The organism is Streptomyces chisholmiae (assembly GCF_031845445.1).
Lineage (GTDB): Bacteria > Actinomycetota > Actinomycetes > Streptomycetales > Streptomycetaceae > Streptomyces > Streptomyces chisholmiae.
Map to the genome: position 1 here is coordinate 57,549 of NZ_JAVREO010000013.1, position 113,176 is coordinate 170,724.

At 74.1% G+C, this 113,176-nt stretch carries 100 protein-coding genes, 1 pseudogene and 1 riboswitch (2 of these 102 only partly in view); of the genes and pseudogenes, 31 read left to right on the top strand and 70 right to left on the bottom strand.

Annotated elements, in window-relative coordinates; translation table 11 throughout:
• The 5 genes in view from RM844_RS21255 to RM844_RS21275 are tightly spaced (at most 32 nt apart) and all read right to left on the bottom strand, a layout consistent with a single transcriptional unit that may run on beyond the window.
• Positions 1–868: the beginning of a DUF2264 domain-containing protein gene (locus tag RM844_RS21255; protein ID WP_311668908.1), read on the bottom strand. 1,088 nt of this gene lie to the left of the window's left edge; only the first 868 of its 1,956 coding nucleotides appear in the window; it begins with the start codon at positions 866–868; its stop codon lies off the left edge, out of view.
• Entirely contained in the window at positions 865–1,848 is a 984-nt protein-coding gene (locus tag RM844_RS21260; RefSeq protein ID WP_394814571.1) for a hydroxyacid dehydrogenase, read from the bottom strand. The genes RM844_RS21255 and RM844_RS21260 overlap by 4 nt, the downstream gene beginning before the upstream one ends.
• A gap of 32 nt (positions 1,849–1,880) precedes the next feature.
• Complete coding sequence (locus RM844_RS21265; protein ID WP_311668910.1) at positions 1,881–2,735, bottom strand: carbohydrate ABC transporter permease; 855 nt, start codon at positions 2,733–2,735, stop codon at positions 1,881–1,883.
• Positions 2,732–3,643 carry a carbohydrate ABC transporter permease gene (locus RM844_RS21270; RefSeq protein ID WP_311668911.1) on the bottom strand — a complete coding sequence of 304 codons (912 nt, stop codon included), beginning with the start codon at positions 3,641–3,643 and terminating at the stop codon, positions 2,732–2,734. The genes RM844_RS21265 and RM844_RS21270 overlap by 4 nt, the downstream gene beginning before the upstream one ends.
• Entirely contained in the window at positions 3,640–4,965 is a 1,326-nt protein-coding gene (locus tag RM844_RS21275) for an ABC transporter substrate-binding protein (RefSeq protein ID WP_311668912.1), read from the bottom strand. The genes RM844_RS21270 and RM844_RS21275 overlap by 4 nt, the downstream gene beginning before the upstream one ends.
• Positions 4,966–5,086: 121 nt before the next feature.
• On the opposite strand from RM844_RS21275, the gene RM844_RS21280 reads away from it, so the two are divergent.
• Positions 5,087–6,181: a substrate-binding domain-containing protein gene (locus RM844_RS21280; RefSeq protein WP_311668913.1), complete on the top strand. Its 1,095-nt coding sequence runs from the start codon at positions 5,087–5,089 to the stop codon at positions 6,179–6,181.
• A 197-nt stretch (positions 6,182–6,378) separates the two neighbouring features.
• Here the strand turns inward: RM844_RS21280 and RM844_RS21285 are convergent, their stop codons facing one another.
• From RM844_RS21285 to RM844_RS21295, 3 genes are read right to left on the bottom strand one after another with little or no spacing between them, the layout of a single operon-like run.
• Complete coding sequence (locus RM844_RS21285; protein ID WP_311668914.1) at positions 6,379–7,311, bottom strand: carbohydrate ABC transporter permease; 933 nt, start codon at positions 7,309–7,311, stop codon at positions 6,379–6,381.
• The gene (locus tag RM844_RS21290) at positions 7,308–8,222 is read right to left on the bottom strand and encodes a carbohydrate ABC transporter permease (protein ID WP_311668915.1); all 915 of its coding nucleotides are present in this window, start codon (positions 8,220–8,222) and stop codon (positions 7,308–7,310) included. Before RM844_RS21290 ends, RM844_RS21285 begins: the two co-directional genes overlap by 4 nt.
• Positions 8,223–8,265: 43 nt before the next feature.
• Entirely contained in the window at positions 8,266–9,531 is a 1,266-nt protein-coding gene (locus RM844_RS21295) for an ABC transporter substrate-binding protein (RefSeq protein WP_311668916.1), read from the bottom strand.
• Between the two features lie 174 nt (positions 9,532–9,705).
• Here RM844_RS21295 and RM844_RS21300 point away from each other — a divergent pair, with 174 nt between their 5' ends.
• The 4 genes from RM844_RS21300 (at position 9,706) to RM844_RS21315 (ending at position 16,450) form a co-directional block, all read left to right on the top strand.
• Positions 9,706–10,827 carry a substrate-binding domain-containing protein gene (locus RM844_RS21300; RefSeq protein ID WP_311668917.1) on the top strand — a complete coding sequence of 374 codons (1,122 nt, stop codon included), beginning with the start codon at positions 9,706–9,708 and terminating at the stop codon, positions 10,825–10,827.
• 404 nt (positions 10,828–11,231) lie between these two features.
• Positions 11,232–13,931 carry an exo-rhamnogalacturonan lyase family protein gene (locus tag RM844_RS21305; RefSeq protein ID WP_394814572.1) on the top strand — a complete coding sequence of 900 codons (2,700 nt, stop codon included), beginning with the start codon at positions 11,232–11,234 and terminating at the stop codon, positions 13,929–13,931.
• Positions 13,932–14,058: 127 nt separating this feature from the next.
• A complete protein-coding gene (locus RM844_RS21310; RefSeq protein WP_311668919.1) occupies positions 14,059–15,165 on the top strand; it encodes a substrate-binding domain-containing protein in 1,107 nt (368 codons plus the stop codon).
• Between the two features lie 277 nt (positions 15,166–15,442).
• Positions 15,443–16,450: a hydroxyacid dehydrogenase gene (locus RM844_RS21315; protein WP_311668920.1), complete on the top strand. Its 1,008-nt coding sequence runs from the start codon at positions 15,443–15,445 to the stop codon at positions 16,448–16,450.
• Between the two features lie 46 nt (positions 16,451–16,496).
• Here RM844_RS21315 and RM844_RS21320 read toward each other — a convergent pair whose 3' ends face one another.
• Positions 16,497–17,093 carry a TetR/AcrR family transcriptional regulator gene (locus tag RM844_RS21320; protein ID WP_311668921.1) on the bottom strand — a complete coding sequence of 199 codons (597 nt, stop codon included), beginning with the start codon at positions 17,091–17,093 and terminating at the stop codon, positions 16,497–16,499.
• A 105-nt stretch (positions 17,094–17,198) separates the two neighbouring features.
• Between RM844_RS21320 and RM844_RS21325 the strand changes: the two genes are divergently transcribed.
• The 3 genes from RM844_RS21325 (at position 17,199) to RM844_RS21335 (ending at position 19,311) form a co-directional block, all read left to right on the top strand.
• Entirely contained in the window at positions 17,199–17,891 is a 693-nt protein-coding gene (locus RM844_RS21325) for a nitroreductase (protein WP_311668922.1), read from the top strand.
• A 126-nt stretch (positions 17,892–18,017) separates the two neighbouring features.
• Positions 18,018–18,611, top strand: coding sequence for an ADP-ribosyltransferase (locus RM844_RS21330; protein WP_311668923.1), 594 nt, complete (start codon positions 18,018–18,020; stop codon positions 18,609–18,611).
• Between the two features lie 73 nt (positions 18,612–18,684).
• Positions 18,685–19,311 carry a GNAT family N-acetyltransferase gene (locus tag RM844_RS21335; protein WP_311668924.1) on the top strand — a complete coding sequence of 209 codons (627 nt, stop codon included), beginning with the start codon at positions 18,685–18,687 and terminating at the stop codon, positions 19,309–19,311.
• Positions 19,312–19,698: 387 nt separating this feature from the next.
• On the opposite strand, the gene RM844_RS21340 is transcribed toward RM844_RS21335, so the two are convergent.
• On the bottom strand, positions 19,699–20,802 hold the full coding sequence (locus RM844_RS21340; RefSeq protein ID WP_311668925.1) for a tartrate dehydrogenase: 1,104 nt from the start codon (positions 20,800–20,802) through the stop codon (positions 19,699–19,701).
• A gap of 145 nt (positions 20,803–20,947) precedes the next feature.
• Here RM844_RS21340 and RM844_RS21345 point away from each other — a divergent pair, with 145 nt between their 5' ends.
• The 3 genes from RM844_RS21345 to RM844_RS21355 are packed head-to-tail and all read left to right on the top strand — an operon-like array spanning position 20,948 to position 23,015.
• Positions 20,948–21,766 carry an SDR family NAD(P)-dependent oxidoreductase gene (locus tag RM844_RS21345; RefSeq protein WP_311668926.1) on the top strand — a complete coding sequence of 273 codons (819 nt, stop codon included), beginning with the start codon at positions 20,948–20,950 and terminating at the stop codon, positions 21,764–21,766.
• Between the two features lie 20 nt (positions 21,767–21,786).
• Positions 21,787–22,209, top strand: coding sequence for a VOC family protein (locus tag RM844_RS21350; protein WP_311668927.1), 423 nt, complete (start codon positions 21,787–21,789; stop codon positions 22,207–22,209).
• Positions 22,206–23,015 carry a polysaccharide deacetylase family protein gene (locus RM844_RS21355; protein ID WP_311668928.1) on the top strand — a complete coding sequence of 270 codons (810 nt, stop codon included), beginning with the start codon at positions 22,206–22,208 and terminating at the stop codon, positions 23,013–23,015. Before RM844_RS21350 ends, RM844_RS21355 begins: the two co-directional genes overlap by 4 nt.
• A gap of 19 nt (positions 23,016–23,034) precedes the next feature.
• Here RM844_RS21355 and RM844_RS21360 read toward each other — a convergent pair whose 3' ends face one another.
• Complete coding sequence (locus RM844_RS21360; RefSeq protein WP_311668929.1) at positions 23,035–23,535, bottom strand: Lrp/AsnC family transcriptional regulator; 501 nt, start codon at positions 23,533–23,535, stop codon at positions 23,035–23,037.
• A 274-nt stretch (positions 23,536–23,809) separates the two neighbouring features.
• Between RM844_RS21360 and RM844_RS21365 the strand changes: the two genes are divergently transcribed.
• The 8 genes from RM844_RS21365 to RM844_RS21400 are packed head-to-tail and all read left to right on the top strand — an operon-like array spanning position 23,810 to position 33,644.
• A complete protein-coding gene (locus tag RM844_RS21365) occupies positions 23,810–24,907 on the top strand; it encodes an extracellular solute-binding protein (protein ID WP_311668930.1) in 1,098 nt (365 codons plus the stop codon).
• 4 nt (positions 24,908–24,911) lie between these two features.
• Positions 24,912–25,817 carry an ABC transporter permease gene (locus RM844_RS21370; protein WP_311668931.1) on the top strand — a complete coding sequence of 302 codons (906 nt, stop codon included), beginning with the start codon at positions 24,912–24,914 and terminating at the stop codon, positions 25,815–25,817.
• A complete protein-coding gene (locus RM844_RS21375; RefSeq protein ID WP_311668932.1) occupies positions 25,814–26,614 on the top strand; it encodes an ABC transporter permease in 801 nt (266 codons plus the stop codon). The genes RM844_RS21370 and RM844_RS21375 overlap by 4 nt, the downstream gene beginning before the upstream one ends.
• Positions 26,611–27,738: an ABC transporter ATP-binding protein gene (locus RM844_RS21380; RefSeq protein ID WP_311668933.1), complete on the top strand. Its 1,128-nt coding sequence runs from the start codon at positions 26,611–26,613 to the stop codon at positions 27,736–27,738. Before RM844_RS21375 ends, RM844_RS21380 begins: the two co-directional genes overlap by 4 nt.
• Positions 27,735–29,387, top strand: coding sequence for an amidohydrolase (locus RM844_RS21385; protein WP_311668934.1), 1,653 nt, complete (start codon positions 27,735–27,737; stop codon positions 29,385–29,387). The genes RM844_RS21380 and RM844_RS21385 overlap by 4 nt, the downstream gene beginning before the upstream one ends.
• Entirely contained in the window at positions 29,384–30,805 is a 1,422-nt protein-coding gene (locus RM844_RS21390) for an NAD(P)/FAD-dependent oxidoreductase (RefSeq protein ID WP_311668935.1), read from the top strand. The genes RM844_RS21385 and RM844_RS21390 overlap by 4 nt, the downstream gene beginning before the upstream one ends.
• Positions 30,806–30,846: 41 nt before the next feature.
• Positions 30,847–32,322, top strand: coding sequence for a gamma-aminobutyraldehyde dehydrogenase (locus RM844_RS21395; RefSeq protein ID WP_311668936.1), 1,476 nt, complete (start codon positions 30,847–30,849; stop codon positions 32,320–32,322).
• Positions 32,295–33,644 (top strand): aminotransferase-like domain-containing protein, encoded by a 1,350-nt coding sequence (locus RM844_RS21400; protein WP_311668937.1) that lies wholly within the window; start codon positions 32,295–32,297, stop codon positions 33,642–33,644. Before RM844_RS21395 ends, RM844_RS21400 begins: the two co-directional genes overlap by 28 nt.
• A gap of 110 nt (positions 33,645–33,754) precedes the next feature.
• Here RM844_RS21400 and RM844_RS21405 read toward each other — a convergent pair whose 3' ends face one another.
• The 5 genes from RM844_RS21405 to RM844_RS21425 all read right to left on the bottom strand — a co-directional run bounded on the left by RM844_RS21405 (position 33,755) and on the right by RM844_RS21425 (position 39,352).
• Positions 33,755–35,122, bottom strand: coding sequence for an aspartate aminotransferase family protein (locus tag RM844_RS21405; RefSeq protein WP_311668938.1), 1,368 nt, complete (start codon positions 35,120–35,122; stop codon positions 33,755–33,757).
• Between the two features lie 10 nt (positions 35,123–35,132).
• A complete protein-coding gene (locus RM844_RS21410) occupies positions 35,133–36,605 on the bottom strand; it encodes a CoA-acylating methylmalonate-semialdehyde dehydrogenase (protein ID WP_311668939.1) in 1,473 nt (490 codons plus the stop codon).
• Positions 36,606–36,656: 51 nt separating this feature from the next.
• Positions 36,657–36,923 (bottom strand): hypothetical protein, encoded by a 267-nt coding sequence (locus RM844_RS21415; protein WP_311668940.1) that lies wholly within the window; start codon positions 36,921–36,923, stop codon positions 36,657–36,659.
• 33 nt (positions 36,924–36,956) lie between these two features.
• A complete protein-coding gene (locus RM844_RS21420) occupies positions 36,957–37,703 on the bottom strand; it encodes an SDR family NAD(P)-dependent oxidoreductase (protein WP_311668941.1) in 747 nt (248 codons plus the stop codon).
• Positions 37,704–37,873: 170 nt separating this feature from the next.
• Positions 37,874–39,352 (bottom strand): fused MFS/spermidine synthase, encoded by a 1,479-nt coding sequence (locus RM844_RS21425; RefSeq protein ID WP_311668942.1) that lies wholly within the window; start codon positions 39,350–39,352, stop codon positions 37,874–37,876.
• Positions 39,353–39,698: 346 nt separating this feature from the next.
• On the opposite strand from RM844_RS21425, the gene RM844_RS21430 reads away from it, so the two are divergent.
• Positions 39,699–40,331: a dihydrofolate reductase family protein gene (locus tag RM844_RS21430; RefSeq protein WP_311668943.1), complete on the top strand. Its 633-nt coding sequence runs from the start codon at positions 39,699–39,701 to the stop codon at positions 40,329–40,331.
• A gap of 67 nt (positions 40,332–40,398) precedes the next feature.
• On the opposite strand, the gene RM844_RS21435 is transcribed toward RM844_RS21430, so the two are convergent.
• Positions 40,399–41,739, bottom strand: coding sequence for a peptidase C39 family protein (locus RM844_RS21435; protein ID WP_311669055.1), 1,341 nt, complete (start codon positions 41,737–41,739; stop codon positions 40,399–40,401).
• Positions 41,740–41,959: 220 nt separating this feature from the next.
• Here RM844_RS21435 and RM844_RS21440 point away from each other — a divergent pair, with 220 nt between their 5' ends.
• Complete coding sequence (locus RM844_RS21440) at positions 41,960–42,577, top strand: uridine kinase family protein (protein WP_311668944.1); 618 nt, start codon at positions 41,960–41,962, stop codon at positions 42,575–42,577.
• Between the two features lie 51 nt (positions 42,578–42,628).
• Positions 42,629–44,506: an AAA family ATPase gene (locus tag RM844_RS21445; RefSeq protein WP_311668945.1), complete on the top strand. Its 1,878-nt coding sequence runs from the start codon at positions 42,629–42,631 to the stop codon at positions 44,504–44,506.
• A gap of 46 nt (positions 44,507–44,552) precedes the next feature.
• Here RM844_RS21445 and RM844_RS21450 read toward each other — a convergent pair whose 3' ends face one another.
• The 8 genes from RM844_RS21450 to RM844_RS21485 form a co-directional block, all read right to left on the bottom strand.
• Positions 44,553–45,020 carry a PH domain-containing protein gene (locus RM844_RS21450; protein ID WP_311668946.1) on the bottom strand — a complete coding sequence of 156 codons (468 nt, stop codon included), beginning with the start codon at positions 45,018–45,020 and terminating at the stop codon, positions 44,553–44,555.
• Complete coding sequence (hisG, locus tag RM844_RS21455) at positions 45,017–45,865, bottom strand: ATP phosphoribosyltransferase (RefSeq protein ID WP_311668947.1); 849 nt, start codon at positions 45,863–45,865, stop codon at positions 45,017–45,019. Before hisG ends, RM844_RS21450 begins: the two co-directional genes overlap by 4 nt.
• Before the next feature lie 126 nt (positions 45,866–45,991).
• The gene (locus tag RM844_RS21460) at positions 45,992–46,264 is read right to left on the bottom strand and encodes a phosphoribosyl-ATP diphosphatase (protein WP_311668948.1); all 273 of its coding nucleotides are present in this window, start codon (positions 46,262–46,264) and stop codon (positions 45,992–45,994) included.
• Between the two features lie 13 nt (positions 46,265–46,277).
• Complete coding sequence (gene ribH, locus RM844_RS21465; RefSeq protein WP_311668949.1) at positions 46,278–46,784, bottom strand: 6,7-dimethyl-8-ribityllumazine synthase; 507 nt, start codon at positions 46,782–46,784, stop codon at positions 46,278–46,280.
• Positions 46,785–46,920: 136 nt separating this feature from the next.
• Positions 46,921–48,270 carry a bifunctional 3,4-dihydroxy-2-butanone-4-phosphate synthase/GTP cyclohydrolase II gene (locus RM844_RS21470; protein WP_311668950.1) on the bottom strand — a complete coding sequence of 450 codons (1,350 nt, stop codon included), beginning with the start codon at positions 48,268–48,270 and terminating at the stop codon, positions 46,921–46,923.
• Positions 48,267–48,878: a nicotinamide riboside transporter PnuC gene (gene pnuC / locus RM844_RS21475; protein WP_311669056.1), complete on the bottom strand. Its 612-nt coding sequence runs from the start codon at positions 48,876–48,878 to the stop codon at positions 48,267–48,269. The genes RM844_RS21470 and pnuC overlap by 4 nt, the downstream gene beginning before the upstream one ends.
• A 65-nt stretch (positions 48,879–48,943) precedes the next feature.
• A complete protein-coding gene (locus RM844_RS21480) occupies positions 48,944–49,603 on the bottom strand; it encodes a riboflavin synthase (protein ID WP_311668951.1) in 660 nt (219 codons plus the stop codon).
• 402 nt (positions 49,604–50,005) lie between these two features.
• A riboswitch (FMN riboswitch) is annotated at positions 50,006–50,136 on the bottom strand.
• Positions 50,137–51,078: 942 nt separating this feature from the next.
• Positions 51,079–52,287 (bottom strand): ROK family transcriptional regulator, encoded by a 1,209-nt coding sequence (locus tag RM844_RS21485; protein ID WP_311668952.1) that lies wholly within the window; start codon positions 52,285–52,287, stop codon positions 51,079–51,081.
• A gap of 89 nt (positions 52,288–52,376) precedes the next feature.
• On the opposite strand from RM844_RS21485, the gene RM844_RS21490 reads away from it, so the two are divergent.
• Positions 52,377–53,630, top strand: coding sequence for an MFS transporter (locus tag RM844_RS21490; protein WP_311668953.1), 1,254 nt, complete (start codon positions 52,377–52,379; stop codon positions 53,628–53,630).
• 46 nt (positions 53,631–53,676) lie between these two features.
• On the opposite strand, the gene RM844_RS21495 is transcribed toward RM844_RS21490, so the two are convergent.
• From RM844_RS21495 to RM844_RS21505, 3 genes are all read right to left on the bottom strand, one after another.
• Positions 53,677–54,129, bottom strand: coding sequence for a phospholipase (locus tag RM844_RS21495; protein ID WP_311669057.1), 453 nt, complete (start codon positions 54,127–54,129; stop codon positions 53,677–53,679).
• A gap of 172 nt (positions 54,130–54,301) precedes the next feature.
• Positions 54,302–54,994, bottom strand: a complete 693-nt coding sequence (locus RM844_RS21500) for a class I SAM-dependent methyltransferase (RefSeq protein ID WP_311668954.1) — start codon at positions 54,992–54,994, stop codon at positions 54,302–54,304.
• 80 nt (positions 54,995–55,074) lie between these two features.
• A complete protein-coding gene (locus RM844_RS21505) occupies positions 55,075–56,514 on the bottom strand; it encodes a GuaB1 family IMP dehydrogenase-related protein (protein ID WP_311668955.1) in 1,440 nt (479 codons plus the stop codon).
• Between the two features lie 288 nt (positions 56,515–56,802).
• Between RM844_RS21505 and RM844_RS21510 the strand changes: the two genes are divergently transcribed.
• Both RM844_RS21510 and RM844_RS21515 read left to right on the top strand, forming a co-directional pair.
• Complete coding sequence (locus RM844_RS21510) at positions 56,803–57,717, top strand: LLM class flavin-dependent oxidoreductase (RefSeq protein WP_311668956.1); 915 nt, start codon at positions 56,803–56,805, stop codon at positions 57,715–57,717.
• 439 nt (positions 57,718–58,156) lie between these two features.
• On the top strand, positions 58,157–59,068 hold the full coding sequence (locus RM844_RS21515; protein ID WP_311668957.1) for a nitroreductase/quinone reductase family protein: 912 nt from the start codon (positions 58,157–58,159) through the stop codon (positions 59,066–59,068).
• A 64-nt stretch (positions 59,069–59,132) separates the two neighbouring features.
• On the opposite strand, the pseudogene RM844_RS21520 reads toward RM844_RS21515, so the two are convergent.
• From RM844_RS21520 to fmt, 5 genes and pseudogenes are all read right to left on the bottom strand, one after another.
• Positions 59,133–59,315, bottom strand: a pseudogene (locus RM844_RS21520) (SulP family inorganic anion transporter); the annotation flags it as partial.
• A 216-nt stretch (positions 59,316–59,531) separates the two neighbouring features.
• On the bottom strand, positions 59,532–60,512 hold the full coding sequence (locus tag RM844_RS21525) for a sugar-binding transcriptional regulator (RefSeq protein ID WP_311669058.1): 981 nt from the start codon (positions 60,510–60,512) through the stop codon (positions 59,532–59,534).
• Between the two features lie 120 nt (positions 60,513–60,632).
• Positions 60,633–61,331 (bottom strand): ribulose-phosphate 3-epimerase, encoded by a 699-nt coding sequence (gene rpe, locus RM844_RS21530; RefSeq protein WP_311668958.1) that lies wholly within the window; start codon positions 61,329–61,331, stop codon positions 60,633–60,635.
• Positions 61,332–61,394: 63 nt separating this feature from the next.
• Positions 61,395–62,810 (bottom strand): RsmB/NOP family class I SAM-dependent RNA methyltransferase, encoded by a 1,416-nt coding sequence (locus RM844_RS21535; RefSeq protein ID WP_311668959.1) that lies wholly within the window; start codon positions 62,808–62,810, stop codon positions 61,395–61,397.
• Positions 62,811–62,902: 92 nt separating this feature from the next.
• Positions 62,903–63,835 (bottom strand): methionyl-tRNA formyltransferase, encoded by a 933-nt coding sequence (gene fmt / locus RM844_RS21540; protein WP_311668960.1) that lies wholly within the window; start codon positions 63,833–63,835, stop codon positions 62,903–62,905.
• A 302-nt stretch (positions 63,836–64,137) separates the two neighbouring features.
• On the opposite strand from fmt, the gene RM844_RS21545 reads away from it, so the two are divergent.
• Positions 64,138–64,650 (top strand): hypothetical protein, encoded by a 513-nt coding sequence (locus RM844_RS21545; RefSeq protein WP_311668961.1) that lies wholly within the window; start codon positions 64,138–64,140, stop codon positions 64,648–64,650.
• Positions 64,651–65,278: 628 nt separating this feature from the next.
• Here RM844_RS21545 and RM844_RS21550 read toward each other — a convergent pair.
• The 14 genes from RM844_RS21550 to pyrR form a co-directional block, all read right to left on the bottom strand.
• Positions 65,279–67,408: a primosomal protein N' gene (locus RM844_RS21550; protein WP_311668962.1), complete on the bottom strand. Its 2,130-nt coding sequence runs from the start codon at positions 67,406–67,408 to the stop codon at positions 65,279–65,281.
• 249 nt (positions 67,409–67,657) lie between these two features.
• Positions 67,658–68,866, bottom strand: a complete 1,209-nt coding sequence (gene metK, locus RM844_RS21555; RefSeq protein ID WP_311668963.1) for a methionine adenosyltransferase — start codon at positions 68,864–68,866, stop codon at positions 67,658–67,660.
• Between the two features lie 236 nt (positions 68,867–69,102).
• Positions 69,103–70,350 (bottom strand): bifunctional phosphopantothenoylcysteine decarboxylase/phosphopantothenate--cysteine ligase CoaBC, encoded by a 1,248-nt coding sequence (gene coaBC / locus RM844_RS21560; protein WP_394814566.1) that lies wholly within the window; start codon positions 70,348–70,350, stop codon positions 69,103–69,105.
• A 77-nt stretch (positions 70,351–70,427) separates the two neighbouring features.
• Positions 70,428–70,700 carry a DNA-directed RNA polymerase subunit omega gene (rpoZ, locus tag RM844_RS21565; protein WP_062215606.1) on the bottom strand — a complete coding sequence of 91 codons (273 nt, stop codon included), beginning with the start codon at positions 70,698–70,700 and terminating at the stop codon, positions 70,428–70,430.
• Between the two features lie 61 nt (positions 70,701–70,761).
• The gene (gene gmk, locus RM844_RS21570) at positions 70,762–71,313 is read right to left on the bottom strand and encodes a guanylate kinase (RefSeq protein WP_311668965.1); all 552 of its coding nucleotides are present in this window, start codon (positions 71,311–71,313) and stop codon (positions 70,762–70,764) included.
• A 64-nt stretch (positions 71,314–71,377) separates the two neighbouring features.
• Positions 71,378–71,698 (bottom strand): integration host factor, encoded by a 321-nt coding sequence (locus RM844_RS21575; RefSeq protein WP_311668966.1) that lies wholly within the window; start codon positions 71,696–71,698, stop codon positions 71,378–71,380.
• 376 nt (positions 71,699–72,074) lie between these two features.
• Entirely contained in the window at positions 72,075–72,908 is an 834-nt protein-coding gene (gene pyrF / locus RM844_RS21580) for an orotidine-5'-phosphate decarboxylase (protein WP_311668967.1), read from the bottom strand.
• On the bottom strand, positions 72,905–74,026 hold the full coding sequence (locus RM844_RS21585; protein ID WP_311668968.1) for a quinone-dependent dihydroorotate dehydrogenase: 1,122 nt from the start codon (positions 74,024–74,026) through the stop codon (positions 72,905–72,907). The genes pyrF and RM844_RS21585 overlap by 4 nt, the downstream gene beginning before the upstream one ends.
• Positions 74,023–77,343: a carbamoyl-phosphate synthase large subunit gene (gene carB / locus RM844_RS21590; protein WP_311668969.1), complete on the bottom strand. Its 3,321-nt coding sequence runs from the start codon at positions 77,341–77,343 to the stop codon at positions 74,023–74,025. The genes RM844_RS21585 and carB overlap by 4 nt, the downstream gene beginning before the upstream one ends.
• Entirely contained in the window at positions 77,336–78,481 is a 1,146-nt protein-coding gene (gene carA, locus RM844_RS21595) for a glutamine-hydrolyzing carbamoyl-phosphate synthase small subunit (protein WP_311668970.1), read from the bottom strand. The genes carB and carA overlap by 8 nt, the downstream gene beginning before the upstream one ends.
• Positions 78,478–79,092 carry a PH-like domain-containing protein gene (locus RM844_RS21600; RefSeq protein WP_311668971.1) on the bottom strand — a complete coding sequence of 205 codons (615 nt, stop codon included), beginning with the start codon at positions 79,090–79,092 and terminating at the stop codon, positions 78,478–78,480. The genes carA and RM844_RS21600 overlap by 4 nt, the downstream gene beginning before the upstream one ends.
• Entirely contained in the window at positions 79,089–80,384 is a 1,296-nt protein-coding gene (locus RM844_RS21605) for a dihydroorotase (RefSeq protein ID WP_311668972.1), read from the bottom strand. Before RM844_RS21605 ends, RM844_RS21600 begins: the two co-directional genes overlap by 4 nt.
• Positions 80,381–81,391: an aspartate carbamoyltransferase catalytic subunit gene (locus tag RM844_RS21610; protein ID WP_311668973.1), complete on the bottom strand. Its 1,011-nt coding sequence runs from the start codon at positions 81,389–81,391 to the stop codon at positions 80,381–80,383. Before RM844_RS21610 ends, RM844_RS21605 begins: the two co-directional genes overlap by 4 nt.
• An 81-nt stretch (positions 81,392–81,472) precedes the next feature.
• Complete coding sequence (gene pyrR / locus RM844_RS21615; RefSeq protein WP_311668974.1) at positions 81,473–82,039, bottom strand: bifunctional pyr operon transcriptional regulator/uracil phosphoribosyltransferase PyrR; 567 nt, start codon at positions 82,037–82,039, stop codon at positions 81,473–81,475.
• Between the two features lie 195 nt (positions 82,040–82,234).
• On the opposite strand from pyrR, the gene bldD reads away from it, so the two are divergent.
• Positions 82,235–82,735, top strand: coding sequence for a transcriptional regulator BldD (bldD, locus tag RM844_RS21620; RefSeq protein ID WP_311668975.1), 501 nt, complete (start codon positions 82,235–82,237; stop codon positions 82,733–82,735).
• Positions 82,736–82,803: 68 nt separating this feature from the next.
• Here bldD and nusB read toward each other — a convergent pair whose 3' ends face one another.
• From nusB to RM844_RS21690, 14 genes are all read right to left on the bottom strand, one after another.
• Positions 82,804–83,229: a transcription antitermination factor NusB gene (gene nusB, locus RM844_RS21625; protein WP_311668976.1), complete on the bottom strand. Its 426-nt coding sequence runs from the start codon at positions 83,227–83,229 to the stop codon at positions 82,804–82,806.
• A 2-nt stretch (positions 83,230–83,231) separates the two neighbouring features.
• On the bottom strand, positions 83,232–83,798 hold the full coding sequence (efp, locus tag RM844_RS21630; protein ID WP_311668977.1) for an elongation factor P: 567 nt from the start codon (positions 83,796–83,798) through the stop codon (positions 83,232–83,234).
• Between the two features lie 71 nt (positions 83,799–83,869).
• A complete protein-coding gene (locus tag RM844_RS21635) occupies positions 83,870–84,976 on the bottom strand; it encodes a M24 family metallopeptidase (RefSeq protein WP_311668978.1) in 1,107 nt (368 codons plus the stop codon).
• Between the two features lie 61 nt (positions 84,977–85,037).
• Positions 85,038–85,757 (bottom strand): AAA family ATPase, encoded by a 720-nt coding sequence (locus tag RM844_RS21640; RefSeq protein ID WP_394814567.1) that lies wholly within the window; start codon positions 85,755–85,757, stop codon positions 85,038–85,040.
• An 85-nt stretch (positions 85,758–85,842) separates the two neighbouring features.
• Positions 85,843–86,316, bottom strand: a complete 474-nt coding sequence (aroQ, locus tag RM844_RS21645; protein ID WP_311668980.1) for a type II 3-dehydroquinate dehydratase — start codon at positions 86,314–86,316, stop codon at positions 85,843–85,845.
• Positions 86,313–87,425 carry a 3-dehydroquinate synthase gene (gene aroB / locus RM844_RS21650; protein WP_311668981.1) on the bottom strand — a complete coding sequence of 371 codons (1,113 nt, stop codon included), beginning with the start codon at positions 87,423–87,425 and terminating at the stop codon, positions 86,313–86,315. Before aroB ends, aroQ begins: the two co-directional genes overlap by 4 nt.
• The gene (locus RM844_RS21655; protein ID WP_311668982.1) at positions 87,422–87,937 is read right to left on the bottom strand and encodes a shikimate kinase; all 516 of its coding nucleotides are present in this window, start codon (positions 87,935–87,937) and stop codon (positions 87,422–87,424) included. The genes aroB and RM844_RS21655 overlap by 4 nt, the downstream gene beginning before the upstream one ends.
• Positions 87,934–89,118, bottom strand: a complete 1,185-nt coding sequence (aroC, locus tag RM844_RS21660; RefSeq protein WP_311668983.1) for a chorismate synthase — start codon at positions 89,116–89,118, stop codon at positions 87,934–87,936. Before aroC ends, RM844_RS21655 begins: the two co-directional genes overlap by 4 nt.
• Positions 89,119–89,267: 149 nt before the next feature.
• Positions 89,268–90,119, bottom strand: coding sequence for a shikimate dehydrogenase (locus tag RM844_RS21665; protein ID WP_311668984.1), 852 nt, complete (start codon positions 90,117–90,119; stop codon positions 89,268–89,270).
• The gene (mltG, locus tag RM844_RS21670; RefSeq protein ID WP_311668985.1) at positions 90,116–92,062 is read right to left on the bottom strand and encodes an endolytic transglycosylase MltG; all 1,947 of its coding nucleotides are present in this window, start codon (positions 92,060–92,062) and stop codon (positions 90,116–90,118) included. Before mltG ends, RM844_RS21665 begins: the two co-directional genes overlap by 4 nt.
• A gap of 82 nt (positions 92,063–92,144) precedes the next feature.
• Complete coding sequence (gene ruvX, locus RM844_RS21675; protein WP_311668986.1) at positions 92,145–92,609, bottom strand: Holliday junction resolvase RuvX; 465 nt, start codon at positions 92,607–92,609, stop codon at positions 92,145–92,147.
• Positions 92,609–95,275, bottom strand: coding sequence for an alanine--tRNA ligase (gene alaS, locus RM844_RS21680; RefSeq protein ID WP_311668987.1), 2,667 nt, complete (start codon positions 95,273–95,275; stop codon positions 92,609–92,611). Before alaS ends, ruvX begins: the two co-directional genes overlap by 1 nt.
• Positions 95,275–95,667: a DUF6167 family protein gene (locus tag RM844_RS21685; protein WP_311668988.1), complete on the bottom strand. Its 393-nt coding sequence runs from the start codon at positions 95,665–95,667 to the stop codon at positions 95,275–95,277. The genes alaS and RM844_RS21685 overlap by 1 nt, the downstream gene beginning before the upstream one ends.
• Positions 95,664–96,089, bottom strand: coding sequence for a DUF948 domain-containing protein (locus RM844_RS21690; protein ID WP_311668989.1), 426 nt, complete (start codon positions 96,087–96,089; stop codon positions 95,664–95,666). Before RM844_RS21690 ends, RM844_RS21685 begins: the two co-directional genes overlap by 4 nt.
• Positions 96,090–96,306: 217 nt before the next feature.
• On the opposite strand from RM844_RS21690, the gene RM844_RS21695 reads away from it, so the two are divergent.
• Positions 96,307–98,529: an ATP-binding protein gene (locus RM844_RS21695; protein WP_311668990.1), complete on the top strand. Its 2,223-nt coding sequence runs from the start codon at positions 96,307–96,309 to the stop codon at positions 98,527–98,529.
• Positions 98,530–98,544: 15 nt separating this feature from the next.
• Here RM844_RS21695 and rpsD read toward each other — a convergent pair whose 3' ends face one another.
• Positions 98,545–99,156 (bottom strand): 30S ribosomal protein S4, encoded by a 612-nt coding sequence (gene rpsD / locus RM844_RS21700; protein ID WP_311668991.1) that lies wholly within the window; start codon positions 99,154–99,156, stop codon positions 98,545–98,547.
• Positions 99,157–99,212: 56 nt separating this feature from the next.
• Between rpsD and RM844_RS21705 the strand changes: the two genes are divergently transcribed.
• Positions 99,213–100,058, top strand: coding sequence for a DUF2470 domain-containing protein (locus RM844_RS21705; RefSeq protein ID WP_311668992.1), 846 nt, complete (start codon positions 99,213–99,215; stop codon positions 100,056–100,058).
• A 626-nt stretch (positions 100,059–100,684) separates the two neighbouring features.
• On the opposite strand, the gene RM844_RS21710 is transcribed toward RM844_RS21705, so the two are convergent.
• The 3 genes from RM844_RS21710 to RM844_RS21720 all read right to left on the bottom strand — a co-directional run bounded on the left by RM844_RS21710 (position 100,685) and on the right by RM844_RS21720 (position 103,705).
• Positions 100,685–102,046 carry a replication-associated recombination protein A gene (locus RM844_RS21710; RefSeq protein ID WP_311668993.1) on the bottom strand — a complete coding sequence of 454 codons (1,362 nt, stop codon included), beginning with the start codon at positions 102,044–102,046 and terminating at the stop codon, positions 100,685–100,687.
• Between the two features lie 72 nt (positions 102,047–102,118).
• A complete protein-coding gene (locus RM844_RS21715) occupies positions 102,119–102,778 on the bottom strand; it encodes a vitamin K epoxide reductase family protein (protein ID WP_311668994.1) in 660 nt (219 codons plus the stop codon).
• Positions 102,779–102,988: 210 nt separating this feature from the next.
• On the bottom strand, positions 102,989–103,705 hold the full coding sequence (locus RM844_RS21720; protein WP_311668995.1) for an MBL fold metallo-hydrolase: 717 nt from the start codon (positions 103,703–103,705) through the stop codon (positions 102,989–102,991).
• 201 nt (positions 103,706–103,906) lie between these two features.
• Here RM844_RS21720 and RM844_RS21725 point away from each other — a divergent pair, with 201 nt between their 5' ends.
• Both RM844_RS21725 and RM844_RS21730 read left to right on the top strand, forming a co-directional pair.
• Complete coding sequence (locus tag RM844_RS21725; protein ID WP_311668996.1) at positions 103,907–104,740, top strand: peptidylprolyl isomerase; 834 nt, start codon at positions 103,907–103,909, stop codon at positions 104,738–104,740.
• Between the two features lie 192 nt (positions 104,741–104,932).
• Entirely contained in the window at positions 104,933–106,162 is a 1,230-nt protein-coding gene (locus tag RM844_RS21730) for a DUF349 domain-containing protein (RefSeq protein WP_311668997.1), read from the top strand.
• A gap of 136 nt (positions 106,163–106,298) precedes the next feature.
• Here RM844_RS21730 and RM844_RS21735 read toward each other — a convergent pair whose 3' ends face one another.
• From RM844_RS21735 to yajC, 5 genes are all read right to left on the bottom strand, one after another.
• Positions 106,299–108,746 (bottom strand): RelA/SpoT family protein, encoded by a 2,448-nt coding sequence (locus RM844_RS21735; RefSeq protein WP_311668998.1) that lies wholly within the window; start codon positions 108,744–108,746, stop codon positions 106,299–106,301.
• A gap of 218 nt (positions 108,747–108,964) precedes the next feature.
• A complete protein-coding gene (locus RM844_RS21740) occupies positions 108,965–109,534 on the bottom strand; it encodes an adenine phosphoribosyltransferase (protein WP_311668999.1) in 570 nt (189 codons plus the stop codon).
• Complete coding sequence (secF, locus tag RM844_RS21745) at positions 109,531–110,703, bottom strand: protein translocase subunit SecF (protein ID WP_311669000.1); 1,173 nt, start codon at positions 110,701–110,703, stop codon at positions 109,531–109,533. The genes RM844_RS21740 and secF overlap by 4 nt, the downstream gene beginning before the upstream one ends.
• Position 110,704: 1 nt before the next feature.
• Positions 110,705–112,684, bottom strand: a complete 1,980-nt coding sequence (gene secD / locus RM844_RS21750) for a protein translocase subunit SecD (protein ID WP_311669001.1) — start codon at positions 112,682–112,684, stop codon at positions 110,705–110,707.
• 92 nt (positions 112,685–112,776) lie between these two features.
• Positions 112,777–113,176 carry the 3' portion of a preprotein translocase subunit YajC gene (yajC, locus tag RM844_RS21755; protein ID WP_311669002.1) on the bottom strand. It continues 104 nt past the right edge of the window, so the window shows 400 of its 504 coding nt (coding positions 105–504); its start codon lies off the right edge, out of view — the gene reads right to left on this strand; it ends in the stop codon at positions 112,777–112,779.

Consider the following 113,176-nt stretch of genomic DNA (forward strand, 5'->3'; position numbering starts at 1 on the left):
CGCCGACTCCGGCGTAGGCGGCGGTCCACAGCGGGGCGGCGGCGGCGAACCGGTAGACCAGGCTGCGCCCCTGGAGCAGCGGGGAGCCGTCGGCGCCCAGCAGGTGGACGGCGTCCCGCAGGTAGGCGGTGAGGTCGGCCTCCCAGACGCGGCGCAGCTCCGGCGGGCAGAGCGTGCCGGTGACGTCGAACGCCCGGGTCCACAGCAGCGGGTAGAGGTGCAGCGCCCAGCCGGTGTAGTGGTCGTAGGCGCGCTGTTCGGCGCCGTCGCTGAGCCAGCCGCCGGCCCGGCGGAGGCTGGCGTGGACGGCGAGGTCCTCCTCGATGTCGGTCGCCGACCAGGGGCCGCCGACCTCGCGGAGGAAGGACTCCACCACGACGCGGAACCAGACCCAGTTGATCGGCGGGTAGGGCTGGCCGACGACGGTGGCCAGCCAGGCCACGGTGCGTTCCCGCACCCCGTCGTCCAGCCGGTCCCACAGCCAGGGCCGGGTGAGTTGCAGGATCAGCGCGATGGACGCGGCCTCGACCTTGGCCTGCCCCAACTCGTCGGGCCGCGGCCAGGCTTCGGGCGAGTGCGGGTCGGTGCCGGCGGCCAGCCCGGCGGCGTACCGCTCGGCCAGCCCGGTGGGGTCGGCGCCGCGCTCGCCGGCCAGCCGGAAGCCGGCCAGCAGCAGGGTGCGGGCGTAGCCCTCCAGGCCGTCGGAGGCCGGCCCGTAGGCGCTGTGGGGCCCCGGCAGGTCGATCCTGGCGCCGAGTGGGGAGCGGTACCGGTCGGTGGCGGCCAGCATCCGGTCGGCGACGGCGGTCCAGTGCGCCCTGGTCCAGCCGGTGTGCGGGGAACGGGCGCGGTCCTCGGGTGGGTTCACGCGCGCACCGCCAGGTCGCCGCGGCTGACCGGGTCGATCGGCGGCCGGCCGGCCCGGTAGCGTTCCAGCTCGTCGAGCGCGGCCTGCGCCATCCGGCGGGTCTCGGTGTCGAGCGAGCCGGCGATGTGCGGGGTGACCAGCACGTTGGGCAGGTCGTAGAGCGGTGAGTCGGCGGGCAGCGGCTCGGGGTCGGTGACGTCGAGGATGGCCTGGAGCCGGCCGTCGGCGCAGGCGTGGGCGAGCGCGTCGGTGTCCAGCAGGCTGCCCCTGGCGGTGTTGATCACGGTGGCGTGCGCGGGCAGCGCGGCCAGCTCGGCCGCCCCGATCAGGTGCCGGGTGGCGGGGAGTTCGGGGGCGTGCAGGCTGAGCACGTGCGCCTGGGGCAGTGCCTCGGCGAGGGTGGCCGGCTGGGCGCCGGCGGCGGCGATCTCGGCGGGGTCGGCGATCGGGTCGACGACCAGGACGCGGGCCAGCCCCAGCTCGGTGAGCAGGGCGCAGACCCGGGCGCCGATCCGGGAGTAGCCGACCAGCACCACGGTGCGGTCCACGCCGGACAGTTCGCCGCGCCGCTCGCGGTAGGACCAGTCGGCGCGGTGCGCGCGGGCGTCGTTGGCCAGGAAGGGCACCTTCTTGAAGGCCCACAGGACGGCGGCCAGCGTGTAGTGCGAGACGGGTTCGGCGTTGGCCTCCGCGGCGGTGGTGACCAGCACGTCGCGGTCGAAGACGGCCGGCCCGACGTGTGGGCGGACCGAGCCGGCGGCGTGCAGCACGGCGCGCAGCCGGGGGGCGGCGGCCAGCACCTCGCCGGTCAGCGGGGGACAGCCCCAGGAGGTGATCAGCACCTCGGCCCGGGCCAGCCGGGCCAGGCTGGCCGGCGAGGTCAGCTCCTCGGTGACCAACGGCTCGCCGAGGGTGGCGAGTTGACGGAGGCGGCCGAGTTCGGCCGGACCGAACTGGGTGGCGAAGGTGGGCTGCCCCATGACCAGCAGGGTCTCGGGGGCGGGTGGCTGGGTCACTTGACGCTCCCGCTGGCCAGGCCGGAGCGCCACTGCCGCTGGAGCACGACGAAGGCGACGACCAGGGGCACCACGGCGAGCAACGAGCCGGTGATGACCAGGGGGTTGTACTGGGGGAACTGCGTCACGCGGGAACTCCACTGGAAGAGGCCGAGGGTCATCGGGAAGAGCTTGGGGTCGGTGAGCATGACCAGGGGCAGGAAGAAGTTGTTCCAGATGCCGACGAACTGGAAGAGCAGCACGGTGACCACGCCGGGCCGCATCATCGGCAGCGCGATGGTGAAGAAGGTCCGCAGCTCGCCCGCGCCGTCCATGCGGGCCGCCTCCAGCACCTCGTCGGGCACCGCGGCCTCGGCGTAGGCGCGAACCAGGTAGACGCCGAAGGGGTTGGTGAGCAGCGGGATGAAGACGGCCCAGAAGGTGTCCACCACGCGCAGTTCGGTGGCCAGGAGGTACAGCGGGAGGGCCAGTGCGGTGGTGGGCACCAGCACGCCGGCCAGCGTGACGGCGAACAGCGCGCGGCGCCCGGGGAAGTCCAGCTTGGCGATGGCGTAGCCGCAGGCCGCGCAGATCAGCGCGCCGAGCAGGGCGCCGAGGCCGGCGTAGAGCAGCGAGTTGCGCACCCAGTACAGGAAGACGCCGTCCTCCTCGGCGAACAGGTCCCGCAGGTTGCCCAGCAGGTTCCAGTCGCCCAGCTCGAAGGCGCCGGTGGTGGAGAAGTCCCCGACGTTCTTGGTGGCGGAGGTGAGCAGCCAGACCAGTGGCAGGACGCTGTAGAGCGCGGCGATCAGCAGCAGCGCGTGCACCGCCCCTTTGGAGGTCCAACGCGAGGCCCTGGGGCGGGAGTTCATCGGGACCTCCGGGTGGAAAGGCGCATCACCAGCGCGGAGAGCAGGGCCGAGGCGAGGGCCAGCAGCAGCGAGGCGGCGGCGGCCCGGCCGTAGTCGTTGCTGATGAACGCGGCCTCGTAGACATAGAGACTGGGCGTCCAGGTGCTGGTCACCGACGAGGTGAACGAGCGCAGCACCAGGGGCTCGGTGAAGAGCTGGAGCGAACCGATGACGGTGAAGACCAGCGCGACGAACATGGTGGGCCGGATGATGGGCACCTTGATGGCCAGCGCGGTGCGGATCGGCCCGGCACCATCCACGGTGGCGGCCTCCAGGACGTCGCGGGGCACGGTGCGCAACGCGGTATAGAAAATGATCATGTTGTAGCCGAGCCACTGCCAGGTGGCCATGTTGACGATCGAGGGCAGCACCCCGTCGCCGCCCAGCGGGTCCCAGGGCAGCACGGCGTCCAGCGGGCCGATGCTCGGGCTGTAGAGGTAGGCCCAGATCAGGCCGGCGATCACGCCGGGCACCGCGTAGGGCAGGAAGACCGCCAGCGACCAGACCTGGCGCAGCCGGACGGTGGCCCCGTCAAGCACCAGGGCCAGCGCGAGCGCGGCACCCAGCATCAGCGGGACGTGGACCAGCGCGTAGACGGCGACGTTGCCGACGCTCTCCCGGAACGCCGGATCGCCCAGCACGTCGCCGTAGTTGGCCAGCCAGACGAAGACGTCGCGCGGTCCGTCGAAGCCGAGCCCGGTCAACCGCTCGGTGAACAGGCTCAGATACAGGGCATAGCCGACCGGTATCAGCACGGTGGTGAGCAGCAGCAGCGCGAACGGGCCGGCCAGCAGCCAGGGCGCCAGCCGGCGCCTGCGGCGGCCTGGGCGGGCGGCCGAGCCGGTCCGCTCGGGGGTGGCGAGGGTCATGCCGGGCTCCCCTCCCGCACGGACAGGCCGCGGTCGCGCATGGTGGCCACGGCGGTGCGCTGCACGCCCCGCATCGCGGCCGGGATGGTGGTACCACCGGAGGAGACCTGCCCCAGCGCGTCGGCGACCGAGGAGAACAGGCCGAGCGCGTTGGGCCCCCAGGTCCACTCGGGGACCCGGGTGTCCGCCTCGTCCAGCACGTCGTAGACCGGGTCGCCGACGAAGTAGTCGTCGGCCACGACCTCCCTGGCGACATCCCGGTTGGGCAGGTAGGCGGGGAACGGTGAGGTGAACGTGGCCCCGATGCGCGGGACTTCGGGGTCGGTGGAGAGCCAGCGCAGGAAGGTCACGGCGGCCTCGGGGACCGGGCTGTCGGTGGAGACGCCGAACGCGGTGCCGCCCTGCATGCCGTTGGCCGGCCGGCCCGCGTCCCAGCTCGGCATGGTGGCCACCGCCCAGCGGCCGGTGTCGTCGGGGATGGACTTCTTCAGCGTGCCGACGCCCCAGGAGGCGCCCAGGTAGCTCCACAGCCGGCCGCCGTGGATGCCGGATATCCACTCCTGGGTGCCGGTGCCGCCGCTGGCCACCAGGTCGTCGGCGATCAGCTCCTGCCAGTACTCGGCGGTACGCAGGGTGCCGGCGCCGGCCACGTCCACCACCCAGGTGTCGCCGTCGATCCGCCACCACGGGTCGCCGGCGCCCCAGGACATGCCGGCGAAGAACGAGCCGTCGTTGAGCGGGAAGGTGGTCAGCCGGGCACCCGGGTCGGCCTCCCGCACCGCCGCCGCCGTGTCGGCGAACCCGGCCCAGTCGCGCGGGACGGCCAGGCCGTGCTCGTCGAAGAGGTCCTTCCGGTAGTAGAGGGCCATCGGCGCCATGTCCATCGGCACCGCCCAGGTCCGGCCGTTGGGGCGGACCCCGCGCCAGGCGGCGGTCGAGTAGCCGTCGGCCAGGTCGGCGAGGTCGTCGGTGAGGTCCCGCAGCCCGCCGGTGGCCAGCAGCTGGATCAGCCCCTGGTACTCGACGTGCAGGATGTCGGGGGCGTTGTGCGCCTTGATGGCGTTGGTCTGCTGCGCGTAGCCGCCGGAGAGCCCGGCGGCGATCACGCTCAGCTCGACGTGGACCTCGTCCTGGGCCGCGTTGAACGCCGCGACATAGGCGTCCATGCCGGTCATCCACGACCACAGGGTCACCCGGGTCGCGCCCGATGCGGTCGTGCCGGACGCACAACCGGCGAGCCCGGCGCCTCCGGCGGCGAACGCGGCGGCCCCGGCGGACGCGCGCAACAGCGCGCGCCGCGAGCAGCCGGTCTTCAGCGCCATGGGATCTCCCTTTCCACGTCGAACGGTTGTCCTGGGCCAGCTCAACGTGTGGGATAGTGCGCGGTCAATCAGCATCCGCCAAGCGATCACAATCGATCACAAGCGAAAAGCGAGGGACCCGATGACCCTGCCCTCCGAGCGCCAGGAACGCATCCTCGCCGCCGTGCACCACCAGGGCACGGTGCGGCTGAGCGAACTCGTCCGACGGCTGGACGTGTCCGCCGTGACCGTGCGCCGGGACGTGACCGCGCTCGCCGACCGCGGCCTGCTGCGCCGGGTGCACGGCGGCGTCACCCTGCCGTACCGCAACACCCGGGAGCCGGAACAACTCAGCACCGCCTTCGGCCGGTCGGCCTCCGGGGTGCTGCTCGGCATGGTGGTGCCCTCGGTCGAGTACTACTGGCCGCAGGTGATCCAGGGCGCGCAGACCGCGGTGAACGCCGCCGAGGGCCGGCTGGTGATGCGGGTCTCCAGCTACGAGCCGGGCGAGGACCGGCGGCAGATCACCGCGCTGCTGGAACGCGGCGCGCGCACCCTGCTGGTGGCCCCCGTGGTGACCGGCGCGTACGGCCGGGACCTGCTGCGCTGGCTGGTCGGGCTGCCCGTCCCGGTGGTCCTGGTGGAGCGGCAACCGCCGCCCGAGCTGCCCACGTTGGCGCTGGACGCGGCGACCACCGCGCACGCCCTGGGCGCCGGGCTCGGCACCCGTCACCTGGTCTCGCTCGGCCACCACGGGATCGCGCTGGTGCTCTCCCGGCAGTCCCCCACCAGCCGGGAGCTGCGCCGCGGCTGGCGGGAGACGATGGCCGAACTCGACCTGCCGCACCCCGACGAGCGACTCTTCGAGGTGCCGGTCTACGGCACCGCCGGCTGGGCCGCCGCCTACGACGAGGTGCTGTGCCACTGCCGGGAGTCGGGGCTGACGGCGCTGCTGGTGCACTCCGACCGGGAGGCGATCGGCATGGTGGAACGGGCCCGCGACCTGGGCATCGCGGTGCCCGGCGAGTTGGCGGTGGTCTCCTACGACGACGAGGTCGCCGCCACCTCGGACCCGCCGCTGACCGCCGTCCGACCGCAGAAGCACCGCCTGGGCCAGATCGCCGCCGAACTCGCCCTGGCCCGGGCCGCCGAGCCGGAGCTGCGCCCGGTCCACCGGGTCCAGCTGTGGCCGACCCTGGAGGTACGCGAGTCCTGCGGCGGCCAACCGGCTCGCTGACGACGGCGGGCCGGGGGCGGGGACGGCGACGGGGACGCTGCCTGGCGCACCGAGGGCGGGGACCGGGTGGACGCCGCGCCACAGGCCGAGTACGCGGCGGTGCACGGCCGTTGGTCCCGCCCGGCCGGGCCGGCACCGGCCGTCGCGTTCGGGGGGCGACGGCCGGCTCGGTTCTGGTAACTCGACGTGTGGGCCTGCTACTTGACGCCGCCCTCCGCGAGCCCGGCGCGCCACCAGCGCTGGAGCGGGATGAAGAGCAGCAGCAGCGGCACGGTGGTGACCGCCGAGCCGACCACGATCAGCCGGGTGTAGTCCGGGTTCTGGCTGACCGCCGAGTTCCAGGTGAACAGGCCCTGGGCGACGGTGAAGAGGTCGTTGTCGGTGAGCATCACCATGGGCAGGAAGAAGTTGTTCCAGATGCCGACGAACTGGATCAGGAAGATGGTCACCGCGCCGGGCAGCATGATCCGCAGGCCGACCGAGAAGAAGGTGCGGACCTCGCCGGCCCCGTCCACCCGGGCCGCCTCCAGCAGCTCGTTGGGGATGGCGCCGGAGGAGTAGGCGCGGGCCAGGTAGACCCCGAAGGGGTTGACGATCAGCGGGATGAACACCGACCACATGGTGTCCGTCAGCTGGAGGTTGGACATCATCAGGTACAGCGGGATGACGATCGCCGTGTTGGGGATGAGCACCCCGACGATGACCAGGCCGTACCACTTCTCCTTGCCGCGGAAGGGGAACTTGTCGAAGGCGTAGCCGGCGGCCACCGACAGCATGGTGGCGCAGAACGCGCCGCCCACCGCGTACACCGCTGTGTTGAGCAGCCAGCGGCCGAACCGCCCGCCGTCGGCGGCGAACAGGTCCCGCACGTTCTCCACCACGTGGAAGCCGGCCGAGGGCGCGAAGCCGTTGCCGCTGTACAGCTCGGGCAGCGTCTTGGTGACCGCGAACACCAGCCAGACCAGCGGCAGCAGGGTGTAGAGCCCGGCGATGGCGACCAGCGAGGTGGCCACCGAGCGGCGCAGCCACCACGGCTTCCCGCCGCCCGTCGCGCCGCCCCGCCGCGCGCCGGCGGCCCCTTTCGGTCCGGAACGGACGCCCGGGCGCTCGGTTTCCAGGACGTCGGTCATCGCAGTGCCCTCCGGTTGGCGAATCTGGTGACGGCGAAGGAGAGGATGCCGGCCAGCAGGGCGATCAGCACGGAGACGGTCGCCGCGTAGTGGTAGTCGTTGCTGTTGAACGCCGAGGTGTAGGCGAGCATGTTCGGGGTCCAGGCGTTGCTGATGGGGCTGTCGCCCGAGGTGCGCAGGATCATCGGCTCGGTGTAGAGCTGGAGCGAGCCGATGATGGTGAACAGCGTCGCCACCAGCACGGTCGGCAGCACCTGCGGGAGCTTGACATGGAAGGCGATGCGCAGCTCACCGGCCCCGTCGATGCGGGCGGCGTCCACGGTGCTGCGCGGCACCGCCTGCAGGCCGACGAAGATCAGCACCACGTTGAAGCCGAGCGCCCCCCAGACGGCGATGTTGACCAGCGAGAACATCACGCCGTCGCCCAGGAAGTCGATCTCCCAGCCGAGCGAGGAGAAGCCGTCGATCAGCGGGCTCAGGCCCGGGGTGTAGAGGTAGAGCCAGATGATCGAGGCCACCAGCCCCGGCACGATGTGCGGCAGGAACAGCAGCGTGTGGAAGAACCGCCGGCCCCAGGTCAGGGCCGAGTCCAGCAGCAGCGCCAGGGAGATGGCGAGCAGGATGAGCAGCGGTACGTAGATCAGCCCGTAGAGCAGCACCCGGCCGACGCCGGCGAGGAACTCGGCGTCGGTCAACGCCCGGGAGTAGTTGTCGAACCAGGCGAAGACGAGCTTCGGGCCGTCCCAGCCGATGCCCTCGAAGCGCTCCCGGAAGAAGCTGAGGCCGACCGCGTAGCACAGCGGGACGATGTAGGTGAGGAGGAAGAGCAGGCCGAACGGGCCGAGCAGGAGCAGCACCCCGTTGCGGCGCTGTCTGGTCCGGCGGTTCGGTGGTGAGGTGATGGAGGCCATGGCGTTCCCTGAGGCAGGCGACGAGGGAGTTGAGGGGGGCGGGTCAGGTGCGGACGTCGAAGCCGCGCAGCCGCAGTTGGTCCACGGTCGCCTGCTGCCAGCGGCGCAACGCGGACTGGATACCGTCGGGTTGTCCGATGGAGGCGGTCAACTCGTCCATGAGGCGGGCGAATCCCTCGGTCATGTCGGGCCCCCACTCCCAGTCGGGCGGGATGCTCTCCGAGGCGGCCCGGGCGACCTCCGGCAGGCCCATGCCCTGGACGTAGGGGTTGGCCGCCTCCAACTCCGTCTCCCAGGAGTCGAACAGCTCGTGGCTGACCGGCATCGCGCTGCTCACCGGGGCGGCGGCGGCCACCGCCTCCGGGTCGGTGGCGACCCAGCGGGCGAACTCCATCGCCTCCTCCGGGTGGCTGGCCCCCTCGGGGAGGGCGAGCGTGGAGCCGCCGTAGTTGCCGGCGGCGGTCCCGTCCCAGGCGGGCAGCTGGACCGCGCCCCACTGGCCGGCGAGTTCCGGCACGAAGCGGGAGAGGTTGCCCAGCATCCAGGGCGCGGCGACCATCCCGAGCGAGCGGTCCTGTTGCAGGTCCGCGATGTGCTTCTCGGCGAACACCGGCTCGATGTTGACCAGTTCGTCGGCGATCACCTCGTCCCAGTAGCGGGACACGGCGGTGCTGGAGTCGTCGGTGGCGTCCACCCGCCAGTGGCCGTCGGAGGTGTCGAACCACTGGGCGCCGGCCTGCCAGGCGAGGCCGGCGAAGAGCGCGGCGTCGTTGTTGCCCAGGGTGGCCAGCACGGTGTCGGGGCGTTCGGCGCGCACCTGCTCGGCGGTCTCCCGGAACTCCTCCCAGGTGGTGGGCGGTTCCAGGCCCAGCTCCTCGAAGACGTCGGCCCGGTAGAGGAAGACCTGGGGGGCCATGTCCTTGGGGACGGCGTAGACGTCGTCGCCGAGCGCGACCTGGTTCCAGGCCCACTCGGGGAACTGGTCGCGCAACTCCTCGACGTTGTGGTCGGTGAGCGGCTGGATGACGTTGTGCGTCACGAAGGCGGGTACCTGGGGGTACTCGACGGTGACGACGTCCGGTGCCTTCCCGGCGCGGACCGCGTTGTACATCTTCGAGTAGCCGCCGCCCAGACCGGACGGCACCTGTTCGAACTCCACCTGGATGTGGTCATGGGTCTCGTTGAAACGGTCAACTATCTCCCGTGATCCGGAGATCCACGACCAGAAGGTGATGGTGACGACCTCGTCGTCGCCGGAGCCCGCGAGGCCGCACGAGGCCAGCAGCGCTGACCCGACCCCCGCGGCCACCAACCCTCGTATCGTTCGGCTTCTTCGTTGAGACCCCACGGCGGCTCCTTCTCTGGCGTGCGCAACTGCACCTTGGCTCAGGCGCACACATGAGTCAATAGAAGTGCACGAAACGATTCACATAAATGCACGAAGGCTTAAGATGCTTCACCACCAGCCGGAGGGAGCGTCACCATGGCGGATCTACTCGCCCTACAGCGCCGCGAGCTGCTGCTCCGCGAACTGCGGGCCGCCGGCGCCGTGCGGGTCGCCGAACTGGCCGCCCGGTACGCCGTCTCGTTGGGCACCATCAGGCGTGACCTGGGGGAACTCGCCACCAGCGGCGCCCTCGTCCGGGTCCGCGGCGGCGCGGTGCTGCCGCCGGGCGGGGCACCCGGCGGCCCACCGGCCGACCGCCAGGCGGTCGTGGCGCCGCGCCGGCCGCCGCCGGGCGGCCACCGGGCGGCGGTCCGCACCATCGGCCTGCTGGTCCCCTCGGCCACCCGGTTCTACCCACCGGTGATCAGCGGGGTGCGGGCGGTCGCCGCCCGGCACCGGGCCCGGGTGGTGATCGCGCTCTCCGACCACGGGCAGCCGCGGGACCTGGCGCAGATCGACGAACTGCGGGCGCTGGGCGCCTCGGGGCTGCTGGTCGCGCCGGCCGACGGGGCCGAGACCGGCCCGGCGGTGCTGGACCGGCTGCGGGCCACCGGGCTGCCCTTCGTGCTGGTCGAACGGCGCCCCCAGGACCCGTACGACCCGGCCGAGTTCGTGGTCTCCGACCACCGCAAGGGCGCCTACGCCGCGGTGGCCCACCTGGCCGGACTCGGCCACCGGCGGGTGGCGCTGCTGGCCAGGACCGGCCTGACCGCCGGCCAGGTCAGGGAGGGGCACGCCGCCGCGGTGCGGGCGCTCGGGCTGGCCGAGGACGCGCCGGCGCTGGTGCCGGACGGGCCGGTGGCCGGGGCCCCGGCGGCCGCCGCGGTCGGCGACGCCTTCCTCGACTCCTGCCTGGCCAGCGGGGTTTCGGCGGCGGTGGTGGCCGCCGAGGGGGACGCGATCATGCTGCTCCAGCGGCTGCGGGCGCGGGCCCTGCGGGTGCCGGCCGACCTGGCCCTGGTCACCTGCGACGACGAGTTGGCCGCGGTCGCCGAGGTGCCGCTGACCACGGTCGCCCCGCCCAAGGGGCGGGTCGGCGAGTGCGCCACCCGGCTGCTACTGGACCGGCTCGACCGGCCGGAGCAGGAACCGCCGCGGGGCGTGGTGATGCAGCCCCGGCTGGTGGTCCGCCGCTCCTGCGGGGCGGCGCGGGACTGACCGGCGCGCGCGGGGGCGTCGGCACCGGCCGGGATGAGAAACCTGTGTCGCGCCCCTGGTCGATCACGCGCGGCTGGTGTCATCATGAGCCGCGATTGAGCAAGCCGCAGCAAGTTGCAGCAACATCGCCGGTCGTGGCATCGCCGCGGCGCGTTCCGGCGGCCGTGCGCCGCCCGTCCTCCCCCGCGGTGGCGCGCGGCCCCGACCCGGGCCGCCGTCCGCTGGCCGCCGGCGCTCGCCGGCGGCATTCCGGTGAATCGATTCAAGCCCGCCGTCACTCCCCCGCCATCCGAGAGGTGTCCCGCATGTCCCCCTCGCACCGGACCGACTCCGTCAACCCCGCTGACCGCGGCGGGACTTCGGCCAGCCCCAGCCGGCGTTCCCTGCTGCGCACCGCCGCGGCCATGACCGCCGCCGCCCCGCTGTACTCCTGGCTCTCCGCCCCGACGGCCGCCGCGGCCACCGCCGCGAGCCCCGCCGCCAGGCCCGCCAGCGGCCCGGGCGAGGTGGCGCTGCGCTGGCTGGAGGACCGGCCCGGCTGGTTCGCCGGCGCCCAGTGGGGCACGCCCTGGCCGCAGGGCGCCGTCCCCGGCGACCAGTCGTTCACCCTCACCGCCGAGGGCGGCGCCGAGGTCCCGCTCCAGTCCTGGCCGCTGGCCTACTGGCCGGACGGCACCCTGAAGTGGAGCGGGCACGCGCTGGCCGGTGGGACGCCGGCAGCCGACGGCTACACCCTGGCCGCCGGCGAGCCGGCCGCCCCGGAGCGGGCGGTGGTGGTGCGCGAGCGGCCCGGGCACGTGGACATCGACACCGGGGTGATCAGCCTGCGCCTGCCGACCAGCGGCACCGACCTGGTCAGCCGGGTACACCGCGGGGACACCCCGATCGCCACCCACGGCCGGCTGGTCAACATCGTGCAGCGGGAGCTGCCCGACGACGGGCTGGGCAACGTCCGCCGGGACGAGCTGCTCAGCGACGTGCGGTCGGTCACCGTCGAACAGTCGGGCCCGGTGCGGGCGGTGGTGCGGATCGAGGGCAAGCACCGGGGCCGGGGCCGGTCCTGGCTGCCGTTCACCGTGCGGGTGTACGCCTACGCCGGCTCGGACAGCTTCCGGATGGTGCACAGCTTCGTCTTCGACTCCGACGGCCAGGACGACTTCGTCGCCGGCCTCGGGGTGCGCTTCTCGGTGCCGCTGCGCGACGAGCCGTACAACCGCCACGTGCGGCTGGTCGGCGAGGGGCACGGCGCGCTGACCGAGGCCGTCCAGCCGCTGACCGGACTGCGCCGCGACCCGGGCGAGGCGGTGCGGCTGGCCCAGGTGGCCGGCGAACGGACCCCTGACATCGACACCTGGGACACCCGGGTCTCCGGGCGCGTGCACCTGATCCCGCGGTTCGGCGAGTACTCGCTGGCCCAGCTCAGCTCCGAGGGCTTCACGGTCCGCAAGCGGACCAGGTCCGGCTACGGCTGGGTGCCGGTGGACGAGGGCCGGCGGGCGGCCGGCGTCGGCTACCTCGGCGGGCCGAGCGGTGGACTCGCCTTCGGACTCAAGGACTTCTGGCAGCTGCACCCCACCCAGCTGGACATCCGGGGGGCGCACACCGACACCGGTGAGGTGACGGTCTGGCTGTGGTCGCCGGACGCGCCGGCCATGGACACCCGCTTCTACCACGACGGCCTCGGCCAGGACAGCTACGAGGAGCAGTTGGAGGGGCTGGAGATCACCTACGAGGACTACGAGCCGGAGTTCGGCACCCCGTACGGGATCGCCCGCACCAGCGAGCTGACCTTCGCGGCGCTGGCGGCCACCCCGACCCCGGAGGCGCTGGGCGGCTTCGCGGACGCGGTGCGCGCCACCCCGCAGCTGGTCAACCCGGTCCAACAGCTGCTGGACACCGGCGCGTTCGGCGGCCTGTTCACCCCCGTGGACCGCTCGACACCGGCCCGGGCGGCGATCGAGGACAACCTCGACTTCCTCTTCGACTACTACGTCACCGCCCGGGACCAGCGGCACTGGTACGGCTTCTGGAACTACGGCGACGTGATGCACTCCCAGGACGGCAGCCGCCGGGTGTGGAGTTACGACATCGGCGGCTACGCCTGGGCCAACTCCGAGCTGTCGCCCGACCTGTGGCTCTGGTACGCGTTCCTGCGCTCGGGGCGGGCGGACATCTTCCGGTTCGCCGAGGCGATGACCCGGCACACCGGCGAGGTGGACGTCTACCACGCCGGCGAGTGGGCCGGGCTCGGCACCCGGCACGGGGTGCAGCACTGGGCCGACAGCGCCAAGCAGCAGCGGATCAGCACCGCCGCCTACCGCCGCTTCTACCACTACCTCACCACCGACGAGCGGACCGGCGACCTGATCAGCGAACTCGCCCGCAGCGAGGAGACGTTCCTGGTCCTGGACCCGGGCCGGAAGGTGCGCGACGAGCCCTACGAGCCGGACCCGCACGCGCTGCGGATCTCCTTCGGCACCGACTGGAGCGGGCTGGCCGCCGCCTGGCTCAGCGAGTGGGAGCGGCGCGGCCCGCACTGGGAGGAGTGCCGGGACAAACTGCTCGGCACCATGGAGACGATCGCCGCGCAGCCGGTCGGCTTCATCCAGAACAGCGGCCTGTACGACCTGGACACCGGCCGGTTCGCGCTGGAGCCGGAGCCGCAGTACCGGGTCTCCCACCTGAACGCGGTGTTCGGTCTTGTGGAGATCAACGCGGAGCTGCTCCAGCAGATCGACCTGCCGGAGTTCGAGGCGGCCTGGCTCCAGTACTGCCGGCTCTACAACGCCACGCCGCGGGAGGCGGAGGCCGAGCTGGGCCACGCGCTGTCCAACAACGGCAACCTGAAGCAGGCGCACACCAGGCTCCAGGCGTTCGCCGCGGCCAGGACCGACGATCCGGAGCTGGCCGCCCGGGCCTGGGACGGCTTCCTGCACCCGGGCACCAGTTGGGAGTACTCGGTGGACACCGAGCTGGTGACCGAGCGGGTGGCGAGCACCCTCAACCCGACCGACTGGTTCGGCAACGCGTCCACCAACAACAGCGCGCAGTACGGGCTGGCCGCGATCCAGAACCTGGCGCTGATCGGCGAGCACCTCCCGTAGGCGGCGCCCGGGGTCCGCCGTGAGGTCCGGTGCCGCGCCGGGCCCCACGGCGGCCCGGGAGGTGACCAGGTGCACACGTCTGCGCAGCTTCCTTTACGATGTGCAACATCTGTTCACTGGAGGGCCGATGACCGACATGCTCGTCGCCCAGCGCCATGAGCTGCTGGTGGGAGAGCTGGAGAAATCCGGCGTTCTCAAGATCACCGAGCTGGCCGAGCGGCTGGAGGTCTCCCGGGCCACCATCCGCCGTGACCTGATGGAGCTGGAGGCGGCCGGGCGGGTGACCCGGGTGCGGGGCGGCGCCCTGCTGGCGACCGCGCCCGGCGCCGACCGGCCACCGGCAGTCGGCGGGGCGCCGGCGGCCCCGCGGCGGGAGCGGGCACTGGGCCTGATGGTGCCGTCGGCCACCTACTACTACCCGCGCGCGGTGGCCGGGGTGCGCGCGGTGGCCGCCGAGCGGGCCGCCCGGGTGGTGATCGGGCTGACCGACTACGCGCAGTCCCGGGAGCTGGAGCAGATCGCCGAGCTGGCCGCCGCCGGTGCCACCGGGCTGCTGGTCACGCTCTCAAGGGAGCACTACCTGCCGGCCGCGACGCTGGCCCAACTGCGGGCCGGCGGACTGCCGTTCGTGCTGCTGGAGCGGCAGCCGCAGAACCCGTTCGAGCCGTGTGAGTTCGTGGTCTCCGACCACCGGCAGGGGGCGTTCGCGGCGGTGCGGCACCTGGCGGAGCTGGGGCACGAGAGGGTCGCGCTGTTCACCAACGGCAGCCCCACCGCGCCGCTGGTCGCCGAGGGGCACGCGGCGGCCGTCCGCGAGTTGTCGCTGCTGCCCTCGGCGCCGGTGGTGGACAGCGGGCGGCCGACGCTGGGCACCGCGGAGGCCACCCGGCACTACGACGCCTTCCTCGGCGCCTGCCGGGCCAGCGGCACCAGGGCGGCGCTGGTGCACTCCGACCACGACGCCATCGAGCTGATCCGGCGGATGCGCGGCGCCGGGCTGCGGACCCCGGAGGACCTGGCTCTGATCGCCTACGACGACGAGATCGCCGCGCTGGCCGAGGTGCCGCTGACGGCGGTGGCGCCGGCCAAGCAGGAGTTGGGCGAGCTGGCCGCGGGGCTGTTGTTGGACCGGTTGGAGGCGGCCGACCCGGCCGCGGTCCCGGTGCGGCAGCTGCTGGTCCAGCCCCGGCTGATCGTCCGGGCCTCGTGTGGGGCGGCGACCGCGGCGGAGTGAGGGCGGCGGCAGGTCAGGGGGCGGACCGGGCCGTCGGAAGGGCGCTCCGGCGGCTGCGGCCGCCATGGACATTTGTTTGGCGTTGTAGGTAGACATTGTCAAAAGTGATCAGGGTGAAGCATTCTTGATGCGTCTGATCCACTCGGCCAGGACGGTCCCCCGCGCTCGCCCGGCGGGGGCCACCGCGGCGACGCCGGCGGCACGCGACGGAGCGTGCCCCGACCACCCGCCGGTCGTTCCTCCCGCCCCGGCCGCCGATCCGAAAGTGCTCACCTCGATGCCCAAGCGCCCCACCGCCCTGTTCGCCTTCGCCGACCGGAACCTGCCGCTGCTCTTCCCGCCCGACGTGCTGACCGCGCTGCGCGGGCTGGTCGACCTCGACCCCACCCTGACCGTGGCGGACTTCGGGGACCCGCGGCTCGCGCCCGTGCTGCCCGGGGTGGAGGTGCTGATCACCGGCTGGGGCTGCCCGCCCGTCTCGGCAGAGGTACTCGACACCCTGCCCCGCCTGCACACCCTCGTGCACACCGCCGGCACGGTGAAGAGCCTGTTGGCGCCCGAGGTCTGGGAGCGCGGGGTGGCGGTCTCCTCGGCCGCGACCGCGAACGCCCTGCCGGTGGCCGAGTACACCCTCGGCATGATCCTGCTGCTGGGCAAGGGCGTGTTCGCGCTGCGCGAGGAGTTCCGCGCGCAGCTGCGGCCGCCGGCCGACCTGCTGCACCGCGACATCGGGAACGTGGGGCGCCGGGTGGGGATCATCGGGGCCTCCCGGATCGGCCGCCGGGTGATCGAGCTGCTGCGCCCCTTCGAGTTCGAGGTGCTGCTGCACGACCCGTTCGTGGACGAGGCGGCGGCGGCCCGGCTGGGGGTGCGGGCCGTGGGCCTGGACGAACTCCTCGCGAGCTGCTCGATCACCTCGGTGCACGCGCCGGCCACCCCGGCCACCCGGCACCTGATCGACGCGGACCGGCTGGCGCTGCTGCCGGACGGCGCCACCCTGATCAACACCGCCCGGGGCAGCCTGGTCGACACCGACGCGCTGGTCCGGGAGTTGACCACCGGGCGGATCAACGCGGTGCTGGACGTGACCGATCCGGAGCCGTTGCCGACCACGTCGGCCCTGTTCCGGCTGCCCAACGTCTTCCTGACCCCGCATGTCGCGGGGTCCCTGGGCAACGAGCTGCGGCGGCTCGGCCTGACCGCGGTGCACGAGATCGAGCGGGTGCTGCGGGGCGAGCCGCTGGCCCACCGGGTCGAGGCGGCCGAACTGAGCCACAGCGCCTGAGGGGTTGACCGGTCCGGGCCGGGCCGACGCGGGCGCCGCGCCCGGGTCAGTCCGGGCCGGCCAACGCGTGGTCGAGCAGGACCTCAGCCGCCGCCCGCGCGTGCCGGCCGTAGTCCGCCTCGTCCAACACCATGGCCCGGCTGGCCGCCCCGTCGGCCAGGGTGACCAACTGCTCGGCGAGCGCGGCCGGTTCCCGGCAGCCCAGCTCCGTCACCAGCGGGGTGACCAGCTCGACCATGCGCAGTTTCTGTTCGCGGGCGTAGGCGTGCACCGCGCTGGCCGGGTCGGGGAACTCGGCCGCCGCGTCGATGAACGGGCAGCCGCGCACCGGGGTCGCCTCGGCCGTCGCCGGCGGGTCGAAGAGCGCGAGCAGCCGCTGCCTGGCGGGCACGTCCGGGCGGGTCAGCACACCCTCCAGGGTGGCGCCCGAGCCGGCCAACTCCGTCAGATGGGCCAGCACCAGGTCGTTCTTGGTCCTGAAGTGCGCGTAGAGGGTGCGTTTGGAGACGGGGGCGGCCTCCGCCACCTGCTCCATGCCGGTCGCGTTGATGCCCTGCGTCGCGAAGAGCCGGGCGGCGGCGGCGAGGACGCGCTCGCGGCCGCCCCGGCCACCCCGCCGGGCCTCGGTGGTCGTGGTGCTCACGACGCCAAGTATACGAGACCGTTTACCTCGACCGGGAGACCCTGCTAGGGTCCACGTCGTCAAGTAAACGACACCGTTTACTTCGTGTCCCGAAGGAGCGACCTCATGACCGGCCAGGCCACCGACCAACAACTCCGCGAGCACGCCGTGCGGTTGATCCGCGACCGGCACGCCACCCGGGCGTTCCGGCCGGAGCCCGTTCCCGAGGAGACGCTGCGCGCGATCTTCACCCTGGCCGGCGCCGCCCCCTCCAACTCCAACGCCCAGCCGTGGCGGGTGGCGGTGGCCAGCGGCGCGAGCCGCGACCGGCTGGCGGACGCCATCCGCGCCGCGCACGCCGGGCAGCGCCGCTCCGCCGAGTTCCCGTACTCCGAGGCCATGTACGAGCCGGCGCACCAGGCCCGACGGGCCGCGTTCGGCGCCGAGTTGTACGGCACCCTGGGCATCAGCCCCGAGGACCACGCGGCCCGAGCCGCCTACGACGTGGCGAGTCTCGGCTTCTACGGCGCGCCCCACGTGGCGTTCTTGTTCGTCGGCGGCGACGGCGACCCCCGACTGGCCGCCGATGTCGGGGCCTATCTCCAGACCCTGCTGCTGGCCATGGCCGCCCACGGGGTGGCCAGCTGCCCACAGGGACTGCTCAGCTTCTACGCCGACCAGGTCCGCGCCGAACTCGGCGTCACCGGCGGGCGGTTGCTCGTCGGCGTCGCCTTCGGCCACGCCGACGGGACCGCGCCCGTCAACCAACTGGCCACCCCCCGGGCCGAACTGGCGGCGACCACCACCTTCCACGACTGAGCCGGCCACCGCCGGCCGCGCCGCCGGGCCCGAACTGGTCGCCGCCACGGCAGCGTTGCGCCGCGACACGCCTCCGAACGAGTGACATTGCGGGGCGACGGCGCGGGCGGTCGCCAGGGTGTCGGCATGACTGTCAAGCAACTCCTCCGCCGGGCCGCGCTGGCCGCCCTGCCCGTCGCCCTGCTACTCACCCCCGTCTCCCTCACCGCCGCGCCGGTCGCCAACGCGGCGGTGGCCTGCCCCACCGTCGAGGACCCGCTGTACGCGGCCAACAACCAGGCGGTCGAGGTGGAACGGATCTCCCCCGACCCGTCCTTCCGCACCGACTGCCGCCAGCTCTACCGTGCCGACGGGCGGGCGCCCGAGGTGGTCTTCGCCGAGGGCTTCGAGCCGCGGGACGTGACCGACGGCCAGTACGACCTGGAGCAGTACGTCCTGGTCAACCAGCCGTCGCCGTTCGTCAGCACCAGCTACGACCACGACCTGTACAAGAACTGGCGCTCGGCCGGCTACAACTACTACATCGACGCCCCCGGCGGGATCGACGTCAACGCGACCATCGGCGACCAGCACCGGTGGGCCGACCAGGAGGAGGTCGCCTTCCCGGGCGGCATCGCCACCGAGTTCATCGTCGGCGCCTGCCCGGTGGACTCGGCCACCCGCACCGAGATCATGACGGAGTGCGTGGACAACCCGCACTACGAGCCCTGGCGCGGCTGACCTGACCCGACCCGACCCGACCCGGTCGGTCGGCGCCCGGGAACCCGGGTCAGGCACCGCTCGTCCCACCCGTGTGACGCAGCACCACCAGGCCACCCCCGCCGCCCGCCCGCTGACCGACGCCGACGTGCCCACCGCGGTCGACACCCTCGCCCGGGCCTTCGCCGACTACCCGTTCACCCGGCATGTCATCGCCGCCGACGGCCACCAGGAGCGGATCCGCCGCTTCCAGGAGCTGTGCCTGACCGTGGTCGGGATGGCCTACGGCCGGGTGTGGGTGGCGGACGAGGCGAGGGCCGTCGCCGTGTGGACCACCCCGGAGCGGGACCCGGCGCCGGCCCTCGCCGAGATCGGCTCGGTCCTCGGCGAGTTGGCCGGAGACCGGGCGGCGGCCTTCGAGTCGGCCGAGCGGGTGATCGCGCCGCACCGGCCGGCGGAGCCGGTCTGGTTCCTCAACACGGTGGGCGTCGCCCCCGAGGCGTGGGGCCGGGGCCTGGGCGGCGCGGTCCTCGCCCCGGGCGTCGCGGCGGCGGCCCGGGCCGGGTGCCCGGCGTTCCTGGAGACGTCGAGCGAGCGCAACGTGCGCTTCTACCAGCGCCTCGGCTTCACCGTCACCGCCGAGGTGCCGCTGCCGGACGGCGGCCCGACCACCTGGTGCCTGCGCCGGGAGCCGGACGCAGCCCCGGCGGCGGGCCACTGACCCGGCCGACCGCCGGCCACGGCGAGCCGGGCGGCGATCGGCAACCGAGTATCCGGGAGGACGGGGGGACGGGAGGGCTTCTCGGCGGAGGCCGCCTCCCAACCAGCGTGCTTCCGGAGCCCGTTGACGTACCGCGGAACGCTGGAGCGCGGGCTGCGGCCGGGCGATCTCCCCGATGGGGCGGAGCCGCTTCGACACCGGGTTCCCCGGGCTCCGCGGGCTGGACGACCCGACGTTGCCCGAGCGGCAGCGGTGGGCCGCGCGCGCCAGGATGGCCGAGCGGGAGCATGCGGAGTGTTGCCCCCGCCCAGTCACCCGCCCGGTCACCGACCTGGGCGCGGACCGGCGGTCCCCGGGCGGCGGCCACGCCCGGGCACGCGGGGGCCGTCAGGCGTCCCCGAGGTGGTCGACCAGGGCCGCGGTGACGTCGGCGGTGGTGGCGGTGCCGCCCAGGTCGCGGGGGAGCACGCCGGCCGCGGTGGTGGCGGCGATGGCCCGCTCCAGGCGGGCCGCCTCGGCGGGCCGGCCGAGGTGGTCCAGCAGCAGCGCGGCGCTGCCCACCGCGCCGATCGGGTTGGCGACGCCCCGGCCGGCGATGTCGGGGGCCGAGCCGTGCACCGGCTCGAACATGCTGGGGAAGCGGCGTTCCGGGTTGAGGTTGGCGCTGGCCGCCAGCCCGAGGCTGCCGGCGAGGGCGCTGCCGAGGTCGGAGAGGATGTCGGCGTTGAGGTTGGAGGCGACCACGACCGAGAGGTCCTGGGGCCGCAGGACGAACCGCGCGGCCATCGCGTCCACCAGCACGCTCTCGGTCTCGACGTCCGGGTAGTCGGCGGCGACCCGGCGGAAGACGTCGTCCCACAGCACCATGCCGTACTGCTGGGCATTGCTCTTGGTGACGCTGGAGACCTTGCGGTGGCGCCTGGTGCGGGCCAGGTCGAAGGCGTACCGCATCACCCGCTCGCAGCCGACCTCGGTGAACAGGGCGCTCTGCACGGCGACTTCGCCGCCCGGGCCGCGGCCGGCGAGGTTGCGGCCGCCGAGACCGGCGTACTCCCCCTCGCTGTTCTCCCGGACCACCACCCAGTCCAGCTCGTGCTCGTCGGCGGCCCGCAGCGGGCCGCGGACGCCGGGCAGGAACCGCACCGGGCGGACGTTGGCCCACTGGTCGAAGCTCTGGCAGATCCGGAGCCGCAGCCCCCAGAGGCTGACGTGGTCGGGGACGGTGGGCCAGCCGACGGCGCCGAAGTAGAGGGCGTCGAAGTCGGCGAGCCGGTCCAGGCCGTCCTCGTCCATCATCCGGCCGGTGCGCTCGTGGTGGGCGCAGCCCCAGGGGAACTCCGTCCAGGCGAAGTCGAACGCGCCGGCTGAGTCGGCGGCCAGCGCGTCGAGGACGGTGCGGCCGGCGGCCACCACCTCGGCGCCGACGCCGTCCCCGGGAATCGCGGCTATCCGGTAGGTCTGCCCGGGCGTGCCCGGTCTCTCCGTCTTCATGGCAGTGACACCTCTCCCGCGGAATCCGCGAAGTACCCTCGTTGACTTGTTCTATTCGCAAAGCATGCGTGCTAGCTTAACGAATCACGCGATCAAACCGCTTCTCTGTCATGGAATTCGTCAACACTCAGCTGAGGGAGCGCAGATGCGGATGCGAGACAAGGTCGCGGTGGTCACCGGGGCCGGCAGGGGCAACGGCAGGGCCATCGCCGAACGGCTGGCGGCGGAGGGCGCGCACGTCGTCCTCGGCGACCTGCTGGCGGACGAAGTCACCGCGGTGGCACGGGAGATCGAGGCCGCCGGCGGGCGGGCGACCGCCCTGCGGTGCGACGTCTCATCGCCCGAGGAGGTGGAGGCGCTGGTCGCCGCCGCCGAGGAGCTGGGCGGCCCGCACGCGATGGTGGCGCAGGCCGGCGCCCGCCACGAGGGCGGCCTGCTGGCGACCACCCCGGAGCAGTGGGACGCCTACATGGCGGTCGATCTGAAGGGCACCTACCTCTGTGCCCGGGCCGCGGTGCCGCGGATGCGGCGGCTGGGCGGCGGCTCGATCGTCACCATGTCGGGCACCTTCGCGGTGGTGCCGGAGCCCGGGATCGCCGTCCAGGCGGCGGGCAAGGGCGCGATCCTCGCCCTCACCCGGGCGATCGCCGTCGAGCACGGCCCGGACAACATCCGCTGCAACGCGATCGTCCCCGGCTACATCGAGACGCCGATGGTGGAGCGGTGGGCCAACGACCACCCGGACCCGGCGGCGGCCCGGCACGCGGTACGCAGCATGCACGCGCTGCGCCGGCTGGGGGCGCCGGAGGAGATCGCCGCGATGGCGCTCTTCCTCTGCTCCGACGAGTCCTCGTTCTCCAGCGGCCACCCGTTCCCGGTTGACGGCGGACTGTCCGTCGGCATGAACAACATCTACGAGTTCGAGGCCCTGCGCGGTAACACCGGGCGCGGGCTCGACGCCTGACCCGCGCACCGGGAGGACCCGTGAACCCGACCCCGTACCTGAACCTCGACAACGTCGACCTGCTCTGCCACGACGTGGCGGCGATGGTGGACTTCTACCACGACGTGCTGGGCCTGCCCTTCTTCCTGCCCTACGAGCCGGGCCAGGAGTGGGCGGCACTCCAGGCGGGCAACGTGACGCTCTACGTCTTCCGCACCAACTCGACGGTGACGCCACCGCGGCGGGTGCACGTCGCCGCCGAAGACCCGCCGGGGCTCTCCGCGTTCGGCCTGACCGTGCCGGACCTGGACGCGGCGGTCGCCGACCTGGACGGCCGGGTGACCTGGGCCGGCGCGGCCCGGCGCTGGGACCACCCGAGCGGGATCTGGTACCGCTTCCGGCCGTTCCGGGACCCGGAGGGCAACGTGCTGAGCATCACCGAGCCACACAAGAGCCCCGCGTGAGCGCGGCGGTGGCGTGGCCCGACGGGGCACGCTCGGCCGCCTGCCTGACCTTCGACCTGGACGCGGACGAGGTCTGGCTGGCCGAGGTGCCGAACGCGGCACGCCGCCCCGGGGTGCTCTCCCAGGGCGTCTACGGGCCGAACGTGGCGGTGCCGCTGCTCCTTGAGGTGCTGGGCAGGTACGGCGTGGCCGCCACCTTCTTCGTGCCGGGCCGGGTCGCCGAGCGCTACCCGGAGGCGGTGCGCGCGGTGTTGGACGCGGGGCACGAGGTGGCCCACCACGGGTACACGCACCGCGCGCCCGCGTCGCTGACCGCGCAGGAGGAGGAAGAGGAACTGGCCCGGGGCATCGCGGTGTTGCGGGAGACCCACGGGGTGACCGTGCGCGGGTACCGGGCGCCGTCCTGGGACGTCAGCGTGCGCACCGTGGAGCTGCTGCAGCGCTACGGGCTGGCCTACTCGTCCAACCTGATGGCGGACTTCCGGCCCTACCGGCACACCGGCTCCGACGTGGTCGAGCTGCCGGTGCACTGGACGCTGGACGACGCGGCGCACTTCTGGTTCGGGCAGACCGCCTGGACCAGGAAGCTGGCCACCAACGAGGAGGCCGGCGCCATCTGGCGGGCCGAGGCGGCCGGCATCGACCGGCTCGGCGGCCTGTGCGTGCACACCTTCCACCCGCAACTCATCGGGCGACCCGGGCGACTTGAGCTGTTCGAGGACATCGTGCGCGCGGTGGCCGAGGCCGAGGGGGTGTGGGCGGCGACCGCCGCACAGGTGGCCGACTGGGTGCGGGGCGGAGGCTGAGCCGCCGCCCCGGCTTGGCTCACTCCCGGGGCACCGGCAGGTGCGGGCGCGGTCGCTCGCCGGCCGGCGCGTCGGGGACGCCCCAGCCGTAGGCCATCTTGTGGATCTCCAGGATCAGGAACGTCTGGGTCGAGGTGATGCCCTCGATGTGGTGCAGGCGGTTGTTGAGGAGATCCGCGAAGTGCGCGGTGTCCCGGCAGACGACCTCAAGGAGCAGGTCCAGGTCGCCGCCGATGGAGGCGACATAGCTGGCCTCGGGGAACTTGCCGACCCGGTCGGCGACCTCGCGGACCATGCCGGGGGTGACCCGGATGCCGACCATCACCATCAGGTCGAAGCCGATCTTCAGGGGATCGGCGATCCCCACGACCTGCATCACCTTCTCCCTGGTCAACCGCTGGACCCGGTAACGCACCAACCCCTCGCTCACGCCCAGCTCGTTGGCGATCTGGGTGAACGGCCGCCGGCCGTCGCCCTGGAGCTGGGCGATGATCTGCCGATCGATGTCGTCGAGGTCCACGGGACCCGCCTCCCAAGCGTTACGAAATTCGCAACCAGCGTACCCGCCTTCCACGAAGACGCCAAACAAGTCTTGACAGACTGACGAATTTCGGTGGATTGTTCGAACAACCCCGCCATGACCGCTACATGCGGCGTCAGGTGACATCGGCGTCGACTCCCCCTACGTCCCCTCTGTCCCGCTCCCCGTCCCCCGCCGCGCCCGTCATGGCGCGCCCCCGGCGCACCCGCACGGCGCCCGGAGGACCCGTTCACCCCCTTCGGAAGGAATGGCCGTGAGAAGAGATCCGCGCACCCTGCGAAGAGTCACCACGGCCGCCGCGGTGACGAGCATCGGGCTCGTCACGGCCTGCGGCGGCACCCCCCAGCCGGGTTCGTCCGGCGGCGGCGACCAGGACGTCATCACCGTCGCCAGCTGGGGTGGCCGGTTCAGCGAGGCGATGGTGACCGCGCTGGCCGAGCCGTTCACCGAGGAGACCGGCATCGAGGTGCGGGTGGTCGACAGCCCCGGCAACTTCGTCTCCCAGGTCCAGGCGCAGCACGAGGCCGGCGCCGTGCAGTGGGACATCATCGACAGCGCCGCCGCCTCCGACGCCCAGTACCTGTACGACCAGGGCCTGTTGCTGGACCACCCGGCGGCGCTGCGGTCCACCCTGGAGACCGAGCTGGGCACCGACAAGCTCACCGAGTACAGCTTCACCTTCGCCAACCACGCCTATGTGATCGCCTGCGCCGACGAGCGGGTCGAGCGCTGTCCCACCACCATCGAGGAGTTCTTCGACACCGAGGAGTTCCCCGGCCGGCGGATGATGCCGGGCGACGCCTCCTCCTACAGCCAGCTGATCACCATCCTCGGCCAGGCCACCGGCAACCCGGTGGACGCGGCGCTGCCGGTGGACATCGAGACCGCGCTGGACGAACTGCGCGGCATCAAGGACTCGGTGCGGGTCTGGTGGACCTCGGGCGACCAGATGGAACAGGCCCTCCAGCAGGGCGAGGCCGACCTCGGCTTCATGTACAGCGGGCGGGCCTTCAACCTGGCCGACACCGGCCTGGACGTGACCGTCAACTGGGCCGGCGTCTACACCCCAGGGCACACCGCGCTGGTCGCCGACGGCCCCAACCAGGAGGGCGCCGCCCGGTTCCTGGAGTGGATCGCCGAGCACCCCGAGGCGCAGGCCGAGTGGTCGCAGCTCATGAACTACAGCGTGCCGCACCCGGAGGCGCTGGCCGCGCTGCCGGCCGAGGAGGCCGAGCGGCTCTCCGACTGGCCCGCCAACCGCGAGCTGATCGCCGCCCAGGACGTCCCCTGGTACCTGGCGAACAAGCCGGAGATCGACCGCGGCATACAGCAGACCATCCAGGGCGGCTGAGCCCGTGTCCGGCACCACCGCCACCGAGTCGGCCGGGTCGGCCCGGCCGGCCCGGGCCGCCAAGCCGTGGGACCACCGCGCCAGCGCCACCACCGGGCTGCTGATGGCGGCCCCGCTGCTGCTCGGGCTCGCCCTGTTCGTCGGCTACCCGCTGCTGCGCATCTTCCTGGACGCCTCGTCGGGCGGCGACCTGTTCGGCCGCTATGCCCACGTGCTCAGTGACGGGGTGAGCCAGCGGGCGCTGTTCGCCACGCTGCGCACCAGCGCCGTGGTGGTGCTGGTCGCCACCGTGCTGGGCACCGCGCTGGCCTGGACCCTGCACGTCACCGAGCGGCGCTGGGTGCGGGTCGTGCTGTGGACGGTGGCCCTGGTGCCGTTCTGGCTCGGGGTGATCGTCAAGAACTACTCGATCTACCTGATGCTGTCGGCCAACGGCCCGGTCAACAGCGCGCTGCGGGCGCTGGGCCTGGCCGACGAGCCGGTCAACTTCCTGTACACCCAGACCGCGATCGTGGTGGGCATCGCCTACTCGCTGGTGCCCTACGCGGTCCTCTCCCTCTACTCGGCCTTCATGCACATCGACAAGGAACTCCTGCACGCCGCCCAGGCGTTGGGGGCCAGCCGGGTGCGCGCCCTGGCCACCGTGGCCTTCCCGCTGGCGCGCGGCGGGGTGGCGGCCTCGATGGCGCTGGTGTTCGTGCTGTCCATCGGCTTCTACGTCACCCCGATCCTGCTGGGCGGCGCCCAGACCCCGTTCATGGCGACCCAGATCTCGCAGCAGATCTTCAACCTGTACGACTACCCGGGCGCCGCGGCCAGCGCGGCGGTGCTGCTGCTGATCGCCGTGCTGGTGGTCGGCGGGGTCTTCGCGCTGGTCGGCGGCCGGACCGTGAAGGCGGCCCTCCGGTGAGGGCCGGCCGCGTCCTGGACCGGGCGCTGCGCGGCCTCGGGGTGACGGTCACGGTGCTGGCCGTGCTGTTCGTGCTGGCCCCCGTGGTGCTGACGGTGGTGCTGTCGTTCGCCAACGACCCGGGCATCAGCTTCCCGCCGGAGAGCTGGGGCACCGACCGCTGGACCGACCTGGTGACCAGCGAGAAGTGGCTGACGGCGCTTGGGCTGTCGGTCCGGCTCGGGGTGTGCAGCGCGCTGCTGACCCTGCTGGTCTCGGTGCTGGCGCTGCTGGCGATCCACCGCAGCCGGCTGCGGTTCGGCGAACTGCTGGAGGGCGTCAGCCTGATCACCCTGATCATCCCGGTCTCCGCGTACGCCGTCGCGATGTACGCGGTCTTCGCCCAGTACGAACTGCTCGGCACCTTCCACGGGTTGGTGGTGGCGCACGCCATGCTCTCGGTGCCGCTGGTGATGCTGGTCGGCGGGGCGGCGCTGCGCGGGGTGCCGGTCGAACTGGAGCTGGTGGCCATCACGTTGGGGGCCAGCCGGGTGCGGGCCTGGGTCGGCGTGACGCTGCGGCTGGCGCTGCCGGCGCTGGCCGGCGGCTTCGTGATGGCCTTCCAACACAGTTTCGAGGAGGCCGTGTTGATCAACTTCATCGGCGGTCCAGGGCTGGTGACCCTGCCCAAGGCCATCTTCGACTCGGTGCAGTTCGGCAGCGACCCGGTGATCACCGCCATCGCGGCGGCCATCGTGCTGGTCTCGTCGACCGTGGTGGCCGTCCCGCTCGCCCTGGCCAGAGGAGCCAAACGATGACCAAGACGGAACACCCGACCGGCGGCGGGACGAGACCGCCCGCCGTCGAACTGACCGGCCTGAGCAAGCGGTTCGGGGAGGTCACGGCGATCAGCGACCTCAGCCTCACGGCTGAGGCGGGAGAGCTGATCAGCATCCTGGGCGCCTCCGGGTCCGGCAAGACCACCCTGCTGCGGCTGGTCGCCGGCTTCGAGACGCCGACCACCGGGTCGATCCGGCTGCACGGCCGGGAGGTCGCCAGCCTCAGCCCGGCGGAACGGGAGATCGGCATGGTCTTCCAGAACTACGCGCTCTTCCCGCACCTCTCGGTGCGCCGGAACATCGAGTACGGCCTGCGGATGCGGGGTTGGAGCCGGGAGCGGCGGGTCGAGCGGTCCGCCGAGCTGCTGGCCCGGATGCGGCTGGACCAGCTCGGCGACCGGCTGCCCCGGCAGCTCTCCGGCGGGCAGCAGCAACGGGTGGCGATCGCCCGGGCGTTGGCCTACTCGCCGCGGCTGGTGCTGATGGACGAGCCGCTGGGCGCGCTGGACAAGGCGCTCAAGGAGAACCTGCTGGCCGAGATCCGGCGGGTGCACCGGGAGTTCGGCACCACCATCCTCTACGTCACCCACGACCGGGAGGAGGCGCTGACCCTCTCGGACCGGGTGGCGATCATGCGGGACACCCGGCTGGTGTGCTGCTCGCCCGTGCGGGAGCTGTACCTGGACCCGCCCAACGGCTATGTGGCCGGCTTCTTCGCCCAGGCCAACGTGATCCCGCTGACCCCCGGCGGGCCGGTCGCGCTGCGCCGGCGCGGCGCGGCGGACGCCGAGGTCGCCGTCGGCGAACGGCGGCACACCCTGGCGCTGCAAGGGGCCGCGGCGGCGGCCGAGACGCTGGCGCTGGCCATCCGGCCGGGCCAGGTGCGGCCGGCGGCCGGCGACGAGGACCTGCCGCTGCCGGGCACCGTCAGCGACCTGGTCTTCCTCGGGGACACCGTGCGGCTGCGCGTCGCGGTGCCCGAACTGGCCGAGCCGGTCAGCGCGTTGGCACCGGCGCACGCGGCGCTCGGGCTGGCCGTCGGGGACCGGGTCACCCTCGGCCTGCCGCGCGAGCACCTGCGGCTGCTGCCGGAGGGGTCATGAGCGGCGGCCGGGCGCCGGACACCGTCTTCCTCGGCGCCGGCGGGATCTGGGTGGGTGACACGGCCGGCGGCTACGTCTCCGGGCTGGCCGTCACCGACGGCCGGGTCACCGCGCTCGGCCCGGAGCGGGCGGTGGCCGCGCTGGCCGGCCCGGGCACCGAGCGGGTGGCGCTGGACGGCCGGGTCGTGGTGCCCGGCTTCATCGACGCGCACCTGCACGCCATCAAGGGCGGCATGGAGCGGCGCCAGTGCGACCTGCTGGCCGCCACCACCCTGGCGGACGTCCGCCGGCTCGTCGCCCGGTACGCCGCCGACCACCCGGAGCAGCCGTGGGTGCTGGGCGGCGGCTGGTCGATGGACCTCTTCCCCCGGGGCATCCCGCACGCCCGGCTGCTCGACCAACTGGTCCCGGACCGCCCGGCGTTGCTCTACAGCCGGGACCACCACACGGCGTGGGTGAACTCGGCCGCGCTGCGGCTGGCCGGCATCGACGCGGACACCCCCGACCCGCCCGGCGGCCGGATCGACCGGGACCCGGACGGCACGCCGTGCGGCGCGCTCCAGGAGCGGGCGATGTTCCTGGTCTCCGCGCTGCTGCCGGCGATCTCCGCCGAGGACTACCTGGCCGGGCTCGCCGAGGCGCAGCGCTACCTGCACTCGCTCGGCGTGGTCGGCTGGCAGGACGCCAAGGTGCTGCCCCGGCCGGCGGACGCCGAGGTGTACGCGGCGCTCGCCGACCGGGGCGGCCTGACCGCCCGGGTGGTCGGCGCCCAGTGGTGGGAACCGGACGGCGGCCTCGACCAGTTGGCGGCGCTGCGCACGGTGCGCGCCGAACTGGCCCGGCCCGGGCTGCGGTTCGACGCGGTGAAGCTGATGCTGGACGGCGTCTGCGAGACCCACACCGCCGCCCTGCTGACGCCCTACGTCAACGTGCCGGAGCCGGCCAACCACGGCATCTCCTACTACCGGCAGGGGGAGTTGGACGAGCTGGTCGCCGCGTTGGACGCGGCCGGCTTCCAGGCGCACTTCCACACCGTGGGCGACGCCGCCGTCCGGCAGGCGCTGAACGCGGTGGCGCACGCCCGCCGGGTCAACGGGGACTCCGGGCTGCGCCACCACCTCGCCCACGTGCAGGTGGTCCACCCGGCCGACCTGCCCCGGTTCCGGGCGCTGGGCGTCGGCGTCAACGCGCAGCCGCTGTGGGCCCGGCACGAACCCCAGATGACCGACCTGACCATCCCGCACCTCGGCCCCGAACGCACCGGCTGGCAGTACCCGTTCGGGTCGCTGGCCCGCAGCGGCGCGGTGCTCGGCATCGGCAGCGACTGGCCGGTGTCCACGCCGGACCCGCTGGCGCTGCTGCACGTCGCGGTCAACCGCACGCCGGTACCGCGCGACGGCCGGCCGCCGGCCGAGCCGCCCGAGGTCTTCCTGCCCACCGAACGTCTCTCCCTGAAAGCGGCCATGAACGCCTACCAGTCGGGCAGCGCCTACCTCAACCACTCAGAACACCGCCACGGCTCCCTTGAGTTGGGCAAACAGGCGGACACCGTCCTGCTCGACCGGGACCCGTTCGCCGACCCCGAACAGCTGTGGCGGGCCAGCGTCCTGGAGACCCGGGTGGCCGGACGGGTGGTGTTCGCGCGATGAGTTGGGCCCGCACCGCGCTCGCCGACGCCGCCCCCACCCCGTACTGGCTGGACACCACCCAGCCGGGCAACGGGCCCGCGCCCGCCACCCATCCGCGCCTGACCTCGCACGTCGAGGCCGACCTGGCGGTGGTCGGCGGCGGCTACACCGGACTGTGGACGGCGCTGCTGGCCAAGGAGGCCGACCCGACGCTGGACGTGGTGGTGCTGGAGGCCCGCACCGTGGGCGGCGCCGCCTCCGGCCGCAACGGCGGCTTCTGCGCCGCCAGCCTCACCCACGGCCTGGCCAACGGCCTGGACCGGTGGCCGACCGAGATGCGCCGGCTGGAGCGGCTGGGCATGGCGAACCTGGACGCCATCGAGGAGACCGTCACCCGGCACGGCATCGACTGCCAGTTCGAACGCACCGGGGAGCTGCGGGTCGCCACCGAGCCCTGGCACGTGCCGGAGCTGCGCGCCGGCGTGGCCGCCGCCCGCGAGGTGGGCATCGACCGGACCTTCGTCGACCAGGCGGAGACCAGGCGCCGGGTCAACTCCCCCACCTACCTGGGGGCGTTCTGGAGCCCACGGGACTTCGCCCTGGTGCACCCGGCCAAGCTGGCCTGGGGCCTGCGGGACGCCTGCGCCCGGCTGGGCGTCCGGTTCCACGAGCACTCCCCGGTGGTCGGCGTGGAGCGGGCCGACCGGGCCGGCGGCGCGCTGCGGCTGCATACCCCGTGGGGCTCGGTGCGCGCGCCGAAGGTCGCCTGGGGCACCGGCGCGTTCCGCGGCCCGCTGCGCCGGCTGCGCTCCTTCGTGGTGCCGGTCTACGACTACGCGATGGTCACCGAGCCGCTCAGCGCCGAACAGCTGGCCAGCGTCGGCTGGCGGGACCGGCAGGCCCTCGCGGACGCCGGCAACCAGTTCCACTACTACCGGCTGACCGCCGACAACCGGGTGCTGTGGGGCGGCTACGACGCCGTCTACCACTACGGCGACCGGATCAACGACCAGCTCGACCAGCGGCCGGAGACGTTCCTGACCCTCAGCGAGCACTTCTTCCGGACCTTCCCGCAGCTGACCGGCCTCCGCTTCACCCACACCTGGGGCGGCGTGGTGGACACCTCAAGCCGGTTCACCGCGCTGCACGGCCGGGCCTACGGCGGCCGGCTGGTGTACACCGTCGGCTACACCGGGCTCGGGGTGGCCGCCACCCGCTTCGGCGCCCGGGTGATGCTCGACCTGCTGCACGGCCGACGCACCGAACTCACCGAACTGACCATGGTGAAGCGCAAACCGCTACCGTTCCCGCCGGAGCCGCTGCGCTACGTCGGCATCGAGCTGACCCGCCGGGCCATCGCCCGGGCCGACGCCAACGGGGGCCGCCGCAACCTGTGGCTGCGCACCCTGGACCGGCTGGGCATGGGATTCGACTCGTGACCCGGCGCGGGCCACGGACCAGGCACGGACAGGAGTCAGGCATGTACCAGTACATCGACGGGGCCCGGGCCGCCGGCACCTCGGGCCAGACCGCGCCCATCGTCGACCCGGCGACCGGCGCGGTGCTGGCCACCCCGGCGCTCGCCGGCGCCGCCGACCTGGACCGGGCGGTGGCCGCCGCCGGCCGGGCGTTCCCCGGCTGGTCGGGCGCCACCCCGGGCGAGCGGTCGGCGGTGCTGACCCGGGCCGCCGAGCTGCTCTCCGGCCGGGCCGCCGAGCTGGCCAGCACGGAGACCGCGCAGACCGGCAAGCCGATCCGACTCAGCCGCGAGTTCGACGTGCCCGGGTCGATCGACAACGTGTCGTTCTTCGCCGGCGCCGCCCGGCAGTTGGAGGGCCGGGCCAGTGCCGAGTACTCGGCCGACCACACCTCGCAGATCCGCCGCGAGCCGATCGGCGTGGTCGGCTCCATCGCCCCCTGGAACTACCCGTTCCAGATGGCGGTCTGGAAGGTGCTGCCGGCCATCGCCGCCGGCAACACGGTGGTGCTCAAGCCGGCCGAGATCACCCCGGGCACCACGCTGCTGCTGGCCGAGACGCTCACCGAGGCCGGCCTGCCGCCCGGCGTGGTCAACGTGCTGACCGGCACCGGCCGCACGGTCGGCGCGGCGCTGGCCCGCCACCCGGGCGTGGCGATGGTGTCGTTCACCGGGTCAACCGCCGTCGGCCGGCAGGTGATGGCCGGCGCCGCCGCCGACGGCCCCAAGCGGGTCCACCTCGAACTGGGCGGCAAGGCCCCGTTCGTGGTGCACGACGACGCCGACCTGACGGCCGCCGTGCACGGCGCCGTCGCCGGCAGCCTGATCAACGGCGGCCAGGACTGCACGGCCGCCACCCGGGCCGTCGTGCACCGCTCGCTGCACGACGACTTCGTCGCCGGGGTCGCCGAGCTGTACGCCCGGGTCCGGATCGGGCGGCCGGCGGACGAGGAGACCGACCTGGGCTCGCTGATCTCCCTCGCCCACCGGGACCGGGTCGCCGGCCTGGTGGACCGGGCCCGCGGCCACGCCCGGATCGTCACCGGCGGCGCCGCCCCCGGCGGCGCGCTCGCCGCCGGCGCCTACTACCCGCCGACCCTGGTGGTGGACGTGGCGGCCGACAGCGAGATCGTCCGCGAGGAGGTCTTCGGCCCGGTGCTGACCGTGCAGCCCTTCGACTCCGACGAGGAGGCGCTGCGGCTGGCCAACGACACCCGCTACGGGCTGGCCGCCTCCGTCTGGACCAGGGACGTCTACCGCGCCGCCGAGGCCACCCGCCGGATCGCGGCCGGCTGCGTCTGGGTCAACGACCACATCCCGATCGTCAGCGAGATGCCGCACGGCGGCTACCGCGGCTCGGGCTTCGGCAAGGACCTGTCGGGCTACTCCTTCGAGGAGTACACCAACGTCAAGCACGTGATGCAGGACAACACCGCGAAGAGCGTCAAGCCGTGGCACCGGACCGTCTTCAGCCACTGACCCGCGCGGTGCTGACCGCCGTCGAGGAACGCCTCGACCACGGCACGGCGCGCGGCCTGGCGCACGCCGTGCGGCACGCGGTCCGCGACGGCGTGCTCAGGCCCGGCACCCGGCTGCCGCCGATCCGGCAGGTCGCCACCGAGCTGGCGCTCTCCCCCACCACGGTCAGCGCCGCCTGGTCGCTGCTGGGCGCGGCCGGCACCATCCGCACCAACGGGCGCGGCGGCACCGTGGTCACCGCCGGCTCCGAGCCGGGCCCGGTGCGCTACCGGCGGGCGCTGGCCGGCCCGGCCGCGCCCCGCCTCGACCTGTCCACCGGGGTGCCCGACCCGCGGCTGCTGCCCGACCTGAGCCGGGCCCTGGCCCGGGCGCGCGCCGGCGGCGGCCTCGGCTATTTGCACGAGCCGGTGCTGCCCGAGCTGCGGGCCGCGCTGCGCGCCGACTGGCCCTGCCCGCACGACGAGATCATGGTCACCGACGGGGCGATGGACGCCCTCGACCAGGTGGTGCGGGTACTGCTGCGGCCCGGCGACCGGGTGGTGGTGGAGGACCCGTGCTTCCCGCCGCTGGCCGACCTGCTGGAGGCGGCCGGCGCCCGGCTGGTCGGCGTGCCGCTGGACCCGGCCGGGCTCTGCCCCACCGCGCTGGCCGACGCGCTGCGCGCGCCGACGGCCGCGCTGTTCCTGCAACCCCGGGCGCAGAACCCGACCGGGATCTCCATGACGGAACGCCGCGCCACCGAGCTGACCCGGCTGGTCGGCGCCTCGGGCGCGCTGGTGGTGGAGGACGACGCGGCCGGGGCGGTGGCCACCGCCCCGGCGTTGAGCCTGGCCCGCTGGCTGCCGGAACGGACCGTGCACATCCGCAGCTTCGCCAAGTCGCACGGGCCCGACCTGCGGCTGGCGGCGATGAGCGCGCCCGCCGCGCTGACCAGGGACCTGCTGGCCAGACGGCAGTTGGGGCAGGGCTGGAGCAGCCGGCTGCTCCAGGGCATCCTGGCCGACCTGCTGACCGACCCGGTCGCCATCGCCGAGGTCGCGGCGGCCCGCGCCGTCTACGCCCGGCGGCGGGGCGCGCTGCTGGCCGCGCTGCGGGCGGCCGGCGTGCCGCTGGCGGCCGGCGAGACCGACGGGGTCAACCTGTGGCTGCCGGTGCGGGACGAGGCGGAGGCGCTGGCCCGGCTGGCCGCCGAGGGCGTGGTGGCCGCCGCCGGCGCCCCGTTCCACCTCCGCCCGGACGCCACCCCGCACCTGCGCATCACCACCGGCGCCCTGGACCACCCGGCGGCGGTGGCCCCCCTCCTGGCCACCGCCGCCGCGTAGCCGGCGTAGCCGGGGGCGGCAGGTACGGCGGGGGTGGTGGGGATGGCGCCGGCCCGGGCCGCCGGGCCCGGGGCCGGGCCCCGGGCCCGCGCCCCCGCCGCCGTCGGCGGTCAGGTGGTGGTCCAGCGGTCGGTGACCGACAGCGCCTCGTCGAGGATGGCCAGGCCCTCCCGGACCTCGTCCGCCGAGACGGTGCACGGCGGCACCACGTGGGTCCGGTTGAAGTGGGTGAACGGCCACAGCCCGGACCGGCGGCAGGCCGCCGTGAACGCGGCCATCGGCTCGGCCGCCGTCCCCGAGGCGTTGAACGGCACCAGCGGTTCCCGGGTGGCCCGGTCCCGCACCAGTTCCAACGCCCAGAACACGCCGAGCCCGCGCACCTCGCCGACCGAGGGGTGCCGTTCGGCCAACTCCCGCAGCCCGGGGCCGATCACCTCGGCGCCCAGCCGCCGCACGTGGTCCAGCAAACCCTCCTCGCGGAACACCTCGATGGAGGCGACGGCCGAGGCGCAGGCCAGCGGGTGCCCCGAGTAGGTCAGCCCGCCGGGGTAGGGCCGGTCCCGGAAGGTGTCGGCGATGGCGTCCGAGATCAGCACCCCACCCAGCGGCACATAGCCGGAGTTGACGCCCTTGGCGAAGGTGATCAGGTCGGGTGTGACGCCCCAGGCGTCCACCGCGAACCACTCGCCGCAGCGCCCGAAGCCGGCCATCACCTCGTCGGCGATCAGGACGATGCCGAACTCGTCGCACAGCTCCCGCACGCCGGCCAGGTAGCCGGGCGGCGGCACCAGGATGCCGTTGGTGCCGACCACCGGCTCCAGCAGCACGGCGGCGATGGTGTGCGGGCCCTCGACCTCGACGGTCTGCCGCAGGTGGGCCAGCGCCCGCTCGCCCTCCTCGGCCTCGTCCCGCGCGTGGAACGCCGACCGGTACGGGTAGGGCCCCCAGTAGTGGACCACGCCCGGCGAGCCGGGCTCGGACGGCCAGCGGCGCGGGTCGCCGGTGAGCGCGATGGCGCCGGCGGTCGCCCCGTGGTAGCTGCGGTAGGCGGCGAGCACCTTGTGCCGGCCGGTGTGCAGCCGGGCCATCCGGACGGCGTTCTCGTTGGCCTCGGCGCCGCCGTTGGTGAAGAACACCCGGTCCAGCCCGGCGGGCGCCACCTCGGCGATCAGCCGGGCCGCCTCGCTCCGCGCCTCGTAGGCGAACCCCGGTGCCAGCGTGGTGAGTTCGGCGGCCTGCCGCTGGATGGCGGCGACCACCCTGGGGTGCTGGTAGCCGATGTTGACGTTCACCAGCTGGGAGGTGAAGTCGAGGTAGCGGCGGCCGTCCAGGTCCCAGAAGTAGGAGCCGCTGGCGCGGGCGACGGGCAGCGGGTCGATCCGGCCCTGGGCGGACCAGGAGTGGAAGACGTGGGCCCGGTCCAGCCGGCGCACGCGGGCCGCGGCGCTCTCGGTCTGCGTGCTCTCGGTCTGCGTCATGGGGGCGCTCCTAGCGGGTCTGGGGGAAGCCGAGGTCCACGGCCGAGGTGGCGGGGTCGGGCCAGCGGGTGGTGACGACCTTGGCCCGGGTGTAGAAGGCCAGCCCCTCCGGGCCGTACATGTGCGCGTCGCCGAAGAGGGACGCCTTCCAGCCGCCGAACGAGTAGGCGCCGACGGGCACCGGGACGGGCACGTTGACGCCCACCATGCCCACCTGGATCTCGCCGACGAACCGCCGCGCGGCGCCGCCGTCCCGGGTGAAGACGGCCGTCCCGTTGCCGTACGGGTTGGCGTTGACCAGCTCGACGGCCTCCTCGAAGCCGGGCACTCGGACCACCGAGAGCACCGGCCCGAAGATCTCGTCCCGGTAGGCCGACATCTCGGGCGTCACGTGGTCGAGCAGCGAGGCGCCGAGGAAGAAGCCGGGGGCCGGCGGCTCGGCGTCCCGGCCGTCCACCAGCACGGTGGCGCCCTGCTCGGCGCCGGCGGCGACGTAGCCGGCGACCCGGTCGCGGTGCTCCCTGGTGATCAGCGGGCCCATGTCGACGCCCAGCCGCACGCCGGGCAGCCGGTCCGCGATCCGGGCCACGAGCGCGTCGCCGACCCCGCCGACCGCGACCGCCACGGAGAGCGCCATGCACCGCTCGCCGGCCGAGCCGTAGGCGGCCGAGACGATGGCGTCGGCGGCCACGTCGAGGTCGGCGTCGGGCAGCACCACCGCGTGGTTCTTGGCGCCGCCCAGCGCCTGGACCCGCTTGCCGTGCTCGGTCGCCGTCCGGTGCACGTGCCGGGCGACCGGGGTGGAGCCGACGAAGCTCACCGCCGCCACGTCGGGGTGGCGCAGCAGCGCGTCGACCGTTCCCGCGTCGCCCTGGAGGACGTTGAAGACGCCGTCCGGCAGCCCGGCCCGCTGCCAGAGCCGGGCCAGCAGCAGGGCGGCCGACGGCACCTTCTCGCTCGGCTTGAGCAGGAACGCGTTGCCCGCCGCGATGGCGTTCCCGCACATCCACAGCGGCACCATGGCGGGGAAGTTGAACGGCGTGATCCCGACGACCACGCCGAGCGGCTCGCGCACGCTGTGCACGTCGATGCCGCCGGCGGCCTCCGTCGAGTGCTCGCCCTTGAGCAGGTGCGGGACGCCGGTGGCGAACTCGATGTTCTCCAGCCCGCGCCGCACCTCGCCGGCCGCGTCGGCCAGCGTCTTGCCGTGCTCGGTGGCCACGGCGGCGGCCAACTCGTCGATGTGGCTGTGCAGTTGCTCCCGGAAGGCGAAGAGGACGGCGGCCCGCTTGGAGAGCGAGGCGCGCCGCCACCCGTCGGCGGCGCGCACCGAGTCGGCGACCGCCGTCTCGACGTCGGCCTCGGTGGCCAGCACGGTCTCCGCGATCCGCTCACCGGTCGTCGGGTTGTGGACGGGGGCGGTGCGCCCCCCGGGGCCGGCCACCGGCCGGCCGCCGATCCAGTGCGAGATGTGGCTGCTCATGCTCGCCATCCTGACCACCCGCTGGCGCCGGCTCAACGCCGCTATGTGCTGTCACAAACGGCCCTCGGGGGCCGCCCCGGCGGCGTCCCCGGTCAGCGGCCGCGCCTCGTAGCCCCAGCCCAGGGCGACGGTGCCGGCCAGCCGCCAACCGGCCGCCGCCGCCAGCCCGGCGACCACCCCCGGGGTGCGCGGCGGCGCCCCGGTCAACGCCAGCCGCAGCTCCCGCGCCTGAGCCGGCGGCGGGTCCGGGTCCGGGCGGCGGGCCCGGGTGCCGCTTCCGCTTCCGGGGTCCGGGTCCGGGTCCGGGTGGCGAGTCAAGGTCCAGGCCCGGGCCCGCGCGGGACGTCCGGGTCAGAACTGGTGCTCGCCGCCGTCGATGTCCAGGTTGGCGCCGAGGATGAAGCCGCTCTCGTCGGAGGCGAGGAAGGCCACCGCGGCCGCCACCTCCTCGGGGCGCCCCAGCCGGCCGATCGGCACGCCAGCGGCGAGCTCGGCCTTGCCGGCGGCCGCCCGCTCGGCGCCGAGGGCCTCGTCGACCCCCGGGGTGTCGATCGAGCCGGGCGAGACCGAGTTGACCCGGATGCCCCGGCCCTTCAACTCGTTCGCCCAGGTGCGCGCCAGCGACCGGACCGCGGCCTTCGAGGCCGCGTAGAGGCCGAAGTCCGCCCAGCCGTCGGCGGCCCGGATGGAGGCGTTGAGAATCACCGAGGCGCCCTCGTTGAGCAGCGGCACCGCCTTCTGCACGGTCAGCCAGGTGCCCCGGACGTTGATGTCGAAGTTCCGCTCGTACTGCTCCTCGGTGGCCGTCTCCAGCGGTCCGAGGACGGCCCCGCCCGCGTTGGCGAAGAGCACGTCCAGGCCCCGGCCACGGGCGCGGACCGTCTCGTAGAGCCGGTCCAGGTCGGCCGGCCGGGCGATGTCGCCCGGCACCGCGACGGCGGACGGCCCGATGGCCGCGGCGGTCGCCGCCAACTCGGCCTGGCGACGGCCGGTCAGGAAGACGTGCGCGCCCTCGGCGACCAGCCGGGCCGCGGTGGCCCGGCCGATCCCGGTGGCGGCCCCGGTGACGACGGCGGTCCTGCCCTCAAGCTTCCCCATGTGCCCAACTCTCCCGACTTCAGTATCGTTCGGTACCGAAGTAAGACCGTAGCCCACCAGGAAACCGATCGGTACAGAAGGGGCGGGTTCTGGCCACCCCACACCGGCGGCCCGCGCCCCGCGGCGCACCGACCGGCCGACGGAAGACCCCACCGGCCGGCCGGAGTCGGTCAGCCGGCGCGGGGGGTGAGCAGTTGGTCGACCGGCGCGAAGTCGTCGGTCAGCACCTCCGCGTCGCCGACCCAGTCGGCCAGCTCGGCGCCCGTGACGACCCGCCAGCCGGCGCCGCGCTCGGTCAGCCGCGCCGCCCAGGCCGCCGGGTCGAAGGGCGCGTCGGAGGCGACGGCGACGAAGTTGCCGCCGCCGGTGCCGTCGAAGGCGCCCGGCTCCGCCGCCAGCGCGACATGCGCGAACTCCGCCCGCAACGTGCTGACCGCGGCCCGGACGAAGGCCAGCTCGCCGTGGTCGATCATGTTGACCGCGTACCGGCCCTCGGGGCGCAGCACCCGCCCGATGTCGCCCACCGCCTCCCGGGTGGTCAGGTGCCAGGGCACGCTGACACCGCCGAACGCGTCGCCGACGACCAGGTCGCGGGAGTCGTCGGCGAGCCGCCGCAGCCCCAGCCGGGCGTCCTCCACCCGCAGCCGCAGGCTCTCGTCCGGCTCGACACCCAACAGCTCCTGGTCCAGCTCCAGCACGCCCGGGTCGATCTCGGACACCACGCTGACGGAGCCGGGACGCACCGCCTCCAGATAGGTCGGTATGGAGAGGCCCCCGGCGCCCAGGTGGTAGGCGTCCAGCGGCTCGCCGGCCGGGTACCCGGTGTCGACCAGGGAGGCGATCGCCTTGATGTAGGCGAACTCCAGGTGCTCCGGGTCGTCCAGGTCCACATAGGAGTGCCGCAGCCCGTCCAGCACGAGGGTCCGGCCGCTCTCCCGCTCCGGGTCGTCCTCGACCGCGGCGCAGTGGTAGCGCGTCTCCACGTCGCAGCCGCTGGGGACCGCCACTCCCCCGGCGACGCTGCCGCCCACGGCGACCCCGGCCAACAGGGCGCGTCGGCCCCGGCGCCAGTCCCGCAGCGAGGCGTCGACCAGCACGCCGGACACCACCAGCAGCACGCCGAGGCCGATCAGGATGGCGCTGACCGGGATCACCGAGACCAGCACGAAGCCGGTCAGCACGGTGCCCGCGATGCCGCCGGCGGTGCCGATCCCGGAGAGCCGCCCGACCACCGTGCCGGTCGTCTTCAGGTCCACCAGCAGCAGCTTGGTGACCATCGGGGTGACCGCCGTGAGCAGCGCGGCCGGTATGAACAGGCAGCAGCCGCCGACCAGTAGCGCCACCGTGCCGCCGGCCGAGCCGGCGAGCCGGACGAAGCTCGGGGTCAGCGCCACGGCCACCCCGGACAGCACCAGCAGCGGCCCCAACGCCCGCCGGGGCGGCATCATGTCGGCGGCCCGCCCGCCGGCCCAGGCGCCCAGGGCGATCGCCGACAGGGCGATGCCGATCACCGTGGTGTTCATCTCCAGGGTCAGCCCGACGTAGGGCGCCAGCAGCCGCAGCGCGACCAGCTCGACGACCAGCACCGCCGCCGACGACCCGAAGACCAGCACGGCGCCGGTACGGGGACCGATCCCCGGCGCGCTCAACGCCGCACCCCCGCGCCGCGGGCGCCCACGGCGCGCGCACGGAGGGCTGTGCCTGCTGACTGAGCATTCATGTCGACCTACGATCCGGTGATGCCAACGGGGCCCCGGGGGAGCCGCCGACCCTGGCCATGACGGCCACGCCGGGGGCGCCCCCACACGACTGGGCGAACACCCCCGTGGGCCCAGCACGTTCCCCATCCTGCCAGCCACCACTGACAGCGCCGGACGGTGCCCGGCGCACGACGAAGCGCCGGCGGTCACCACGACGGCGGAGCCGGCGATGAGTTCGCCGGCCCCCGGCGGTCCCCCCTCCGAACCGCGACAACCAACCCGTCGGGAGCACGGCATGGGCCGCATCCACATCGAGCTGTTCGCAACCCTCGACCTGGTCGGGCAGGCGCCCGGCAGTCCGGAGGAGGACCCGACCGGGTTCCCGTTCGGCGGCTGGCAGGCCCCGCTGTGGGAGGAGGTGGCCGGGGAGCAGGTCGGCGCCGCGTACGAGGGGACGGACGCGCTGCTGCTCGGCCGCCGCACGTACGACATCTTCGCCGCCTACTGGCCGCACCAGGAGGGCGGCCAGGACGACGACATCGCCACGCTCTTCAACCGGGTCCCGAAGTACGTGGCCTCCCGGGGCGAGCCCGACCTCTCCTGGGCCGGGTCCCGTCAGCTCGGCCCCGACCTGCCCGCCGCGGTGCGCGAGGTGCGGGAGCGGCACGAGCACATCAAGGTCGTCGGCAGCCTGGACCTGGTGCAGACGCTGCTGCGGGAGCGGCTCTTCGACCAGCTCGACCTCTGGGTGCACCCGATCCTGCTCGGCACCGGCAAGAAGATCTTCGACGGCGGCGTGGTGCCCGGCAACGTCACCCTCGTCGAGCCCCCGGCGGCCACCCCCAAGGGCGTCGTCTACCTGCGCTACGGCCGCGCCGAAGGCACCCCGGCGACGGGGGACCTCAGCGACCCCGACCGCGAGGACTGACCCCGCGTCGGGACAACGGACGGCGGACCGGGTCCGCCGTCCGTGTCTCGCCGGGTGGGCGTCGGTCTCAGCAGAGCCCTAGCCGGCGCAGGGTCCGGCGCTGGGTGGCGGACGGGGTGGTCGGGAAGTACAGGTAGCACACGCCGCCCGTACCGCCCCTGACCTGGCCGGACTCGTCGTAGCGCTGCGTCCGGAGCCAGATGTTCTCGAACTGGCGGCGCGGGTAGACCCGGCGGACGGCCGCGTTGGAGTCGCTGGCCGGGTCGTTGGCGATCACGTCGCCGTCGTCGGTGAAGCCGACCACGGTCATCAGGTGCCCCGAGGTGCCGTAGCCGGCGCCGTCGAGTTCGGCCTCGTAGAAGGACTGGGAGGTGATCAACGGGATGCCGGCCGCGATGAGTTCCTCCGCCTCGGTGAGCGAGGCGATCCGGGTGACCAGGCCCTCCAGGTCGGAGTAGGTGGCGGCGTAGGCCGCGTTGAACGGCCAGTTGCCGCACCCCTCGTACTGGTAGTCGAAGGTGAACCGGGCCGCGTGGCAGACCTGCGGGTCGTCGTAGTCGGGGTTGACCCAGGCCAGGTCCTCCGGGGCCGGGGCGCGGCCCCAGGACTCGATGATCATCTGGGAGGAGGTGGGGCTGCACCAGGCCTCGCCGCCGTTGTCGTACTCCGGGTAGCGGCCGACGTGGATGTTCTGCGAGTACGACGGCACGGTCAGCTCGACGCCGCTGGCCACGCCCGGCGTGCTGGCCGGGACCTCGAAGCGGGCGGGCACGTCGGAGGTCATCGCGCCGACCCGCCACACGGTGGGGGTGGCGCCGCTGTCGGGGGCCCGGTAGAGGGTCAGCCGCAGCTGGTAGGCGGCCAGCCGGGGGCCGGTGTCGGTGTCGACGATGGCGAGGGTGTCGGTCCAGACAGTGCTGACGCCGTCGCCCTGGCCGTCCACCGAGGTGCGGTGGATGTCGGTGTCGCCGGCGGCCCACACGCCCATGGTGTACCAGGAGCTCTGGCCACCGTCCGTGTAGTCGGCGCGGACCTCGATCCGGACGAAGGTGCCGGCCGGGGTGTCGGCGTTCCAGGAGGCGATCAGTTCGCTGCCCGGGGTGGTCGGCGCGTGGCGGGGGGAGAGCCAGGTGGCGTACTCGTAGGGGCGGGTGGTGCCGAGGTGCGGGTCGGCGTAGTCGACGGTGCCGGCCGGTTCGGCGATCCGCACGCCGGGGCGGGCGCCGGCGACGACGGCGACGCCGTCGGCGGTGCCGGCCCGCCAGTCCGCCGCGGCGGTCCAGGCGTGGTACTCGATGGTGGAGTCGGCGCGCGGCCGGCCGGGGCCGCGGCCCGGGCCCGGCGCGGCGGCGCCGGCGGCCAGCGCCGGGGAGGCGGAGAGCGCGGTCGCGGTGCCCACGGCCGCCATGGCGGCGGCCAGTACGGTGCGTCGAGAGGTGCTGGTCACGTGAGGGTCTCCCGGTGTGGTCGGCGAACGGGTCGGCGAACGCCCCGCCCGGGGGCGGCGGGGCGGCACGGGCGCGAGTGCGTACCACTATCTCGGCTCGCGGGCCTGACGACCAGTAAGGCCAGGCCCCGGGCCGCCACCAATATTGGTGTGCACCTGTGGCGGCGCTACCCTGACCGCGATGATCTTCGACGGTGGGCCGGCGGGCCGCCCGCTCCCGGGCGCGTGCCCCGGCGGCGGGCGGCCGGCCGCGTTGGCGGCGCGGCTGGCCGGGCTGGCGCCCTCGGTGGGCGGGGTGCGGCTGGTGGGGATCGACGGGCACGCCGGCTCGGGCAAGAGCACGCTGGCGCGGGCGCTGGCCGCCGAGCTGCCCGGCACGCCGGTGCTGCACCTGGACGACCTGGCCAGTCACGAGGCGTTCTTCGACTGGACGGATGTCTTTCTCACCCGGGTGGTCGCCCCGCTGGCGCGCGGCGAGGTCGCGCACTACCCCGTGTACGACTGGACCCGGCGCGCGTTCACCGCGAGCGCGACGCTGCCGCCCGCGCCCGTGGTGTTGGTGGAGGGCGTGGGCGCGGGCCGGCGCGCGGTGCGCCCCCGGTTGGCGCTGTTGATCTGGCTGGACGTGGCCCCCGAGGTGGCCTGGCGGCGGGGTCGGCGGCGGGACGGTCCGGCGCAGGCCGGGTTCTGGGACGCCTGGGAACGGGCCGAACTGCACCATTTTGCCGATGACCCGTCAAGACCCTTTGCGGATATCCTGATGACTTCAGGGGGAGACAGTCACCATGCCTGCGAATAAGGTCCACCGGATGCCAAGAGCGGGCGGCGGCACCCGTGCTGTGAGGAGTTCATGACTGCTGGCGAGCCCGGTTCCCCGGTCCCGTCTCCCATGGCGGACCTGGCCTGGCTGCGTGGGGTGGACGCCTACACGGCCGCCGCCTACCCCGAGGCCGAGGAGGAGTTCCGGGCCGCCGTGCGGGAGGACCCGGGGATGGCGGACGCCTGGCTCGGCCTGCACGCGTTGCGCACCGACGTGCCGGTGGCGTTGCGTCAGATGTACCGGAACCGGTCCCGGTTCGGTGAGCAACGCGCGCGCCACGGCCGGCCGTTGAGTTCCTGGTACTGGCTGGGCTGGTGGGTGCAGCCGGTGTTGGAGACGGAGCGGGACCTGGTCCTGGCGCACGCCTCGCAGTTACTGGACGGCCGGCGGATGTCGGAGCTGGACCGGGCGCTGGCCGAGTGCCCGGCCCCCGAGTCGGACGCCTACGCGCGTTTCCTGCACGCCTGCCGCTGCTATCTCTCCAAGGACTGGGAGGGCCTGTACCGGTACACGTCCTCGCTCACCGACGATCCACAACTCGGCGTCGAGGCCGGTCTGTTCGCCGGCATGGCCCGGGTGCGGCTGGAGATGTTCGACCAGGCGGAGCCGCTGTTGACGGCGGCGCTGATGCGCTGCCGCAGCGAGCAGCCGCAGCGCAAGGAGCTGCGCTACTGGCTGGCCAGGGCGCGGGAGGGCAGCGGCCGCAGCGCGGCGGCCATCCCGCTGTACCGGGCGGTGCAGCACGCGGACCCGGAGTTCATGGACACCGCGGTGCGGTTGACCGCGTTGACCACGGACGAGTCGGAGGGGCTGCTGCTCGGCGGGCTCGGGGACGTGGTCGACGAGCCGCCTGCGTCGGCGGACGGGGTGGAGGAGCCGCTCTACCCGGACCGGCGGGTGCCGTCGCCGGCGACCCCGGCCGGCGGCGAACGGCCCGGCGGCCCGGGCGACGCCAGGTACGGCGCCGAGCCGGGGCCCGGCGGCCAGGTCGGCGGCCAACCGCCGGCCCCGGACCAGGAGTTGCTGGCCGCGACGCTGGCCGAGCTGGACCGGATGGTCGGCCTTGAGCCGGTGAAGGAGCAGGTGCGGGCGCTGTCGGCGCAGCTGCGGATGGCGCGGCTGCGCTCCGGCCAGGGCCTGCCGGTGCAGCCGCCGAAGCGGCACTTCGTCTTCTCCGGTCCCTCCGGCACCGGCAAGACCACGGTGGCGCGCATCCTGGGCCGGGTGCTCTACGCGCTGGGCGTGCTCTCCCACGACCGGCTGGTGGAGGCCCAACGGGCCGATCTGGTCGGGGAGTTCCTCGGCCAGACGGCGGTCAAGGCGAACCGTCTGATCGATTCGGCGCTGGGCGGGGTGCTGTTCGTGGACGAGGCGTACAGCCTCGTGCACTCCGGCTACAGCAAGGGCGACGCCTACGGGGACGAGGCGCTCCAGGTGCTGTTGAAGCGGGCGGAGGACAGCCGGGAGCACCTGGTGGTGATCCTGGCCGGCTACCCGCAGGGCATGGACCGGCTGCTGGCGGCCAACCCGGGGCTGGGTTCCCGGTTCGCCGCCCGGGTGGAGTTCCCCAGCTACCGGCCGGACGAACTGACCGCGATCGGGGAGCTGTTGGCGGCCGAGCACGGCGACACCTGGGACCCGGAGGCGCTGGAGGAGCTGCGCAGCATCGGCGAGCACGTGGTGGCCGAGGGCTGGATCGACGAGCTGGGCAACGGGCGGTTCCTGCGCACCCTCTACGAGTCGAGCTGCGCGTTCCGGGATGTGCGGCTGGCCGAGTCGGGCACCTCGCCGACCCGGGCGGAGCTGGCCACGCTGCGGCTCTCGGACCTGATGCTGGCCTACGGCGAGGTGCTGGCCGGCCGGGGCCGCGCGCTGCCGACGGACGACGAGATGCCGCCGCTGACCTGATCGTCGGGCCCCGGCCGACGGTCAGGTCGGCGCGGTGGGCCGACGGTCAGGTCGCTTCGGGGGCCGCGCCCAGGCGGTCGACGAGGTCGCGCAGGGTGCGCGCGTCGGCCAGCGAGCGTTCCCTGGAGACGCCCGGCTGGATGGCCATCACCGGCAGCACCGTGCCGTCGGCCAGGTCCAGGGTGACCCAGGCGTCGCCGGGGCGGAGCGTGACCCGGACGATCTCGGGCCAGCTGAGCCGCCGCACGGTGGTCAGGTTCACCACCGTGACGCCGGCCTCGTCGGCGGTCACCCGGGGCCGGCTGAGCAGCGCGAGCATGGCGCAGACCAGCAGTCCGCTGCCGCTGACCGCGAGCCGGTCGCCGAGGCCCCAGCTGACCGCGCCGCCGGCCGGCAGCAGCACCGCGATCAGGGTGAGGATCGCCCAGGTGAGCAGGCCGATGGCCAGCAGCACCACCCGGGTGAGCGTCGGGCGGATGGTCAGCGGGAGCGTCGGCCTGGTCGTCACGGTCACAGCCGGGCCGCGTGGATGCCGGTGGTGAGGATGGCGCGGGCGCCCAGCTCGTACAGCTCGTCCATCACCCGTTGGGCGTCCTGGACGGGCACCATGGAGCGGACCGCGGCCCACTCCCGGTCGTGCAGCGGGGAGACCGTCGGTGACTCCAGCCCGGGGGTGAGGGCGACCGCCTTCTCCACCAACTCGGCCCGGATGTCGTAGTCCATCAGCACGTAGCGGCGGGCCACCAGGACGCCCTGGAGCCGGCGGAGGAACTGCTGGACCTTGGCCTCCTGCGCGGTGTCGCCGCGCCGGCGGATGACCACCGACTCGGAGTGGAGGATCGGCTCGCCGATGATCTCCAGGCCGGCGTTGCGCAGCGTGGTGCCGGTCTCCACGACGTCCGCGATGACCTCGGCGACGCCCAGCTGGATGGCGGTCTCCACCGCCCCGTCCAGGTGCACCACCGACGCCTTGACCTGGTGTTCCGCGAGGTGGGCGCTGACCACGCCGGCGAACGAGGTGGCCACCGTCAGCCCGTCGAACTCCCGGACGTCGGCGACCGTGCCGGGGGTGGTGGCGTAGCGCAGCGTGGAGGCGGCGAAGCCGAGGCACTTGATCTCCTCGGCGTCGGCGCCGGAGTCCAGCAGCAGGTCGCGGCCGGTGATCCCGAGGTCGAGCCGGCCCAGGCCGACGTAGATGGCGATGTCGCGCGGGCGCAGGTAGAAGAACTCGACCTGGTTCTCCGCGTCGATCAGCACCAGCTCCTTGCGGTCCTTGCGCTGTCGGTAGCCGGCCTCATGGAGCATGGCCGTCGCAGGCTCGGCGAGGGAACCCTTGTTCGGTACGGCGATGCGCAACATGGCAGCTTTCCTTCATCGTGACGAAACGTGCTGGTACTTCGGGGCGTTGCCGCGGGCGGCGCTTTGGGGCAGGGCCGGGCGCGGCGGCGACCAGGGTGGGGGACGGCCGGCACGGCGGTGGGCCGGTCAGAGGTGAGCGTATACGTCCCGCAGGGAGATGCCCCGGGCCAGCATCATCACCTGAAGGTGGTAGAGCAGCTGGGAGATCTCCTCGGCGGTGCGCTCGGCGCCCTCGTGCTCGGCGGCCATCCACACCTCGGCGGCCTCCTCGACGACCTTCTTGCCGATGGTATGGACCCCGGCCTCGACCAGCTCGGCGGTGCGCGAGGTGGACGGGTCCCCGGTGGCTGCCTTCTGCTGGAGTTCAGCGAAGAGCTGCTCGAAAGTCTTGTTGGCCATGGTGTGGCCAAGCCTACGGCGTGGGCGGCACCGGCCAGCGCCCGGGTTCCACCGCGGCCCGGAGCACGGCGGCGGTGGCGACGGCCGCCGAGGCGGCCTCGTGCCCCTTGTCCTCGGCGGAGCCGGGCAGGCCGGCCCGGTCCAGGGCCTGCTGCTCGGTGTCGCAGGTGAGGACGCCGAAGCCGATGGGCACCCCGGTGTCCACGCCGACCCGGGTGAGGCCCTCGGTCACCCCGGCGCAGACGTAGTCGAAGTGCGGGGTGCCGCCCCGGATGACCACCCCGAGCGCCACCACGGCGTCCATCCCCTGCCGGGCCAACACCCCGGCGGCGACGGGCAGTTCGAAGCTGCCGGGGACCCTGAGCACGGTGTGCCCGGTGACCCCGAGCTCGGCCAGGGCGCGCTGGGCGCCGTCCAGCAGCCCGTCCATCACGGTCTGGTGCCACTGCGCGGCGATCACGGCGACCCGGAGGTCGGTGGCGTCGCTGATGGTCAGTTCTGGGGCGCCGGCGCCGCTCATGAGGTACTCCTCGGCTCGCTCACGATGAGGGGGGCCCACACAATGCGTGTGGGTCATATCAACACACGGTAACGCGGTGAAGCTGTCGGGCCCGGGTGCCGGCCCGGCCAGCCGAACAGGGCCGGCACCCGGGGGTTCAGGTGTTGGCGCAGGCCGGCATCCGGACGGCGTCCAACCAGGGCAGGTCGTGCCCCATCCGGTCCCGCTTGGTGCGCAGGTAGCGGAGGTTGTGCTCGCCCGGCGAGACGGGCAGCGGCAGCCGGTCGGTGACCCGCAGGCCGTGCCGGGCGAGCGAGTCCGCCTTCGCCGGGTTGTTGGTCAGCAGCCGCACCGAGCGCACGCCCAGGTCGGCCAGGATCCGCGCGCCCACCGTGTAGTCCCGGGCGTCGGCCGGCAGGCCCAGCTCCAGGTTGGCGTCCAGGGTGTCCCGGCCGCGCTCCTGCAGCTCGTAGGCCCGCAGCTTGGAGAGCAGCCCGATGCCGCGCCCCTCGTGCCCGCGCAGGTAGAGCAGCACGCCGCGGCCCTCCTCGGTGATGCGGTCCAGCGAGGCCGCCAGCTGGGGGCCGCAGTCACAGCGCTGGGAGCCGAAGATGTCGCCGGTCAGGCACTCGGAGTGGACCCGGACCAGCACGTCCTCGCCGTCCCCGAGGTCGCCGGCGACCAGCGCGACCTGCTCGGGGCCCTCGACCGCCGAGCGGTAGCCGTGGGCCCGGAAGGTGCCGTGCCGGGTGGGCAGCGCGGTGACCGCCTCGCGGCGCACCCCGGCCGCCTCCGGAACCGGCTCGCCGGTGGGGTGTTCGGCCTCGGCCGGCGGGGACTGGCGGGCGGCCAGGTGGTCGACGAGGTCGGCGATCGAGATCAGGGCCAGGCCGTGCCGCGTGGCGAAGGACCGCAGCCCCGGCAGCCGGAGCATGGTGCCGTCCTCGTCGGCGATCTCCACCACCACGGCGGCCGGCCGCAGCCCCGCCAGGGTGGCCAGGTCGACACCGGCCTCGGTGTGCCCCGGCCGCTCCAGCACCCCACCGGGCCTGGCCCGCAGCGGGAAGACGTGGCCCGGGCGGGCGAAGTCGCCCGCGGTGGCCGACGGGTCGGCCAGCAGCCGGATGGTGGCGGCCCGGTCGGCGGCCGAGATGCCGGTGGTGACGCCGTGCTCGGGGCCCGCGTCCACCGAGACGGTGAACGCGGTCGCCATCGACTCGGTGTTCCGCGCCACCATCTGCGGCAGCTCCAGCCGGTCCAGCTCGTCGGCGGCCATCGGCACGCAGATCAGGCCCCGGCACTCGCGCATCATGAACGCCACGATCTCGGGCGTGACCAGCTCGGCGGCCACCACCAGATCGCCCTCGTTCTCCCGGTCGGCGTCGTCCACGACGACCACCGGACGGCCCAACGCCAGGTCGGCGACGGCCCGTTCGACGGAGTCGAGGGGCGGGGCGACCGGGTCGGCGGGGGTGGGCGCCCCCAGGGTCGGCTCGGTCACGGTCATGCCGGTGCTCCTTCCAGACTCGGTGCGGCGGGGGTACTTGCCTGCTCGGCCCGGGAACGCAGCCACCAGTCCCGCATCCCCCACAGCACCAGGAACAGGTAGACGACGTAGACCAGGCCGGAGAACGGCAGCCCGCTGCTGAACGCCAGCGGCACGCCGACCACGTCCACCAGCAGCCAGGCGAACCAGAACTCCACCAGGCCCCTGGCCTGGGCGACCATCGCGACCAGCGTGCCGACGAAGATGTAGGCGTCCGGCCACGGGTTCCAGGACAGCTCGGGCACGGCGGTGAACAGGCCGCCCACCAGCAGGGTGCCCACCACGGCGCCGGCGGCCAGCGCGCCGCGCTCCCGCCAGCTGGCGAACCGGACGGTGATCTGGCCGTCCCCACTGTCCTGCCGGCCGACCCGCCACTGCCGCCAGCCCCACAGGGCGACGACGATCACCAGCAGCTGCTTGCCGACGCCGCCACCCAGCTCGGCCGCGCTGTAGGCGGCCACCAGGATCAGCCCGGAGAGCAGCTGCACCGGCCAGGTCAGGATGGACCGCCGCCAGCCGAGCGCCAGCGCGGCCAGCCCGGCGAGGTTGCCGACCATGTCGGACCACATCACGGTCTGCCCGAACGCCTCGAAGGCGGTCGCGTTCAACTGATCGAGGCTCAGCGCTTCGATGCTCACGGGACGCTCACCTCCCCGGCGGGCGCCCCGACGGCTCCCCCGACGGGCCCGGCGGGCAGCGCCAGCGCCCCGTGGGCCAACAGCCGCTCGACATGCTTGGCGAGCAGGTCGACCTCCAGGTTGACCAGGTCCCCCGGCTGCCGGTGGCCGAGCGTGGTCAGCTCCAGGGTGGTCGGGATCAGCCCGACGCTGAACCGGTCGGCGCCGGCCGCGACCACGGTGAGGCTGACCCCGTCCACCGCGATGGAACCCTTCTCGACCACGTAGCGGGCCAGCGCCGGCGGCAGCGCGAAGGTCACCGACTCCCAGCGCTCCCCCGGCTCCCGGGCCAGCACCTCGGCCGTGCCGTCCACGTGTCCCTGCACCAGATGGCCGCCCAGCCGGCCACCGAGCGCCATCGGGCGCTCCAGGTTGACCCGGTCGCCGGGGGCCAGCCCGCCCAGACTGGAGCGGGTCAGCGTCTCGGCCATCACGTCGGCGGTGAACCCGTCGGGGCCCAGCTCGACCACGGTCAGGCAGGCGCCGTTGACCGCGATGGAGGAGCCGTGGGCGGCGTCCTCGACCACCGTGGTGGCCCGCAGCCGCAGCCGGGCCGAGTCCCCGAGCCGCTCGACGGCGACGACCTGACCCAGCTCCTCAACGATTCCGGTGAACATTCACGACTCCTCGGTGCTGCTCGGTGCGGCGAAGGGCGACGGGACGCGAGGCACGGCGAGGGCTCGCCCCGTGGCGCGTCGCGTCGCGGTGACTCGACCACGGCGGGGAAAGCGCGCGCCGGCAGGGGCAACACCGGAGGGGGACAGCTGATTCCGCGGATGCCGTCGGTTCCGGCGTCGTCCGGGGCACGGGGGCCACCCGGACGGGGAACGGCACGGCACGGCTGCCGCGCCCACGGGCTGCGGTTGAGGAAGCCACCGGGTCTCCTGCCTCGTTGGGCACGACTCCGGGGTCAGAGAATTCAGGACCGACGCACACACCGGGCCACCGCCGGCCCGAACCCGCCAGGCCGCCCGGAGGCGACCCGACGCAAGGGCGAGACGGCAACCACACCGTGTCCGCCGCGCACTGCCTCCCATCCGGACTTTAACCGTCGGTCCAGGAATTTCACCTGGTCAACCGGCCGCTGGCAGCGGACGGGTCGCGGACTATAACCGCCGGTTCGGACTTTCACCGACCCCGGAGTGCGCTACGTCACTGGTACGTCCCCCAGTCTGCCACGCCTCCCGCCACCCCACTCGCCGGTGTGTCCCGCCTCACATCCGAACGCGGTGACGCCTGCCACTCGACCCGAAGGAGCGGAACGCGCGTTCGCGACCGCACGGCTTTGCCAAACGGCGGGCCTGGGGTGCTCGCACGTCGCGCCGCGAGCGGCCGGGCGCCGCCCGGCGGCGTCGGCCCCGGGGCCCGGCCCCGGCCGGGCAACGGCCGTCGGCCACCGACGCGTCGCGCCCGGCGGCGCGGGGCCGGGGCCCTGGCCGGCGGCCGGCCGAGGGAGCGGGCAACCGCCGCCGGGGCCGGACCCGTTGCCGCCAGCGACGCGCGGCACCGGCCGCCGGCCGGGCCGCCGGCCCAGCGGCGACGCGCCTCGGCCCGGGCGCGGCCCGGGAACGTCGGCCCCGCCCAGGGCAGGACGGGCCCACCGGCCGGCACCGCCCGGGCGTCGGCCGGCACCCGCGAGCCGGTGACCGCCGCCCGCGTCGCGCGGCGCAGCGCGGGCCGGGGCGCCAGGGCCGGTGGTCGGCATCGGCCACGGCGGCCGGGCAACCACCGCCCGGGGCAGGCCCGTCGCCCGCGCACGGCGTGGCACACGGCTACCGAGCCGAGTCACCGGCCCGCCCGGGGCCGAGCTGGCGGTGGGCCGGGCAACGGGCCCGCCCCGGGCGGAGGCCGTCGCCCGCGAACGGTGCGACACGAGGCCGGTTCAGCCGCCGCCGGCGATGACCGCCGGCGGCGGCGCGCCACAGCGGGCCCGAGCGGGTTGCGCCCGGCGTACACCGGCCCGCACCTTCGCGTCCGGGAACGTTCCGGCAGCGCCCGCCGCCCGTCTGGGCGGCGGCCGGGCGGGCGCCGGGCGGGCGCCGGGCGGGCGCCGGTCGGGCGGGCGGCGGTCGGGCGGGCGGCGGTCGAGTGGTCAGTCGCGGCCGAAGAGGTCGGCGCGGGCCGCGGCGAGGGCGGTGAGCAGGGCGCCGCCGAGGATCGGGTTGCCGCCGACCGTGGTCGCGCGGACCTCCGTCGCCAGCGGGGACAGCTCCCGCAGCCGATCGGCCACCCGGCGGGCCAGCACCGGGCCGCCGGCGCGGCCGAGTTCGCCGCCCAGCACCACGCAGCCGGGGTCGAGCACCGCCACCGCGGCGGCGGCGCCCAGCGCGATCCGGTCGGCCAGCTCGCCTAGGAAGGCCGCGGCCGGGCCGCCGTCCGCGGTCGCCGCGGCGCGGACCAGCGCCTCGGCGCCGGCCAGCCCGGCGCCTTCGGCCGGCAGGCCGTGCCGGGCGGCGAGGGCGCGCACGGCCGCGGCCGAGGTGAGCCCGTGGAAGCCGCCGTCGCAGCCGTGCGCCGAGGGCAGTCCCTCGCCGCCGGGGACCGGCAGGAAGCCCACCTCGCCGGCGCCGCCGGAGGCGCCGCGGCGCAGCGTGCCGTCCAGCACGACGGCCGCCCCGACGGCGGCACCCAGCCAGAACAGGACGAACGTGTCGCGGTCCCGCACCGCGCCCAGCCGGTGCTCGGCGATGCCGGCGAGGTTGACCTCGTTCTCCAGGAGCACGGGGGCCGTCAGCCGGCGCCGCAGCGCGACCAGCAGCTCCCGGTGCCAGCCGGGCAGCGACTCGGAGAGCGGCGGGATGCCACCGGCCGGGTCGGCGAGGCCCGGGGCGCCGAGTACCACGGTGTGCAGCTCGGTGACACCGGCGGCCGCGCCGAGCCCGTCGAGGGCGGTGAGCACCACGCCCACCATGGGGTGCTCGGGCCCCCTCGCGCCCCGGGGCCGGTCCGGTCCGGTCAGCGGCAGGACCCGCTCGGCGACGGTGGCGCCGGCGAGGTCGGCCAGGACCAGCTCGACGCCGTCCACCCGCACGTCCAGGGCCGCGACATGGGCGCGGCCGGCGGCCAGCCCGTAGACCCGGGCGTTGGGCCCGCGGCGTTCCGCGCCCGTCTCCCCGACGATCTCGACCAGGCCGTCGCGGCCGAGGCGGCCGAGCAGCTCGGCCACGCTGGGGCGGGAGAGCCCGGTCAGCTCGCGCAGCCTGCTGGCGGTCAACGGCCCGTGCTCGGTGAGGAGTTCGAGCGCGATCCGGTCGTTGATCGCGCGGGCGGTCTGCGGGGTCGCGGTGCGCACGCTGCTCATGGGGCGATTCTAGCCACTTTCTATTAGGCAACCTTCCTGATAGTTTCCTGCTGTCCGCCTCCACCGCCTCCTCAGGAAGCGCCGCGCCGATGTCTCAACTCCCCTCCCCCGACACTCCGTTGGCCGTCGAGGCCGCCAGGGTCCGGCGGGCCAGGATCGCCGTGGGGGCGGTCTTCGCCCTGCATGGCGCCGCCTCCGGCAGCTTCGTCACCCGCATCCCCTGGCTCCAGGACCAGCTGGGGCTGAGCACCGCGGCGCTGGGCTTCGCGCTGGCCTTCCCGGCGTTCGGCGCCGCGACGGCGATGCCGCTGGCCAGCCGGGTGATCCACCGGTACGGGGCCAGGGCGGCGGCCCGCGCGCTGCTGGCGCTGTGGGTCGTGGCCTCCACGCTGCCGGCGCTGGCGCCGAACCTGGTGACCCTCTGCGGCCTGCTCTTCGTCTCCGGCGCCGCGGCGGGCATGGCGGACGTGACGATGAACGCCCAGGGCGTGGAGGTGGAGGAGCGGCACGGCCGGTCCATCATGTCCGGGCTGCACGGACTGTGGAGCGTGGGCACCCTGACCGGTTCCGCGCTGGGCGTCGGCGCGGTGGCCCTCGGGTTCGACGCCCGGCTCCATCTCCCGCTGGTGGCCGCCGGGTTGCTGCTGGTGGTGGCGCCGGCCTGCCGGGGGCTGCTGGACGTGCGGCCCCGGCCGGGGGAGGCGGCGCCGCCCCGGTTCGCGCTGCCGCCGCGCTCGGCGCTGCTGATCGGCGCGGTGGGCATCTGCGCGGTGCTGGCCGAGGGCGGCAGCATGGACTGGTCGGGGGTGTACCTGCGGGAGGTCACCGGCGCCTCGGAGACGGTGGCCGCCGCGAGCTACACCGCGTTCGCCGCCACGATGGCCGTGGCGCGGCTGCTCGGCGACGCGGTGGTGCGCCGGTACGGGCCGGTGCGGACGGTCCGCGCCGGCGGTCTGCTGGCCGCGCTGGGCGGGGTGCTGGTGGTCACCTCGACGCATCCGGCGCAGGGGGTGCTCGGCTTCGCGCTGATCGGGGTGGGCATCGCGGTGGTGGTGCCGCTGACCTTCGCCGCAGCCGGGCACAGCGGGCCCAATCCCAGCCGGGCCATCGCCGGCGTCGCCACCATCACCTACACGGCCAGCCTCTTCGCGCCGACGGTGATCGGCGCGATCGGTGAACTCGCTTCACTGCGGGCCTCGTTCGGGGTGGTCACGGTGGCCACCGGGCTGTTGGTGCTGGGCGCCGGGGTGCTGGGGCGCGGCGCGGAGGGGCGCGGCGCGGTGGCCGGCGGCTCCGGGCGGCGGCGGACGACGGACCCGGCCGCCGGGGAACGGGCGGAGTAGCGGGCCGGGGGCCCGTGGCGGCGGCGGACGCCACGGGCCAGCCGGCTCAGCCGAACAGCCGGACGGCCTGGTAGTAGGTCCAGGCGGTGCCGTTGCAGGTGGTCTTGGTGGCCCCGGAGTAGCCGTTACAGACGCGCAGCAGGTCCTGGTAGAAGGCGTTGTCCAGGCGGGCCTTGTTGGCGTCGAAGGTGCCCATCGCCTTGTAGTTCCGGTACCCGAAGTCATGTCGTGCGCATGACATACTAAAAGGGAAACCGAAGGGGTTGTCGGGCGAGCTGGAGCACAGGTCGGTGCTCCAGTTGAAGCCGTAGGCCGACCAGGCACCCTGGTTGGCGCGGGCCGAGGCCCAGGCGTTGTAGCTGGACGCGCTGGTCTGCGTCCAACTGCTGAGCACCTGCGCCTTGTCGGCGGGTGCGGCGGCGGCCGGGCTGGCCGAGACGCCCACCGCGCCCAGGGTGAGAGCGACGGTGGAGAACAGGGTGGCGATCCGGTGACGCATGCGCATGGCGCATCCTCCAAGTTCGGCGGCCCGCCCGGTGGGGCGGGCCGTGGGACTTCCGCGAGCCGAACCTATGCAGCACCGGAGGAATGCTCAACCCCTACTGCACCCATGGAAGTTGGCGAGCAGGCCAACTCTCGGGACATCGTGGGGCATCGCGGGACGCACGACCTCACGCCGGCCGGGCCAGCACCCAGGTCCGGTCCAGCGTGAGGTAGCGCTCGATGGGCAGCCCGGCCTCCGCCAGCGCCGCCTCGAACGCGTCCCGGCTCCACCGGTAGGAGGGGAAGGTGTGGGTCCACTCCGCGTCCGGGAACTCGTACTCCACCCGGATCCGCATCAGATCGGGCCCGATCGGCTCCGCCGAGGCCACCCGGATCAGCCCGTCGTCGCCGGTCCTGGCCTCCCGCGGCACCCGCTGGTGCCAGTCCTCCCCCTCCCGCTGGATCAACACCAGCCCGCCGTCGGCGACATAGCGGCGGCAGGTGCGCAACATCCCGGCGCGCACCGCCGGATCGCCGTTGTGGATCAGGAAGGAGGTGAGCAGGACGACGTCGAACCGCTCCTCGCCCAGGTCCAGTTCCTCGATGCTGGCCCGCACCGTCCGGGCGCCCCTGACGTGCTCCAGCATCTCCGCCGACTCGTCCACCGCCGTCACGGTGAAGCCCCGCTCGACGAGCGGGTGGGTCACCCGCCCGACACCACAGCCGAGTTCGAGGATGCTGGCGCCCGCCGGGGCGGCCCGTTCGATGATCTGCGGCTCGCGCCCGACGGGCAGCCGCAGCCACCGCTCCACCGCACAACCGTCCGGTGTGATGGGTCCAGGACCCGTTCCGCTGTATCCCTCACGGCTACGTCCACTCATGCCGTCATCAGATCACGGACGGTTGCCCCCGGGCGAACACTCCGCCGAACTCGCGGGCACCCGGGGGCCGTTGTGACCGGTCACTGCCAACTGGCGTGCAGCGGCTTGCCCTCCGCGTAGCCGGCCGCGCTCTGCACCCCGACCACCGCGCCCTCGCCGAACTCCGCCAGGTTGCCGGCCCCCGCGTAGGTGAACGCGGAGCGCACCCCGGCCACGATCGAGTCGATCAGGTCCTCCACGCCCGGGCGTGCCGGGTCGAGGAACATCCGCGAGGTGGAGATGCCCTCCTCGAACAGCCCCTTGCGGGCCCGGTCGTAGGCCGACTGCTCGGCCGTCCGGCTGCGCACCGCGCGGGCCGAGGCCATCCCGAAGCTCTCCTTGTAGAGCCGCCCGTCGGCGGACTGCTGGAGGTCGCCCGGCGACTCGTGGGTGCCGGCGAACCAGGAGCCGATCATCACGTTCGACGCCCCGGCGGCCAGCGCCATCGCCACGTCCCTGGGGTGCCGCACCCCGCCGTCCGCCCACACGTGCCCGCCCAGCCGGCGGGCCTCGGCCGCGCACTCCAGCACCGCGGAGAACTGCGGCCGGCCCACCCCGGTCATCATCCGGGTGGTGCACATCGCGCCAGGACCGACGCCGACCTTGACGATGTCGGCGCCCGCCTCGATCAGGTCCCTGGTGCCCGCGGCGGAGACCACGTTGCCCGCCACCACCGGCACCGAGGGGTTCAGCGCCCGCACCGCGCGCAGTGCCGTGAGCATCGACTCCTGGTGGCCGTGCGCGGTGTCCACCACCAGGGTGTCCACGCCGGCCGCCAGCAGCGCCTCGGCCCGGCTGGCCACGTCGCCGTTGATGCCGACGGCGGCGGCGATCCGCAGCCGGTTCTCGCCGTCCACGGCCGGCCGGTAGAGGGTGGCCCGCAGCGCGCCCTTGCGGCTGAGGATGCCGACCAGCCGCCCGTCCGGGCCGACCGCCGGGGCGATCTTCCGGTGCGCCGAGTCCAGCGTGGTGAACGCCTCCTGCGGGTCGAGGTCGGCGGCCAGCACCAGCAGGTCACGGGACATCACCTCGCCGAGCTGGGTGAACCGGTCGACGCCGGTCAGGTCCGCCTCGGTGACGATGCCCACCGGGCGCTCGGCGGCGACCACAACGCCGGCGTTGTGCGCCCGCTTGGGCAGCAGCGCCAGCGCGTCGGCGACGGTCTGGGTCGGGTCCAGCGTGATCGGGGTGTCCAGCACCAGGTGGCGGCGCTTGACCCAGCCGATCACCTCGGTGACCACGTCCAGCGGGATGTCCTGCGGGATCACCACCAGGCCGCCGCGCCTGGCCACCGTCTCGGCCATCCGCCGGCCGGCCACCGCGGTCATGTTCGCCACCACCAGCGGGATGGTCGTCCCGCTGCCGTCCGGCGAGGAGAGGTCCACCGCCAGCCGGGAGCCCACCGCGGAGCGGTTGGGGACCATGAAGACGTCGTCGTAGGTCAGGTCGTAGGACGGCTTGGCGTCGTTGAGGAACTTCATGCTCGCGCTCTCACCTGCTGCGGTTCGCTGATATTCGGGCGGGTGGGAGGCTGCGGCTCCTGTGTCATTATCACCCAGGTCACCCGAAAGCCACGCGCCCCCACGCCCCGGCGTGCGCGCGGTACCAGGGGGCGCGCGGCATGAACCGCGCTCCCCGAGGCAGCCGCAACCCGCCGGGTGACATGTCGCGCGGGCCCGGTGGGGCCACCCGTTCGGTGTCACGATGGCGCTCGACGGGCTTCCGCGGCACGCGGTCACGCCCGGCGCACGGCAACCAGAAGGCGACGCGTGACCGGACAGCGAGTGAGCTTCGGCATCAAGACCACCCCGGCGCACGTCGGCTACCTTGACCTGCTGCGGGTCTGGCGGGAGGCGGACGAGATCGAGGAGATCGAGCACGCCTGGCTCTGGGACCACCTGCCGCCGCTCTTCGGCCCGCCCGGTGGGCCGACCCTGGAGGGCTGGAGCACGCTGGCGGCGCTCGCCGCCGGCACCGAACGGCTCGGCCTCGGCCTGCTGGTCGCCAACAACCGGCTGCGCCCGCCCGCCCTGCTGGCCAAGATCGCCGCCACCGTGGAGGAGATCTCCGCCGGCCGGCTCACCGTCGGCCTGGGCATGGGCCCCACCATCCCGCGCCCGGGCCGGCCCACCCCGCCGGGGCCGGCCCGGGCGGTCGCCGGCTACCGCGCTCTGGGCATCGAACCGCCCAGCCCGGGCGACGGCCTCGCCCGGCTGGCCGAGAGCTGCCGGGTGCTGCGCACCCTGTGGGAGGCCGAGGGGCCGGCCGACTTCGCCGGGCGGCACTACCGGCTCTCCGGCGCGCGGTCCGCGCCCCGCCCGGCCCGCCGCCTCCCGCTGCTGATCGGCGGCGCCGGCGACGGCCTGCTGCGGGTCGCCGCCGAGCACGCCGACCTGTGGAACATCTCGGGACCGCCGCACGCCGACCCGGCCCGGGTCGCCGAGCGGGCCCGCGCGCTGGACGCCGCCTGCGCCCGCGTCGGCCGCGACCCGGCGGAGGTCACCCGCTCCGTGCAGACCCATGTGCACTACGCCGACCCGGCCGCCACCCGGGCCACGGTCGCCGAGCTGCTGGCCACCGGGGCCACCCACCTGGTGCTCAGCCTGCCGGCCCCGTTCCCGGAGCGGGTGGCCCGCTGGGTGGCCGACGAGATCATCAACCCCACGCTGGCGCGGGTGGGTTGAGCCGGGCCCCGGCTCCGGTGACGGCCGACCGGCGTTGACAGCCGGCGGGCTGGTGCGTGTAATGGGCCCCGGTGCCACGTGGCGCCGGCCAAGAGCAGTGGGCCGGCCGGTGGCCGGGCGAGCACCAGTCATCACAGGGGGCCGCCATGCGTTCGCACTCCGCGTCCTGATCTGACGTCACCCGGCCGCACCTCGTGCCGCGCCGGTCCTACCGGACCGCGCCGCCGCACCCGTGCCGGCCGCCCGCGACCTACGGTCGCGCACTTCCCACCCCGCGAACCCACGCCCGGCGTGCCGTCCCGCGGTCACGCCGTCGCGCACCCACACCGTCGCACCGCCGTGCCGTCGCGCCGCCGGGCCCGCGTTCGCCCCGGCCCGTGGCGCACCCACGGGCCGCGTCCACCACCCCGCGCAACGAAACCGGAGCACCAGAACCCGTATGTCCCTTTCCTTCCAGCAGTCCGTCATCGAGGAGTTCCGCGCCAACGGCGGCCGGGTCGGCGGCCCCTTCGAGGGCGGCGACCTGCTCCTGCTGACCACCACCGGCGCCCGCACGGGGACCGAGCGGACCACCCCGCTCGGCTACGTCCGGCACGCCGGGGCACTGCTCGTCGTCGCCTCCGCCGGCGGCGCGCCCCGGCACCCCGCCTGGTACCACAACCTGCTCGCCCACCCGCTGGTGCGGGTCGAGCTGGGCACCGACACCTTCGAGGCGCTCGCCGTCCCCGCCGAAGGGGCCCGCCGCGCCGAGCTGTTCGAGGCGGTGACGCTGGCCGCCCCCGGCTACCTGGACTACCAGCGGCAAACCAGCCGGCCGCTGCCGGTCGTCGAGCTGGCCCCGGCCGAACCGGCCGACTGGACCGCGTCCGGCCCGCCCACCAACCTGGCCGACAAGCTCCTGGAGGTGCACGGCTGGCTGCGCGGCCAGCTCCGCCAGGTCACGGCCGAGGTGGAAACCCACCTCGCCACCCGGGCCACCCACCAGGGCCCGGGCCAGCCGCCACCTCCCGGCCTGGGGCTGCAGATCCGGCAGCGTTGCCTGGCCTTCTGCCAGACGCTGGAGTTCCACCACACCGGCGAGGACGGGCACCTCTTCCCCGGCATCGCCCAGCACCATCCCCAACTCGCCGCCACCTTCGACCGGCTGCGCGCGGAACACCGCACGGTCGCCCGGCTCCAGCGGGCCATCGGCGAGCTGCTGACCGACGTCGGGATCGCCGAACCCGTCCGCTTCCGGGCCGAACTCGCCCGGATGACAGACGAGTTGACCGCGCACCTGGCGTACGAGGAGGAGGTGCTGCTGCCGCTGCTGGCCGACGTCCCCTGGCCGCCGGCCCCTCCCGCCGCCTGACCGACGGGCCGGCGCCGGCCGACCGGGCGGCCGGCACCGGCACCTGACCGCCCCGCAACAGCCAGTGCTCGCCGGCCGGTTCGCCACTGAGCCGGCCGGGCGGCGCGGCGCTCGGCTCGTTCAGCCCGGTGAACTCGACGGTCTTGCCCCGCTGCGCGTACCGCACCTCGACCGCGTCCAGGGCGGCCACGGAGGACACGTCCCAGACGTGCGCGGCGGAGAGGTCGATCGCCACCCGCCCTCGGTCGGGAGTCCTCGGCGGCGACTCCCCCTGGCCTGAGGGCAGGGACGCGGAGCACCCATCCTGGGCGCCCGACTGGACCGGACCACCAGCGGCGGCGGCGGATAACTCCCCTCACCGGCCCGGCCGTCGCCCTTTGACGGGGCGGTCGGTGACTGTTCGTTCGTCAGCAGCCGGCACGCCCGGCGGGCGTCCCGGGTGCCCGGCGCGGCGGCCCCGTCCTCACGCGTCGGGGTCGGCGCGGTCCAGGGCCGGGCGGCCGGGGGCCGGGGTGCCGAGCAGCAGGTCGGCGGCCGCGGTGTCGGTGACCAGGCTGGTCACCAGCCCGGAGCGGAGCACCGCGTCGATCGCGCCGGCCTTCCGCCGGCCGCCCGCGATGGCGACCACCTCGGGGACCCGGCGCAGCCGGTCCGGCTCCACCGTGATGCACCGCTCGCCCAGGTCCCGCCCGATCCGGCGGCCGTCCGCCGAGAACAGGTGCGCCGACATCTCGGCGGCCACTCCCAGCGAGGCGTAGTGGTCGCGCTCCTCCTTGCCCAGCATGTCGTGCACGGTGGAGATGCCGGCCTCCCAGGTGCCGATGGAGACCGCCGCGATGGTGACCTTGTCGAAGTAGTCGAAGGCCGCCGCGATTCCGGGTTGGGCCCGCAGCGCGGCGGCCGTGCCGGCGTCCGAGAGGAGCATCGGCGCGTAGATCGGGTGCGCCTCGCCGCCGGAGACGTCCGCCGCCCGGCGCACCGCCTCGACCGAGCCGCGCTCGGCACCCGCGTCGTAGACCCCGGTCAGCTGCACCACCGTGCAGGGCGGCAGCTCGCGGAGGGCCGCCGCCATGTGGATCGTCGACCGCCCCCAGGCCAGGCCCAGCACGTCCCCCTCGGTGACCAGCTCCTCCAGCAGCTCGGCGGCCACCTCGCCGAGGTGCTCCGGGTCCGGGGTGTCGTCCGGCGCCTCCGTCGGGGACTCGGCCACCACCACGTGCCGCAGCCCGAAGTGCGCCCGCAGCGCGTCGGAACGGTCCGCGTCCAGCTCGGCCGGCACCCGGATCTCGATCCGCACCAGCTCCTGCTCGACCGCCGACTCCAGCACCCGGGCCACCTTGAAGCGACTGACCCCGAACTCGTCCGCGATCTGGATCTTGGACTTGCCCTCCAGGTAGAAACGCCGCGCCATCGCCGCCGCCTGCATCAACTCGGCCGGGCCCATCCTCGTGGCTGACCTCCCGGTCGACACCGCACTCACCTCACTGTCCCTCGGCCCGTCATTCGGCCCTGTGTTCCCGGTCACGTCCCCGGGTCAATCCTCGCAGAAGAAACGGGGGCCCGTTCACCGCTCGGCCGGGGCATCGGCGCCCGCGCCGGCTCGCCCGCCGGCGGCCCGCTCGGCCGCCGCGCGCAGGCCGCGCACCGCCGCCGCCGGGTCGTCCGCGCCGTAGACGGCCGAGCCGGCGACGAAGACGTCCGCGCCGGCCTCCGCGCAGCGCTCGATGGTCTCGGCCGAGACCCCGCCGTCCACCTGGAGCCACAGCGGCAGCCCGTGACGCTCGATCAGCCGCCGGGTGCGGCGGATCTTCGGCAGCATGACGTCCAGGAACGCCTGGCCCCCGAAGCCCGGCTCGACCGTCATCACCAGCAGCATGTCCAGCTCGGGCAGCAGGTCCTCGAACGGCTCGATCGGGGTGGCCGGCTTGAGCGCCATCGAGGCCCGGGCGCCCAGCGCGCGGATCTCCCTGGCCAGCCGCACGGGCGCGGCGGCGGCCTCGGCGTGGAAGGTGACCGAGCCGGCGCCCGCCTCGACGAACGCCGGCGCCCAGCGGTCCGGGTCCTCGATCATCAGGTGGCAGTCGAGGGGGATGTCCGTCGCCTTCCGCAGCGACTGGACCACCGGGACGCCCAGCGTCAGGTTGGGCACGAAGTGGTTGTCCATCACGTCGACATGGAGCCAGTCGGCGCCCTCGACGGCCCTGGCCTCCTCGGCGAGGCGGGCGAAGTCGGCGGAGAGGATGCTGGGGTTGATCTGGGCCATGGGCCCAGTATTCAGCATCCCCGACGGGGCCAAGTCCGGTGGGGCCAGGGCCCGCCGGCGGCCTCAGCCCACCCGGCGCAGCAGCGCCAGGTACATGGCGTCGGTGCCGTGCCGGTGCGGCCACAGCTGCACGTCGGGCCCCTCGCCCAGCTCGGGCACGCCGGGCAGCAGCGGGCGGGCGTCGACCCGTTCCACCTCGATGTCGGTCAGGCCCTTCAGCACGTCGGAGACGACCAGCCGGGTCTCGCTCAGGTGCGGCGAGCAGGTGGCGTAGCCGAGCACGCCGCCGGGGCGGAGCGCGGCGAGGCCGGCGCGCAGCAGGGCACGCTGGAGGGTGGCCAGCCGGTCCAGGTCCTCCGGGCGGCGGCGCCAGCGGGACTCCGGGCGGCGGCGCAGCGCGCCGAGGCCGGTACACGGCACGTCGAGCAGCACCCGGTCGAAGCTCGCCGGCCGCCAGGCCGGGCGGCTGGCGTCGGCCACCAGCACCTGGTACGGGCCCGGGTTGCCGTCCAGTGCCCGGGCCACCAACCGGGCCCGGTGCGACTGGAGTTCGCTGGCCACCAGGGCGGCGCCGCGCTCGGCGGCGAGCGCGCCCAGCAGGGCGGCCTTGCCGCCCGGGCCGGCGCAGCCGTCCAGCCAGCGCCGGTCGGGCCCGGTCAGCGGCGCGTTGGCCAGCGCCAACGCCACCAGCTGGCTGCCCTCGTCCTGCACCCCGGCGCGGCCCTCGACCACGGCGGGCACCGAGCCCGGCTCGCCGCCCTCGGCCAGCCGCACGGCCTGCGGCGAGTAGCGGCCCGGCTCGGCGCCCTCCTCGGCCAGCAGCTCCGCCCGGCTGCTGCGGCCCGGGCGGGCGGCCAGCGTCACCTGGGGGCGCTCGTTGTCCGCGACCAGCAGCTCCTCGATCCCCTCCCGACCACCGCCCAGGGCGTCCCAGAGCGCGCCGACCACCCAGCGCGGGTGCGCGTGGCGCAGCCCGAGGTGCCCCTCCGGATCCTTGTCGAAGGAGGGCGCCAGCTGCTCGATCCAGCCGTCCAGGTCGTGGGCGGTGACCTTGCGCAGCACCGCGTTGACGAACTTGGCGCGACCGTCGCCCACCACGCAGCGGGCCAGCTCGACGGTGGCGCTGACCGCGGCGTGCCCGGGGACCCGGGTGCCCAGCAGCTGGTGGGCGCCGAGCGAGAGGACGTCCAGCACCGGCGGGTCGACCTCGCGCAGCGGACGGTCCACGCACTCGGCGAGGATCGCGTCATAGGTGCCCTGCCGGCGGAGCGTCCCGTAGACCAGCTCGGTGGCGAAGGCGGCGTCCCGGTCGTCGAGCGTGCCGGCCCGCTTCGCCTTGGCCAGCAGCGGGGGCAGCACCAGGTTGGCGTAGGCGTCCCGCTCGTCGACCGCGCGCAGCGCCTCGAAGGCGAGAATCCGCGCCGGGTCCCGCTGGGGACGACGATAGGGCCTGGACGGACGGCGCGGCCGACTGCTCACGGAACGATGACTCCGGTGGTACGAGGGGTGGTGGGGCGGGGCGCGGCCCGCGCGCGGGCCGCGCCCCCAGGGTACGGGGCGCCGCTCGGCGGCTAGCCGCCGAGCCGTTCGCCCTCGGCGACCCGCACGCCGCGGGCCCAGTCGGCGGCCGGCATGGGCTTCTTGCCCTGCGGCTGCACCCAGGCGAGCTCGACCGGGTGCGAGCCGGTGCCGACCCGCACCACGCGCTTGCCGGCGCGCAGCTCGCCCGGCGCCAGCGCCGGCTCGTCGGGCAGCGGGCTGACCTGGCGCAGCTTGAGGCGCTCGCCACGGAACGTGGTCCAGGCGCCGGGGGCGGGCGTGCAGGCCCGCACCACCCGGTCCACCCGCAGGGCGGGGGCGGCCCAGTCCACCTCGGCGTCCGCGGTGGTCAGCTTGGGGGCCAGGGTGACGCCCTCGGCCGGCTGCGGGCGCGGCACCAGGGTGCCGTCCTCGATGCCGTCCATGGTGGCGGCCAGCAGGCCCGAGCCGGCGAGCGCCAGCCGGGTCAGCAGGTCACCGCTGGTGTCCTGGGCGCGGACCTCCTCGGTGAGCACCCCGTAGACCGGCCCGGAGTCCAGGCCCTCCTCGATCTGGAAGGTGCTGGCGCCGGTGACCTCGTCCCCGGCGAGCACCGCGTGCTGCACGGGCGCCGCGCCGCGCCAGGCGGGCAGCAGCGAGAAGTGCAGGTTGACCCAGCCCCTCGCGGGGATCTCCAGCGCGGCCTTCGGCAGCAGCGCGCCGTAGGCGACCACCGGGCAGCAGTCGGGGGCGAGTTCGGTGAGCCGCGCCAGGAAGTCGGGGTCCCGGGGGCGGCGCGGGCGCAGGATCTCGATGCCGGCCTCGGCCGCCCGCTCGGCGATCGGGCTGGCCACCAGCCGGCGGCCACGTCCGGCCGGGGCGTCGGGCCGGGTGACCACGGCGACCACCTCGTGCCGCTCGGACGCCAGCAGGGCGTCGAGCGCCGGAACGGCGACCTCGGGGGTGCCGGCGAAGACCAGCCTCATCGGACGGGCCTCCTGGTGGGTGCGAGCCTCATCGTGGGTGGGTGACCTCTCGGACGGAATCTCCAGGGAACCCCCGCGGAGCGGGGTGAGCGCCCGGGAGAGTCTACGTTCCGCGATCGGCTGGTGCGCCCAGGGGCATCTGGGGGCGCAGGGCTCGACGGCGTGCGCTCCGCCGAGTTGACGATGCGCGCCCAGGGCGTGACTCAGGCGCCGGGTGGCGCGTTGGTCAAGGCAGATTGACCGCTGACGGGGCCTTCGCGCCCGGTCCTCATTCCCCTGCCGCCGGTTCGAGAGGCTTGTTCATGGCCGACCACGCCACCCCTGACGCTCAGGCGCGGGCCAGCCTGCATCTGCTGGTACGTGACATCGAGCGGGTTCGCCGCCAGGTGGACGCCCTGCGCACACTCACCGCGCAGCTGGGCAACGTCTACCGCCCCCGCCGCACCGGCCCCTCGGCCGGCTTCGTCGTCTACGGCCGCGCGCCCGCGCCCACCGTACGACTGGCCCAGGAGCTGCGGGACAGCGTGGAGGCGCTGGTCACGGCGGCGGTGGACTTCGACCGTTCGCTGGGGTTCTCCTGGGACGCGGTGGGCTCAGCGCTGGGCGTCACCAAGCAGGCGGTGCACCGGCGTTACGGCGCCCGGCGGCCGGCGGTGCTGCCGGCCGGGGGACGGGAGGCCCCGGCCGGCCAGCCGACGCCGGCGGGCGCGCCGAGCACGGCGACGGTGCCCGGCGCCCCCGTCCCGGCGGCCCGCCGCGCGCAGCCGGCGACCGCGCCCGAGCCACACCTGCTGCCCGGCCAACGCGGCAGCTGACCCGCGACGCGCGACGGCCGGGCCTGGACTTCCGTGCGGAGCACGGGAGTCCAGGCCCGGCCGCTGTCGCGGGTGCCCGCGCCGGGCGCGGCCGTTACCGCCCCGGCCGCCGGCACGGGTGTGCCTCCCCCGGGGCACCGTCACCGCGCCCACCGGCGCCAGCACCCGCGCCATGCCGCCGGACGCAGCGGCCCGGCGGCGAGACGCGCCAACCTCTCGCTGAGGCACCAACGACCAGCCCACGCCCGAACACCCCCGCCCGGCAATCCCGTTGACGCCCCAGCGGCCGGCACGAGCCACAAGGCCCGTATCCCCAGCCCCGGGGGCCGGGACAGCGGCGCCAGGACCTGGGCCACGCCGCCGGAGGCAGCGGCCCGACGGCGAAGAGCAGCAGCCCCTCGCGCACGGCAACGACCCGGCCGGAATGGAGCGGATGCCGTGGGCACCACATCAGCCCGTCGCGCACGGCAACGACCACCCGCACCAGCACCCGCGCCATGCCGCCGGAGGCAGTGGCCCGGCGGGGAGACGCGCCGACCCCCGGCCCGGGGCACCGGCCGCCGGTACGTGCCGCGATCCCGGAGCCGGCCGCCGCGACGGGTACCGCCGGCGGCCCACGCGCCGGCGGTCAGCCGATGTCGTCCGGGTCCATGCGGACCCAGGCCGGGGGGCCCTCGCGGTGGGTGAGGCGGTGGGCCTGGGCCGCCTTCAGAGCCAGGGCCAGCTCGCCGCCGGCGCCCGGCGGGACCCGCACCAGCGCGCGTCCCCACTGCTCGCCGACCGGCGGCTCACCCGGCCTGCGGGGCCGGCCGGCCGGCACCAGCGGCAGCGCCACCGGCCCCAACACCTCGGCTGACGGCGGCAGTTCGGCGACCGCCAGCAGCCCGGCCACCGCCTCGGGCAGACCGCTGACCGCCGCCATCCGGGAGATCGGCGGGAAGCCCAGCGCCCGCCGGTCGGCCAGCTCGCGCAGCGCGTGCCCCGCCGGGTCCCAGCGGACCAGGGACTGCACGGCGCGCAGCGTGGGCTCCGCGAGCACCACCACCACTCCCCCGTCGTGCCGCCCCCTGGCCAGCGCCGCCGCGTTCAACCAGCGGCGTACGGCCTCCTCGCCGGAGCGCAGGTCAGGGCGCCCGAGCAGCGCCCAGCCGTCCAGCAGCAGCACCGCGGCGTAGCCGGGGCCCGCCGCCACCGGCTCGGCGCCCGGGGTGCTCACCACCAGCGCGGGCTCGTCGGGCACGGTGGCCAGCACATGGTCCCGGCCCGAGGTCCGCACCGGCACGCTGGGGAAGGAACGGCCCAGCTCCTCGGCGGTGCGGCGGGCGCCGACCACCACCGCGCGCAGCCGCCGGCCGCCGCACTCCGCGCAGTGCCAGTCCGGCGCCGGCGTGCCGCACCAGCCGCAGCTCAACCGCTCCTCGGCGCCGGTGGCCGCCAGCGGGCCGTGGCAGGCCAGGCAGCGGGCCGCCTCCCGGCAGCGTTCGCAGGCCAGCCTCGGCACGTAGCCCCGGCGCGGCACCTGCACCAGCACCGGCCCGCTGGCCAGGCCCTCGCGCAGGGCCCGCCAGGCGACGGTGGGCAGCCGGGCAGTGCGGGCCGCCTCGTCCCGCGCCTCGTCCGCCTCGCCGACGGTGCGCAGCAGCGGGGCCGCCGCCCGGACCGTGTCCCGCTCGGCGGCCAGCGGCCTGGCCCAGCCGTTCTCCACCAGCAGCGCGGCCTCGGCCGTGTGCGCGTGCCCGCCGAGCAGCAGGCCGGCGCCCTCCTGGGCGGCGCGGGAGAGCAGCACCTCGCGGGCGTGCGGGTGGGGCGCGTGGTCGTCGCGGTGTGCCTGGTCGCCGTCGTCCCAGATGGCGGCGAGGCCGAGCGAGCGGACCGGCGCGAACATCGCGGCGCGGGTGCCGACCACGCAGCGGACGGCACCCCGGTGGATGGCCAGCCAGCGGCGGTACCTGGCCTCAGGGCCGGCGTCCGCGGTGAGCAGCACGTGGTGGCCGGGGCCGAGCAGCTCGGTCAGCGCCGCGTCCACCCGGCCGGCCGACCGCCCGTCGGGCAGCACCGCCAACGCGCCGCGCCCGCTGGCCAGCGCGCTGGCCAGCGCGGTCGCCAGCTCCGCCGGCCAGCCCTGGCCGGGCAGCGCCGTCCACACCGCGCGCGGCGCGCGCCCCTCGACCAGCGCGGCCAGGAACGCCGGGCCGTGCGGGTAACGCGACCAGCCGCCGGCGGCCGGCGGCTCGGGGGTCGGCGGCGGCTCCGGCATGGCGGCCCGCTCGGCCCTGGCCAGCCGGGGCGGCACGGCCAGCCGCACCACGTCGGCGAGCGCGCCGGCGGAGCGGTCGGCGACCGCCCGGCAGAGCCGCAGCAGCTCGGGGGTGAGCACCGGCTCGGGCGAGAGCACCTGGGCCAACGGGGCCAGCACGCCGGGGAAGTCGCTCTCCGCGCGGCGCTCCACCACGAAGCCGTTGACCAGGCCGCCGCCCTCGCGGCGGCCCTCGCGCTGGCCGGCGCCGAACCGGACCCGGACCCGGACGCCGGGCTGGGCGTCCGCGTCCAACGCGGCGGGCACCGCGTAGTCGAAGCAGTGGTCCAGGTGGACCAGGCCCTTGTCCACCAGCACCCGGGCCACCGGCAGCCGCTCGGCGAGCGGCGCCCCGCGCCAGGTGCGGGGCTTGGCGCGGGGCAGCGTCCGCTCCCGGACGGCGGCTCTGATCAGCGCGAGTTGCTCACCGCCCGGCTGCTCGGGGGCGCCGGCCTCACTCATCCCGCCAGTACATCAGACGCCTCGGACAGTGCCGGCCGGCCCCGGCCCCGACAGCCCGGCACCCGACACACACCGAGCCCGCACGGGCCGTTCCGGCACCCCAGGGGCGCCGGCCCGGCCCCGTACGGGCTCGGTCAGAGCGGTGTTCGGCGCGGTCCTGGAACGTGACCGGGCAAGCCCGGCGCCGCCCGCGGGCCAGATGCCGGACCCGGCCGGGCCGCTACCGGCCCGGGCGGGAGGGCCGTGGCCTCAGAGGCCGGCGGCCGCGCGCAGCGCGTCGACCCGGTCGGTGCGCTCCCAGGTGAAGTCCGACAGCTCCCGGCCGAAGTGGCCGTAGGCGGCGGTCTGGGCGTAGATCGGGCGCAGCAGGTCCAGGTCGCGGATGATGGCGGCCGGCCGTAGGTCGAAGACCTCGGCGATGGCCTGCTCGATCCGCTCGGCCGGCACGGCCGCGGTGCCGAAGGTCTCCACGAAGAGCCCGACCGGCTCGGCCTTGCCGATGGCGTAGGCCACCTGCACCTCGCAGCGGGTGGCCAGCCCGGCGGCGACCACGTTCTTGGCCACCCAGCGCATCGCGTAGGCCGCCGAACGGTCCACCTTCGACGGGTCCTTGCCGGAGAACGCGCCACCGCCGTGCCGCGCCATCCCGCCGTAGGTGTCGATGATGATCTTGCGGCCGGTCAGCCCGGCGTCGCCCATCGGGCCGCCGATCTCGAACCGGCCGGTCGGGTTGACCAGCAGCCGGTAGTTCTCGGTGTCCAGCTTGATGCCGTCGGTCAGCAGCGCCTTCAGCTCGGGCTCGACCACGAACTCCTGGATGTCGGGCGCCAGCAGGGAGTCCAGGTCGATGTCGGCCGCGTGCTGGCTGGAGACCACCACGGTGTCCAGGCGGGCCGCCTTGTCGCCGTCGTACTCGATGGTGACCTGGGTCTTGCCGTCCGGCCGCAGGTAGGGGATGGTGCCGTTCCTGCGGACCTCGGAGAGGCGGCTGGAGAGCCGGTGCGCCAGCCGGATCGGGAGCGGCATCAGCTCGGGCGTCTCGTCGCAGGCGTACCCGAACATCAGGCCCTGGTCGCCGGCGCCCTGCTGCTCCAGCTGGTCCTCGGTGCCGCCGACGCGCGCCTCGTAGGCGGTGTCCACCCCCTGGGCGATGTCCGGGGACTGGGCGCCGATGGAGACGGAGACGCCGCAGGAGGCGCCGTCGAAGCCCTTCTTGGAGGAGTCGTAGCCGATCTCCAGGATCTTGTTCCGCACCAGGGTCGCGATGTCCGCGTAGGCCTTGGTGGTGACCTCGCCTGCGACGTGCACCAGGCCGGTGGTGATCATGGTCTCGACGGCGACCCGGGACGCCGGGTCCTCCCTGAGCAGGGCGTCCAGGATGGTGTCGCTGATCTGGTCAGCGATCTTGTCCGGGTGGCCCTCGGTCACGGACTCTGAGGTGAACAGACGACGGGACACAACGCTCCCTGGGGTTGCAGCGGCTGCTGACTATGCTTCCGCGCCGGGTGCGACCGGGCGCGGCAAGCGACAGTGTATCCGGACACGGGCGTCAAGCGGAGTGGTCCGGATGGTGAGCGTTGCGTCCGCGTCGCCATCGCCGGGCGCACGCCGGGCCGGCGCCGGGGCGCACGGTCGGCGCCGCGAAGTGCCGCGCCGGGCCGGCGGGTTGCCGGCTGGCGGGGCATGGCCGCAGGTCAGGCGGGCGACCAGCGCTGCGACACGGCGTCCCAGAGCGCGTCGGCCAACGCCTCCTTGGGGCCGAACGGGACCGGCGTCTCGGTGCCGTCGGCCGCCAGGATCACCGCCTCGTTCTCGTCCGTGCCGAACGCCAGGCCGCCGCCGACCTGGTTGACGACCAGCAGGTCGCAGCCCTTGCGGGCGAGCTTGGCCCGGCCGCCGGCCAGCACGTTCTCGGTCTCGGCGGCGAAACCCACCACCAGCTGGCCCGGGCGGCGCTCGGCGGCCAGCTCGGCCAGCACGTCCGGGTTGCGGACCAGGGCGATCGGCTCGGGCTCCACCCCGTCGCGCTTCTTGATCTTCTGGGCCACCTGGCGCGCCGGCCGGAAGTCGGCGACCGCGGCGGCCATCACCACCACGTCCGCCTCGGCCGCGGCGCGCCGCATCGCGGTGCGCAACTCCTCCGCGCTGCCGACCGGTTCGACGGTGACGCCGGCCGGCGCGGGCAGCGCGGTGTTGGCCGCGACGAGGGTGACCTCGGCGCCCCTGGCCTGGGCGGTGCGGGCCAGCGCGTAGCCCTGCTTGCCCGAGGAGTGGTTGCCCAGGTAGCGGACCGGGTCCAGCGGCTCCCGGGTGCCGCCGGCGCTGATCACGACGCGCCGGCCGGCCAGGTCGGGCCCGGCGGTGCCGCGGGCCAGCACCCGGCGGGCCGCCTCGAAGATGGCGTCCGGGTCGGGCAGCCGGCCCTTGCCGGTGTCGGCGCCGGTGAGCCGGCCGACGGCCGGCTCGATCACCACGGCGCCACGGCGGCGCAGGGTGGCCACGTTCTCCCGGGTGGCCGGGTGCTCCCACATCTCGGTGTGCATGGCGGGGGCGAAGACCACGGGGGCGCGGGTGGTCAGCAGCACGTTGGTCAGCAGGTCGTCGGCCCGCCCGGTGGCGGCCCTGGCCAGCAGGTCGGCGGTGGCCGGGGCGATCACCACCAGGTCGGCGGCCCGGCCGAGCCGGACGTGCGGCACCTCGTCCACGTCGTCCCAGACCTCGGTGTGCACCGGCCGGCCGGAGAGCGCCGCCCAGGTGGGCGCGCCGACGAAGCGCAACGCGGACGCGGTGGGCACCACCCGCACGGCGTGCCCCGACTCGGTGAACCGGCGCAGCAGCTCCGCGGCCTTGTAGGCGGCGATGCCGCCCCCCACACCCAGCACGACCTCGGGCTGACCCACGGCTCGGTCCCCTTCCCGTTCGGCTTCCCCGTCCGTCCCCATCCTGCCGCACGCAGACCTCGGGCCCGGCAGCACCCTGGCTGCCGGGCCCGTCAACCGCCTCGCGTCGGGCGGACGCGTCAGTCGGTGGCGCCCTCGATGGCCTCGGAGGTCAGCAGGCCGGCGTTGATCTCGCGGAGCGAGATGGAGAGCGGCTTCTCGTGCACGTGGGTGTCCACGAGCGGGCCGACGTACTCCAGCAGGCCCTCACCGAGCTGCGAGTAGTAGGCGTTGATCTGCCGGGCGCGCTTCGCCGCGTAGATCACCAGGCTGTACTTGGAGTCCGTGGCCTCAAGCAGCTCGTCGATCGGCGGGTTGATGATGCCCTCGGGCGTGGTGATGGGAGAGGACACGCTCTGCCTTCCGGTGGGTTTCGGGGGACCGAAGGACCGGCGCTGGCTCGGCCCCCGGGGTCTAACGAAGCAAGGCTAGCAGTTCGGCGGAGACCTCCTCGACGGAGGTGTTGACCAGCGTCACGTCGAACTCCGACTCGGCCGCCAGCTCCGTTCTGGCGACGGCCAGCCGGCGCTCGATCACCTCGGGCGGCTCGGTGCCCCGGCCGGTGAGCCGGCGGACCAGCTCGTCCCAGCTGGGCGGGGCCAGGAAGACGAGCTGGGCCTCCGGCATGGACTCGCGGACCAGCCGGGCGCCCTGGAGATCGATCTCCAGGAGGACGGGCTCGCCGGCCGCCAGCCGCTCGGCGACCGCGTGGCGCGGGGTGCCGTAGCGGTTCCCGGCGAACTCCGCCCACTCCAGCAACTCGCCGTTGGCGACCAGCTTGTCGAACTCGTCGTCGCTGACGAAGAAGTACTGCACCCCGTGCCGCTCCCCCGGCCGTGGGTGCCGGGTGGTGGCGGAGACGGAGAGCCAGACCTCCGGGTGTGCCTTGCGCAAATGAGCGACGACCGTGCTCTTACCGACCCCCGAAGGGCCGGAGAGCACGGTCAGTCGCGAACGATCGGTCATGCCGGTGATTATCCCGCTTCCCGCCTGGACGGCGAAAACGGTGTCCAGCGGCACGGGCCGAACGTCAGGCGGTGCTGCCGAACTCGCGCTCCAGGGAGGCGATCTGGTTGGAGCCGAGACCACGGACCCGGCGGCTCTCGGAGATACCGAGCCGCTCCATGATCTGGCGGGCGCGGACCTTGCCCACGCCGGGCATCGACTCAAGGAGGGCGCTGACCTTCATCTTGCCGATGACGTCGTTCTCCTGGCCCTGCTTGATGACCTCGTGCAGGGAAGCGCCGGAGTGCTTGAGTCGATTCTTGACCTCGGCGCGCTCCCGGCGAGCCGCGGCGGCCTTCTCAAGCGCGGCTGCGCGCTGTTCAGGGGTAAGGGGCGGAAGAGCCACGCCTACGTCACCTCGGGTGTCGAACTGGTCGGATACGGAACGGTGAGGAACCTAGTGGCCCCCGCACCAGCGGAGCAACGAGCAACGCGCCCGGCTGCTCCGCTCTGGACGGAGACTAGCGGGGGTGACGGCAATAAGTCAGGGAGAATCGACAAAAAGTCCAGGTCAGCTCCGCAGCATCGGCGACATGTCGGACATATGGTCACGGATTCCAGCGGAGTTGCTTCCCTCAGGAACGTTTCCGCGCCTTTCTCGTTGACCCAACGGCGTCCCACCCGGCGCTCCCGGTACCCCGCGCGCGCCCGCACCCGGCCCGCCGGGCCGCCGCGGGCTGCCCGGTGGGCCGGCCGCGCGCCCCCGCGCGGCCGGCTCCGGGTCAGCCGCCGAGCACCCGGGACAGCTCGGTGGCCTCCCGGTCCGCCGCCGCGCGCAGCCCGGCGGCGCTGGGCCCGTGCCGCAGCACGCCCCGGCTGACGCTGGGCAGCACCTGTCCGAGCGCACCGCCGAAGACCCGCGGCAGGTCGCCCGCGGTCGCCCCCTGGGCCCCCAGTCCGGGGGCCAACAGCGGCCCGCCGATGTCGAGTCGGAGCGAGGGGTCGAGCACGGTCGCGCCGACCACGGCGCCGAACGAGCCCAGCGGCGCCGCGTCCGCGTTCTCCGCCGCCAGCCGGTCCAGCACGGCCTGGGCCAGCGGGGTGCCGTCCACGGTGCGGGCGGTCTGCACCTCGCCGCCCTCCGGGTTGGAGGTGCGGGCCAGCACGAACGCGCCGCCGCCGTCCGCCCTGGCCAGGTCGAGGGCCGGGCGGAGCGACTCGTAGCCCAGGTAGGGGCTGAGGGTGATCGCGTCGCAGCGCAGCGGGGCGTCGGGGCCGAAGTACCCGCCGGCGTAGGCCGCCACGGTGGAGCCGATGTCGCCGCGCTTGACGTCCAGCAGCACCAGCGCGCCGGCCGACCTGGCCTCGGCGACCGCCCGTTCCAGCACCGCGACGCCCCGGGAGCCGTGCCGCTCGAAGAACGCGGCCTGCGGCTTGAGCACCGCGACCCGGTCCGCGAGCGCCGTCACCACGGTGTCGGCGAACCGGGCCAGGCCCTCGGCGTTGTCCGGGAGCTCCCAGGCGGCCAGCAGCTCGGGGTGCGGGTCGATCCCGACGCAGAGCGGGCCGCGCCGGTCGATGGCGGCGCGCAGCCGCGCGCCGAAGGGCGTGGTCACGGCTGCGGCCTCCGGACGTCGGCGCCGACGGCGTCGGCGAGGGTGGTGTGCGGGCTGGCCGCCAGCAGGCGGGCCAGGCCGCGGTGCAGCGCGCGGGTCCAGCCGGGGCCCCCGTAGATGAAGCCGCTGTACCCCTGGACCAGCGTGGCGCCGGCCAGCACCCGCTCCCAGACGTCCTCGGCGCTCTCCACGCCGCCCACGCCGACCAGCAGGACGCGGTCGCCGACCCGGGCGTAGAGCCGGCGCAGCACCGCGAGGGAACGCTCCTTCAGCGGCGCGCCGGAGAGCCCGCCGGCGCCGGCGGCGGCCACCTGGGCCGGGGTGGACCGCAGCCCGTCTCGGCCGATGGTGGTGTTGGTGGCGATGATCCCGTCCAGTCCCAACTCCACGGCGAGGTCGGCGACCTCGTCGAGGTCCTCGTCGGCGAGGTCGGGCGCGATCTTGACCAGCAGCGGCACCCGGCGGCCCGGCGTCGTCCGGTCGGCGGCCTCCCGGACGGCGGTCAGCAGCGGGCGCAGCCGGCTGGCGGCCTGGAAGTCCCGCAGCCCGGGGGTGTTCGGCGACGAGACGTTGACGACCAGATAGTCGGCGTGGCCGGCCAGCCGCTCGGTGCTGGTCACGTAGTCGTCGATGGCACCCGATTCGGGGACCACCTTGGTCTTGCCGATGTTGACGCCGAGGGCCGGGCGGTCGCCACCGAGGGCGGCCAGCCGGGCGGCCACCGCGGCCGAGCCCTCGTTGTTGAAGCCCATCCGGTTGACCAGCGCGCGGTCCTCGGTGAGCCGGAACAGCCGGGGCCGTTCGTTGCCCGCCTGGGGCTGGCCGGTGACGGTGCCGATCTCCACGAAGTCGAAGCCCAGCAGGCCCAGGCCCCGGGGGCCGACGGCGTTCTTGTCGAAGCCGGCGGCCAGCCCGAAGGGCCCGGGCAGCCGCATGCCGAGCGCGTTGACCGCCAGCGTGGGGTGCGCCGGGGCGAACCGGGCGCGCACGGCGGCGCGCAGCCCCGGCACCCGGTCCGCCAGCCGGATCAGCCCGAAGGCCCAGTGGTGGGCCCGCTCGGGGTCGATCCGGCGCAGCACGGTGCGGTAGAGCAGCCCGTAGGGGGTGGTCGCGCTCATCGGGTCCGCGCCGCGATCAGCTTCTGGGCGTGGTCCTGGAGGGAGCGCACCCCCACGTCGTCCCGGCGCAGCGCGTCGATGCCCTGGACGGCGGCGGCCAGCGCCTGCACCGTGGTCAGGCAGGGCACGCCCCGGGCGACGGCGGCGGTGCGGATGTCGTACCCGTCGAGCCGACCGCCGGTGCCGAACGGGGTGTTGACGATCAGGTCGACCTGCCCCTGGTGGATCAGCTGGACCACGGTGGGCTCGCCCTGCGGGCCGACGCCCTCGCTCTGCTTGCGGACCACGGTGGCGTCGATGCCGTTGCGGCGCAGCACCTCGGCGGTGCCCGAGGTGGCGAGCAGCTCGAAGCCCAGCTCGGCCAGGGCGCGGGCCGGGAAGATCATCGCGCGCTTGTCCCGGTTGGCGACCGAGACGAAGGCCCGCCCGCCGGTGGGCAGCGCGCCGTAGGCGCCGGCCTGGGACTTGGCGTAGGCCGTGCCGAAGACCGAGTCGATGCCCATGACCTCGCCGGTCGAGCGCATCTCCGGGCCGAGCACGGTGTCCACGCCGCGGCCGTGCACGTCGCGGAACCTGGCCCAGGGCAGCACCGCCTCCTTGACGGAGATCGGCGCGTCCAGCGGCAGCGTCCCGCCGTCGCCGCTGGCCGGCAGCATCCCCTCGGCGCGCAGCTCGGCGACGGTGGCGCCGAGCGAGATCCGGGCCGCGGCCTTGGCCAGCGGGACCGCCGTGGCCTTGGAGGTGAACGGCACGGTACGGGAGGCGCGCGGGTTGGCCTCCAGCACGTAGAGGATGTCGCCGGCGAGCGCGAACTGGATGTTGATCAGGCCGCGCACCCCGACGCCGCGGGCGATCGCCTCGGTGGAGGCGCGCAGCCGCTTGACGTCGTGGCCGCCGAGCGCGATCGGCGGCAGCGTGCACGCCGAGTCGCCGGAGTGGATGCCGGCCTCCTCGATGTGCTCCATCACGCCGCCCAGGTACAGCTCCTGGCCGTCGTAGAGGGCGTCCACGTCGATTTCGATGGCATCGTCCAGGAAGCGGTCGATCAGCACCGGGTGTTCGGCGATCAGTCCGGCGTGCCGGCGGAGGTACTCCTCCAGGGCGGCCTCGTCGTAGACGATCTGCATGCCCCGGCCGCCCAGCACGTAGCTGGGCCTGGCCATCACGGGGTAGCCGACGTCGGCGGCGATGGCCCGGGCCTCCTCGAAGGAGAACGCGGTGCCGTACTTGGGGGCGGGCAGCCCGGCCTCGGCGAGCACCCGGCCGAAGTGGCCGCGCTCCTCCGCCAGGTTGATCGCCTCCGGCGAGGTCCCGACCACCGGCACGCCGTTGTCCTTGAGCGCCTGGGCCAGGCCCAGCGGGGTCTGGCCGCCGAGCTGCACCAGCACTCCGGCGACCGGGCCGGCGAGCGTCTCGGCGTGCACGATCTCCAGCACGTCCTCCAGGGTGAGCGGCTCGAAGTAGAGCCGGTCGGAGGTGTCGTAGTCGGTGGAGACCGTCTCCGGGTTGCAGTTGACCATCACGGTCTCGTAGCCGGCGTCGCTGAGCGCGAAGCAGGCGTGCACGCAGGAGTAGTCGAACTCGATGCCCTGGCCGATGCGGTTGGGGCCGGAGCCGAGGATGATCACGGCCGGCTTCTCGCGCGGGGCGACCTCGGTCTCCTCGTCGTAGGAGGAGTAGAGGTAGGGGGTGCGGGCGGCGAACTCGGCGGCGCAGGTGTCCACGGTCTTGTAGACCGGGCGCACGCCCAGCGCGTGCCGGACCTCGCGCACCACGGCCTCGTCCAGGCCGCGGATGCCGGCGATCTGCGGGTCGGAGAAGCCGTGCCGCTTGGCGTGCCGCAGCAGGTCGGCGCTCAGCTCGTCGGCGGCGCGCAGCTCCTCGGCGATCTCGTTGATCAGGAAGAGCTGGTCCACGAACCAGGGGTCGATGCGGGTGGCCTCGAAGACCTCGTCGGGGGTGGCCCCGGCCCGGATGGCGCGCATCACGGTGCCCAGCCGGCCGTCCGTCGGGACGCCGGAGAGCTTGAGCAGCGCGTCCTTCTCGGCCGCCGGGTCCGGCGCGCCGGCGAAGACGAACGGCGCGTCCTTCTTCTCCAGCGAGCGGAGCGCCTTGTTGAGCGCCTCGGTGAAGTTCCGGCCGATGGCCATGGCCTCGCCGACCGACTTCATGGTGGTGGTCAGCGTCGCGTCGGCCGCCGGGAACTTCTCGAAGGCGAACCTGGGGACCTTGACCACCACGTAGTCGAGGGTGGGCTCGAAGGAGGCCGGGGTCTCCTGGGTGATGTCGTTGGGGATCTCGTCCAGCGTGTAGCCGACGGCGAGCCGGGCGGCGATCTTGGCGATCGGGAAGCCGGTGGCCTTGGACGCCAGCGCGGACGACCGGGAGACCCGCGGGTTCATCTCGATCACCACGATCCGCCCGTCCTCCGGGTTGACCGCGAACTGGATGTTGCAGCCGCCGGTGTCCACGCCGACCTCGCGGATCACCTCGATGCCGATGTTCCGCAGCACCTGGTACTCGCGGTCGGTGAGGGTCATCGCGGGGGCGACCGTGATGGAGTCGCCGGTGTGCACGCCCATCGGGTCGAGGTTCTCGATGGAGCAGACGACCACGACGTTGTCGTTGCGGTCCCGCATCAGCTCCAGCTCGTACTCCTTCCAGCCGAGGATGGACTCCTCCAGGAGCACCTCGGTGGTCGGCGAGAGGGTCAGGCCCTGGCCGGCGATCCGGCGCAGCTCGTCCTCGTCGTGGGCGAAGCCGGAGCCGGCGCCGCCCATGGTGAAGGAGGGCCGGACGACGACCGGGTAGCCGCCCAGCTCGGGCACGCCGGCCAGCACCTCGTCCATGGTGTGGCAGATGACCGAACGGGCCGACTCGCCGTGCCCAATGCGGGCCTTGACGGCGGCCACCACGTCCTTGAAGAGGTCGCGGTCCTCGCCCTTGTGGATGGCCTCGACGTTGGCGCCGATCAGCTCGACGCCGTACTTCTCCAGGGTGCCGGCGCGGTGCAGGGCGACCGCGGTGTTGAGCGCGGTCTGGCCGCCGAGGGTGGCCAGCAGGGCGTCCGGGCGCTCCTTGGCGATGATCTTCTCGACGTACTCCGGGGTGATCGGCTCGACGTAGGTGGCGTCGGCGATCTCCGGGTCGGTCATGATGGTCGCCGGGTTGGAGTTGACCAGGATGACCCGCAGGCCCTCGGCCCGCAGCACCCGGCAGGCCTGGGTGCCCGAGTAGTCGAACTCGGCGGCCTGGCCGATGACGATCGGGCCGGAGCCGATGACCAGGACGGACTGGATGTCGGTGCGCTTAGGCACGCTGGCCCTCCATCAGGGAGACAAAGCGGTCGAACAGGTAGGCGGCGTCGTGCGGCCCGGCCGCCGCCTCCGGGTGGTACTGCACGCTGAACGCTGGGCGCTCCAGCAACCGCAACCCCTCGACCACGTTGTCGTTGAGGCAGACATGGGAGACCTCGGCGGGCCCGAACGGCGTCTCGGTCGCCTCCCCGAGCGGGGCGGCGACGGCGAAGCCGTGGTTGTGCGCGGTGACCTCGACCCGGCCGGTGGACAGGTCCTTGACCGGCTGGTTGATGCCGCGGTGCCCGTACTTGAGCTTGTAGGTGTCGAAGCCCAGCGCCCGGCCGAAGATCTGGTTGCCCAGGCAGATCCCGAAGAGCGGGGTGCCGCGCTCCAGCACGCCCCGCATCAGGCCGACCGGGTGGTCGGCGGTGCCCGGGTCCCCCGGGCCGTTGGAGAAGAACACGCCGTCCGGCTCGGTGGCGTAGACGTCCGCCAGCTCGGCGGTGGCCGGCAGCACGTGCACCTCGATGCCGCGCTCGGCCATCCGCCGCGGGGTCATGCCCTTGATGCCCAGGTCGACGGCGGCGACCGTGAACCGCTTGGTGCCCTCGGCCGGCACCACGTAGGGCTGCTCGGTGGCCACCTCGTCGAAGAGGTGCGCGCCGACCATCTCCGGGGCCGAGCGGACCCGGGCCAGCCGGGCCTCGGGGGCGTCGGCGAGGGCGTCGCCGGAGAAGACGCCGCACCGCATGGCGCCCCGCTCGCGCAGGTGCCGGGTGAGCGCCCGGGTGTCCACGCCCTGGATGCCGACCACGCCCTGGGCGGCCAGCTCCTCGTCGAGGCCGCGCCGGGAGCGCCAGTTGGACGGGGTGCGGGCCGGGTCGCGGACCACGTAGCCGGCGACCCAGATCCGGCGGGACTCCGGGTCCTCGTCGTTGACGCCGGTGTTGCCGACGTGCGGCGCGGTCATCACCACGATCTGCCGGTGGTACGACGGGTCGGTGAGGGTCTCCTGGTAGCCGGTCATGCCGGTGGAGAAGACGGCCTCGCCGTGGGTCTCACCGACCGCGCCGTAGGCGTGGCCGGTGAAGACGCGACCGTCCTCCAGGACGAGTTCGGCGGGTACCCGTCCGCCGGGCCGGGTGGTGGCGTTCATCGTGCGCCCTCCGGTTCGGGTTGCTGCGAGGGCCGGACGGCGTCGGCCGGCTGTGCGGGCTGGTGGTGGCCGAGGGCGGCCACCCAGGCGGTGTGGTCGGCGGCGCGGTCGGAGCGGAAGCCGGAGTCCAGGACCCGGTCGCCCAGTCGCCAGGTGATCACCAGCAGGCCGCCCTCGGTGAGGACCTTGCCGGCGATCCCCTTGTCCAGCCGGGCGCCCACCAGGTGCTCGGCCGGGATCAGGAAGTCCCCGGCGCCGGGCCTGACCACCCGCACGCCGGCTTCGGTGAGGCTGACCTCGGCGCGGCTGCGGACCCCGAGGCCGTGCGCCACGACCCGGTCCAGCCAGCGGCCCTCGTCGGTCGAGCCGTGGTAGCGGCCGGCGAAGGCCAGCCGGGCCGGCCCACCGTCGTCGGCGGGCAGCGGCTCGGGGGCCGGCAGGTCGCCCTGGAGCGTGGCCTGCCACTTCCAGCCCTGCCGCATCAGCCAGTAGACGAGGACGACCAGCAGCAGCAGGCCGACCGTCCAGCCGATCCGCTCGGCCCAGTCGGTGACCTCCTGGGAGCGGCGCTCCACGTCCTCGGCGAGCGTGGTCAGCAGGGGGGGTGTCATACCAGGGCTCCGTTCCGCAGCGTGGCCCGGCCGCGCAGCCAGGTGTCGGTGACCCGGCCGGGCAGTTCGAGGCCACGGTAGGGGGTGTTGCGGCTGCGGGAGACGAATCCGGCCGGGTCGACGGGGGCGCGGTGCGCCGGGTCCACCAGGGTGAGGTTGGCCGGCTCGCCCGGGGCGACCGGCCGGCCGTGCCCGGCCAGCCGGCCGATGGCCGCCGGGCGGGCGGACATCCGGTCGGCGACCTGCGACCAGTCCAGCAGGCCGGTGTCCACCATGGTGTGCTGCACGACCGACAGCGCGGTCTCCAGGCCGACCATCCCCATGGCGGCCGCGCCCCACTCGCAGTCCTTGTCCTCACGCGGGTGCGGGGCGTGATCGGTGGCCACACAGTCGATGGTGCCGTCCGCCAGCGCCTCACGCAGCGCGAGCACGTCCTGCTCGGTGCGGAGCGGCGGGTTGACCTTGTAGACCGGGTCGTAGGAGCGCACCAGCTCGTCGGTGAGCAGCAGGTGGTGCGGGGTGACCTCGGCGGTGACCCGCCAGCCCTTGGACTTGGCCCAGCGGACCAGCTCGACCGAGCCCGCGGTGCTCAGGTGGCAGATGTGCACCCGGGAGCCGACGTGCGCGGCCAGCAGCACGTCCCGGGCGATGATCGACTCCTCGGCGACCGCCGGCCAGCCGGCCAGCCCCAGCTCGGCGGAGACCACGCCCTCGTTCATCTGGGCGCCCTCGGTCAGCCTGGGCTCCTGGGCGTGCTGGGCGATCACCCCGTCGAAGGCCTTCACGTACTCCAGGGCGCGGCGCATGATCACCGCGTCGTCCACGCACTTGCCGTCGTCGGAGAAGACCACCACGCCGGCCGCCGACTCGTGCATCGCGCCCAGCTCGGCGAGCTGCCGGCCGCCGAGCCCGACGGTGACGGCGCCGACCGGCTGCACGTCGCAGTAGCCGGAGGCCAGGCCGAGCCGCCAGACCTGCTCGACCACGCCGGCGGTGTCGGCCACCGGGAAGGTGTTGGCCATGGCGTGCACGGCGGTGAAGCCGCCGGCCGCCGCGGCCCTGGTGCCGGTGAGGACCGTCTCGGAGTCCTCCCGGCCCGGCTCCCGCAGGTGGGTGTGGAGGTCCACCAGGCCGGGCAGCAGCACCCGGCCGTCCGCCTCCACAACGGTGGCGCCGGCGGCGGTCAGGCCGGGGCCGACCTCGGCGATCCGCTCGCCGTCGACCAGCACGTCGGTGGGGGTACCGCCGAGCAGCCGGGCGCCTCGGATCAGGGTCGGCTTGGTCTCGCTCATGCTCGGGTTCCTCGGGTCTCGTCGGCGCCTGGGCCGGGGGTGGTCGGTTCGGTCTCGGCCGGGGCGGGCTGGCCGGCGCCGCCCAGCAGCAGGTAGAGCACGGCCATCCGCACGCTGACCCCGGCCGAGACCTGCTCGACCGCGGTGCAGCGGGGGGAGTCGGCGACGTCGGCGGTGATCTCCATGCCGCGGTTCATCGGGCCCGGGTGCATCACCACCGCGTGCTCCGGCATCCGCGCCATCCGGTCCCCGTCGAGGCCGTAGCGGCGGGCGTACTCACGCTCGGTGGGGAAGTAGGCGGCGTTCATCCGCTCCCGCTGCACCCGGAGCATCATCACCGCGTCGGAGCCGGCGAGCACCCGGTCCAGGTCGTAGGAGACCGCGCAGGGCCAGCTCTCGACGCCGACCGGCAGCAGGGTGGGCGGGGCCACCACGGTGACCTCGGCACCCAGCGTGGTCAGCAGCCGCACGTTGGAGCGGGCCACCCGGCTGTGCAGGATGTCGCCGACGATGGTGACCCGGCGGCCGGCCAGGTCGGCGCCGAGCCGGCCGTCGGCCAGCCGGCGGCGCAGCGCGAACGCGTCCAGCAGCGCCTGCGTCGGGTGCTCGTGGGTGCCGTCGCCGGCGTTGACCACGTGCCCGCCGATCCAGCCGGAGGTGGCCAGCCGGTGCGGGGCGCCCGAGTCGTGGTGGCGGATGACCACGGCGTCGGCGCCCATCGCCTCCAGGGTGAGCGCGGTGTCCTTGAGGGACTCGCCCTTGGAGACCGACGAGCCCTTGGCGGAGAAGTTGATCACGTCGGCGGAGAGCCGCTTGGCCGCCGCCTCGAAGGAGATCCGGGTCCTGGTGGAGTCCTCGAAGAAGAGGTTGACCACGGTGCGACCGCGCAGCGTGGGGAGTTTCTTGATCGGCCGGCCGGCGACGCGGGACAGTTCCTCGGCGGTGTCGAGGATCAGCACGGCGTCGTCACGGGTGAGGTCGGCGGCCGAGATGAGGTGGTGCTTCATCCTGAGCCTTCCTGGGGCCCTCCCGAGGCGGGGAGGGGTACCGGTGTGCTGGGGGCGCGCCGAGGCGGCGCGCGTGCGCGCTTACGCGCCCTGGTCGGGCGCGCGCGTGCCGAGCAGCACGCCGTCGCGGCCGTCCTCCTCGGTGAGCCGGACCTTGACGGTCTCCCGCAGCGAGGTGGGGATGTTCTTGCCGACGTAGTCGGCGCGGATCGGCAGCTCCCGGTGCCCCCGGTCGACCAGCACCGCCAGCTGCACCGCGCGCGGGCGGCCGATGTCGCCCAGCGCGTCCAGCGCGGCCCTGATGGTGCGGCCGGAGAAGAGCACGTCGTCCACCAGGACGACCAGCCGGCCGTCGACGCCGGCCTCCGGGATCTCCGTGCGACCCAGCGCGCGCGCCGGGCGCAGCCGCAGGTCGTCGCGGTACATGGTGATGTCGAGAGAGCCGTGCGGCACCGGGTGGCCGGTCACCTCACGGAGCCGCTCGGCCAGCCGGCGGGCCAGGAAGACCCCCCTGGTCGGGATGCCGAGGAGCACCACGTCGTCGGCGCCCTTGGCGCGCTCGACGATCTCGTGGGCGATGCGGGTCAGCGCCCGCGCGATGTCCGGCGCCTCCAGTACGGAGCGGGCCGGGCCTGGGTCGTCGCTCATGCGATTCAGGACTCCTTCCCCGCCTCACGGGACGGGCCTTAAAGGATGTCGGGTGGAACGAGTCCGACCCTATCAGGGCGTTTCGCACGCTCCGCATCGCCCCTGGTCAGAAAGAACTCCCTGGCCTCGGCTTGACGAGAGATATCACGCTGCGTAACCTCACAGTGAGTTACGAAAAGCCGTCCGGGGAGACACATGTCCAGCGAATACGCCAAACAGCTCGGAGCCAAGCTCCGGGCCATCCGCACCCAGCAGGGTCTGTCGCTCCACGGGGTCGAGGAGAAGTCCCAGGGCCGTTGGAAGGCCGTGGTGGTCGGCTCCTACGAGCGTGGGGACCGTGCCGTCACCGTGCAGCGCCTCGCGGAGCTGGCGGAGTTCTACGGGGTGCCGGTGCAGGAGCTGCTGCCCGGCTCGACGCCGGGAGGCGCCGCCGAGCCGCCGCCGAAGCTCGTTCTGGACCTGGAGCGCCTGGCCAACGTGCCGAGCGACAAGGCCGGCCCGCTCCAGCGGTACACCGCGACCATCCAGAGCCAGCGCGGCGACTACAACGGCAAGGTGCTCTCGATCCGCCAGGACGACCTGCGCACCCTCGCCGTGATCTACGACCAGTCGCCCTCGGTCCTCACCGAGCAGCTGATCAGCTGGGGCGTGCTGGGCGCGGACGCGCGGCGCGCGGTGCAGGTCGACGAGGGCTGAGCACGCGCCGCGGGGCGGAGCCGGTCCCCGTCAGGAGATCCGGCCCCGCCCCGCGGCACCCCAGCGCCTCAGCGGCGCAGGGTGGGCTTGAGGTCCTTCAGCCGTCCGAGCAGCCCGTTGACGAAGCCGGGGGACTCCTCCGTGGAGAACTCCCGCGCCAGCTGGACGGCCTCGTCCAGCACCACGGCGTCCGGCGTCTCGTCCTCCCAGATCAGCTCGAAGGCGCACAGCCGCAGGATGTTCCGGTCCACGACCGGCATCCGGTCCAGCGGCCAGCCCACGGTGTACTGGGCGAGCAGCTCGTCGATCCGCTCGGCCCGCTCCGCGTAGCCCTCCACCAACCGCCGGCTGAACTCGCTGACCGGAGGCTGCCGCTCGTCGGTGGTCGCCAGCCGCGCCCAGTCGGCGAGCACGTCGGTCGGCGAGGCCGCGCGCTGGTCGGCCTCGAAGAGGATCTGAAGGGCTCGTTTGCGCGCTTTGCTGCGGGCAGCCACGGTTAGCTGTTCACCCGGCCAAGGTATTCGCCGGAGCGGGTGTCGACCTTGATCTTCTCACCGGTGGTGATGAAGAGCGGGACGCCGATCTCGTAGCCGGTCTCCAGCCGGGCCGGCTTGGTGCCGCCGGTGGAGCGGTCGCCCTGCACGCCGGGCTCGGTGTACTCGATGACCAGCTCGACGGCGGCCGGCAGCTCCACGAAGAGGGGGTTCTCCTCGTAGATGGCGACCGTGCAGTCCTGGCCCTCCAGCAGGTAGTTGGCCGCCTCGCCCACCGTCTCCGGGGTGATCGGCAGCTGCTCGTAGGTGGAGGTGTCCATGAAGACGAAGTCGGCGCCGTCCTTGTAGGAGAACTGCATCCCCCGTCGGTCCACCGTGGCCGTCTCGACCTTGGTGCCGGCGTTGAACGTCTTGTCCACCACCTTGCCGGAGAGCACATGCTTGAGCTTGGTGCGGACAAAGGCGCCGCCCTTGCCGGGCTTGACGTGCTGGAACTCGACTACGGACCACAGCTGGCCCCCGTCGAGCTTGAGCACCAGGCCGTTCTTGAGGTCGTTCGTGGTGGCCACGGTCGTGGATTCTCCTGAGGCTGCCGCAAGTGGACGGACCGAACAACTCCCGGCCCGTCCCCGCCGGGGCTCTACAGAGCCAGGAGTTCCTTGGTCGTGATGGTGAGTAGCTCGGGCCCGCCGTCCGCCGACGGACGGACGACGAGTGTGTCGTCGATCCGGACCCCGCCCCGGCCTGGGAGATGGACCCCCGGCTCGACGGTGACCGGCACACAAGCGCCCAGTCTACCCATGGCCGTGGGGCCCAACCGAGGGTCCTCCCCCATTTCCAGCCCCACCCCGCACCCGGTGACCGGACCGAGCGCCTTGCCGTGCCCGGCCGCGGTCAGCACCTCACGGGCCGCCCGGTCCACCGCCTGGCACTCCACCCCGGGCGCCAGCGCCTCCCTGGCCGCCCGCTGCGCCGCGAAGACCACGTCGTACAGCTCGATCTGCCAGTCCGCCGGGCTGGTGCCGATGACGAAGGTGCGGCCGATCCGGCAGCGGTAGCCGCGGAACCGCGCGCCCAACCGGACGGTCAGGAAGTCGCCCTCCTCCACCCGCCGGTCGGTGGGCCGGTGCCCGGCCAGCCCCGAGTGGCTGCCGGTGGCCACCGAGGTCGGGAACGCCGGCCCGTCCGCCCCGTGGTCCACCAGCCGCCGCTCCAGCTCCAACGCCAGATGCCGCTCGGTCCGCCCCACCAGGATGGACTCCAGCAGCTCCCCCAACGCCCGGTCGGTGATCTCCCCCGCCGCCCGCAGCGCCGCGATCTCGTCCTCGTCCTTGACCACCCGGCGGCCCTCGACCGCCCGCCCCAGGTCGGTCAGCTCGACCCCGGGCACCGCCGCGAGCAGCGCCCGGTGCCGGGCCACCGTCAGGTCGTGCTCCTCGACGGCGACCTCGCCGGCGCCCTCCTCGACGGCCAGCGCCACCGCGGCCTCCACCGGGTCGGCCTCCCCGTCCAGCGCCACGATCCGGGGCCCGCCCAGCTCGCCGAGCGGCCCGCCGGGGCTCTCCGCCGGGTCCCAGTGGCCCAGCAGCACGTCACCCCCGGCGGCGCGCACCAGCAGCGCTGCCCCGGGCGGCGCCGAGCCGACCAGATAACGGACATTGGCCGGCCTGGCGACCACGGCGGCGCCGTTCCCTGCGGAACAGCGGGCGCGCAACCAGGAACGTCGAGCCGCGTGAACCTCGGACATGCGTCGAGCCTACGCAGCGGCGGCTGGCACGGCCGCCTGAACACGGCCTAACGAGCGGCGGTCACCACGGGGGCGGGCTCTGGAGGCTGCGGGTGACCGCCTCGTCCAGCATCCGGGCGGTGGTGGCGACGTCGTGCCGGGAGTTGTCGATGATCGGCAGCCCCGAGCCGTACCAGCCGGCCATCCGGCCGTGGATGGTGGCCACCTCCTCGTCGGAGAGCCGCCGGGTGCCGCTGCGCTCCGCGTTCCGCTCCAGCACCACGTCCAGGCCCGGCAGCAGCACCACCGGGATCAGGCCGGGGCCGACGTGCCGCTTCCAGCCGCCGAGGCCGACGGCCGGCCGGTCAGGGAAGACCGCGTCGTCCAGGATGCAGGAGATGCCGTTCGCCAGGAAGTTGCGGGCCGCGAAGCCACAGGTCCTGCGGGCCAGCCGGTACTGCGCCTCGGACCGGTCGTCCCAGCCGGTGCGCGGGTCGGCGAAGCCGGACCGCACCCACTCCCGCACGTCGTCCAGGCTGATGTGCGCGGTGGGCACCTGCCGACGGTCGGCCCAGAAGCGGGCGACCGTCGTCTTGCCGGCGCCCGCCGGGCCGATCAGCAGCACCGCGACGCCGGCGTGGTGGACGTCCGGCAGCACCGTGGCCGGGGCCGGCGCCGGCACCGAGTGCCCGGGCGGCAGCCGGAGGTAGCCGGCCGTTCCGCCGTCGAGCGGCACAGCGGGTGGCGTGGGCACTCCACCGGGTTGTTGCATCCGCTCCCCACTCCGTCTTCTCCCCTGCACGACCCGCAGGCTCGTGCACCCGTTCCGGTGTGACACACGGTACCGTTCGCCCGCCGGGCTCCGGGAGCCGGCGGGGTCCCGCTCCTCAGTCGGCCGGCTCCTCGGCCAGCGCGCGCAGCGCCAGCAGATAGGAGCCGATGCCGAAGCCGGCGACCGTGCCGGTGGCGACCTCGGCGACCACCGAGGTGTGCCGGAACTCCTCCCGCCGGTGCGGGTTGGAGATGTGCACCTCGATCAGCGGGGCGGTGCGCTGCGCCGCGGCGTCCCGCATCCCGTAGGAGTAGTGGGTGAACGCGCCCGGGTTGAGCACCACCGGCAGCCGCTCGTCGGCCGCCTCGTGCAGCCAACGGATCAGCTCGCCCTCGTCGTTGGTCTCCCGCACCTCGACCGCCAGGCCCAGCTCGGCGCCCAGCTCGGCGCACCGCGCGACCAAGCCGGCGTAGGAGGTGCTGCCGTAGACGTCGGGCTCACGGGAGCCGAGCCGGCCCAGGTTGGGGCCGTTGAGCACCAGCACCCGGCGGGTCGGCCCGGCCGCCGACCCCGACTCGTCGGCCGTCACTCGGCGACCTCCGCGTGCGCGGCCAGCAGCGCGGCCGGGTCCGGGGCCTCCAGCACCGTCGGCCGGGCCAGCCCGTCCAGCACGATGAACCGCAGCCGGTCGCCGCGGGTCTTCTTGTCCACCCGCATGTTCTCCAGCAGCTTGGGCCACTGGTCCCCCCGGTAGGTCACCGGCAGGCCGACCGACCGCAGCACCGCCCGGTGCCGGTCGGCCGTCGCGTCGTCCAACCGGCCGGCGATCCGGCCCAGTTCGGCCGCGAAGACCATGCCGACCGAGACCGCGGCGCCGTGCCGCCAGCGGTAGCGCTCGTTCCGCTCGATGGCGTGCGCCAGGGTGTGGCCGTAGTTGAGGATCTCCCGCCGGCCCGACTCCCGCAGGTCGTCCGAGACGACCTCGGCCTTCACCCGCACCGAGCGCTCCAGCAGCTCCGCGGTGTGCGGCCCCGCCGGGGTGCGCGCCGCCTCCGGGTCGGACTCGACCAGCTCCAGGATGCGCGGGTCGGCGATGAAGCCGGCCTTGATGACCTCGGCCAGCCCGGAGACGTAGTCGTGGACCGGCAGCGACTCCAGCGCCGCCAGGTCGCAGAGCACCCCGGCCGGCGGGTGGAAGGCGCCCACCAGGTTCTTGCCCTCGGCCGTGTTGATGCCGGTCTTGCCGCCGACCGCCGCGTCCACCATGCCGAGCACCGTGGTGGGCACGGCGATCCAGCGCACCCCGCGCAGCCAGGTGGCCGCGACGAAGCCCGCCAGGTCGGTGGTGGCGCCGCCGCCGACCCCGACGATCACGTCACTCCGTGTGAAGCCCGTCTGGCCCAGCGCCTGCCAGCAGTAGGCGGCCACCTCGATCTGCTTGGCGTCCTCCGCGTTGGGCACCTCGACGGTGATCGCCTGGTACCCCTGGGCGGCCAGGTCCTCGCGGACCGCCTGGCCGGTCTCGGCCAGCGCCTCCGGGTGCAGCACCGCCACCCGCTGGGCGGCGGAACCAATCAACCCCGGCAGCTCGCCCAGCAGTTGACGGCCGATCAGCACGTCGTAGGGCGCGGCGCCGGCGCTGCCGCCGACGGAGACCCGCAGCGGGGGGGTGGGCTCGTGGGTGGGGGTACCGCTCATGCCGGGTGGTGCTCCAATGCGTCGAGAACGGCCGTGGCCACCTCGTCCGGGGTGCGTTCGGCTGTCTGCACCACGGCTCGGGCGACCTCGGTGTACCAGGGGCGGCGCTCGTCCATCAGGGCGCGCCAACGCTGCCTGGGGTTGATGGTCAACAGCGGACGGGGCACGTCCAGGCCCACCCGGCGCACCGCCTCGGCCAGCGCCACGTCGAGAAAGACCACCGGCAGGCCGGTCAGCAGCGCGCGGGTCGCCGGCGTCAGCACCGCGCCGCCGCCCAGCGCCAGCACCCCGTCGTGCTCGGCGACCGCCCGGCGCACCGCCTCGGCCTCCAGCACCCGGAAGTGCGGCTCGCCGTCCTCCAGGAAGATCTCCGGGATGGGCTTGCCGGCGACGGCCGCCACGTCGGCGTCCGTGTCCCGCAGGCCCAGGCCGAGCCGCTCGGCGAGCAGCGCCCCGACGGTCGTCTTGCCGGAGCCGGGCGGGCCGACCAGCACCACGGCCGGGCCGGTCACCGGATCTCCAGGGCGTCCAGGTACCCGGTGACGTTCCGCCGGGTCTCGACGACGTTGTCGCCGCCGAACTTCTCCGCCACCGCGTCCGCGAGGACCAGCGCCACCATCGCCTCGGCGACGATCCCGGCGGCCGGCACCGCGCACACGTCGGAACGCTGGTGGTGCGCCGCCGCCGCCTCGCCGGTCGCCACGTCCACCGTGGCCAGCGCCCGCGGCACCGTCGCGATCGGCTTCATCGCGGCCCGCACCCGCAGCGGCTCGCCGGTGGACAGGCCACCCTCGGTGCCCCCGGACCGGCCGGAGGAGCGCCGGATGCCCTCGGGGGTGGCGAGGATCTCGTCGTGCGCCTGCGAGCCCGGCACCCGGGCCAGCTCGAAGCCGTCGCCCAGCTCCACGCCCTTGATCGCCTGGATGCCCATCAGGGCGGCGGCCAGCCGGGCGTCGAGCCGGCGGTCCCAGTGCACGTGCGATCCCAGGCCGACCGGCACGCCGTAGGCGACCACCTCGACCACGCCGCCCAGCGTGTCGCCGTCCTTGTGCGCCTGGTCGACCACCTCGACCATCGCGCGGCTGGCCTCCGGGTCCAGGCAGCGGACCGGGTCCGCGTCCAGCGCGGCCACGTCGGCCGGGAGCGGCAGCTTGCCGGCCGGCGCCTTGGCGCCGCCCAGCTCCACCACGTGCGAGACCAGCTCGATGCCGGCGGTCTCCTTCAGGTAGGAGCGGGCCACCGCGCCCAGCGCCACCCGGGCCGCGGTCTCCCGCGCGGAGGCGCGCTCCAGGATCGGGCGGGCGTCGGCCACGCCGTACTTCTGCATCCCGGCCAGGTCCGCGTGGCCGGGACGGGGACGGGTCAGCGGCGCGTTGCGGGCCAGCTCGGCCAGCTCGGCCGGGTCCACCGGGTCGGCGGCCATCACCTTCTCCCACTTCGGCCACTCGGTGTTGCCGACCATGACGGCGACCGGGGACCCCAGGGTCAGGCCGTGCCGCACCCCACCGAGGAAGGTCACCTCGTCCCGCTCGAACTTCATCCGGGCGCCCCGGCCGTAGCCGAGCCGGCGCCGGGCCAGCGCGTCGGCGACCAGGTCGGTGGTGACCGGCACCCCCGCGGGCAGCCCTTCCAACGTCGCGACCAGTGCGGGGCCGTGTGACTCCCCCGCCGTCAGCCAGCGCAGCCTGCTCAACGGTGCTCCTCGGATGTTCGACCCAGCGGTGTCTCCCCCGATCTTGCCACGTTCGGCCCAAGGACCGGGCGGCCGTCTGCCTCGCGAGACGCGCCGCCGCGCGGCGCGTCTCGCGGCGGCGCGGCGCCGCCGTGCCAGCGGTCCCGCGGCTAGTGGTCGGCGGGTCGGTCCCTGAGGGCCGCCTCGCCGGCGGCGCGCATGGCCGGGAGGGGGGCCGGAACCAGGCCCGTCATCAGTTCGACCTGGCAGACGGCCTGGTGCACCAGCAGGTCGAGGCCGCCGACCAGGCGTCCGCCGGCAGCCGACCAGGCGGCGGCCAGGGCGGTGGGCCACGGCTCGTAGAGCACGTCGAAGAGCACCCCGGGGTCCGCCGGCACCGCGGCCGCCAGCGCGTCGGTGGCGCCCGCCGGGGTGGTGGCCACCACCAGGGGGGCGCGCAGCGCCTCGGCGGCCGCCGCCCAGGGCGCGGTCACCACGCGTACACCCAGCCGCTCACCCCAGGAGCGCATCTCCGCGGCGCGCGCCTCGCTGCGCACACAGACGGTGACCTCCTCGGCGCCCAGCCGGCCCAGCGCGGCCAGCGCGGACGAGGCGGTGGCGCCGGCGCCGAGCACCGTCGCCCGCCGCACCTCCGTCACCCCGCGCTCGGCGAGCGCGGCGACCAGGCCGGGGATGTCGGTGTTCTCACCCAGCGCGCGGCCGTCGTCGGTGAAGACCACCGTGTTGACCGCGGAGACCGAGGCGGCGGTGTCGCTGATCTCGTCCAACAGCGGGAGCACCGCCCGCTTCAGCGGCATGGTGAGCGAGAGGCCCGCCCACTCCGGACCCAACGAGCCCAGGAACGGGGCCAGTTCGGCCTCGCCGATCTCGAACCGGCGGTAGCTCCAGTCGGTCAGGCCGAGTGCCTGGTAGGCGGCCAGGTGCAGCGCCGGGGAGAGCGAGTGGGCGATCGGGGAGCCGAGCACGGCGGCCCGCCGCCCGCCGGTGATGGGCGCGGTCATTCGCCGCTCTCCTCACGGTTCCTGGCCTGGACCTCGTTGAAGTCCTGGACGTTGCGCTCGTGTTCCTCGTCGTCGGCGGTGAACCGGGTGTCGCCCTGCTCGACGGTGACGAAGAACAGCCAGTCGCCCTCGGTGGGGTTGAGCGCGGCCTCCAGCGCCTGGTGCCCGGGGTTGTTGATCGGGCCGGGCGGCAGACCGTACTCCTGGTAGGTGTTGTACGGGGAGTCCAGCTCGGTGTCACCGAAGCTGACGTCCAACGTGGAGCGGCCCATGGCGTAGTTGATGGTGGAGTCGAACTGGAGCCGCATGTCGATCGCCAGCCGGTTGTGGACCACCCGGGAGACCTTGCCGAACTCCTCGTCGGCCTGCGCCTCCGCCTCGATCAGCGAGGCGATGATGATCATCTCCCGCGGGCTGTGGCCGAGTTGGCTGGCGGCCGTCTCCAGGCTGATGCCCTCGAACTCGGCCTCGGCCCGGTCCACCATCTCGGCCAGCAGGTCCTCGGGGGCGGTCTCGCCGCCCACGTCGTAGCGGGCCGGGAAGAGGAAGCCCTCCGGATCGCCCTCGGCCCAGTCCGGCAGGCCCAGGTCGGCGGTCTCGGCGACCTCCTCGGTGGTGCCCTCCGCCAGTTCGAGCCGCTCGTCGATCATCGCGTAGATCTCGGTGGCCCGTCTGCCCTCCGGGATGGTCAGCACGTTGAGTGCCTCCGGGTCGGTGAGCGCGGCAAGGGCCGCCTCGGCCGACATCTGGAGGCGCAGCGTGTAGACGCCGGGCTGGATCGGGGTGTCGCCAGCGGCGTCCACGAAGGCGTCGTGGCTCCTGACCACGTCGGCCGCCTTCAGGATGTTGCCCATCTGGGAGGTCGTGGCGCCGGCCGGGATCTCGACCTGGACCTCGCCCTGGCCCTCGCCCGCGTAGTCCGGCGCCGGGCCGAACCGGTCCTGGTAGAACTGGTAGCCGTACCAGCCGACGCCGCCGATCCCGCCGACCACCACGGCGACCAGCAACAGGCAGCCGCAGCCCCGGCGTTTGCCGGAGCGGTCGCGCCGGCCGCCGCCGTCGTCGTCCCCGTCGGCCTCGTCCTCGTCGTCCGCGCGGCGCCGGAAGAAGTCGGACTCGCCCTGGTCGGGGCCCGGGTCCCAGCCGGTGTCCGGGTCCGGCCCCTCGGGCGGCTCACCGGATCTGGCGCGCGGCACCTCGACGGCCGGCATCGCCTGGGTGGCGCCCTGCGGCTGGTCGGGGGCGGGGCGCCGCTGGCCGGGCGGGGAGTGGTCCTGCTGGGCGGTGCCATGGTCGTAGGCGCTGGCCGGCTGGGCGCCGGTGTCGTAGCCGGGCGACGCGTAGCCGCCGGTGTCGTAGCCGCCCTGCTGGTAGGAGCCGGTGTCGTAGCCGCCGGTCTGGTAGCCACCGGTCTGGTACGAGCCGGTGTCGTAGCCACCGGCGTCGTAGCCGCCGGTCTGGTAGGCGCCCGAGCCGTGCCCGCCGCCGCCGTAACCGTTCTCCCCGCCGTAGCCGCCCTCGGGGTAGCCGGCGCCGCCGGTGGGCTGGCCGCCGTAGGACTGCCCGGCGTAGCCGGCGCCCTCGGGGTAGCCGCCCTGCTGGTAGCCCTGCCCCTGGGAGTGGTCCGGGTGCTGCCCCTGGTGCTGCTGGGCGCCGTCCCAACCGCCCTGCCCGCCCTGGTAACCGGACCCCTGGTAACCGCCCCCCTGGTGGTGGGGGTCCTGGTAGTTCGGGTCCTGGTAGGCCTGGCCCTGGTAGCCGCCGGGGTAACCGCCCTGCTGGCCCCCCGGCTGCTGACCGCCGTACGCGTCGAAGTCACCGGAACCGCCGGGCGGCTGGTGCTGTCCGTGGGGGTCGTATCCCTCGGGCCAGCTGCGCTCGCCGTGGCGCGGGTCTTCCGGGTACCACGGTTCGGAGCCGGAGCCCCGGCCGTAATCAGTCATCGATCCCCTTGTGCAGCAGGTGGCAGCCTCATACCCCCCATGCAGCAACTGCCGTGTCGCGCGGAACGTTACCGTATCGCGATCAGACAACCACTTCGACGCTCTGCCCCGGCGGGCGGCCCGAGCCGCGTTCCGTGTCCAGCGCTGCCTGCAGGATCACCACGGCCGCGGCCTGGTCGATCCTGGAACGGCCCTTCTTCGCCGAGACGCCGGCCGCCCGCATGTCCCGGGTCGCGGCCACCGTGGACATCCGCTCGTCCACCAGCCGCACCGGCACCGGCGCCAGTTGACGGGCCAGCTCGGCGGCGAACGCCCGTACCCGGGTCGCCGCCGGGCCCTCCCGACCGTTCAACGAACGGGGGAGCCCGACGACGACCTCGATCGGCTCGTACTCGGCGACCAGCGCGGCCAGCCGCCGCCTGGCGACCGGCAGATCGCGCCCGGGGACGGTCTCCACCGGGGTCGCCAGCAGCCCGTCGGGGTCGCAGGAGGCGACCCCGATCCGGGCGTCCCCGACATCGACCGCCAGCCGCCTGCCGCGCCGCATCAGGCGGCGCCCGCGACCTGGCGCTCCACGGCGGCCAGCGCCTCGTCGATGGACTCCGGGTGCTGCCCGCCGCCCTGCGCCACGTCCGGCTTGCCGCCACCGCCGCCGCCCAGCGCCTTGGCGGCCACCCGCACCAGGTCACCGGCCTTCAACCCGCGTTCCCTGGCGGACTCGTTGGTGGCCACCACGGTCAGCGGGCGCCCGCCCGCCACCGTGAAGAGCGCGACCACGGCCGGGCGGTCGCCGGCGAGCCGGCCCCGCACGTCCAGCACCAGGCGCCGCAGGTCGTCCGCCGAGGTGCCGTCCGGCACCCGGCCGCTGGCCAGCGCCACCCCGCGCACGTCCCGGGCCCCACCGGCCAGCCCGGCGGCGGCCTGGAGCACCTTCTCGGCGCGGAACCGCTCGATCTCCTTCTCCGCGTCCTTCAGCCGGCCCAGCATCCCGGAGATCCGCTCGGGCAGCTCCTCCGGCCGGCCCTTGACCAGCTCGGTCAGCTGGGCGACCACCGTGTGCTCACGGGCCAGGAAGCGGTAGGCGTCGACGCCGACCAGCGCCTCGACCCGGCGCACCCCGGAGCCGATGGACGACTCCCCCAGCAGCTTGACCAGGCCCAGCTGGGCGGTGTTGTGGACGTGGGTGCCGCCGCACAGCTCCTTGGAGTAGTCCCCGATGGTGACCACCCGGACCCGGTCGCCGTACTTCTCACCGAACTCGGCGATGGCGCCCTGCTTCCTCGCCTCGTCCATCGACATCACCTCGGCGGTGACGTCGAGTTCGCGGCTGAGCACCTCGTTGATCTTCTGCTCGACGTCGGCGAGCACGCTGCCCGGCACGGCGGCCGGCGAGCCGAAGTCGAAGCGGAAGCGGCCCGGCGCGTTCTCCGAGCCGGCCTGGGCGGCGGTCGGGCCGAGCGCGTCGCGCAGCGCCTGGTGGGTGAGGTGGGTGGCGCTGTGCGCGCGGGCGATGGCGCGCCGCCGCCGCACGTCGATCTCGGTCTCCACCGCGGCGCCCACCGACACCTCGCCGACCAGCACCACGCCCTTGTGCGAGATCACCCCGGGCACCGGCTGCTGGACGTCCCGCACCTCGACCACGGCGCCGGCGTCGGTCCTGATCCGCCCGGTGTCGGCGAGCTGGCCGCCGCCCTCGGCGTAGAACGGGGTGCGGCTGAGCACGATCTCGACCTCGTCGCCCTCCACCGCGACCGGCGCGCTGGCCGCGTTCACCAGCAGGCCGACCACCGTGGACTCGCCGACGGTGCTGGTGTAGCCGATGAACTCGGAGGGGCCGGCGGCGTCGGCGAACTCGCGGTAGGCGGTGAGGTCGGCGTGGCCCTGCTTCTTGGCCCTGGCGTCGGCCTTGGCCCGCTCCCGCTGCTCCTTCATCAGCCGGCGGAAGCCGGCCTCGTCGACGCTCAGGCCCTGCTCGGCGGCCATCTCCAGGGTGAGATCGATCGGGAAGCCCCAGGTGTCGTGGAGCAGGAAGGCCTGCTCACCGGGGAGCACCCCGCCGCCGGCGGCCTTGGTCTCGGTGACCGCGGAGTCCAGGATGTTGGTGCCGGCCTTGAGGGTCTTGAGGAACGCGGCCTCCTCGGCCAGCGCCACCGTCTCGATCCGGCCCCGGTCGGTGCGCAGCTCCGGGTACTGCTCGCCCATGATGCCGATCACGGTGTCGACCAGCTCGCCGACCACCGGGCCCGTCGCGCCCAGCAGCCGCATGTTGCGGATGGCGCGGCGCATGATCCGGCGCAGCACGTAGCCGCGGCCCTCGTTGCCCGGGGTGACGCCGTCGCCGATCAGCATCACGGAGGTGCGCATGTGGTCGGCGACCACCCGCAGCGCCACGTCGCTCTCGTCGGCGGCGCCGTAGCTGACGTCGGTGAGGGCGGCGGCCTTGTCGATGACCACCCGGAGGGTGTCGGTCTCGAACATGTTGTGGACGTCCTGGAGGACCATCGACAGGCGCTCCAGGCCGAGCCCGGTGTCGATGTTCTGCGAGGGCAGGTCCCCGACGATCGGGTAGTCCTTGCCCTGGCCGGCGCCCCGCTCGTACTGCATGAACACCAGGTTCCACAGCTCGACGTAGCGCTCGTCGTTGACCTCGGGGCCGCCCTCGACGCCGAAGGCCGGGCCGCGGTCGTAGTTGATCTCCGAACACGGGCCGCACGGGCCGGGCACGCCCATGTCCCAGAAGTTGGGGCCCTTGCCCAGGCGCTGCACCCGCTCGGCGGGGAGGCCGACCTGCTCGGTCCAGATCCGGTAGGCCTCGTCGTCCTCCTCGTAGACGGTGATCCACAGCCGCTCCGGGTCCAGCCCGTAGCCGCCCTCGTCCTGGGAGGTGGTCATCAGCTCCCAGGCCAGGGTGATGGCCCGCTCCTTGAAGTAGTCCCCGAAGGAGAAGTTGCCGCACATCTGGAAGAACGTGCCGTGCCTGGTGGTCTTCCCGACCTCTTCGATGTCGGGGGTGCGCACGCACTTCTGGACGCTGACGGCGCGCTGGTAGGGCGGGGTGGCCTGGCCGAGGAAGTACGGCTTGAACGGCACCATGCCGGCCGGGACCAGCAACAGCGTCGGGTCGTCCGCGATCAGCGACGCCGAGGGCACCACGGCGTGGCCACGCTCCTCGAAGAAGCTCAGCCAGCGGCGGCGGATTTCAGCCGACTCCATCAGTGGTCCTCTTTTCCGGTCGATCGGGGCAGGGGTGCGGTGCGGTCGGAACGTTCGGTGGCGTCGGCCAGGGCCGGCTCGGCCGGCGTGGCCGGTTGGGCGGGTCGGGCCGGGGGCAGCGGGCGGCGGGGCGCGGCGGCGCGCACCACGCGCCCGGGCGGCGGGGCCGCCGACAGGCCGAGCGCGTCGTGCAGTTGGTCCTCCCGCTCGGCCATCCCGGAGCGCACGTCGACGGCGAACTCGCGGAGCCGGTGGCCGGTGGTCACCGCCCGGTCGGCGGCACGACCGGCGAGGCTCTCCGGGGTCAGCCGGCGCAGCTGGCGCTGGACCTTGGTGGTGGCCCAGACGCCCGCGACGGCGCCGGTGGTGAACCACAGGGCTCGGCGGATCATCGGCGATCGGTCCTTCCTCGGCGACGGCGGGGCCCGGGCACCACCCGGGGCGGTGGGGCGGGGGGCTCGGCGCGGCCACCCCGGCGGGCGAGCGCGCGGCGCACGCCGTAGCCGAAGGCCGCCACCTTCACCAGCGGGCCACCGAAGGTGCTGGCGACGGTGGTGGAGAGCGCGGAGGCGTTGGCGGTCACGTCCTGGACGTCCGAGGTGATGCTCTCCACCCGGTCCAGTTGGGACTGGGCGCTGCGCACCGTCTGGGACGCCTCGCCCAGCAGCGGCACCACCTGCTCGGTGACCGAGGTGACCAGCTCCGTCGCCGCCTGGAGCGTCCGGGCCAGCCGGTACAGCGCCACGGCGAGGAAGGAGACCAGGATCGCCCAGAAGACGGCCACCAGCAGGCCGGCCACTTCGCCACCGGACACGAACGCACCGCTTCCCTCGGATGGGTAGTTTCGCCGTCACGGGATCGACGGCCGGCCGGCCTCGACCAGCCGGGACGGCGCCTCCCACCCCGCGCTACGGCAGGTCCCGACCTTATCGCGCTCCCGGCGCGGGCTCGTACCGCATTCCTCCGCGTCTGCCAAGAGGGACCCGTGACAATTGTACGTTCTGCTTACCTAAGCGTACGCTGCGTGTCTTATGCGAGGCTTTCAGGGGTCCGAGCCTCCGGCTCGGAAGACGGCCCGGGGGACCCAGCCGGGCGGGTGCCGCGCCGGCAACCTTCCCACGGAGCTGACCAGGTTCATCGGTCGCAGCGCCGAAGTCAGCGCGCTCACCTCGGCGTTGACCGAGGAGCGGCTGGTCACCGTCACCGGGGTGGGCGGCGTGGGGAAGTCCCGCTGCGCGCTGCAGGCGGCACGCCTGTTGAAGGAACGCTTCTGCGACGGGGTCTGGCTGGTCGAGCTGGCCGGCCTGCGGGACCCGGAGTTGCTGGAGCACGCGGTGGTCGAGGCGCTGGAGGTGACCGACCAGTCCGGCCGGCCACCGGTCACGGTGCTCCTCGAACAGCTCGCCGGGCGCCGGACGTTGCTGGTGCTGGACGGGGTCGAGCACCTGGTGGAGCCGACCGCCGCGCTGGTGCACGAGCTGCTCCGCCGGCTGCCCGGACTGCGGGTGCTGGCCACCGGCCGGCGGCCGTTGGGCATCGTCGGCGAGCGGCTCTACCCGCTGGCCCCGATGACCGCGCCAGGACCGGCCAGCCACGAGCCGGCGCTGGCGCCGCTCGGCGAGGCCGCCTGGCTCTTCGCCGACCGGGCCGCCGCCGTGCTGCCCGGCTTCACCATCACCCAGGAGAACCGCCGGGTGGTCGCCGAGCTGTGCCACCGGCTGGACGGCATCCCGCTGGCCCTCGAACTGGCCGCCGGCCGGCTGCGCACCCTCTCCCTGGAGCAGACCCTGCAACGGCTGGACGACCGGTTCCGGCTGCTGGTCGGCGGCGGGGCCGGCGCGCCGCCGCAACACCAGACGCTGCGCACCGCGATGGGCTGGAGCCACGAGCTGTGCACCGCGCAGCAGCGGCTGCTGTGGGCCCGACTGTCGGTCTTCGCCGGCCACTTCGACCTGGAGGCGGCCGAGTACGTCTGCTCGGGCCCCGACCTGTCGGCCGACGAGGTGCTGGACGTGCTGACCGAGCTGGTGGCGCAGTCCGTGGTCAGCCGGGAGGAGGCGGCCTCCGGCGTGCGGTACCGGATACTCGACACCGTCCGGGCCTACGGCGCCGACTGGCTGGCCGCCACCGGGGACACCGACCGGCTTCGGCGACGGCACCGCGACTGGTGCACCGGCCTGGTCACCTGGTGCGAGCTGGAGTGGTTCAGCCCGCGGCAGTTCGAGGTGGCCCGCCGGGTGCACGACGAACTGCCCAACCTGCGGGCCGCGTTCGAGTACGCGCTGGAGGAGGACGAGGACGCCAGGTTCGGCCTCTACCTGGCGGCCACGCTGTGGTTCTGCTGGGTGGCCTGCGGCCGGCTCGCGGAGGGGCGGCACTGGCTGGACCGGGCGCTGGCGCTGGGCACCGACCACGAGGACACCCGGCTGCGGGCCCTGTGGGCGATGGGCTACGTCGCGGTCCTGCAGGGCGACACGGTGGCGGCGCTGACCGCGCTGCACGAGTGCCGGCAGGCCGCCGAGCGCACCGGGAACGCCCGGGCGGTCGCCTACTCGCTGCACCACAGCGGGTGCCTGGCGCTGATCAACGACGAGACGGACCAGGCCGAGGAGCTGCTGCGGGCCTCCCTCGACCGGTACGAGGAGATCGGCGAGCTCAACAGCAACGTGCTGATGGGGCGCGTGGAGCTGGCGATGGCGCTGGCCTTCAAGGGCGACCTCGACGGGGCCGTCGCGCTCTGCGCCGAGGTGCGGGACGTCTGCGAGGAGCACGGCGAGCAGTGGGCCCGCTCGTACGCGCTGCACGTGCTGGGGTTCGCGGCCTGGAGCGAGGGGGACACCGCCAGGGCCCGGCGCATCCTGGAGGAGTCGCTGCCGGTCAACTACGCGTTCCGGGACCTGGTCGGCACGGTCTTCGCCCTGGAGCTGCTGGCCGGCATCACCGCCAGCGAGGGCGACGCGGCCGAGGCGGCGGTGCTCCAGGGGGCGGCGGCCCGGCTGTGGCGCTCGGTGGGGATGCCGCTCTTCGGCTCCGAGTACTTCAACGACCCGCACAACCGCAGCGCGCTCCAGGTGGTGGAGCGGCTGGGCAAGGCGCGGTTCCGCGAGTGCCTGCGGGAGGGCGAGCGGCTGGACACCGACGCGGCGGTGGCCAGGGCGCTGCGCTCGCGGGGCGGCCCGTCGGCCGCCCCGCACGCCGCGTTGGCTGGTCCACCGCAGCCGCCCTGGGCCGGGCGGGGCGCCGCCCAGGAGTGAGCCGCGCCCCGCGACTCAGCGGGCGTAGTACTCGACGACCAGCTGCTCGTCGCAGATGACCGGGATCTCGGACCGGTTGGGGTTGCGGTCCAGCCGGAACGCCAGCGCCGGCAGGTTGACCTCCAGGTAGCGGGGGGTCTCGCCGTCGCCGGCGTAGCCACCCTCGCGGGCCACCTGGAACGGGTACTTGTCCCGGCTGCGCTCGCGGACGCTGATCACGTCGTCCGGGGTGACCCGGAACGAGGGCTTGTCGACCTTGCGGCCGTTGACCGCGATGTGGCCGTGCACCACCATCTGGCGGGCCTGGTAGATGGTGCGCGCGAGACCGGAGCGCAGCACCAGGGCGTCCAGGCGACGCTCCAGCTCGATGATCAGCGCCTCGCCGGCCTTGCCGGTGACCTTCTTGGCGCGGTCGTAGGCCCGCACCATCTGGCGCTCGCTGATGTCGTACTGGGCGCGCAGTCGCTGCTTCTCCAGGAGGCGGACCTTGTAGTCACTGGTCTGCTTGCGGCCACGCCCGTGCTCACCCGGAGGATAGGGGCGCTTCTCGAAGTACTTGACCGCCTTCGGGGTGAGCGCGATGCCGAGTGCCCTCGACTTCTTGACCTTGGGACGCGACTGGTTCACGTTGAACGGACCTCCGTAGTAAGTTAGGTGAGCCTTACCTTAGCTGAGGAGCGCGCATGATTCGACCTGGGAGCCCCCTGCCCGACACCGAGAACCGGAGCCGGGAGGCGGGCCAGCCGCGTCCCACGGAGGAAGCCCAACAGCCTACGGCCGCCGAGCGGGTGCGCACCCTGGTGGAGTCGAACGCCTCGGCCACGCTCACCATTCCGGGAACCGAGCGGGATACCTTCGACAACCCCGTCCCCAGTGTGCCGGAAGCCCGAGCGGTCACCCCACGCGGGGATGTCCTTCTGCTGGTGCCCGCGGACTCGTTGGCTGGGCGTACAGCGGCCCACGCCCTGCACGACGAGGTCACCGCGGTGATGGAAATCACAGATGTCGCGCCCGTTTCGGTGCCGCAACGCATCCGTGGCCGCGCCTGGGTGGCCGGCTGGCTGACCGCCGTGCCCGCCGAGGAGAGCGGCGCCTCCCGCCGGCTGCTCGCCAGGGCCCACCCGGCCGGCCCGACGCCGGGCCCGGGCTGGACCCTGCTGCGGCTGGAGGTCGGCGAGGCGTACACCGACGACCTGTGGGGCGAGGCGCACGTCGAGCCGGACGAGTTCGCCACCGCCGAGGCCGACCCGCTGGCCCGGCACGAGGCCGAGCTGCTGCAACACCTGGCCGCCAGCCACCAGGAGCAACTCCGCTCGCTGTGCCGGCTGATGGCCGGTGAGCTGGGCGACTGCGAGCAGCCGGAGCGGATCGCGCCGCTCGGCCTGGACCGCTTCGGCCTGCGGCTGCGCTGCCGCACCGCCGCCTCCTGCTTCGACGCCCGCTTCGACTTCCCCGAGCCGGTCCACGACGTCGCCCAACTCCGGCGCGCCATGCGCTGGCTCTTCGAGTCGGCCGCCGAGCACGACTGAGCCGGCCGGCGGCCGGCGCGGGAGCCCCGCCGGCCGGGGCCGGTTCGAACGCCCGGGCCGGCGGCACGCGACCGGGCCGGCCCGGCCTCCTGTTCACCGCCAGCACGCGGCCGGCCCCGGGGTCGGCGCGGCACCGGGCCAGTCGGTGACCGGAGGCCGCCCGCCTCGCGGGCCGCCGAGGCCGGCCGCCCGACCGGCGGGACCGAGCCCGCCTCGCCGTCCGTCGAAGGCCGGCTGGCGGCCCTGAACGGCCGCTGCGCCGACGTCGCGCGTGCCCGCCACGCACGGCGAACCCGCCGTTGACCGGCGCCCCGCGGGGTGGGGCGGGGCGCCGAAGGAACGGGCCAGCCGCGAGGGCCGAGCCACCACGCCGAGGCCCATGGCCCACCCGCGACCCCAACAGGGCCGCCCCGGCCTCGCGTTGACGGCCGGCACGAGGCCGGCCCCGGATGTCGCCGCGACGGCAGGCCGGTCAGTGACCAGTGCCCGCCCGGGCGGGCCGTACCGCACGGGCGTGGACGCCGGTGCCCGGCCGGCCGGTGAGGCTGAGGCCCTGGCCGGCCTTGGCGCCGGGCGTCGGTGCGGCCCCAGGCATGAGAGGGGCACGGACCGGCACCGGCCCCGCGTCAGCCGGGGGCCGGGCGGTCGGTGAGACGTTCGCGGACGCGTTCGAGGACCTCCGCGTAGCGGGCCTCCGCGCCGTGCCGGGTGGGCTGGTAGTACCGCTTGCCGTCCACCGCGTCCGGCGCGTACTGCTGGGCGGCGATGCCGCCCGGCAGGTCGTGCGGGTACTGATAGCCCTCGCCGTGGCCCAGCTTCTGGGCGCCCTTGTAGTGGCTGTCCCGAAGATGGCCGGGGACCGGGCCGGCGAGGCCGGCCCGGACGTCGGCCTGGGCGGCGAAGATCGCCGTCACCGCGGCGTTGGACTTCGGCGCCAGGGCCAGCGCGATGGTGGCGTGGCTCAGGGTGATCGCCGCCTCGGGGAAGCCGATCAGGGCCACCGCCTGCGCGGCGGCCACCGCCGTCGGCAGAGCCGTCGGATCGGCCAGGCCGATGTCCTCGCTGGCCGAGATCATCAGCCGGCGGGCGATGAACCGCGGGTCCTCCCCCGCCTCCACCATCCGCGCCAGGTAGTGCAGCGCGGCGTCCACGTCCGAACCCCTGATGGACTTGATCAACGCGCTCGCCACGTCGTAGTGCTGGTCGCCCTCCCGGTCGTACGCGACGGCCGCCCGGTCGACCGCCGACTCCAGCGTGCTCAGGGAGATCTCCGCCTGCCCCTCGGCCAACGCGGCGCCGGCGCCCGCCTCCAGCGCGGTCAGCGCCCGGCGCGCGTCGCCGCCCGCGATCCGCAACAGGTGCGCCTCCGTCTCCGCCGGGAGCGCCACCGCGCCGCCGAGCCCGCGCTCGTCGGCCACCGCGCGGCGCAGCAGCCCACGCAGATCGTCCTCCGTGAGCGGCTCCAGGGTGAGCAGCAGCGAGCGGGAGAGCAGCGGGGAGATCACCGAGAAGTACGGGTTCTCCGTGGTGGCGGCGATCAGCGTGACCCAGCGGTTCTCCACGGCGGGGAGCAGCGAGTCCTGCTGGGCCTTGCTGAAGCGGTGGATCTCGTCGAGGAAGAGGACCGTCTCCCGGCCGAAGCCCCCGGAGCTGCGGCGGGCGCCGTCGATCACCGCCCGCACCTCCTTCACCCCGGCGGTGATGGCGGACAGCTCGACGAAGCGCTTCTCCGTGGCCCGGCTGACCACATGGGCCAGCGTCGTCTTGCCGGTGCCCGGCGGGCCCCAGAGGATCACCGAGGACGGGCCGGCCGGCCCGCCGGAGCCCTCACCCACCAGGCGGCGCAACGGGGAGCCGGGACCCAGCAGATGACGCTGGCCCAGCACCTCGTCCAGGCCGCGCGGACGCATCCGGACGGCGAGGGGACGGGCGGTCGGGTCCTTCTCGGCGCGCTCCTCGGCGGCGGCCGTGAACAGATCGTGCTCCACAACCCCCGACCCTAAGGCACCCCTCTGACAGCGGGCCGGGGAGCGCCCTCCGCCCGGATCAGGCGGCCGGGCTCAGCTGACCCAGAAGTCCCACCAGCGGGTCAGGACCACCATCCCGATCACGCCGATGTGCAGCGCGGGAAAGAGCCAGTGGAACTCCTCCAGGACGTTCTTCAGGCCGCGCGGGGCGGGCAGGAAGCCGTTGCGGACGTTGTGCAGCGTGGTGTACCAGAACATCAGGATGGTGGCGACCCAGGCCAGGCTGCACCACAGGCAGAGGGCGTTGATGTTGACGAACGACTGGTACTGGAGCCAGGTGCAGAAGACGACGCCGAAGGTCGTGCCGGCCTGGAGCCCGAGCCAGAACCAGCGGCGGTACCTGGCGCCGGCCAGCAGGCCCATGCCGATGGCGATCACCACCGGGTAGGTGGCCATGCCCAGCATCGGGTTGGGGAAGCCGAACGCCTCCGCCTGGTCGCTCTCCATGATGGAACCGCAGGAGATCACCGGGTTGAGGCTGCACGCGGGCGTGAAGTCCGGGTCCTCGAGCAGGTGGAACTTGTCCAGCGTGATGACCCAGGCGGCCAGCAGGCCGGCGAAGCCGGTGATCACCAGGAGCAGGGCGAAGGCACGCCCCGCGCCCACCGGGCCATCCGACTCACCGCCCCGCGGGGAGCCGTCGTCCGCGCGCACCTCGTCCACCGCCGCGTCTGCCGCCGCGTCTGTCGCCATGTCGCCCCATCCACTCCGTCCCGGCCAAGGGTCCACCATTCTGTACCAGTCAACCGGACCCGATGTAAGGCCGCCGTCAAAGTCAACGGTCGATCGCGCCAGTTCAGGGGCGGTACGCCCCGCTACGGACCGAAAGGCGCGGCCGGCGGAAATCCCCTGCGGGGATGACGGGCACGGCCCGAGGTTGACCCGGGCCGGCGCCCGGCGGGCTCAGAGCCCGCGCCGGGGCGTGCCGATCCCGCCGGCCGCCCCGGGATCGGCCGCCAGCTGCCGCAGGAACGGGTTGCCGGCGCGCTCCCGGCCGATGGTGGTCTGCGGGCCGTGCCCGGAGAGCACCACGGTGGGGTCGGCCAGCGGCAGGCAGACCCGGGCCAGCGAGCGCAGGATCTCCGCGGAGTCCCCGCCGGGCAGGTCGGTGCGGCCGATCGAGCCGGCGAAGAGCAGGTCACCGGAGAACAACACGGGCGGCACGTCGGCCAGCTCCGGGGTGTGGAAGGTCACCGAGCCCGGGGTGTGCCCGGGGGCGTGCGCCACCGTGAACTCCAGCCCGGCCAGCGACAGGGTGGCGCCGTCGGTCAGCTCCAGCAGGTCGTCCGGCTCGCCGATGGTCAGCTCGCCCATGAGCTGCTCGCCGATCTGGGCGCCGAGCGCCTTCTCCGGGTCGGCGAGCATGTAGCGGTCCCGCGGGTGGATCCAGGCCGGCACGTCGTGCGCCCCGCAGACCGGGACGACCGAGGCGACATGATCGATGTGGCCGTGGGTGAGAATAACCGCGGTGGGCTTGAGCCGGTGGCGGGCGATGGTCTCCTCGACGCCGGGCGCCGCGCGGTGCCCCGGGTCGATGATCACGCACTCCTCGCCGGCGGCGGGGGCGACCAGGTAGCAGTTGGTCCCCCAGGCGCCGGAGGGGAAGCCTGCGATGAGCACGGGGGCGTCCTTCGCTGGGTCGTCGGGCGGTGGGACGAAGAGCCTACCGGCGGCGGTCCGCGACCGGCGAACCCCGTATACGGTGACGCCACGCACGCGGTGCGCGGGTGCGCCGACGTGTTCTGTCGAAGCGTTGTTGAAGCGTTGCAGTTGCGTTGAAGTGTTCCGTTGAACTGTTCCGGTGGAGCAAAGGAGAGCGCGGTGTCCAGCAAGGAGCGACGGCGCAAGGAACTCGTCCGGGCCAAGGTCGAACGCCAGGCACGGCGGCGGGCCGAGCGGCACCGAAGGCGGCAGCGGGTGCGGATCCTGCTGGCGGTGGCCGCGGTGCTGGTGCTGGCCGGCGGCGGCACGGCCTGGGCACTGTGGCTCAACGACGACGACTCGTCGGACACCGCGGCGGCGTCGACCGACGAGCCGACGGAGGAAGCGCCCGTCGAGGAGCCGGTCGAGGACCCCTGCGCGGCCCCGGCGGAGGGCTCGCCCTCGGGCGACCAGTGGGACGCCGAGCCGGAGTTGACGGTGGACACCGAGACGCCGCAGCTGATGCGGCTCGCCACCACCTGCGGCGACATCGAGCTGACCCTGGACCCGGCGGCCGCCCCGCGCACCGTGAACTCGTTCGCCTTCCTGGCCGGCGAGGGCTACCTGGACCACACCCCCTGCCACCGGCTGACCACCGAGGGTATCTACGTGCTGCAGTGCGGCGATCCGACCGGCACCGGTCAGGGTGGCCCCGGCTACCAGCTGCCGGACGAGAACCTGGACGCCCCCGAGGTCGCCGAGGGCGTCTACCCGGCGGGCACGGTGGCGATGGCCAACAGCGGTCCCGACACCGGCGGCAGCCAGTTCTTCCTGGTTTACCAGGACAGTCAACTGCCCGCCGACTACACGCCGTTCGGGCAGATCACCGCCGGGTTCGACGTGTTGGAGACGATCGCCGGGGCGGGTTCCGCCGCGCCGGACCCGACCAGCGGGAACACCGCGCCCAACGCCACCGTGGTGATCAACGAGGCGACAGTGGAGCCGGCCGCCTGATCTTCCCTGGCCAGGCCAGCGGCAATTTCCGCCCGGCAAGGTGCGGACAGCCGGGCGGGCTGTCGCCTATGTTTGGGCCTGTGCGGGGCCCGGCGCTTGGGTGCGCGGGCCCGGCAGCCGGTGTGGCCGGTTTGAGAACTGTGGACGATGCCGGGGGTGTTGACCCCGTCGCGCATCAAACGAGGAGGCGCTGTGAGCGGCGAGCCCTGGGGCCGTGTTGATGAGTCGGGCACCGTCTACGTGCGGACGGCGGACGGAGAAAAGGTCGTCGGCTCCTGGCAGGCGGGCTCTCCCGACGAGGCGCTCGCCTACTTCGAGCGCAAATACGAGGGCCTGGTGGTCGAGATCGGTCTGCTGGAGCGGCGCGTACGCACCACCGACCTCTCGGCCAAGGACGCCACGGCGGCTATCGACGCCCTGCGGGCGCAGGTGGAGGAGGGCCACGCGGTCGGCGACCTGGCCGCGTTGGTGACCCGGCTCGACGCGCTGGTGGCGACGGTGGAGTCGCGGCGCGAGGAGCGCAAGGCGGCCAGGGCCCGGCAGACGGAGGAGGCCAGGACCGCCAAGGAGGCGCTGGTCGCCGAGGCCGAGGAGCTGGCCGGCAGCGACCAGTGGCGGTCGGCCGGCGAGCGGCTGCGCGCCCTGGTCGACACCTGGAAGGGGCTGCCCCGGCTCGACCGGAAGACCGACGACGAGCTGTGGCAGCGCTTCTCGCACGCCCGTTCCGCGTTCTCCAAGCGGCGCAAGTCGCACTTCGCCGCCCTCGACGCACAGCGTGAGGAGACCAGGCGCCGCAAGGAGAAGCTGATCGGCGAGGCGGAGTCGCTCTCCCACTCCACCGACTGGGGCCCCACGGCGGCCCGTTACCGCGACCTGATGCGGGAGTGGAAGGCCGCCGGCCGGGCGCACCGGGACGCCGAGGAGGACCTGTGGGCCAGGTTCCGGGCCGCGCAGGACGTCTTCTTCCAGGCCAGGGGCGCCGTCTTCGCCGAGCGTGACTCCGAGCAGCGGGAGAACCTGGAGCGCAAGGAGGAGTTGGCGGCCGAGGCGGAGAAGCTGCTGCCGATCACCGACCTCAAGGCGGCCAAGGCCGCGCTGCGGGCCCTCGGGGAGCGCTGGGAGACGATCGGGCACGTGCCGCGGGACGCCAGGGCCGGGGTCGAGGGCCGGATGCAGGCGGTGGAGCGGGCCGTGCGGGAGGCCGAGGACGCCGAGTGGCGGCGGTCCAACCCCGAGGCCAGGGCCCGGGCCGCCGGCCTGACCGGGCAGTTGCAGGAGGCCGTCGACCGGCTGCGGGAGCAGGCGGAGAAGGCCAGGGCCGCGGGCAACACCGCCAAGGCGGAGAAGCTGGAGCGGGAGTTGGCCGGCCGCCAGGCGCTGCTGGACCAGGCGCTCAAGGGCCTCCAGGAGTTCGGTGGTTGACCCCTGACCCCTGCCCCCTCAACCCCGGGCCTGACCCGTCGGTAGGGCCGGGGCGGCGTACCAGCGGCGGCGGCCGGGAGGACGACATCCTCCCGGCCGCCGTCGTCGTCGTGGCCGGGCCGCCGCCGGCCGGCGCTCAGGGCCGGCGCGGCGACGTGATCCGGTAGACGTCGTACACGCCCTCCACCCGGCGCACCGCCCGCAGCACGTGCCCCAGGTGCTTGGGGTCCCCCATCTCGAAGGTGAACCGCGAGGTCGCCACCCGGTCCCTGGAGGTCTGCACCGCCGCCGACAGGATGTTGACGTGCTGGTCGGAGAGGACCCGGGTGACGTCGGAGAGCAGCCGGGACCGGTCCAGCGCCTCGACCTGGATGGCGACCAGGAAGACCGAGGACTGGGTGGGCGCCCACTCGACCTTCAGGATGCGCTCCGGCTCCCGGGAGAGCGAGTCCACGTTGACGCAGTCCGCGCGGTGCACGGAGACACCGTTGCCCCGGGTGACGAAGCCGATGATCGGGTCGCCGGGGACCGGCGTGCAGCAGCGGGCCAGCTTGACCCAGACGTCGTCCACGCCCTTGACCACGACGCCCGGGTCGGCGGCCGAGCGGCGCCGGGCGCCGGCCGGCACCGGGGGCGCGGTCTCGGAGAGGTCCTCGTTGGCCGCGTCCTCGCCGCCCACCGCCTGGACCAGCTTCTGTACCACGCTCTGCGCGGACATGTGGCCCTCGCCGATGGCCGCGTAGAGCGAGGAGATGTCCGGGTAGCGCATCTCGTGCGCCAGGGTGACCAGCGAGTCACCGGTGAGCACGCTCTGGATCGGCAGGTTCTGCTTGCGCATCGCGCGGGCGATGAGGTCCTTGCCCTGCTCGATGGCCTCGTCCCGGCGCTCCTTGGAGAACCAGCCGCGGATCTTGTTGCGCGCCCGGGGCGACTTGACGAAGCCCAGCCAGTCCCGGGACGGGCCGGCGCCGTCGGCCTTGGAGGTGAAGATCTCCACCGTGTCGCCGTTGTCCAACGTGGACTCCAGCGGCACCAGCCGGCCGTTGACCTTGGCGCCTATGGTGCGGTGGCCGACCTCGGTGTGCACCGCGTAGGCGAAGTCGACCGGGGTCGCGCCGGCGGGCAGCGCGATCACGTCGCCGGTCGGGGTGAAGACGAAGACCTCGTTGCGGGAGAGGTCGAAGCGCAGCGACTCCAGGAACTCGCCCGGGTCCTCCGTCTCCTTCTGCCAGTCCAGCAGCTGCCGCAGCCAGGCCATGTCGTTGACGGTGCCGCTCTTGTCGCCTGAGCGTTTGGGGCTGTCGGTGCGGACCTTGGAGGAGCCGGCGACGGCCTGCTGCTTGTACTTCCAGTGCGCGGCGATGCCGAACTCGGCCCGCCGGTGCATGTCGAAGGTGCGGATCTGCAGCTCGACGGGCTTGCCGCCCGGTCCTATCACCGTGGTGTGCAGGGACTGGTACATGTTGAACTTGGGCATCGCGATGTAGTCCTTGAACCGCCCCGGCACCGGGTTCCACCGGGCGTGCACGGTGCCCAGCGCGGCGTAGCAGTCCCGCACGGTGTCCACCAGGACCCGGATGCCCACCAGGTCGTAGATCTCGGCGAAGTCCCGGCCCCGCACGATCATCTTCTGGTAGACGCTGTAGTAGTGCTTGGGCCGGCCGGTGACGGTGGCCTTGATCCGGGCGCCCCGGAGGTCGGCCTGGACCTCGTCGATCACCGTCGCCAGGTACTCGTCCCGCTTGGGCGCGCGCTCGGCGACCAGCCGCACGATCTCGTCGTACATCTTGGGGTAGAGGATGGCGAAGGCCAGGTCCTCCAGCTCCCACTTGATGGTGTTCATGCCCAGCCGGTGCGCCAGCGGGGCGTAGATCTCCAGCGTCTCCCTGGCCTTCTGCTCCTGCTTCTCCCGCTTCAGGAAGCGCATGGTCCGCATGTTGTGCAGCCGGTCGGCGAGCTTGATGACCAGGACCCGCGGGTCCTTGGCCATCGCCACCACCATCTTGCGGACCGTCTCGGCCTGGGCCGCCTCACCGAACTTGACCTTGTCCAGCTTGGTGACGCCGTCCACCAGCAGCGCCACCTGGTCGCCGAAGTCCCGCCGCAGGGTCTCCAGGCCGTACTCGGTGTCCTCGACCGTGTCGTGCAGCAGCCCGGCCATCAGCGTCGCCGGGTCCATGCCCAGCTCGGCCAGGATGGTGGTGACCGCCAGCGGGTGGGTGATGTACGGATCGCCGCTCTTGCGCTTCTGGCCGCGGTGCCAGCGCTCGGCGACCTGGAAGGCCCGCTCGATGCTGCGCAGCACCGCCGTGTCGGCCTTCGGGTCGTTGGCGCGCACCACCCGCAGCAGCGGCTCAAGCACCGGGTTGTACGGCGTGGAGCGCTGCACACCGAGCCGGGCCAGCCGGGCCCGGACGCGGTTGGACGAGCCCGAACGGCCGGACACGCCGGAGACCGCCGGGGTGTTCTGCGCGGCGGCGGGGGCGGGGGCCTGCTCCTCGGCGCCGCCGTCTCGCCACAGGGCGGTGGCCGGCTTGCTGTTCTTCCGCTGCGCTGAGGTGAGCGGCTGGGCGTCGTCGGGCAAGGGCACTCCTTGTGCGGCCCCTCACCGGCGCCTGGACGGAGACGGCGAGGAGGACGGTCCTTGGGGGCTCCCGGACGCGCTGGGCCCGGCGAGAAGTCCGGCCGAGGAACGATCGGACTGCCATGGTAACGAGCCCGGGCGCAGCCTTCGCGTTCAGCCGGCACACCAACGGGGGTGCCCACCGCGCCGGCGGGCACCCCCGAGGGTCACGAACGCTGTCAGACGGTGAGCAGTGCCTGGTAGGGGGCGTCGCCCAGGGCCTTCCTGACCCGCTCGCCACCCGGCAGGAAACCCAGCTCCATCAGCACGGCCAGTCCGACGAGGCCGGCCCCCGTCCGCCGCACCAGACTGATCGCCGCCTCCGCCGTGCCACCGGTGGCCAGCACGTCGTCCACCACCAGCACCCGGTCGTCGGCGGTCAGGTCCTCGGCGTGGATCTCGATCTCGGCGCTGCCGTACTCCAGGTCGTAGGACTGGGCGAGGGTGGCGCCCGGCAGCTTGCCGGCCTTGCGGACCGGGATGAAGCCGGCCCCGGCGGCCAGCGCCACCGGCGCGCCGAGGATGAAGCCCCTGGCCTCCAGGCCGACGATCTTGGTGGCACCCAGCTCCCTGGCCAGGGTGGCGAGCGCCTCGACCAGCGCGCCGAACGCCTCCGGATCGGCCAGCAGCGGGGTGATGTCCTTGAAGGCGATCCCCGGCTTCGGGTAGTCGGGCACCTCGCGCACCCGGCTGAGCAGCAGCTCGGACAGGCCATCCGGGACCTGGTAGGAGACGGTCACCCGGGTCACCGCCGCTTTCCGGAGGGACGGTTCTTGCCCCGGGCGCGGGAGACCGGCTGGCGGCGCGGGCCACGGCGCTGGCCGCCGACCCCGACCGCCTCGTCCGGCTCGTCGCCCGGCTGGTCATCGGCCTCGACCGCGGGGCCGGGCTCGTCCTCCGAGGCCTCGGCGTCCAGGTCCGCGTCGGACTCGGCGGCGCCGGCCTCGGCCCGCTTGGCGCGCTTGTTGAGCACCCGGCGGTTCTGCGCTGCGACCTCCCGCTCCCGCGCCTTCAGGTCGGCCACCAGCGGGGTGGCGATCATGATCGAGGAGTAGGCGCCCGCGGCCAGGCCCACGAAGATCGACAGCGCGATGTCGTTGAGCATCCCACCGCCGAGCACGCCACCGCCGATGAAGAGCAGGCCGCCGACCGGCAGCAGCGCCACCACCGAGGTGTTGATGGACCGCACCAGGGTCGCGTTGAGGCTGCGGTTGGCCAGCTCGTGGTAGGTGAAGCGGGACTGCCGGGTGAAGTTGTGCGTGGTCTCCTTCAGGCCGTCGAAGACCACCACCGTGTCGTAGAGCGAGTACCCGAGGATGGTCAGCAGACCGATCACCGTGCCCGGGGTGACCTCGAAGCCCACCAGGGCGTAGACGCCGACGGTGATCGTCAGGTCGTGCACCAGGGCGATCAGCGCGGCCAGGGCCATCCGCCACTCGAAGGCGATGGCCAGGTAGATCACCACCAGCACCATGAAGATCGCCAGCCCCTGCCAGGCCCGGTCGGCGATCTGCTTGCCCCAGCTGGGGCCGATCAGCTCGGCGTTGAGATCCGTGGTCGGGATGCCCAACGCCTCCGCCAGGGCCGCCCTGGTCTCGTTGGAGGTCTCCGTGTCCAGGCCGCTGACCTGGATCCGCATGGTGCCGTCGTCGCCGAGGGTCTGGACCAGGGCCATGCTGCCCGAGGTCTCCTCGGCGACGTCCCTGACCTCCTCGACGGAGACGTCCGTGGCGGGCGTGGTGTACACCGCGCCGCCCTCGAACTCCACGCCCATGTGCAGCCCGCGCAGCAGCAGCGCGCCGAAGGCGAGGATGGTGATGAGGATGGAGACCGCGTACCAGATCTTGCGGGCACCCACGATGTCGAGGCTGACGTCGCCGCGGTAGAGCCGGGCGCCGAGATCACCGAGTCGGGACATCTCAGGCCTCCTGCGGGTCGGACGGGACGACGGGGGCGGGGCGCCGGCCGGCGCGGCGCAACGGCGGCGGGGCGCCGAGCCGCTTCGGGTCGAGACCGGACCAGGGGTGTCCGCTGGAGAAGAACTTCCGCCGCGCCACCAGCGTCATCAGCGGCTTGGTGAAGAGGAAGACCACCAGCACGTCGAGCAGCGTGGTCAGGCCCAGCGTGAACGCGAAGCCCTGCACCTTGCCGACGCTGACCACGAAGAGGACCGCGGCGGCCAGGAAGGAGACGAAGTCGGAGACCAGGATGGTGCGCCGGGCGCGCGGCCAGGCCCGCTCCACGGCGGGCCGCAGCGTGCGTCCCTCGCGGATCTCGTCCCTTATCCGTTCGAAGTACACGATGAACGAGTCGGCCGTGATGCCGATGGCGACGATCGCGCCACAGACGGCCGGCAGGTTCAACGCGAAGCCGATGGCCGGCCCGAGCAGCGACATGATCGAGTACGTCAGGGCGCCGGAGACCAGCAGGCTGACGATCGCGATGGCGGACAGCCCACGGTAGTAGACCAGCATGTACAGCACGACCAGGAGCATGCCGATGCCGCCGGCGATCAGACCGGCCCGCAGCTGCTCCCCACCGAGCATCGGGGAGACCGTGGAGACGCTGGACTCCTCGAAGCTCAGCGGCAGCGCGCCGTACTTCAGGATGTTGGCCAGCTCCTCGGAGGACTCCTGGTCGAAGCTGCCGGAGATCTCCGCCCGGCCGCCGCCCAGCCGCTCGCGGACACTGGGGGCCGAGACGACCTCGCCGTCCAGCGCGATGGCGAACTGGTTCTGCGGCTGCGCCTGGGTGGAGAGCTGGGAGGTGATGTCGGCGAACTTCTCGGCGCCGGCGCTGTTGAACTCCATCTGGACGATCCAGCCCTGGCCGAGCTGGGTGTCGTACATGGCGTTGGCGTCGCTGACGTCGGTGCCGGGCACGGCGACCGGGCCGAGCGCGTACTTGTAGAGGCCGTCGGTGTCGCAGGCGACGACCGTGTCCTCGTCCTTCGCCTCGGCGGCGGCGCGGCTGGCCTCCAGCCGGGACTCGTCCGTGGTGCAGTCCAGCGCCGCGAGGCTGGCCTGGAGGGCGGCGGCGTCCGCGGCCGGGTCCCCGGTGTTGCCCTCGGCGGGCTCCTCGGTCGGCTCCTCCGTGCCGTCCTCGGCGGGCTCCTCGGTGCCGTCCTCGGCGGGAGTCTCCTCCTCCGGGGTCTCCTCGTCCGCGTCGGCGGTGCGGTAGGAGGCGGGCGAGAGGCCGCCCTCGTCCAGCGCGGTGGGGGCGCGGGCGCCCTGGGTCTCGGTGCCGTCGCCGGACTCGCCGTCGGTGGGCTCCTCGGCCGGCTGCTCCTCGGTCCCCTCGGTCTCGCCCTCGGCGGGCTCGTCCGTGGACTCCTCGGTGCCGTCCCCGGCGCCCTCCTCCCCGGCGCCCTCCTCCTCGGCGCCTTCCTCCCCGGTGCCCTCGTCAGCCCCCTCCTCGGTGCCTTCCTCGGCACCGTCCTCGGGCGCTGGCTGCTCCTGGACCGGAGCGGCGCCGGCCACGCTGAGCACCGGGCGGAAGCCCAGCTGCGCGGTGGTGCCGACCTGCTCCCGGGCCGCCTCCTCGTCCGTCCCCTTGGGGATGTTGACGATGATGTTCTCGGCGCCCTGGGTCTGGACCTCGGCCTCCTGCACGCCCAGGCCGTTGACCCGGCGCTCGATGATCGAGACCGCCGTGTTCAGGTTGGTCGCGTTGACCGCGTCCGCGTCATCGGCGTCCGGCCGGGCGGTCAGCGTGATGCTGGTGCCGCCGGCGAGGTCGATGCCGAGTCGGGGTGTGGTGTGCCCCGAAGCGAACATCCCCGCGGTGAGCGCGATCACGATCAGCAGGATCAACGCCAGTGCCCGACCGGGCTTGCCCTGGCCCCGGGACCCGAGATCCCGCTTTCGTGAGGACCTGAGGTCCTTCTTCGGTGTCGCCACCTTCTCGTCTTCTTCCTGTCCAAAGACCCGCGCGCCCGGTGCTCGCGGCAAGGCTCAGCGGGATGACTGACGGACGGCCGATGCCGTCGCCTTCACGCCTTGGAACCGCTCTCGCCTTCGTCGTCGTCCTGGTCACGACGGCGCTTGGCCACCGCGTCCTCGCCCCGGTCGGTCTCGTCGTCCGCGCGGCTCTCGTCCTCGTCGCGGTCCTCGCGGTCGGGCTTCTCCAGGCCGACCCGGCCCTCGGTCTCGTCGGCGGTCAGCGAGGAGGCGTCGTCGGGCACCACCACGGAGTCCTCGTCGTCCTCCGGCAGGTCGCCGTTGATGATGCGCTCGAACTCCTCCTCGTCGAGCACCGCGCCGATGGCGTTCTTGGCGTAGATGGCGTGCACCCCCGGAGCCACCTCAAGCAGCACCGTGTCCTCGCGCACCTCCTTGACCTCGGCGTACATGCCACCGATGGTCCGCACGCCGGTGCCGGGCTCCATCGAG

What these genes read in the sequence shown, in the direction of transcription:
- RM844_RS21260 (WP_394814571.1), bottom strand. Translation starts at nt 1,848, where the DNA reads ATGGGGCAGCCCACCTTCGCCACCCAGTTCGGTCCGGCCGAACTCGGC.
- RM844_RS21265 (WP_311668910.1), bottom strand. Translation starts at nt 2,735, where the DNA reads ATGAACTCCCGCCCCAGGGCCTCGCGTTGGACCTCCAAAGGGGCGGTG.
- RM844_RS21270 (WP_311668911.1), bottom strand. Translation starts at nt 3,643, where the DNA reads ATGACCCTCGCCACCCCCGAGCGGACCGGCTCGGCCGCCCGCCCAGGC.
- RM844_RS21275 (WP_311668912.1), bottom strand. Translation starts at nt 4,965, where the DNA reads ATGGCGCTGAAGACCGGCTGCTCGCGGCGCGCGCTGTTGCGCGCGTCC.
- RM844_RS21280 (WP_311668913.1), top strand. Translation starts at nt 5,087, where the DNA reads ATGACCCTGCCCTCCGAGCGCCAGGAACGCATCCTCGCCGCCGTGCAC.
- RM844_RS21285 (WP_311668914.1), bottom strand. Translation starts at nt 7,311, where the DNA reads ATGACCGACGTCCTGGAAACCGAGCGCCCGGGCGTCCGTTCCGGACCG.
- RM844_RS21290 (WP_311668915.1), bottom strand. Translation starts at nt 8,222, where the DNA reads ATGGCCTCCATCACCTCACCACCGAACCGCCGGACCAGACAGCGCCGC.
- RM844_RS21300 (WP_311668917.1), top strand. Translation starts at nt 9,706, where the DNA reads ATGGCGGATCTACTCGCCCTACAGCGCCGCGAGCTGCTGCTCCGCGAA.
- RM844_RS21305 (WP_394814572.1), top strand. Translation starts at nt 11,232, where the DNA reads ATGACCGCCGCCGCCCCGCTGTACTCCTGGCTCTCCGCCCCGACGGCC.
- RM844_RS21310 (WP_311668919.1), top strand. Translation starts at nt 14,059, where the DNA reads ATGACCGACATGCTCGTCGCCCAGCGCCATGAGCTGCTGGTGGGAGAG.
- RM844_RS21315 (WP_311668920.1), top strand. Translation starts at nt 15,443, where the DNA reads ATGCCCAAGCGCCCCACCGCCCTGTTCGCCTTCGCCGACCGGAACCTG.
- RM844_RS21325 (WP_311668922.1), top strand. Translation starts at nt 17,199, where the DNA reads ATGACCGGCCAGGCCACCGACCAACAACTCCGCGAGCACGCCGTGCGG.
- RM844_RS21330 (WP_311668923.1), top strand. Translation starts at nt 18,018, where the DNA reads ATGACTGTCAAGCAACTCCTCCGCCGGGCCGCGCTGGCCGCCCTGCCC.
- RM844_RS21340 (WP_311668925.1), bottom strand. Translation starts at nt 20,802, where the DNA reads ATGAAGACGGAGAGACCGGGCACGCCCGGGCAGACCTACCGGATAGCC.
- RM844_RS21345 (WP_311668926.1), top strand. Translation starts at nt 20,948, where the DNA reads ATGCGGATGCGAGACAAGGTCGCGGTGGTCACCGGGGCCGGCAGGGGC.
- RM844_RS21380 (WP_311668933.1), top strand. Translation starts at nt 26,611, where the DNA reads ATGACCAAGACGGAACACCCGACCGGCGGCGGGACGAGACCGCCCGCC.
- RM844_RS21385 (WP_311668934.1), top strand. Translation starts at nt 27,735, where the DNA reads ATGAGCGGCGGCCGGGCGCCGGACACCGTCTTCCTCGGCGCCGGCGGG.
- RM844_RS21390 (WP_311668935.1), top strand. Translation starts at nt 29,384, where the DNA reads ATGAGTTGGGCCCGCACCGCGCTCGCCGACGCCGCCCCCACCCCGTAC.
- RM844_RS21395 (WP_311668936.1), top strand. Translation starts at nt 30,847, where the DNA reads ATGTACCAGTACATCGACGGGGCCCGGGCCGCCGGCACCTCGGGCCAG.
- RM844_RS21405 (WP_311668938.1), bottom strand. Translation starts at nt 35,122, where the DNA reads ATGACGCAGACCGAGAGCACGCAGACCGAGAGCGCCGCGGCCCGCGTG.
- RM844_RS21410 (WP_311668939.1), bottom strand. Translation starts at nt 36,605, where the DNA reads ATGAGCAGCCACATCTCGCACTGGATCGGCGGCCGGCCGGTGGCCGGC.
- RM844_RS21420 (WP_311668941.1), bottom strand. Translation starts at nt 37,703, where the DNA reads ATGGGGAAGCTTGAGGGCAGGACCGCCGTCGTCACCGGGGCCGCCACC.
- RM844_RS21430 (WP_311668943.1), top strand. Translation starts at nt 39,699, where the DNA reads ATGGGCCGCATCCACATCGAGCTGTTCGCAACCCTCGACCTGGTCGGG.
- RM844_RS21435 (WP_311669055.1), bottom strand. Translation starts at nt 41,739, where the DNA reads ATGGCGGCCGTGGGCACCGCGACCGCGCTCTCCGCCTCCCCGGCGCTG.
- RM844_RS21440 (WP_311668944.1), top strand. Translation starts at nt 41,960, where the DNA reads ATGATCTTCGACGGTGGGCCGGCGGGCCGCCCGCTCCCGGGCGCGTGC.
- RM844_RS21445 (WP_311668945.1), top strand. Translation starts at nt 42,629, where the DNA reads ATGACTGCTGGCGAGCCCGGTTCCCCGGTCCCGTCTCCCATGGCGGAC.
- hisG (WP_311668947.1), bottom strand. Translation starts at nt 45,865, where the DNA reads ATGTTGCGCATCGCCGTACCGAACAAGGGTTCCCTCGCCGAGCCTGCG.
- RM844_RS21460 (WP_311668948.1), bottom strand. Translation starts at nt 46,264, where the DNA reads ATGGCCAACAAGACTTTCGAGCAGCTCTTCGCTGAACTCCAGCAGAAG.
- ribH (WP_311668949.1), bottom strand. Translation starts at nt 46,784, where the DNA reads ATGAGCGGCGCCGGCGCCCCAGAACTGACCATCAGCGACGCCACCGAC.
- RM844_RS21470 (WP_311668950.1), bottom strand. Translation starts at nt 48,270, where the DNA reads ATGACCGTGACCGAGCCGACCCTGGGGGCGCCCACCCCCGCCGACCCG.
- pnuC (WP_311669056.1), bottom strand. Translation starts at nt 48,878, where the DNA reads ATGTGGTCCGACATGGTCGGCAACCTCGCCGGGCTGGCCGCGCTGGCG.
- RM844_RS21480 (WP_311668951.1), bottom strand. Translation starts at nt 49,603, where the DNA reads ATGTTCACCGGAATCGTTGAGGAGCTGGGTCAGGTCGTCGCCGTCGAG.
- RM844_RS21485 (WP_311668952.1), bottom strand. Translation starts at nt 52,287, where the DNA reads ATGAGCAGCGTGCGCACCGCGACCCCGCAGACCGCCCGCGCGATCAAC.
- RM844_RS21490 (WP_311668953.1), top strand. Translation starts at nt 52,377, where the DNA reads ATGTCTCAACTCCCCTCCCCCGACACTCCGTTGGCCGTCGAGGCCGCC.
- RM844_RS21495 (WP_311669057.1), bottom strand. Translation starts at nt 54,129, where the DNA reads ATGCGTCACCGGATCGCCACCCTGTTCTCCACCGTCGCTCTCACCCTG.
- RM844_RS21500 (WP_311668954.1), bottom strand. Translation starts at nt 54,994, where the DNA reads ATGAGTGGACGTAGCCGTGAGGGATACAGCGGAACGGGTCCTGGACCC.
- RM844_RS21505 (WP_311668955.1), bottom strand. Translation starts at nt 56,514, where the DNA reads ATGAAGTTCCTCAACGACGCCAAGCCGTCCTACGACCTGACCTACGAC.
- RM844_RS21515 (WP_311668957.1), top strand. Translation starts at nt 58,157, where the DNA reads ATGTCCCTTTCCTTCCAGCAGTCCGTCATCGAGGAGTTCCGCGCCAAC.
- RM844_RS21525 (WP_311669058.1), bottom strand. Translation starts at nt 60,512, where the DNA reads ATGGGCCCGGCCGAGTTGATGCAGGCGGCGGCGATGGCGCGGCGTTTC.
- rpe (WP_311668958.1), bottom strand. Translation starts at nt 61,331, where the DNA reads ATGGCCCAGATCAACCCCAGCATCCTCTCCGCCGACTTCGCCCGCCTC.
- fmt (WP_311668960.1), bottom strand. Translation starts at nt 63,835, where the DNA reads ATGAGGCTGGTCTTCGCCGGCACCCCCGAGGTCGCCGTTCCGGCGCTC.
- RM844_RS21545 (WP_311668961.1), top strand. Translation starts at nt 64,138, where the DNA reads ATGGCCGACCACGCCACCCCTGACGCTCAGGCGCGGGCCAGCCTGCAT.
- RM844_RS21550 (WP_311668962.1), bottom strand. Translation starts at nt 67,408, where the DNA reads ATGAGTGAGGCCGGCGCCCCCGAGCAGCCGGGCGGTGAGCAACTCGCG.
- coaBC (WP_394814566.1), bottom strand. Translation starts at nt 70,350, where the DNA reads ATGGGGACGGACGGGGAAGCCGAACGGGAAGGGGACCGAGCCGTGGGT.
- gmk (WP_311668965.1), bottom strand. Translation starts at nt 71,313, where the DNA reads ATGACCGATCGTTCGCGACTGACCGTGCTCTCCGGCCCTTCGGGGGTC.
- RM844_RS21585 (WP_311668968.1), bottom strand. Translation starts at nt 74,026, where the DNA reads ATGAGCGCGACCACCCCCTACGGGCTGCTCTACCGCACCGTGCTGCGC.
- carA (WP_311668970.1), bottom strand. Translation starts at nt 78,481, where the DNA reads ATGAACGCCACCACCCGGCCCGGCGGACGGGTACCCGCCGAACTCGTC.
- RM844_RS21600 (WP_311668971.1), bottom strand. Translation starts at nt 79,092, where the DNA reads ATGACACCCCCCCTGCTGACCACGCTCGCCGAGGACGTGGAGCGCCGC.
- RM844_RS21605 (WP_311668972.1), bottom strand. Translation starts at nt 80,384, where the DNA reads ATGAGCGAGACCAAGCCGACCCTGATCCGAGGCGCCCGGCTGCTCGGC.
- RM844_RS21610 (WP_311668973.1), bottom strand. Translation starts at nt 81,391, where the DNA reads ATGAAGCACCACCTCATCTCGGCCGCCGACCTCACCCGTGACGACGCC.
- pyrR (WP_311668974.1), bottom strand. Translation starts at nt 82,039, where the DNA reads ATGAGCGACGACCCAGGCCCGGCCCGCTCCGTACTGGAGGCGCCGGAC.
- bldD (WP_311668975.1), top strand. Translation starts at nt 82,235, where the DNA reads ATGTCCAGCGAATACGCCAAACAGCTCGGAGCCAAGCTCCGGGCCATC.
- RM844_RS21635 (WP_311668978.1), bottom strand. Translation starts at nt 84,976, where the DNA reads ATGTCCGAGGTTCACGCGGCTCGACGTTCCTGGTTGCGCGCCCGCTGT.
- aroB (WP_311668981.1), bottom strand. Translation starts at nt 87,425, where the DNA reads ATGAGCGGTACCCCCACCCACGAGCCCACCCCCCCGCTGCGGGTCTCC.
- RM844_RS21665 (WP_311668984.1), bottom strand. Translation starts at nt 90,119, where the DNA reads ATGACCGCGCCCATCACCGGCGGGCGGCGGGCCGCCGTGCTCGGCTCC.
- mltG (WP_311668985.1), bottom strand. Translation starts at nt 92,062, where the DNA reads ATGACTGATTACGGCCGGGGCTCCGGCTCCGAACCGTGGTACCCGGAA.
- ruvX (WP_311668986.1), bottom strand. Translation starts at nt 92,609, where the DNA reads ATGCGGCGCGGCAGGCGGCTGGCGGTCGATGTCGGGGACGCCCGGATC.
- alaS (WP_311668987.1), bottom strand. Translation starts at nt 95,275, where the DNA reads ATGGAGTCGGCTGAAATCCGCCGCCGCTGGCTGAGCTTCTTCGAGGAG.
- RM844_RS21685 (WP_311668988.1), bottom strand. Translation starts at nt 95,667, where the DNA reads ATGATCCGCCGAGCCCTGTGGTTCACCACCGGCGCCGTCGCGGGCGTC.
- RM844_RS21695 (WP_311668990.1), top strand. Translation starts at nt 96,307, where the DNA reads ATGCGAGGCTTTCAGGGGTCCGAGCCTCCGGCTCGGAAGACGGCCCGG.
- RM844_RS21705 (WP_311668992.1), top strand. Translation starts at nt 99,213, where the DNA reads ATGATTCGACCTGGGAGCCCCCTGCCCGACACCGAGAACCGGAGCCGG.
- RM844_RS21715 (WP_311668994.1), bottom strand. Translation starts at nt 102,778, where the DNA reads ATGGCGACAGACGCGGCGGCAGACGCGGCGGTGGACGAGGTGCGCGCG.
- secF (WP_311669000.1), bottom strand. Translation starts at nt 110,703, where the DNA reads ATGTCCCGACTCGGTGATCTCGGCGCCCGGCTCTACCGCGGCGACGTC.